Annotated in this window: 111 protein-coding genes and 1 other annotated feature (2 of these 112 only partly in view); of the genes, 87 read left to right on the top strand and 24 right to left on the bottom strand. The window is 54.7% G+C overall.

All coding sequences use genetic code 11. The features are described from left to right. The 3 genes from GCU45_RS28630 to GCU45_RS28640 form a co-directional block, all read left to right on the top strand. Nucleotides 1–1,106, top strand: the 3' portion of a protein-coding gene (locus GCU45_RS28630) for a nicotinate phosphoribosyltransferase (RefSeq protein WP_152402315.1). 346 nt of this gene lie to the left of the window's left edge; 1,106 of the gene's 1,452 nt are visible here — the last part of the coding sequence; its start codon lies off the left edge, out of view; the stop codon is at nt 1,104–1,106. Between the two features lie 391 nt (nt 1,107–1,497). Then, nucleotides 1,498–2,508: an acrylyl-CoA reductase family protein gene (locus tag GCU45_RS28635; protein WP_152402317.1), complete on the top strand. Its 1,011-nt coding sequence runs from the start codon at nt 1,498–1,500 to the stop codon at nt 2,506–2,508. A gap of 99 nt (nt 2,509–2,607) precedes the next feature. Next, nucleotides 2,608–3,117: a hypothetical protein gene (locus GCU45_RS28640; protein ID WP_105443586.1), complete on the top strand. Its 510-nt coding sequence runs from the start codon at nt 2,608–2,610 to the stop codon at nt 3,115–3,117. Nucleotides 3,118–3,189: 72 nt separating this feature from the next. On the opposite strand, the gene GCU45_RS28645 is transcribed toward GCU45_RS28640, so the two are convergent. Beyond that, nucleotides 3,190–3,711 carry a MogA/MoaB family molybdenum cofactor biosynthesis protein gene (locus GCU45_RS28645; RefSeq protein ID WP_105443585.1) on the bottom strand — a complete coding sequence of 174 codons (522 nt, stop codon included), beginning with the start codon at nt 3,709–3,711 and terminating at the stop codon, nt 3,190–3,192. Between the two features lie 212 nt (nt 3,712–3,923). Here GCU45_RS28645 and GCU45_RS28650 point away from each other — a divergent pair, with 212 nt between their 5' ends. From GCU45_RS28650 to GCU45_RS28715, 14 genes are all read left to right on the top strand, one after another. Continuing rightward, a complete protein-coding gene (locus GCU45_RS28650) occupies nt 3,924–5,033 on the top strand; it encodes a CobW family GTP-binding protein (RefSeq protein WP_152402318.1) in 1,110 nt (369 codons plus the stop codon). A 77-nt stretch (nt 5,034–5,110) separates the two neighbouring features. Further along, nucleotides 5,111–5,449 (top strand): four-helix bundle copper-binding protein, encoded by a 339-nt coding sequence (locus GCU45_RS28655; RefSeq protein WP_076169531.1) that lies wholly within the window; start codon nt 5,111–5,113, stop codon nt 5,447–5,449. A gap of 167 nt (nt 5,450–5,616) precedes the next feature. Then, the gene (locus GCU45_RS28660; RefSeq protein WP_152402320.1) at nt 5,617–7,530 is read left to right on the top strand and encodes an OPT family oligopeptide transporter; all 1,914 of its coding nucleotides are present in this window, start codon (nt 5,617–5,619) and stop codon (nt 7,528–7,530) included. 4 nt (nt 7,531–7,534) lie between these two features. Continuing rightward, entirely contained in the window at nt 7,535–7,933 is a 399-nt protein-coding gene (locus GCU45_RS28665; protein ID WP_152402322.1) for a PqqD family protein, read from the top strand. Between the two features lie 95 nt (nt 7,934–8,028). After that, nucleotides 8,029–8,278, top strand: a binding site (T-box leader). Nucleotides 8,279–8,338: 60 nt separating this feature from the next. Beyond that, nucleotides 8,339–10,039, top strand: coding sequence for an arginine--tRNA ligase (gene argS, locus GCU45_RS28670; RefSeq protein WP_152402324.1), 1,701 nt, complete (start codon nt 8,339–8,341; stop codon nt 10,037–10,039). Between the two features lie 28 nt (nt 10,040–10,067). Further along, a complete protein-coding gene (locus GCU45_RS28675; RefSeq protein ID WP_152402326.1) occupies nt 10,068–11,021 on the top strand; it encodes an ABC transporter ATP-binding protein in 954 nt (317 codons plus the stop codon). Then, nucleotides 11,018–11,728 carry a hypothetical protein gene (locus GCU45_RS28680; RefSeq protein WP_152402327.1) on the top strand — a complete coding sequence of 237 codons (711 nt, stop codon included), beginning with the start codon at nt 11,018–11,020 and terminating at the stop codon, nt 11,726–11,728. The genes GCU45_RS28675 and GCU45_RS28680 overlap by 4 nt, the downstream gene beginning before the upstream one ends. A 162-nt stretch (nt 11,729–11,890) precedes the next feature. After that, nucleotides 11,891–12,373, top strand: a complete 483-nt coding sequence (locus tag GCU45_RS28685) for a hypothetical protein (RefSeq protein WP_105443582.1) — start codon at nt 11,891–11,893, stop codon at nt 12,371–12,373. 88 nt (nt 12,374–12,461) lie between these two features. Further along, the gene (locus GCU45_RS28690; RefSeq protein ID WP_152402329.1) at nt 12,462–13,418 is read left to right on the top strand and encodes a protease complex subunit PrcB family protein; all 957 of its coding nucleotides are present in this window, start codon (nt 12,462–12,464) and stop codon (nt 13,416–13,418) included. Nucleotides 13,419–13,677: 259 nt separating this feature from the next. Next, complete coding sequence (locus tag GCU45_RS28695; protein ID WP_244169236.1) at nt 13,678–14,568, top strand: ABC transporter permease; 891 nt, start codon at nt 13,678–13,680, stop codon at nt 14,566–14,568. Nucleotides 14,569–14,638: 70 nt separating this feature from the next. Beyond that, nucleotides 14,639–15,505 (top strand): carbohydrate ABC transporter permease, encoded by an 867-nt coding sequence (locus GCU45_RS28700; protein ID WP_152403389.1) that lies wholly within the window; start codon nt 14,639–14,641, stop codon nt 15,503–15,505. A gap of 61 nt (nt 15,506–15,566) precedes the next feature. Beyond that, the gene (locus tag GCU45_RS28705; protein WP_152402331.1) at nt 15,567–17,243 is read left to right on the top strand and encodes an extracellular solute-binding protein; all 1,677 of its coding nucleotides are present in this window, start codon (nt 15,567–15,569) and stop codon (nt 17,241–17,243) included. A gap of 204 nt (nt 17,244–17,447) precedes the next feature. Beyond that, entirely contained in the window at nt 17,448–19,013 is a 1,566-nt protein-coding gene (locus GCU45_RS28710; protein WP_152402333.1) for a response regulator, read from the top strand. Next, a complete protein-coding gene (locus GCU45_RS28715) occupies nt 19,013–20,875 on the top strand; it encodes a sensor histidine kinase (protein ID WP_244364313.1) in 1,863 nt (620 codons plus the stop codon). The genes GCU45_RS28710 and GCU45_RS28715 overlap by 1 nt, the downstream gene beginning before the upstream one ends. A gap of 351 nt (nt 20,876–21,226) precedes the next feature. Here GCU45_RS28715 and GCU45_RS28720 read toward each other — a convergent pair whose 3' ends face one another. After that, nucleotides 21,227–23,311: an ABC transporter ATP-binding protein gene (locus GCU45_RS28720; protein WP_167527254.1), complete on the bottom strand. Its 2,085-nt coding sequence runs from the start codon at nt 23,309–23,311 to the stop codon at nt 21,227–21,229. A 17-nt stretch (nt 23,312–23,328) separates the two neighbouring features. Then, entirely contained in the window at nt 23,329–25,074 is a 1,746-nt protein-coding gene (locus GCU45_RS28725) for an ABC transporter ATP-binding protein (protein ID WP_152402336.1), read from the bottom strand. Nucleotides 25,075–25,599: 525 nt separating this feature from the next. Here GCU45_RS28725 and GCU45_RS28730 point away from each other — a divergent pair. After that, nucleotides 25,600–25,923 (top strand): HesB/YadR/YfhF family protein, encoded by a 324-nt coding sequence (locus GCU45_RS28730; RefSeq protein ID WP_145948987.1) that lies wholly within the window; start codon nt 25,600–25,602, stop codon nt 25,921–25,923. Between the two features lie 79 nt (nt 25,924–26,002). Here the strand turns inward: GCU45_RS28730 and GCU45_RS28735 are convergent, their stop codons facing one another. Then, nucleotides 26,003–26,482 (bottom strand): Beta-galactosidase C-terminal domain, encoded by a 480-nt coding sequence (locus GCU45_RS28735; protein ID WP_152402338.1) that lies wholly within the window; start codon nt 26,480–26,482, stop codon nt 26,003–26,005. 257 nt (nt 26,483–26,739) lie between these two features. On the opposite strand from GCU45_RS28735, the gene GCU45_RS28740 reads away from it, so the two are divergent. From GCU45_RS28740 to GCU45_RS28765, 6 genes are all read left to right on the top strand, one after another. Then, nucleotides 26,740–27,702 (top strand): ABC transporter permease, encoded by a 963-nt coding sequence (locus tag GCU45_RS28740; protein ID WP_152402340.1) that lies wholly within the window; start codon nt 26,740–26,742, stop codon nt 27,700–27,702. A 26-nt stretch (nt 27,703–27,728) separates the two neighbouring features. Next, nucleotides 27,729–28,613, top strand: a complete 885-nt coding sequence (locus GCU45_RS28745; protein ID WP_152402342.1) for a carbohydrate ABC transporter permease — start codon at nt 27,729–27,731, stop codon at nt 28,611–28,613. A 129-nt stretch (nt 28,614–28,742) separates the two neighbouring features. Beyond that, nucleotides 28,743–30,338 carry an extracellular solute-binding protein gene (locus tag GCU45_RS28750; RefSeq protein WP_152402357.1) on the top strand — a complete coding sequence of 532 codons (1,596 nt, stop codon included), beginning with the start codon at nt 28,743–28,745 and terminating at the stop codon, nt 30,336–30,338. A gap of 402 nt (nt 30,339–30,740) precedes the next feature. Continuing rightward, nucleotides 30,741–33,086, top strand: coding sequence for a helix-turn-helix domain-containing protein (locus GCU45_RS28755; protein ID WP_244364679.1), 2,346 nt, complete (start codon nt 30,741–30,743; stop codon nt 33,084–33,086). Between the two features lie 290 nt (nt 33,087–33,376). Then, nucleotides 33,377–35,980 (top strand): exo-rhamnogalacturonan lyase family protein, encoded by a 2,604-nt coding sequence (locus GCU45_RS28760; RefSeq protein ID WP_152402359.1) that lies wholly within the window; start codon nt 33,377–33,379, stop codon nt 35,978–35,980. Between the two features lie 53 nt (nt 35,981–36,033). Next, nucleotides 36,034–36,768 carry a DUF1961 family protein gene (locus GCU45_RS28765; protein ID WP_152402361.1) on the top strand — a complete coding sequence of 245 codons (735 nt, stop codon included), beginning with the start codon at nt 36,034–36,036 and terminating at the stop codon, nt 36,766–36,768. Nucleotides 36,769–36,917: 149 nt separating this feature from the next. Here GCU45_RS28765 and GCU45_RS28770 read toward each other — a convergent pair whose 3' ends face one another. After that, complete coding sequence (locus GCU45_RS28770) at nt 36,918–37,433, bottom strand: ADP-heptose synthase (protein WP_076167894.1); 516 nt, start codon at nt 37,431–37,433, stop codon at nt 36,918–36,920. Between the two features lie 133 nt (nt 37,434–37,566). Between GCU45_RS28770 and GCU45_RS33930 the strand changes: the two genes are divergently transcribed. Further along, nucleotides 37,567–37,716 carry a hypothetical protein gene (locus GCU45_RS33930; protein ID WP_167527255.1) on the top strand — a complete coding sequence of 50 codons (150 nt, stop codon included), beginning with the start codon at nt 37,567–37,569 and terminating at the stop codon, nt 37,714–37,716. Between the two features lie 99 nt (nt 37,717–37,815). Then, complete coding sequence (locus GCU45_RS28775; protein WP_089546596.1) at nt 37,816–39,564, top strand: ABC transporter ATP-binding protein; 1,749 nt, start codon at nt 37,816–37,818, stop codon at nt 39,562–39,564. A gap of 81 nt (nt 39,565–39,645) precedes the next feature. Here the strand turns inward: GCU45_RS28775 and GCU45_RS28780 are convergent, their stop codons facing one another. Both GCU45_RS28780 and GCU45_RS28785 read right to left on the bottom strand, forming a co-directional pair. Then, the gene (locus GCU45_RS28780; RefSeq protein ID WP_152402363.1) at nt 39,646–40,098 is read right to left on the bottom strand and encodes a DUF441 domain-containing protein; all 453 of its coding nucleotides are present in this window, start codon (nt 40,096–40,098) and stop codon (nt 39,646–39,648) included. Between the two features lie 74 nt (nt 40,099–40,172). Continuing rightward, nucleotides 40,173–41,162 carry a YpdA family putative bacillithiol disulfide reductase gene (locus GCU45_RS28785; protein ID WP_152402365.1) on the bottom strand — a complete coding sequence of 330 codons (990 nt, stop codon included), beginning with the start codon at nt 41,160–41,162 and terminating at the stop codon, nt 40,173–40,175. Between the two features lie 389 nt (nt 41,163–41,551). On the opposite strand from GCU45_RS28785, the gene GCU45_RS28790 reads away from it, so the two are divergent. Continuing rightward, nucleotides 41,552–41,887, top strand: a complete 336-nt coding sequence (locus GCU45_RS28790) for a DUF2087 domain-containing protein (RefSeq protein WP_244364315.1) — start codon at nt 41,552–41,554, stop codon at nt 41,885–41,887. Between the two features lie 436 nt (nt 41,888–42,323). Beyond that, nucleotides 42,324–43,412, top strand: a complete 1,089-nt coding sequence (gene rsgA, locus GCU45_RS28795; protein ID WP_244364317.1) for a ribosome small subunit-dependent GTPase A — start codon at nt 42,324–42,326, stop codon at nt 43,410–43,412. 91 nt (nt 43,413–43,503) lie between these two features. Here rsgA and GCU45_RS28800 read toward each other — a convergent pair whose 3' ends face one another. Next, a complete protein-coding gene (locus GCU45_RS28800; RefSeq protein ID WP_152402367.1) occupies nt 43,504–44,130 on the bottom strand; it encodes an FMN-dependent NADH-azoreductase in 627 nt (208 codons plus the stop codon). 212 nt (nt 44,131–44,342) lie between these two features. On the opposite strand from GCU45_RS28800, the gene GCU45_RS28805 reads away from it, so the two are divergent. From GCU45_RS28805 to GCU45_RS28810, 3 genes are all read left to right on the top strand, one after another. Continuing rightward, a complete protein-coding gene (locus tag GCU45_RS28805) occupies nt 44,343–44,870 on the top strand; it encodes a hypothetical protein (RefSeq protein ID WP_152402369.1) in 528 nt (175 codons plus the stop codon). A 97-nt stretch (nt 44,871–44,967) separates the two neighbouring features. Continuing rightward, on the top strand, nt 44,968–45,105 hold the full coding sequence (locus GCU45_RS33935; RefSeq protein WP_167527256.1) for a hypothetical protein: 138 nt from the start codon (nt 44,968–44,970) through the stop codon (nt 45,103–45,105). A gap of 216 nt (nt 45,106–45,321) precedes the next feature. Next, the gene (locus tag GCU45_RS28810; protein WP_167527257.1) at nt 45,322–45,969 is read left to right on the top strand and encodes an S-layer homology domain-containing protein; all 648 of its coding nucleotides are present in this window, start codon (nt 45,322–45,324) and stop codon (nt 45,967–45,969) included. Between the two features lie 42 nt (nt 45,970–46,011). Here GCU45_RS28810 and GCU45_RS28815 read toward each other — a convergent pair whose 3' ends face one another. Next, entirely contained in the window at nt 46,012–46,251 is a 240-nt protein-coding gene (locus GCU45_RS28815) for a hypothetical protein (RefSeq protein WP_152402372.1), read from the bottom strand. Nucleotides 46,252–46,774: 523 nt separating this feature from the next. On the opposite strand from GCU45_RS28815, the gene GCU45_RS28820 reads away from it, so the two are divergent. From GCU45_RS28820 to GCU45_RS28865, 10 genes are all read left to right on the top strand, one after another. Beyond that, the gene (locus GCU45_RS28820) at nt 46,775–47,107 is read left to right on the top strand and encodes a hypothetical protein (protein WP_152402374.1); all 333 of its coding nucleotides are present in this window, start codon (nt 46,775–46,777) and stop codon (nt 47,105–47,107) included. A gap of 89 nt (nt 47,108–47,196) precedes the next feature. Next, nucleotides 47,197–51,186, top strand: a complete 3,990-nt coding sequence (gene essC, locus GCU45_RS28825) for a type VII secretion protein EssC (RefSeq protein WP_152402376.1) — start codon at nt 47,197–47,199, stop codon at nt 51,184–51,186. 16 nt (nt 51,187–51,202) lie between these two features. Then, nucleotides 51,203–52,030 carry a hypothetical protein gene (locus GCU45_RS28830; RefSeq protein WP_089546600.1) on the top strand — a complete coding sequence of 276 codons (828 nt, stop codon included), beginning with the start codon at nt 51,203–51,205 and terminating at the stop codon, nt 52,028–52,030. 6 nt (nt 52,031–52,036) lie between these two features. Next, nucleotides 52,037–53,092, top strand: a complete 1,056-nt coding sequence (locus GCU45_RS28835; RefSeq protein ID WP_152402378.1) for a WXG100 family type VII secretion target — start codon at nt 52,037–52,039, stop codon at nt 53,090–53,092. A 127-nt stretch (nt 53,093–53,219) separates the two neighbouring features. After that, the gene (locus tag GCU45_RS28840) at nt 53,220–53,504 is read left to right on the top strand and encodes a DUF4176 domain-containing protein (protein ID WP_152402380.1); all 285 of its coding nucleotides are present in this window, start codon (nt 53,220–53,222) and stop codon (nt 53,502–53,504) included. Nucleotides 53,505–53,587: 83 nt separating this feature from the next. Then, nucleotides 53,588–53,863, top strand: a complete 276-nt coding sequence (locus tag GCU45_RS28845) for a WXG100 family type VII secretion target (protein WP_076167864.1) — start codon at nt 53,588–53,590, stop codon at nt 53,861–53,863. A gap of 120 nt (nt 53,864–53,983) precedes the next feature. Then, nucleotides 53,984–56,125 carry a protein kinase family protein gene (locus GCU45_RS28850; protein ID WP_152402382.1) on the top strand — a complete coding sequence of 714 codons (2,142 nt, stop codon included), beginning with the start codon at nt 53,984–53,986 and terminating at the stop codon, nt 56,123–56,125. 45 nt (nt 56,126–56,170) lie between these two features. Beyond that, nucleotides 56,171–56,926, top strand: coding sequence for a vWA domain-containing protein (locus tag GCU45_RS28855; protein ID WP_076167860.1), 756 nt, complete (start codon nt 56,171–56,173; stop codon nt 56,924–56,926). A gap of 13 nt (nt 56,927–56,939) precedes the next feature. Next, the gene (locus tag GCU45_RS28860; RefSeq protein ID WP_244364319.1) at nt 56,940–57,749 is read left to right on the top strand and encodes a hypothetical protein; all 810 of its coding nucleotides are present in this window, start codon (nt 56,940–56,942) and stop codon (nt 57,747–57,749) included. 134 nt (nt 57,750–57,883) lie between these two features. Next, nucleotides 57,884–58,690, top strand: a complete 807-nt coding sequence (locus GCU45_RS28865; protein WP_076167858.1) for an SDR family oxidoreductase — start codon at nt 57,884–57,886, stop codon at nt 58,688–58,690. Between the two features lie 87 nt (nt 58,691–58,777). On the opposite strand, the gene gluQRS is transcribed toward GCU45_RS28865, so the two are convergent. Continuing rightward, the gene (gene gluQRS / locus GCU45_RS28870; RefSeq protein ID WP_152402384.1) at nt 58,778–59,758 is read right to left on the bottom strand and encodes a tRNA glutamyl-Q(34) synthetase GluQRS; all 981 of its coding nucleotides are present in this window, start codon (nt 59,756–59,758) and stop codon (nt 58,778–58,780) included. A gap of 177 nt (nt 59,759–59,935) precedes the next feature. Between gluQRS and hrpB the strand changes: the two genes are divergently transcribed. Beyond that, nucleotides 59,936–62,443: an ATP-dependent helicase HrpB gene (hrpB, locus tag GCU45_RS28875; protein WP_152402386.1), complete on the top strand. Its 2,508-nt coding sequence runs from the start codon at nt 59,936–59,938 to the stop codon at nt 62,441–62,443. 89 nt (nt 62,444–62,532) lie between these two features. Beyond that, nucleotides 62,533–63,102, top strand: coding sequence for a general stress protein (locus GCU45_RS28880; protein ID WP_425281238.1), 570 nt, complete (start codon nt 62,533–62,535; stop codon nt 63,100–63,102). 44 nt (nt 63,103–63,146) lie between these two features. On the opposite strand, the gene GCU45_RS28885 is transcribed toward GCU45_RS28880, so the two are convergent. After that, nucleotides 63,147–63,434 (bottom strand): hypothetical protein, encoded by a 288-nt coding sequence (locus tag GCU45_RS28885; RefSeq protein ID WP_152402389.1) that lies wholly within the window; start codon nt 63,432–63,434, stop codon nt 63,147–63,149. Continuing rightward, nucleotides 63,418–63,678: a hypothetical protein gene (locus tag GCU45_RS28890; protein WP_167527258.1), complete on the bottom strand. Its 261-nt coding sequence runs from the start codon at nt 63,676–63,678 to the stop codon at nt 63,418–63,420. Before GCU45_RS28890 ends, GCU45_RS28885 begins: the two co-directional genes overlap by 17 nt. Nucleotides 63,679–64,015: 337 nt before the next feature. Between GCU45_RS28890 and GCU45_RS28895 the strand changes: the two genes are divergently transcribed. The 5 genes from GCU45_RS28895 (at nt 64,016) to GCU45_RS28915 (ending at nt 68,628) form a co-directional block, all read left to right on the top strand. Continuing rightward, complete coding sequence (locus tag GCU45_RS28895; protein WP_152402393.1) at nt 64,016–64,405, top strand: DoxX family protein; 390 nt, start codon at nt 64,016–64,018, stop codon at nt 64,403–64,405. 146 nt (nt 64,406–64,551) lie between these two features. After that, nucleotides 64,552–65,334, top strand: a complete 783-nt coding sequence (locus tag GCU45_RS28900; RefSeq protein ID WP_341874530.1) for a pirin family protein — start codon at nt 64,552–64,554, stop codon at nt 65,332–65,334. Nucleotides 65,335–65,500: 166 nt separating this feature from the next. Next, nucleotides 65,501–66,664, top strand: a complete 1,164-nt coding sequence (locus GCU45_RS28905) for an acyltransferase (RefSeq protein ID WP_167527259.1) — start codon at nt 65,501–65,503, stop codon at nt 66,662–66,664. Between the two features lie 569 nt (nt 66,665–67,233). Beyond that, on the top strand, nt 67,234–67,596 hold the full coding sequence (locus GCU45_RS28910; RefSeq protein WP_076169519.1) for a replication termination protein: 363 nt from the start codon (nt 67,234–67,236) through the stop codon (nt 67,594–67,596). A gap of 27 nt (nt 67,597–67,623) precedes the next feature. Next, nucleotides 67,624–68,628 carry a Gfo/Idh/MocA family protein gene (locus GCU45_RS28915; RefSeq protein WP_152402396.1) on the top strand — a complete coding sequence of 335 codons (1,005 nt, stop codon included), beginning with the start codon at nt 67,624–67,626 and terminating at the stop codon, nt 68,626–68,628. 106 nt (nt 68,629–68,734) lie between these two features. Here GCU45_RS28915 and GCU45_RS28920 read toward each other — a convergent pair whose 3' ends face one another. Both GCU45_RS28920 and GCU45_RS28925 read right to left on the bottom strand, forming a co-directional pair. Further along, nucleotides 68,735–69,304 carry a TraR/DksA C4-type zinc finger protein gene (locus tag GCU45_RS28920; RefSeq protein ID WP_152402398.1) on the bottom strand — a complete coding sequence of 190 codons (570 nt, stop codon included), beginning with the start codon at nt 69,302–69,304 and terminating at the stop codon, nt 68,735–68,737. Between the two features lie 105 nt (nt 69,305–69,409). After that, entirely contained in the window at nt 69,410–70,360 is a 951-nt protein-coding gene (locus tag GCU45_RS28925) for a cation diffusion facilitator family transporter (protein ID WP_152402400.1), read from the bottom strand. Nucleotides 70,361–70,628: 268 nt separating this feature from the next. Here GCU45_RS28925 and GCU45_RS28930 point away from each other — a divergent pair, with 268 nt between their 5' ends. The 7 genes from GCU45_RS28930 (at nt 70,629) to GCU45_RS28960 (ending at nt 78,015) form a co-directional block, all read left to right on the top strand. Next, nucleotides 70,629–71,006, top strand: a complete 378-nt coding sequence (locus GCU45_RS28930; RefSeq protein WP_152402402.1) for a DivIVA domain-containing protein — start codon at nt 70,629–70,631, stop codon at nt 71,004–71,006. 131 nt (nt 71,007–71,137) lie between these two features. Continuing rightward, nucleotides 71,138–71,698, top strand: a complete 561-nt coding sequence (locus GCU45_RS28935) for an AAA family ATPase (protein ID WP_152402404.1) — start codon at nt 71,138–71,140, stop codon at nt 71,696–71,698. A gap of 196 nt (nt 71,699–71,894) precedes the next feature. Then, nucleotides 71,895–72,296 carry an RDD family protein gene (locus GCU45_RS28940; RefSeq protein ID WP_152402407.1) on the top strand — a complete coding sequence of 134 codons (402 nt, stop codon included), beginning with the start codon at nt 71,895–71,897 and terminating at the stop codon, nt 72,294–72,296. A gap of 274 nt (nt 72,297–72,570) precedes the next feature. Continuing rightward, nucleotides 72,571–75,750: a bifunctional cytochrome P450/NADPH--P450 reductase gene (locus tag GCU45_RS28945; protein ID WP_152402409.1), complete on the top strand. Its 3,180-nt coding sequence runs from the start codon at nt 72,571–72,573 to the stop codon at nt 75,748–75,750. A 111-nt stretch (nt 75,751–75,861) separates the two neighbouring features. After that, nucleotides 75,862–76,680, top strand: coding sequence for a GNAT family N-acetyltransferase (locus GCU45_RS34490; RefSeq protein ID WP_152402411.1), 819 nt, complete (start codon nt 75,862–75,864; stop codon nt 76,678–76,680). 75 nt (nt 76,681–76,755) lie between these two features. Beyond that, nucleotides 76,756–77,208 (top strand): GNAT family N-acetyltransferase, encoded by a 453-nt coding sequence (locus GCU45_RS28955; RefSeq protein WP_152403405.1) that lies wholly within the window; start codon nt 76,756–76,758, stop codon nt 77,206–77,208. Nucleotides 77,209–77,241: 33 nt separating this feature from the next. Then, nucleotides 77,242–78,015, top strand: coding sequence for a class I SAM-dependent methyltransferase (locus GCU45_RS28960; RefSeq protein WP_152402413.1), 774 nt, complete (start codon nt 77,242–77,244; stop codon nt 78,013–78,015). A gap of 16 nt (nt 78,016–78,031) precedes the next feature. Here GCU45_RS28960 and GCU45_RS28965 read toward each other — a convergent pair whose 3' ends face one another. The 3 genes from GCU45_RS28965 to GCU45_RS28975 are packed head-to-tail and all read right to left on the bottom strand — an operon-like array spanning nt 78,032 to nt 81,791. Further along, entirely contained in the window at nt 78,032–79,117 is a 1,086-nt protein-coding gene (locus GCU45_RS28965) for a GerAB/ArcD/ProY family transporter (RefSeq protein ID WP_152402415.1), read from the bottom strand. Between the two features lie 44 nt (nt 79,118–79,161). Then, nucleotides 79,162–80,298, bottom strand: coding sequence for a Ger(x)C family spore germination protein (locus GCU45_RS28970; protein WP_167527260.1), 1,137 nt, complete (start codon nt 80,296–80,298; stop codon nt 79,162–79,164). 26 nt (nt 80,299–80,324) lie between these two features. Next, complete coding sequence (locus GCU45_RS28975) at nt 80,325–81,791, bottom strand: spore germination protein (protein ID WP_152402419.1); 1,467 nt, start codon at nt 81,789–81,791, stop codon at nt 80,325–80,327. A 153-nt stretch (nt 81,792–81,944) separates the two neighbouring features. On the opposite strand from GCU45_RS28975, the gene GCU45_RS28980 reads away from it, so the two are divergent. From GCU45_RS28980 to GCU45_RS28990, 3 genes are all read left to right on the top strand, one after another. Continuing rightward, the gene (locus GCU45_RS28980; RefSeq protein WP_244364321.1) at nt 81,945–82,817 is read left to right on the top strand and encodes a CAP domain-containing protein; all 873 of its coding nucleotides are present in this window, start codon (nt 81,945–81,947) and stop codon (nt 82,815–82,817) included. A gap of 168 nt (nt 82,818–82,985) precedes the next feature. Further along, complete coding sequence (locus tag GCU45_RS28985; protein ID WP_152402420.1) at nt 82,986–83,582, top strand: AAA family ATPase; 597 nt, start codon at nt 82,986–82,988, stop codon at nt 83,580–83,582. Between the two features lie 14 nt (nt 83,583–83,596). Then, a complete protein-coding gene (locus GCU45_RS28990; protein ID WP_152402422.1) occupies nt 83,597–84,283 on the top strand; it encodes an HAD family hydrolase in 687 nt (228 codons plus the stop codon). Between the two features lie 50 nt (nt 84,284–84,333). Here the strand turns inward: GCU45_RS28990 and GCU45_RS28995 are convergent, their stop codons facing one another. Next, on the bottom strand, nt 84,334–85,779 hold the full coding sequence (locus tag GCU45_RS28995) for an MFS transporter (protein ID WP_341874531.1): 1,446 nt from the start codon (nt 85,777–85,779) through the stop codon (nt 84,334–84,336). Here GCU45_RS28995 and GCU45_RS29000 point away from each other — a divergent pair. The 6 genes from GCU45_RS29000 to GCU45_RS29025 all read left to right on the top strand — a co-directional run bounded on the left by GCU45_RS29000 (nt 85,766) and on the right by GCU45_RS29025 (nt 89,028). Continuing rightward, nucleotides 85,766–86,227: a GNAT family N-acetyltransferase gene (locus GCU45_RS29000; protein ID WP_152402424.1), complete on the top strand. Its 462-nt coding sequence runs from the start codon at nt 85,766–85,768 to the stop codon at nt 86,225–86,227. The two genes, GCU45_RS28995 and GCU45_RS29000, sit on opposite strands and share 14 nt — an antisense overlap. 146 nt (nt 86,228–86,373) lie before the next feature. Next, nucleotides 86,374–86,661: a hypothetical protein gene (locus tag GCU45_RS29005; protein ID WP_076167812.1), complete on the top strand. Its 288-nt coding sequence runs from the start codon at nt 86,374–86,376 to the stop codon at nt 86,659–86,661. Between the two features lie 204 nt (nt 86,662–86,865). Then, nucleotides 86,866–87,627, top strand: a complete 762-nt coding sequence (locus GCU45_RS29010) for a DUF3891 family protein (protein ID WP_152402425.1) — start codon at nt 86,866–86,868, stop codon at nt 87,625–87,627. Nucleotides 87,628–87,660: 33 nt separating this feature from the next. Then, the gene (locus GCU45_RS29015; RefSeq protein ID WP_152402427.1) at nt 87,661–88,149 is read left to right on the top strand and encodes an 8-oxo-dGTP diphosphatase; all 489 of its coding nucleotides are present in this window, start codon (nt 87,661–87,663) and stop codon (nt 88,147–88,149) included. 15 nt (nt 88,150–88,164) lie between these two features. Then, the gene (locus GCU45_RS29020; RefSeq protein ID WP_145021660.1) at nt 88,165–88,611 is read left to right on the top strand and encodes a GNAT family N-acetyltransferase; all 447 of its coding nucleotides are present in this window, start codon (nt 88,165–88,167) and stop codon (nt 88,609–88,611) included. Nucleotides 88,612–88,722: 111 nt separating this feature from the next. Beyond that, nucleotides 88,723–89,028, top strand: a complete 306-nt coding sequence (locus GCU45_RS29025; RefSeq protein ID WP_152402429.1) for an antibiotic biosynthesis monooxygenase family protein — start codon at nt 88,723–88,725, stop codon at nt 89,026–89,028. Between the two features lie 70 nt (nt 89,029–89,098). On the opposite strand, the gene GCU45_RS29030 is transcribed toward GCU45_RS29025, so the two are convergent. After that, nucleotides 89,099–89,569: a DinB family protein gene (locus GCU45_RS29030; protein WP_145134765.1), complete on the bottom strand. Its 471-nt coding sequence runs from the start codon at nt 89,567–89,569 to the stop codon at nt 89,099–89,101. Between the two features lie 188 nt (nt 89,570–89,757). Here GCU45_RS29030 and GCU45_RS29035 point away from each other — a divergent pair, with 188 nt between their 5' ends. The 4 genes from GCU45_RS29035 to GCU45_RS29050 all read left to right on the top strand — a co-directional run bounded on the left by GCU45_RS29035 (nt 89,758) and on the right by GCU45_RS29050 (nt 92,461). Continuing rightward, complete coding sequence (locus GCU45_RS29035) at nt 89,758–90,264, top strand: GNAT family N-acetyltransferase (RefSeq protein WP_152402431.1); 507 nt, start codon at nt 89,758–89,760, stop codon at nt 90,262–90,264. Between the two features lie 43 nt (nt 90,265–90,307). Next, nucleotides 90,308–91,123, top strand: a complete 816-nt coding sequence (locus tag GCU45_RS29040) for a class I SAM-dependent methyltransferase (protein WP_152402433.1) — start codon at nt 90,308–90,310, stop codon at nt 91,121–91,123. 129 nt (nt 91,124–91,252) lie between these two features. After that, a complete protein-coding gene (locus GCU45_RS29045) occupies nt 91,253–92,011 on the top strand; it encodes a threonine/serine exporter family protein (protein WP_116231143.1) in 759 nt (252 codons plus the stop codon). A gap of 12 nt (nt 92,012–92,023) precedes the next feature. Beyond that, nucleotides 92,024–92,461 (top strand): threonine/serine exporter family protein, encoded by a 438-nt coding sequence (locus tag GCU45_RS29050; protein ID WP_152402435.1) that lies wholly within the window; start codon nt 92,024–92,026, stop codon nt 92,459–92,461. Between the two features lie 196 nt (nt 92,462–92,657). Here GCU45_RS29050 and GCU45_RS29055 read toward each other — a convergent pair whose 3' ends face one another. Both GCU45_RS29055 and pepT read right to left on the bottom strand, forming a co-directional pair. Continuing rightward, nucleotides 92,658–92,888 carry a class I SAM-dependent methyltransferase gene (locus tag GCU45_RS29055; RefSeq protein ID WP_152402436.1) on the bottom strand — a complete coding sequence of 77 codons (231 nt, stop codon included), beginning with the start codon at nt 92,886–92,888 and terminating at the stop codon, nt 92,658–92,660. Beyond that, the gene (gene pepT / locus GCU45_RS29060; protein ID WP_425281240.1) at nt 92,885–94,126 is read right to left on the bottom strand and encodes a peptidase T; all 1,242 of its coding nucleotides are present in this window, start codon (nt 94,124–94,126) and stop codon (nt 92,885–92,887) included. Before pepT ends, GCU45_RS29055 begins: the two co-directional genes overlap by 4 nt. A gap of 160 nt (nt 94,127–94,286) precedes the next feature. Here pepT and GCU45_RS29065 point away from each other — a divergent pair, with 160 nt between their 5' ends. The 6 genes from GCU45_RS29065 to murI all read left to right on the top strand — a co-directional run bounded on the left by GCU45_RS29065 (nt 94,287) and on the right by murI (nt 97,568). Continuing rightward, the gene (locus GCU45_RS29065) at nt 94,287–94,484 is read left to right on the top strand and encodes a hypothetical protein (protein WP_152402438.1); all 198 of its coding nucleotides are present in this window, start codon (nt 94,287–94,289) and stop codon (nt 94,482–94,484) included. Further along, entirely contained in the window at nt 94,481–95,116 is a 636-nt protein-coding gene (locus GCU45_RS29070) for a pyridoxamine 5'-phosphate oxidase family protein (protein ID WP_152402440.1), read from the top strand. The genes GCU45_RS29065 and GCU45_RS29070 overlap by 4 nt, the downstream gene beginning before the upstream one ends. A gap of 35 nt (nt 95,117–95,151) precedes the next feature. Next, nucleotides 95,152–95,547 carry a VOC family protein gene (locus GCU45_RS29075; protein ID WP_152402442.1) on the top strand — a complete coding sequence of 132 codons (396 nt, stop codon included), beginning with the start codon at nt 95,152–95,154 and terminating at the stop codon, nt 95,545–95,547. 113 nt (nt 95,548–95,660) lie between these two features. Beyond that, nucleotides 95,661–96,128: a DinB family protein gene (locus GCU45_RS29080; RefSeq protein ID WP_152403413.1), complete on the top strand. Its 468-nt coding sequence runs from the start codon at nt 95,661–95,663 to the stop codon at nt 96,126–96,128. A gap of 26 nt (nt 96,129–96,154) precedes the next feature. Next, a complete protein-coding gene (locus GCU45_RS29085) occupies nt 96,155–96,664 on the top strand; it encodes a GNAT family N-acetyltransferase (protein WP_145134754.1) in 510 nt (169 codons plus the stop codon). Between the two features lie 97 nt (nt 96,665–96,761). Then, nucleotides 96,762–97,568, top strand: coding sequence for a glutamate racemase (gene murI, locus GCU45_RS29090; RefSeq protein ID WP_152402444.1), 807 nt, complete (start codon nt 96,762–96,764; stop codon nt 97,566–97,568). Here the strand turns inward: murI and GCU45_RS29095 are convergent. Further along, complete coding sequence (locus GCU45_RS29095) at nt 97,565–98,335, bottom strand: MBL fold metallo-hydrolase (protein ID WP_152402446.1); 771 nt, start codon at nt 98,333–98,335, stop codon at nt 97,565–97,567. The two genes, murI and GCU45_RS29095, sit on opposite strands and share 4 nt — an antisense overlap. Nucleotides 98,336–98,529: 194 nt before the next feature. Between GCU45_RS29095 and GCU45_RS34495 the strand changes: the two genes are divergently transcribed. The 3 genes from GCU45_RS34495 to GCU45_RS29110 are packed head-to-tail and all read left to right on the top strand — an operon-like array spanning nt 98,530 to nt 100,597. Then, nucleotides 98,530–99,525 carry a tetratricopeptide repeat protein gene (locus GCU45_RS34495; protein WP_341874532.1) on the top strand — a complete coding sequence of 332 codons (996 nt, stop codon included), beginning with the start codon at nt 98,530–98,532 and terminating at the stop codon, nt 99,523–99,525. A gap of 53 nt (nt 99,526–99,578) precedes the next feature. After that, a complete protein-coding gene (gene fosB, locus GCU45_RS29105; protein WP_152402448.1) occupies nt 99,579–100,016 on the top strand; it encodes a metallothiol transferase FosB in 438 nt (145 codons plus the stop codon). Next, nucleotides 100,013–100,597, top strand: coding sequence for a histidine phosphatase family protein (locus GCU45_RS29110; protein ID WP_152402450.1), 585 nt, complete (start codon nt 100,013–100,015; stop codon nt 100,595–100,597). Before fosB ends, GCU45_RS29110 begins: the two co-directional genes overlap by 4 nt. 27 nt (nt 100,598–100,624) lie before the next feature. On the opposite strand, the gene GCU45_RS29115 is transcribed toward GCU45_RS29110, so the two are convergent. Continuing rightward, entirely contained in the window at nt 100,625–100,957 is a 333-nt protein-coding gene (locus tag GCU45_RS29115) for a DUF3889 domain-containing protein (protein WP_152402452.1), read from the bottom strand. Nucleotides 100,958–101,270: 313 nt separating this feature from the next. Here GCU45_RS29115 and GCU45_RS29120 point away from each other — a divergent pair, with 313 nt between their 5' ends. The 10 genes from GCU45_RS29120 to GCU45_RS29165 all read left to right on the top strand — a co-directional run bounded on the left by GCU45_RS29120 (nt 101,271) and on the right by GCU45_RS29165 (nt 113,565). Beyond that, nucleotides 101,271–102,203 (top strand): 1-phosphofructokinase family hexose kinase, encoded by a 933-nt coding sequence (locus tag GCU45_RS29120; RefSeq protein WP_152402454.1) that lies wholly within the window; start codon nt 101,271–101,273, stop codon nt 102,201–102,203. Nucleotides 102,204–102,362: 159 nt separating this feature from the next. Continuing rightward, nucleotides 102,363–103,022 (top strand): HAD family hydrolase, encoded by a 660-nt coding sequence (locus tag GCU45_RS29125; protein WP_152402455.1) that lies wholly within the window; start codon nt 102,363–102,365, stop codon nt 103,020–103,022. Nucleotides 103,023–103,257: 235 nt separating this feature from the next. Continuing rightward, the gene (locus tag GCU45_RS29130) at nt 103,258–104,310 is read left to right on the top strand and encodes an ABC transporter substrate-binding protein (RefSeq protein WP_152402457.1); all 1,053 of its coding nucleotides are present in this window, start codon (nt 103,258–103,260) and stop codon (nt 104,308–104,310) included. Between the two features lie 63 nt (nt 104,311–104,373). Further along, a complete protein-coding gene (locus GCU45_RS29135; RefSeq protein WP_145134740.1) occupies nt 104,374–105,297 on the top strand; it encodes an ABC transporter permease in 924 nt (307 codons plus the stop codon). Further along, nucleotides 105,297–106,091: an ABC transporter ATP-binding protein gene (locus GCU45_RS29140; protein ID WP_145156843.1), complete on the top strand. Its 795-nt coding sequence runs from the start codon at nt 105,297–105,299 to the stop codon at nt 106,089–106,091. The genes GCU45_RS29135 and GCU45_RS29140 overlap by 1 nt, the downstream gene beginning before the upstream one ends. 363 nt (nt 106,092–106,454) lie before the next feature. Then, a complete protein-coding gene (locus GCU45_RS29145; RefSeq protein WP_152402459.1) occupies nt 106,455–109,235 on the top strand; it encodes a CHASE3 domain-containing protein in 2,781 nt (926 codons plus the stop codon). 132 nt (nt 109,236–109,367) lie between these two features. Next, complete coding sequence (locus tag GCU45_RS29150; protein WP_152402461.1) at nt 109,368–110,441, top strand: LacI family DNA-binding transcriptional regulator; 1,074 nt, start codon at nt 109,368–109,370, stop codon at nt 110,439–110,441. Between the two features lie 49 nt (nt 110,442–110,490). After that, nucleotides 110,491–111,654 carry a Gfo/Idh/MocA family protein gene (locus tag GCU45_RS29155; RefSeq protein ID WP_076169501.1) on the top strand — a complete coding sequence of 388 codons (1,164 nt, stop codon included), beginning with the start codon at nt 110,491–110,493 and terminating at the stop codon, nt 111,652–111,654. Between the two features lie 67 nt (nt 111,655–111,721). Continuing rightward, nucleotides 111,722–112,444, top strand: coding sequence for a ThuA domain-containing protein (locus GCU45_RS29160; protein ID WP_152402463.1), 723 nt, complete (start codon nt 111,722–111,724; stop codon nt 112,442–112,444). Between the two features lie 14 nt (nt 112,445–112,458). Further along, entirely contained in the window at nt 112,459–113,565 is a 1,107-nt protein-coding gene (locus GCU45_RS29165) for a Gfo/Idh/MocA family protein (protein ID WP_152402465.1), read from the top strand. A gap of 84 nt (nt 113,566–113,649) precedes the next feature. Here GCU45_RS29165 and GCU45_RS29170 read toward each other — a convergent pair whose 3' ends face one another. Continuing rightward, nucleotides 113,650–115,343, bottom strand: partial view of a YhgE/Pip domain-containing protein gene (locus GCU45_RS29170; RefSeq protein WP_152402467.1) — the 3' portion only. It continues 460 nt past the right edge of the window; only the last 1,694 of its 2,154 coding nucleotides appear in the window; the start codon falls outside the window, past its right edge; its stop codon occupies nt 113,650–113,652.

Genomic DNA, 115,343 nt, shown 5'->3' on the forward strand with positions numbered 1-115,343 from the left:
GCACCATTATGGAAGCCCAGCTGGTGGAAACGGCGCTGCTCAATTTCATGAATTTCCAGACGCTGATTGCCACCAAGGCGTCGCGAATCAAGCAGGTTGCGGGCGACGATATTTTGCTTGAATTCGGAACGCGCCGGGCGCAGGAAGCCGATGCGGCGGTATGGGGGGCACGGGCCGCTTATGTGGCCGGTTTTCACGCAACCTCCAATATGCTCGCTGGAGAGAAATTCGGCATCCCGACAAAAGGAACGCATGCTCATTCTTGGGTACAGACCTTCGAAAGCGAACAGGCGGCGTTCGACGTTTATGCCAAGGTTATGCCGGATCAAGTGACGCTCCTCGTGGACACGTACGACACGCTCAAGAGTGGTGTGCCGCATGCGATCGAAACGGCCAAGAAGCTGGAGGCGATGGGCAAGAAGATGAACGCCATTCGTCTGGACAGCGGTGACCTTGCGTATCTGTCGATCAAAGCGCGCGAGATGCTCGATCAGGCTGGATTGAACTATGTGAAGATCGTGGCCTCGAATGACCTCGACGAGAACACCATTTTTAACCTGAAGGCGCAGGGGGCACGGATCGATACGTGGGGCGTAGGCACCCAGCTGATTACGGCGGCCGACCAGCCGGCGCTGGGCGGTGTTTATAAGCTGGTGGAACGCGAGATTAAGGGCGAGATGATTCCGACGATCAAAATATCGGGCAATCCCGAAAAAGTATCGACGCCGGGCAAAAAGAACGTCTACCGGGTCGTGGACCGGGTCAGCGGGAAAGCAACGGCGGATTACATCGCCTTCCCTAGCGAGAAGAAGCCGCATGACGGCCTCCGTCTGAAGCTGTTTAATCCGCAGCACCCGTATTTGCAGAAATACGTAAAAAACTACGATGCCATTGAAATGCTTACACCGGTTTTCGAGAACGGCCTGCTGGTGTACAAACTGCCGTCGCTGGATGAAATCCGGGAATACCACCGGGAGCAGATGAATTTATTTTGGCCGGAATACTTACGCAAGCTGAACCCGGAAATTTATCGCATCAATATCAGCGAGAAAGTATGGGACATGAAGCAAAAGATGATGGCCGAATATATGCAGCAGGATGAGTAGCTGCGGAACGAGTCGATGAGGGGGGACCAAGGGTCGCCCCTTTTTTTTTATATATTAGACTGTATTAGTATCTGGAGACCGTCAGCCTTACCTCTTAACCAATAATAATATCGAGACGGGTTCTTCTCGTGCGGATATTTAGGGTGGGAAGCAGAGCATTATTTCTCGGGAAAGCGCAGAATCAGGCATACTCCGATGCACTTCCCGATGGTTCGACAGTTGTCGATCGCACGGTAGGTTGATGACTGGCTTGAATATGCCTTACTCCCAACATTTCATGCCATGAACTATTTGGCACTGGGAGGACAGGGCATCGGGTTGTGTCCTTGTATTTTGAAAGGGGCTCTGCTGAGAGGTATAATATGGACAATCTTAAGGAGGGACGACGCATATGGAAAAGTTTCAGGCTTTTATGGTCCGTAAAGACGAGAATGGCGGATTCCAGAGCGGGATCGAAACACTGACTGAGGGTCAGCTGCCGCCGGGTGATGTAACAATCCGCGTTCATTATTCGGGAGTGAATTACAAGGACGGATTGGCAAGCTTGCCTGATGGGAAGGTCGTCTCCAGGTATCCGATGGTGCCGGGCATTGACCTGGCTGGCGAAGTCACGCATTCGGAGCACCCGGCGTTTAAGCTCGGGGACCACGTGCTGTGCACGGGGTACGGTGTAGGGACCGACCACTTTGGAGGATTCAGCGAATACGCCCGCCTTAAAGGTGATTGGCTGGTACACCTTCCGGAGGGACTCAGCATGCGTGAGGTTATGGGAATCGGGACGGCCGGGTTTACCGCCGCCTTGTCAGTGGACGCGTTGATCCGAAGCGGCCTCACGCCGGACAGCGGGGAGGTGCTGGTGACCGGAGCGACGGGCGGTGTCGGCAGCTTTGCCGTCAGCATATTGTCCCGGCTCGGATATCAAGTGACTGCCAGTACAGGCAAGCTGGAAGCCCAGAAGGAATGGCTTACCGGGCTCGGAGCGAGCGCCGTGGTCGGGAGGGAAGAGATTTCCGCCCCGGTTCAAGGCGTGCTGTCCAAGAGCCGCTGGGCAGGCGTGGTCGACCCTGTCGGGGGTCCACAGCTGGGGACGCTGCTGAAAAGCGTTAAATACGGCGGCGGCATCGCCCTTTCCGGATTGACCGGAGGAACGGCGTTCGACAGTACGGTTCATCCTTTTATCCTGCGCGGCATCAACCTGTTCGGGATCGATTCCGTCTTCTGTCCGATGGAAACCCGGAGCCGGGTCTGGAAGCTGCTCGGATCGGCGTGGAAGCCAGAGACGGCATTGTCCCAAGGATTAACCGAATGCGGATTGCGCGATCTTCCGGACGTCCTGGAGGCTATTCTGCGCGGAAAAGCTGTGGGGCGGACGCTGCTCCGCTTGGAATCTTTGTCCGAGTGAACCGCGCTGCATAAACCGTATGCTTTGATGGCATTCTAACCCTATATCAGCTTAGTGCCTCTACAATCGGCAACAGGAATCTGGAAGGGATGAACCATCATGAAGAAACGGGTAGCGGGAGTTCTGGCCGGTGTGCTGGTTACAGCCGCCATGGCCGGATGCGATTCGCATGAAGTCGTCAAAAAAGAAACGAAACTATATAATATGCAGTCTTATTCGGAGGGAAACCTTCGGGCGCAATCCCAAGGCAAAGGGCTGAACGGCAAGTTTCTGAAGGAGATGCAGATTCAGTTCGGGCATGAAGGGGTCCCTCTGACCCATGAGATGTATGCGGAGGACGGAAGAGGCAATATCAGTTATATGTACATGATCGCCGGCAATCCGTTGCAGTATATTACGCTGCATGTCTTTTCAAACGAAGCGGAGCGGGTCGAGCGGATTCATAACTGGTACGGTGATCAAAAATTGATCGATACGCCGCGGTCCCGGACGGTCATCTATAACTATTCCACCGCTTCGCTGATTTACACGTCTTCCGGCAAAGAGAAGGGCAAATACGACCCGGAAGTGAAAAAGGTGTTTAATTCCTTGATCGAACGGATGAAGTAATTCAGGGAAAAAACGAAATGCCGGCTCATCCGCGATGAGTTCGGCATTTTTGTGTTTGCGTTCACCCGCAGACTATTCCTTCTTGTAAATTTCCCTCATGACATGCCGGAGCTCCGGCACGATGATCTTTTCCAATGCCAGCTTGACGGCCCCTCTGGACCCAGGCATGGAAAAAACAGCGGTCTTGCCGACCGTACCGGCGATGGCCCGGCTCAGAATCGCTGCCGCTCCGATATCCTCCGTATAGCTCAGGTACCGGAAAATTTCTCCAAAGCCGGGCATTTCCTTGTCCAGCAGGGAAGAGACCGCCTCGTACGTCGTGTCTCTCGGCGAAATGCCGGTTCCCCCGGTGAGCAGCAGAGCCTCGACATCCGGCCGCGCTGACGCTGCGTGCACCAGCTCGCGGATTCCCTCGTAATCGTCCGCCACGATGGTATAATCGGCAATCCGGTAGCCCGCTTCCTCCAGCAGGGAGATCATCAGCTGTCCGCCGGTATCGGTTTCTTTGGTACGGGTATCCGAGACGGTCACGACCATGCAGGACACGGTGGCGGGTGCCTGGCTTCGATGCTCGTCCACTGACTTCATGTTCATACGATATCAACTCCTACGATCTTTTCTGGCTATTTCATTAGGATAGTCTTTTCCAGAATGCCTTGCAAGTTGAAGGTGACAACGGCAGTGACTGAGCAGTGGAAAGCTGCAGAGGGCGGCAGGTGAGGGGAAACGGAGTGGCTTGCGGCAGTGATGGGTGCTGTAGTACACTGTGCTAGTCATGCAAGGAAGGATAACGGAGGAGATATCATATGAGCCAAACGACGCCAATTTACATACTGTCCGGATTTCTCGGTAGCGGAAAAACGACATTACTGCAGCAGCTGATAGACCATTGGCAGGGCGAGGGATTGCTGCCGGCCGTCATCATGAACGAGGTCGGTGACGTGAACCTCGACGGGCTGCAGGTGCAGGAGCAGGTCCCGATGACGGAAATGCTGAGCGGCTGCATCTGCTGCTCGATCCGTGGGGACTTGAGCGGGGAAATCGCCGGTCTGATCCAGCGCGAGGCACCGAATATCATCGTGGTCGAAGCGACGGGCATCGCCAATCCGATGGAAATTTTGGAGGGGGTGTCCGAGGCAGCCCTCTATTTGCCGATCGACCTGAGGGGCATTATGACGGTCGTGGACTCTGCTCATTTGCTGGAGCTTTATAACGTTCAGAAGGGCAAAACCTACCGGCTCATGCAGGAACAGATCCGCTGTGCATCGGCATTGATCCTGAACAAAATGGACAGGGTCAAAGAAGAGGAGAAAGACCTGCTGCAGAGCATTGTTGAACGGTGGAACGGATACGCTGGGGTGTGGAAGGCGGTCCGGTGCCGGGTGGACATCCCGGCGCTGCTTGATGCTCTGGGAGGAGTCAAGGCAGACTGGACTCGCGCGGCGGACAATGAGAGCAAGCAGGCTTCGGAAGAGCTTGTACTGCAAAATGGCCGGGAGCAGAACACGGAACCGCATGGTGAATCGGCTTCGGATCATGGCGGGGAATCGCAACCTTTGCACCACCCGCATCATGGCCATAAATCGCATAACCATAAATCACATGCCCATGAATCGCATGATCATGTTATGGTTTACACCCATTATTTTAAAGGTCCCGTTGAGAGCATGGCCTTTGAACGGATGATCGCCAATCTTCCGCGGGACGTGTACCGGGCCAAAGGTGTGCTGACCTTCAGCGATACGGCCAGCCGCTTCCTATTCCAATATGCCTTCCGGGAGTCCGATTTTATGAAAATCACCCCGCAGGGAAATGTTCCGGATGTTGCGGTCTTCATCGGCGAGCACTTTTCGCGGAGTGAGCTCGAACAGGCTCTGCTCAGCCTCGAACAAGGCGGGCTGCGGGAAACAGACTGAATTTTCCTGGTTATAACGCCTCCCAAACGGTTAATAGATGTGCAGAGCAATAAATCACGGGAGGTAGATCGATCATGATGAATCAGGAACAACAGTACAAGGATTGTATCGAAGCCTGTTTGCAGTGCATGAATGCCTGTAATGTGTGTTATGTGTCCAGTCTGAAGGAGTATGAGCTCGCCATGCTGCGTGAATGCATCCGTCTGGACCGGGAATGCGCGGATATTTGCGATTTGGCGGCGCAGTCGATGCTTCGCCACAGCCCGTTTGTGACGCAAATCTGCGAGCTGTGCATCACGGCCTGCGAAGCGTGCGCCGAAGAATGCAGTAAGCACGAGCACGATCACTGCCAAGCATGCGCCGAGGCCTGCCGCCGCTGCGCCGAGGCCTGCCGGCAAATGCTCGTCGCGGCATGACCGATCATTATACAGCATTGAACGACTGCCTGATTGCCGGGGGATGACCCGGCGGTCAGGCTTTTTTCGTTTCAGGGTTACACATCCTCCTATGCGATTGTTTTTCCATGGATCCGGGTAACATATGGATGGTTACTACAACCTGTATCGGTAGAAGGGAGAACAACATGGACAAGCAAAAGACCACGGAATCTTCAAGTTTCATCCCCTACATACCTGCATCCAGAACACTGCCGGAACTTACGGTGCTGGCCGTCATCTTGGGCATCATCCTGGCGGTTGTATTTGCGGCTGCCAACGCCTACCTGGGACTTAAAATCGGGCTGACGGTCAGCGCATCCATTCCAGCCGCCGTCATATCGCTCGGTGTCCTGCGAGGATTGTTTAAACGAAAATCGATTCTGGAAAACAATATCGTGCAAACAATGACGACAGCGGGCGAGGCGGTGGCAGCCGGGGCGATCTTTACCCTGCCCGCCCTGTACATGTGGAATCAAGTCCCGGGCATCGGAACCGTCAGCTTCATCGTGCTCGTCGGGGGATTTTTGGGCGTCGCGATGATGATCCCACTGCGCCGGCTGCTGATCGTCAACGAGCATCAGACGCTGCCTTACCCGGAAGGCACCGCCTGTGCCGAGGTGCTCATATCGGGAGAAACCGGCGGCAAGAGCGCAAAAATGGTGCTGTACGGATTTATCGCCGGCGGCCTGGTGAAAGCGCTGGGTGATGGCTTCAAGTGGTTCAAGACCGAGATCGAAACCGGCATTTACCGGTTTAAAAACGCGGTCATCGGCATGGATACATACCCTGCGCTGCTTGGCGTAGGCTACATTATCGGTCCGGCGATTTCGGGGCAGATGCTTGCCGGCGGGATCATGGCCTGGCTCGTGATGATTCCGATGATCGGCTTTTTCGGCGGAGGCGCACAGGCTGTGCTGCCACCGGCCGATGCACCGATCCCGCAGCTGGACGCATGGGGCATCTGGGAAGGCTACATCCGTTACATTGGCGCAGGCGCAGTGGCGGCAGGGGGATTGATTACGCTGGTCAAAACCCTGCCCATGCTGTTCAGTTCGCTGGCGGCGACTTTGTCCGGCTTGAGCAAACGAGACGAGCAGAAGGTTACGCTTGACCGCACCCAGTTTGATATTCCCGGCTTTTGGGTGACGATCATGATTGCGCTTCTCGTCATTATCATCGCGTTTGCCCCGCTGACCGACGTGGGGATCATTGGCGCGATCGCCATCGCCATTTTCGGCTTTTTGTTCGTAACGGTCGCTTCCCGGATTGTTGGCCTGGTGGGGAGCTCCTCTTCACCCGTGTCCGGCATGACGATTGCGACGCTGCTCATCGTAACGTTCATTTTTAAAATGACCGGGTTATCAGGTATGGGCGGAATGATCGCCGCACTGACGGTTGGAGCGATCGTCTGCGTCGCGTTGGCTGTGGCCGGGGACATTTCCCAGGATTTGAAAACAGGTTACCTGGTGGGCGGGACGCCTTGGAAGCAGCAGGTGGCCATGATGATCGGGGTACTCGTATCCGGTCTGGTGATCGGCTTCATTCTGTCCGTACTGAACGAAAGCTACGGACTCGGATCCGAGCAGCTCCCAGCGCCGAAGGCCGTATTGATGCGGCTGATCGTGGAGGGGATCATGTCGAACAATTTGCCGTGGGAGCTGATTTTTATCGGTGCGGCTTCGGCGGTTGTGTTCGAGTTCTTGGGACTCAACTCGCTGACCGTAGCGGTCGGCATCTACCTGCCGATTCATGTCAGCACCCCGATCATGGTCGGCGGTATCGTTCGCTGGTTTGTGGATTGGCGATCGCGGAAGGATGCCGGATTGCTCAAAGCCAGGGTGGAAACGGGGACGCTGCTGGCTTCGGGCCTGATCGCCGGCGAATCGCTGATCGGGGTGATCATTGCGATCCTGATCTGGCTCGGCGTTCCGATTCCGGGAGACGTCCTGGTCTCCAGCAATGTGCTTCCACTGGTCGTTTTCCTGCTTGTCGTCGTGATGCTGGCCTGGATCTCTCTCCGGCAAAAGAAAGAGTCCGTTGTGACGAAGCGGGAGGTGTAGCAACATGCGGGGCTACCGGAAAAAGCGGAAGGACGCCGGGGGAATACCGATCAACTTGCTGGACTTGGTTCCGGTGCTGCATTCGAAGGTGAAGTGGGAAAAGACCGAAGGGATCGTGACGTTGTCCGTGCCGCGGGAGGGATGGCTGGCCCGCCAGTCGGTCAAATGGCTGAAACAGCCGGCGGTCGTCCAAATCCGGCTGGATGCGCTGGGCAGTGAAGTGGCCGCCTGCTGCGACGGTTCCCACTCGGTAGCGGATATCGCAGGCAAGCTCCATGGCCGGTTCGGCGAGCAGGCGGAGCCGCTGCTGCCAAGGCTGGCCAAGTTTATCGGGCTGCTGGAAATGAACGATTTGGCCGTATGCCGTCCCGGTGATTCCTGCCAACGGGCACAGGATGCATAAGAGGTAACATAAGAGGTAACATGAACAGGCAATCCTGCGGCAGGAAATTGGGGTGTTGCATTCTTTGCTGTCCCCCGTGTATACTATTGGAAAATTGAACGTCATGGAACGGGAGAGTAGTGAAGCGTCAGGGCATCAAGCGAGCCGGGGATGGTGGAAGCCGGTATGTCGCGATTCATGAAGCGCACCTGGGAGACGGCCTTTTGAACTAAAACCGCAAGATGGGTGCGGCGTAGAGAGGTCCGGTTAGCTGCCGTTACAGGCTTCAAGGGAAACGGATGCCGTGCTGGCGCATGGGCCGTTTACTTAGAGTGGTACCGCGGGAATTCAGCTCTCGTCTCTATATTAGAGACGGGGGCTTTTTTGATTTTTGATAGTCGTTACGATATGGAAAGGATGATTGTTATGTTACAGGAATGGATCGCGTCGGCGCTCGAGCCGCACGTGCCGTGGACGAAGCAGCAAATGGAGGACCTGCTGGAAATCCCGCCGCAGCCGCAGATGGGGGATGTCGCTTTCCCATGCTTTACGCTGGCCAAAACGTTTAAAAAATCGCCTGCGGACATCGCCAAAGAGATGGCTGCCCAATTTGACGGGCGAAACGGAATACAGGCGGAGGCCGCCGGCCCTTATGTCAACTTCAGGCTCGACCGGAAGCGCTATGAGCAGCAAATCATGGACGAGTTGACGGCGTCGGATCATAGACCGAACCTGGGAAAAGGAGAAAAAGTGCTCATCGACATGTCCTCGCCGAACATCGCGAAGCCGATGGGCATCGGGCATCTGCGCTCCACCATGATCGGCGCCGCCCTGTACAACATGTACAAATTGGCGGGGTACGACGTGGCCAGCATCAACCATCTGGGAGACTGGGGTACGCAGTTCGGCAAGCAAATCGCCGCATACAAACGCTGGGGGAACGATGAAGCCATTGCGGCCAATCCGATCAAGGAATCGCTGAAGCTCTACGTTCAGTTTCATGAGGAAGCACCCCATGATGAGACGCTGGAGCCGGAGGCCAGGGACTGGTTCCGGAAACTGGAATCCGGGGATGAGGAAGCTTACCGGCTCTGGAAATATTTCGTGGACGTCAGCTTGGAGGAGTTTCAGCGGATGTACGACCGTCTTGGTGTCAGCTTCGACTATACGCTCGGGGAAAGCTTCTACAACGACAAGATGGGAGCCGTCGTGGATCAGCTGCGCGACCAGCATCTGCTCGAAGAGAGCGAGGGCGCGCTGGTCGTGCGCCTGGATGAGGAGGGGATGCCGCCTTGCCTGATCATCAAAACGGACGGAACGACCATCTACCCGACGCGTGACCTGGCAACCGCCATTTACCGGCACGATGTCTTGAAAGGCGACAAGCTGCTGTATGTCGTGGGCGGCGAGCAGAGGCTGCACTTTCAGCAGGTGTTTGCCGTGCTGCGCCGTATGGGAGCAGACTGGGTGGATCAATGCGAGCACGTGCCGTTTGGCCTGATGCGCTTTGAAGGAAAGAAAATGTCGACCCGCCGCGGCAAGATCGTCTATCTTGAGGAAGTGCTGGATGAGGCGGTTGCCCGGGCATTGCAAATCATCGAAGAGAAAAACAGTAGCCTCGAACATAAGGAGGCGGTCGCGGAAGCGGTCGGCATCGGGGCGATTATTTTCGGGGACTTGAAAAACAACCGCCAGAACGAAGTGGATTTTTCCCTGGAGGAAGCGCTGAATTTCGATGGGGAGACAGGGCCGTACCTTCAGTACACGTATGCGCGTACCCAAAGCGTGCTGTCCAAAGGACGCGCGGCCGGGGAACCGGAGAGTGGAACGGCCGGGTCTGCCCAAGCGGTTAACGGCCAGCTCGGAGATTCCGGATGGGAGCTGCTGAAGCTGCTGACCCGCTTCCCGGATCAGCTGAAGCGCGGAATCCAGAACAACGAGCCGTCGGTAATGGCGCGGTATGCGCTGGATGTAGCTCAAGCGTTCAACCATTTTTACAACAAGGAACGGATTGTCACCGAGGACAGCAGCCTGAGGGAAGCGAGACTGAAGCTGACGGAGTTGACGGGCGCTTCATTAGCGAGAACGATGCATCTGCTCGGATTAAAAACGCCGCAGCGGATGTGACGCCATTTGTTGAACGGGGGAGAGTTGGTTGGCTGTACAGGAGCAAGGAAGCGGCCGGCGGAACACGCCGGCGGAGATCATCCTCCGGCTGGAGGATGTCAGCAAACGCTACGACCGCCGGGTAGTGATTGAGCATATGACGCTCGAGATCGCCAAAGGGGAGTGCACGGCGCTGGTCGGGAAAAACGGCTCGGGCAAAAGCACACTGCTGCGCTTGCTGGCCGGATTATCCCGTCCTACCGAGGGAAGACGGCGGGTGGAGGACATCCGAAGCCCCACGATTGGACTTGTCGCCGAGAAGTTTCCGGCGCTGCCGTTTACGCCGGGCGAGTATTTGATTAGCATGGGCATTACGCGAGGGATGGACAAGCGGACCGTCCAGTCGGAAATATCCGAATGGCTCAAGAGACTGGGTATGGATTCGTACAGGGATGTTCGAATGAGCCATTTTTCGAAAGGCATGCTGCAGAAGATCAATCTGGTTCAGGCGGTGATGGGGAAACCCAGGCTTCTGCTGCTGGATGAGCCTTTGTCCGGGATCGACACCCCCTCGCAGAAAGAGGTGTTCCGCCTGCTGATGGACATCAAGGGGATGGGGACCGCGATGGTCATGTCCGTCCATGAGCCGGAGCTGATCAACCAAATGGCCGATCGCATCGTACTGCTTGAGAACGGAAAGATCGTGAAGGAGGAACGCGGGTTCCGTATAGAAACGGTCCGGTATGCGACTATTGTTTTCAATGGAGATCCGCTGCGCGTCCGCCAGTCTTTAGAGGGGATCGGCGATAGGGAAGTGGCTTGGGTAAAAGAGGGGGCGGAATCCGAGATTCATGTAAGAACGAACATAAGCGATCATGTGCTGCAGCGGATCCTTAACGGCGGGGGTCATATCGTATCCGTTTCGCAGCACGAACCCTCCGAAGTGGATCTAGGCGAGCTGCTCAAGACTGCGGCGGCTGCCTTAAAAGGAGGAACGCAATGATTCGTCTCGCTTCTTTTTTACTTGCCAGCTACATTCGGTCTTACCGATACTTTGCTCCTGTGGGGAGCATGCTGATTGCGATGATGCTTTTGTACTCCTATAAGCCGAACCCGGTGATGGACAGCTATGCGGTCACTTCTGCATTTCTGTTCGTCGGCGGGGCATGGTTGTCGTTCAGCTTCCTGAATCATGCGGGCGCCGTATTGGAACAGCTCAGCGTGATTCACGCAGGGAGCATGCGGAAATATGCCGCAAGCCAAATGCTGGCTCTGCTCGCCGTCATCGTCTTTTTAAGCGCCTTTTTCCTGCTGTATCCTGTGGTGATGAACATGTTCGCCGCAACGGTCAGCGCACGGCAGTGGCTTATCGCTTCTTCCGGGCATTTGGCATTGGGCATGCTGGGCGCAGGCGTCAGCTATTTCTTTCAAGCCGCTTACATCCGCAATATCAGCCGCGCGACGGCGATTCTGCTAATCATCGTCATTTTATCGATTGGGGCGAGGCAGTTTGCGGCCAAGCTGCCCGAAGGGTTATCCTGGATCCGCTGGGCCTTCCCCCCGGTGGCTGAAATGATCGACACCCTGATGCGGAGTGATACCGCTCTTCTTACAGGCGTATGGGGAGTAATCGGGTATACGTACCTGTATGCTTTTGCTCTGGCCGCAGCCTATTGGATATTCTCCGCATACCGTGATGCCAGAACATAGGCTGATACATTGGGCTTTTCTCAGAACATTGAAACTGTTGATTTCCTTCTACCCCCGGGTTGTGATTGGACCGTAAGCACGGTAACATGGAGATAGGTCTGTCCGATCAGGAATATTTACATAAGAGGTTGAACCTCGGCAGCAGGAGTCAGGAGGAAAAGCATGAAATCAGTCGGTCTACAAGGTATCGAGCAGCAATCGAAGGAACTGTTCGCGTATTTCGGCTTGGCCGTATACTATTCGCAGGCATTGGAGCAGCAGCTGACCAATCTGCTGATGCTGATGAAGCTGTCGAAGGGGGAGGTTCCCTCCGAAGAGGAACTGACCGAGCTGTACCGCCGCAAGCTCAGCAGTTCCCTGGGCCAGCTCGTCAACGAAATCCGGCATCACTTTCCTTTTACGGAAGAAGAGACGCTTCTATTAAAAGAGGTATGGAAGCAGCGGAATTATATCGTTCACGATTATTTCAAGGAACGGATCAAGGAGACGTTCACGCCGGACGGTCGCGCACGGATGATCCGCGAGCTGACCGCTTTTCGGGATCAAGCCCAGGAGCTCGAGCAGAAGCTGCAGGGGTATACGAATGAATTATACGTCAAGCTGGGGCTGGAGAATGATCAGCCGGGAGTTTCCAATCCGCACTGACTGTTCATAAAATAGGCATTCCGGCCTACAGGCATATTGAAACATTTGCGGGAGGTTCCCCGTCTGAGAGGCTGAGGAGGTGATTTGGATGAAAATCACAAAGAAATGGGCTGCGTTCATGGTGGCGGCAGGCTGTCTGGTGTCGGCGTCTTCCGCGTATGCGTTCTCGGATCTGCCGAATAAGCAGCAGGAGGGTATCGCCGAAGCGCTGCAAACGCAAGGGGTCATTCACGGGATTTCCGCGGACCGGTTCGGTCCGGCCGAGCCGTTGACGACAGCCCAAAGCGTGCAGATGCTGGTGAAAGCGATGAAGCTTCAGCCGGATGCAGGTGCAGCGAACGCCGGGACGCTGGCGGTTCCATCCACAGCCTGGTATGCTCAAGCAGCCGAAACGGCGCTGGATCACGGGCTTGTGGCATCGACCATCGGCAGCTGGAACGACAAGGTCACGAAGGAAGAGTTCGCGCAGATGCTCTACAAAGCCGTTACCGCTACCGGTGACTACCCGCTGATCAAAATGTATGTCACGGTCCAGGATGAGAACGACATGGCTTCTGGATCGCGGGAAGCCGTCCAGTTTCTGCTCCTTACCCACATAGCCGAACTAGATGCGCAGCAGAAATTCCATCCAAGGGACAACATCACCCGGATGGAGGCGGCGGAGATGGTCTATCACGCCATGAATTTCGTTGCTTCGCATCAGCAGGTAAATCAGCCGGAGAACGATGACCAGGTCGCTGTCAGTGTCGAGAAGGTGAACGACCAGGTGAACCGGATCGTCCTTACCAAAGAGGACATGCCGAATCCAGGATACGGCCTCAAGATCGACCGGATCGAATTCGTCTCGGAAGGGAAGGCGGTCGCCTATTACTCCGTCACGAAACCCGCCCCCGGCATGATGTATCCGCAGGTCATTTCCACGGCCAAGGCTTCCTTTTACATGGACAGCAAAATTCAGGTCAGCGTCAAGCAAACCGGCGGCGGCCTCGGTACGGGCATTTCCCTGAAGGGATCGCTCGAAGAGATGCCTTCCGTGACCCAATAAACAATGAATCGTATCGTCCGCACATCGCGGTGATACTGGATCCCCCTGCTTTCCGGATACCGGAGACAGGGGGATTTTTTTGCGGCTGGATCAAGAATAGGAATATTCCGGTTAAAAGTATCATTTTTCGTTGACGAGGCAAATAGTATCGCGGCACCCTTCCCGTTTACAATGTTGGCAAGGGGGGAAGAGGATGTCGCAGCTTGCGAACAGCGTGCCCATCACCGAGAGGAGGAAAAAGCGGGGATTGGCTTACCGGATGCTCAGGCAGTGGGATATTCAGCTGATGGTCATACCGGCGCTCATTTTGATTTTTATTTTTTCATACATACCGATGTACGGCGTACTGATGGCTTTTCAGGACTATAACATTTTTAACGGGTTTTGGAACAGTCCGTGGGTGGGATTCAAGCATTTCAGCATGTTTTTTCACGCACCCGAGTTCTGGACGATTCTGCGCAATACGATCATCATCAGCCTGCTGAAGTTTGGTATCGGGTTTCCCGCGCCGATCATTCTGGCCCTGATGCTGAACGAAGTCAGGCAAATGTTCTTTAAAAGGGTCGTTCAGACGATCAGCTACCTGCCGCACTTTCTGTCCTGGGTGATCGTTGCCGGGTTTGCCATGTCGATCCTGTCCACGGATAACGGCAGCCTGAACATCCTGCTGCAGAAGCTGCATTTGATTAAGGAGCCGATCGGCTTTTTGGGGCGGGCGGAGTATTTCTGGGGCATTATCGTCTCGACCAGCGTTTGGAAGGAGATCGGATTCAATTCGATCGTGTATCTGGCGGCGATCGCAGGGATCAACCCCAGCCTGTATGAGGCAGCATCCATCGACGGAGCGGGAAGGGTCAAGCAGGTGTTTATGATCACGATCCCTTCCATTATGCCGGTGGTCGTTATCTTTATGATCCTGGCGATTGGTAATCTGCTGAGCGCCGGCTTTGAAGACATTCTCCTGCTCGGGGCAAATCCGGTGCTGCGGGATGTGGCCAGCGTCATCGATACCTATGTGTACCGGGTGGGCATCACCAACCAGCGCTACTCGTACGCCACGGCGGTTGGCTTGTTCAAGGCTGTGATCAGCGTCGGCCTGCTGACCTTTGCCAACTACTTTGCCCGCAGGTCGGGAAACAGCTTGTGGTAAGCGCGGGAGACACCGCAGGAAACAGGGAGGCTGCAGTATAGTGAAATATACAAGTACCGGTGACCGGATCATGATGGTCTTCATTTATTTGCTGCTTATTTTACTGGGATTCAGCACATTCTACCCGTTCTGGAACGGACTCGTCATTTCGCTGAACAACGGCATGGACACGGCACTCGGCGGGATCACGTTCTGGCCGCGGGTATGGTCGCTGGAAAATTACCGGGTCGTCTTTCAGGATGACCGGATTGCCAACGCGTTTTTGATCAGCGTGCTCCGGACGGTCGTCGGCACCATTCTGTCGGTGCTGTGCACCGCCATCTTCGCCTACGGCATGACGAAGAAGGAGCTGATCGGCCGCAAGTTTTACATGCTGGTGTGCGTCGTGACGATGTATTTCGGCGGCGGGCTCATTCCGACTTTTCTCGTCGTCCGCGGTCTGGGCTTGATGAATTCGTTCTGGGTGTTTATCATCCCGGGTCTGATCAGCGTATGGAACATGATCATCTTCCGGACGTTTTTCATGGGGCTTCCCGGAGGCCTGGAGGAATCGGCCAAAATCGACGGCTGCGGCAACTGGGCCACTTTTTTCCGGATCATCCTGCCGCTGTCGGGACCAGTCATCGCCACGCTCGGGCTGTTTACCGCGGTCGCTCATTGGAATGAGTGGTTTCTGCCCAGCATTTACATCACCAACGAGAAGCTGCTGCCGATCCAATCCATGCTTCAGCAGATACTGAGCACGAATATTATGACCGAGCAGATGTCCAAGCTGGACTCGGCTGCCCAGAGCAGGCTCGAAACGATGAAAAGCGTGACGACCAAGTCGCTTTCAATGGCGACGATGATGGTGGCGACGCTGCCGATTATCGCCGTGTACCCGTTTGTACAGAAGTATTTCGTGAAGGGCGTCATGGTGGGATCGTTGAAGGAGTAGGGTTTGGAGCGATTGCTGCTTTGAACATAAATTTGACAATAGGGAAAAGGGGTTATCACGCATGAAAAGTTGGAGAAGATCGCTGCTCGTGGCCTTGGTGTTCCTGTGCACGACAGCCACGGCGCTGGCGGGCTGTTCAGGCGGTGGAGAGAAAACGACCGACGGAGCCGCACCGAAGGCAGAGAGTAAATCCGAAACGAAAGAAGGAAGCGGCAGCGCCTCGGAGCCCTTCCAGCTCGGAAGCGCGCCAGTCGACTTTACGTTCTACGGCCACTATGACTGGTATACGATGCCGACCTGGGGCGGGGACGTTGCGAGCAAATGGATTCAGGATAGCAAAAAGGTCAATGTCACGGCCATCAACTCCGGCGGCAATGCGGCCCAAAAGCTCAACACGATGATCGCGTCCAAAGAGCTGCCTGACGTGATCTGGATGGAGCGCGGCGCCGATGTGGAGCGGCTGCGTGCGGCAGGCATGCTGGTGCCTTATGACGACTATCTGGACAAATATCCGAATTTGAAAAAATGGGCCGGTGACTCGACGCTCAACATGCTCCGCTCAAGTGACGGCAAGCTGTACCAATTCCCGAACTGGTATACCTCGCAGCCTGCGGGCAATGCCGGATACCTGATGAACAGCAAGGTGTACAAAGAGCTTGGCTCGCCAAAGTTGGAGACAACTGACGATCTGTATAACTACCTGAAGAGCGTGAAGGCCAAGTATCCGAACATGGTGCCGTTCGAGCCGGATTTGGCCAAGGACGGGCAGGGGCTTGATATTCTGTACGGGGCGTTCGGGGAAGACCATCCGCCGGTGTATTTGAAAGAGAGAGCCGTGCCGGTCGACAATAAGCTGACGTCCATTTTCCAGGATCCAGTCTACCGCGAGTCCATGCAGTTTGCCTCCAAGCTGTTCCGCGAAAAGCTGATGGCCCAGGATGCATTAACCCAAACGAAAGACCAGATTCTTGAAAAAGCGTACAACGGCCGTTTTGCCATCGCAGCCGGAGCAAGCCCGACGGAATACGGCAGCAAAGGCGACGTGGAGCTCAAGAAAAAGGACCCGACTTCCGGTTACGAAATGATCTGGCCTGTGCATAAGGAAGGGCTGGACAAAAACAAGATTTGGACGGGAACCTACAATCAGCTGGGCTGGAACGTGGCCGTCATTACGAAGTCCGCCAAGGATCCGGAGAAGATCTTTGCGTTCCTTGACTGGCTGACCGGAGAAGAAGGAAGCCGGGTCATCATGTGGGGACCTGAAGGAACGCTGTGGCAGGGAACGGATGAAGAAGGATATCCGGTCTTTACCGACACATACACTAACGACATCCAAAAGCGCAGCGATATTATGGATGCGACGGTGAATCTCCAGTGGAACGGCAATACCGTCTATATCGACAAGTCGAAGATGAAATTCGAGAAGACGCTTCCGCCGGAAAAACAAAATTGGGAGAGCCGCTACCAATCCGAAATTACGTGGAAAACGCAGTATAACGCCACCGCCTTCGTCAACCTGAGCCCACTGCCGGATACCGAAGAAGGTATCATTCAGCAGAGCGTGGACGAAATCTTCTCCGAATCCCGCGCCAAAGCGCTGTACGCGAAGAGCGACGACGAGGTGCTGGCGATTCTGGACCAGGCTCAGAAGGACGCATTGGCGGTCGGATACGACAAACTGCTCGAATACAAGACGCAGAAATGGCAGGAGAACCTGAAAAAAATCGGCGGTCAATAATCTAAATCTAGCATGTTCTAGTATAATGATACTAATTCTTCTAATCGCGAGGATGCCGTCCCGACCCGGGGCGGCTGCTCGCTTCTCCAGCGTCCGGGGCGTATTCAGGGTAGTTGGCATGATCGCGTGGGACGGATGAAGGGATGTTTGTCTGAAGCCGGGATCTGACCATAGTATTCATTTTAATGATCAGGAGATGAGTTCATGTACAAAGTGTTGATCGTGGATGACGAGATTCTTGATCTGGAGGGTATGCGCTCTTTTATTCCTTGGGCAGAACTGGGGCTGGAAGTGACAGGCGCGGTGAACAATGGGTTTGACGCCTTGGCACTGCTGGAACGCCAGCCGGTCGATATTTTAGTAACAGACGTACATATGCCTAGCATGACAGGCCTGGAGCTGGCCAGAAAGGCACGGGAGTTCGCGGGCCGGCTTCGGGTTATTTTCGTGAGTGGTTACCAGGATTTTCACTATGTTAAAGAGGCGATTGCCCTGAACGCGTTCAGCTACGTGCTGAAGCCGATGGACGATAAGGAGCTGACCGATGCGCTGCGCACCGTCGTGCAGCAGCTTGATCAGGAGAAACGGCGGCAGCAGAACGAACAGGCTTACCGGGAAATCGCCAAAAATGACTATCTATTGAAGCTTCTCGAAGGCGCGGAAGCCGAAGAGGCTGCCGGGGTGCTGCAGGAAAGCTACGGGTTTGACCGTTTAGGATGGCCGGTGCGTGCGGCCGCCGTCGAGCTGGACGACCTCAGCTGGAAGCTCGACCCGATGCCGGAACACCGCCAGCAGGAATGGTTCAACCGATTTTACGATTCGCTGGTTCCGCTGCTCACCGAGGCCCGGATCCGGCATGTGTGCAAAACTTCGCGACGGCGGATTTTCGTGCTGATCGAAGACGGGGTGGACTTACAAGCGCTGTCGGCTCTGGCGGATCGGATTCAAGAGCTGCATCCCTTCTCCGTCACGGTCGGTGTAGGAGAAGAAGCGGTAAATCTGACCGGGTTGCGCCGTTCTTACGGTGAGGCCCTGGAGGCGCTGTCGTGCAAGCTGATCGCTGGCAAGGGCCGGGTCATCCGCCATGGGGAACTGAAATGGGACGATGCCCTCGAGCAGCCTTCCCAAACCGCTCTGCCGCTCGAGCCCCTGTATACCGCTGTAGTGAACTTCGATCTCGTCACGGTCAGCGACGAAATCGACCGGCTGTTCGCCGCTGCGGCCGGGATGAGATCGAAGCTGAAAATCCAATATTTCGTCATGCACATCCTGCTTGGGCTCGAGCATCACCTCCGGGCGATCAACGAGAGCCTTGCGAACGCCTTCCAAGAGGAAACGGGAGGCAGTCCGGATGTGATGCTGCAGCTCGAGACGATCGACGATATCCGTTCCTGGCTGCGAAAACGGCTCTTTGCCGCCGCAGAGGTTATTCAGCGCCGTAAGCAGAAGAAAAGCTCGAAGCTCGTTGACGAAATGATCCGGTACGTGAAAGAGCAGCTGCACGAAAATGTGACGCTGAAGGAAGTCGCCGACCACCTATGCTTTTCCCCAAACTATTTGGGAACGCTCTTCAAGGAAGTGATGGGCACGAATTTCAGCGAATACGTCATTCACCTGCGGATGGAGAAAGCGGGCGAGCTCCTCAGGGATCCCAGAGTGAAGGTCTACGAAGTGGCCGACCGGGTCGGGTACCGGTATATGCCCTATTTCAGCCGGCAATTTAAAGAGGTGTTCGGCATGACGCCGGGCCAGTTCAGGAGAAACGTATAATGAGGCGCGCGGCAATGAGGCCGCCAGGCGGGAAGCTGTTCCTGCCCTTTGGCGTCAAACTGTTTATCTCCTATTTGGTGCTGATCATCGTGCCGATTTTTATGTTCGGTTATATCGCCAATACAATCCTCGTCAACTCCTACCGCGAGCAAATGAACACGAATTTGACCGGGACGCTGAAGCAGATCCGCGACAACATCGCCTATAAAATGGAGGACACGCAACGGCTGTCGGACTTGCTGTACTTTGACGAAAGCATGCCCTTGGAGCTGATGCGATACGAGGAGGGCTGGGTCAGCTACCAGACTACAAAAAAGCTTCTGATTCCAAAGTTCCGCCAAGTCACGGATTCGAGCAACCTGCGGATCTGGATGAGCATTTATTTAAAAAACGAAACGCTGCCCGAAATCTATAACGCCGACCCGCAGGGGACGGACCCTTTGACCAGGGGGAATCATTGGGATTTGTACCATTTGAACCGGATCCAGAACAAACCGTGGTACGCTGACTTTCCTCCGGAGGAATACGGCAAAACCGTCGTGTGGAGGCAGGTGGAGGACGACGGCATGTTCGGGAGGATCTCGCTGCTGCGGCGGCTGGTCGATACCCGCGATCCAATGAAGCTGGAGACGATCGGGTTTATCCGGATCAGCGTTTATTTGTCCGAAATTTTCCGGAGCGTCGATGCGGGCAAAATCGGCAGCGGCAGCATGCTGTCGATCAGCGGGGAGGGAGGCCGGCGAATGTACGCTTCCGGCGAAAGCGGTCTGCTGCTGGCTTCCGAACCCGGGAGCAAGGTGGAGATCGATCCGGGCCGTTATACGATGCTGGAGGAAACGCTGCCGGAGCTCGGCTGGAACTTGGCGGCCTACGTACCGAACAGCGTGGTAGAGCAGGACACGCGCAAGGTGAACCTGCTTACGCTGATCATTTGTCTGCTCAGCGTAGGCCTGATCTCGATCGTCGCCTACGGGGTGTCCCGCTTCTTTTCCAGAAGGGTGTCCAAGGTCGTATCGGTGCTGCAGCGTTTTCAGCAGGGGGATTTTCACAAGCGGATCCATTACCGGGGGAACGACGAATTTACGATCATCGCCGGCTCGCTGAACAAGCTGGGCGAGCAGACGGAGCATTTGATCCAGGAAGTGTACGTCACGAATTTAAAGAAAAAGGAAGCAGAGCTTGAGACGCTGCAGGCCCAGATCAACCCGCACTTCCTGTACAATACGCTCTCATCGATCAGCCGGCTGGCCAAGTTCGGGCAAGTGGATAAGCAGCACCAGATGGTCATGAACCTGGCGAAGTTTTACCGGCTGTCGCTGAATGAAGGGCAGACCGTCATTTCGATTTATCATGAAATCGAGCAGGCGCAGGCATATATCGATATCCAGCAGGTCAAGTACGGTGAGCGGATGGAGGTTCATTTTGACATCGACCCGCAGATCGTCAAGTTTATGACGGTGAAGCTGATTCTTCAGCCGTTCATCGAGAACGCGCTGCAGCATGCCTGGCGCGGGGACCGGATTTATATCCGGGTTGTCGGGCGGATGGACGCCGGGACCGACTCGATCGTTTTCCAGATCATCGACGACGGCAGCGGGATGACTCGGGAGCGGGTGGAGGAGCTGTCCGGCTCGGGCTCGGGTGCGGGCACGGCCGGGCCAGGCACCTCGCAGCAGCGCAAAGGTTACGGCATCCGGAACGTAAACGACCGAATCAAGCTGTATTTCGGGAGCGATTACGGCGTCTCCCTGTACAGCCGGCCGGGGATCGGAACCTGCGTGTCGATCCGGATTCCGGTGCAGCCGCGCAGCCGGGGCGAACAACGGCAGAACGGTCATGACCATATCGGGAGGACCGGATGAGGTGGAGAGAAACGGGAGATGCAGCTGAGGAAACCGCTGTAACAGTATTGCATAGCAGCCGTAAGCCGTACGTGGATGATGGCGGAGCCGGATCAGCGCAGCGCCGAAACGATCGAGCAGGGGGACGGTGGTGTAACAGCATTTCCGTCCATTATCAGCCGAACAGAAGTAGTATTAGACTGGTTACTAAGTGTAAGCTCATGGCATTAAAAAGGGAGCGATCCGATCACGGATTCGCTCCCTTTTGTTGTTTTTCGTATATGTTCTTTTAACCCCATAGTGGCCACATGGCCGTAGGATGACCACGGTCGAGAATCGCAGTATGCAGTCTGTATGGCATCCCCCGGCGAATTACACCGGTGAAGGCGCCTGAACCGGCGGCTGTGCTTTGATTCCGCTGTCCGGGGCAGGTGCGGCTGCACCCGAGCCCTGCTGAAGCTGATACATTTGATAGTATCTGCCGCCGAGCTTCATCAGCTCGTCATGGCTGCCTTTCTCGACAATCTCGCCCCGGTGCAGCACCAGAATCTGATCGGCGCTGCGGATGGTCGAGAGACGGTGCGCGATGATGAACGTCGTACGACCCTTCTTCAGCACCTCAAGCGCGGATTGGATCAGGCTCTCCGTCTCGGTATCGATGTTGGCCGTGGCCTCGTCGAGGATGAGGATCGCCGGATCGAAGGCGAGCGCGCGCGCAAACGAGATCAGCTGGCGCTGTCCCGCCGAGAGTGTGCTGCCCTTCTCGACGACAGGCTCATCGAAGCCCTGCGGCAGATGCGCAAGGATCCGCTCGGCGCCGACATCGCGCAGCGCCTTTTCAATTTGCTCGCGCGAAATTTTGGCGTCGCCCAGACTGACGTTCGAGGCGATCGTACCTGTGAAGAGGTACGGATCCTGGAGGACGATGCCCATATGATGGCGCAGCCATTGCTTCGGCAGTGCGGTCACATCCTGGCCGTCGATGGTGATCGTCCCTTTTTGCGGGTCATAGAACCGGAACAGCAGGTTGATAATCGAGCTTTTGCCGGAACCGGTATGGCCGACCAAAGCGACCGTCTGCCCCTGCTTCGCTTCAAAATTGATGTTTTTCAGGACATAATGGTCTTCCTTGTAGGCAAAGGAGACGTTTTTGAACTCGACGTTGCCTTTGTACCGCGGCATACTTCCGTCCGTCACGTCTTCGCCCGGCTCATCCATCAGCGTAAATACGCGGCCGGCCGAGACCATGGAAGAGTCCAGGGCGGCGAGCTGATTGACCATCCCGGTGATCGGCTGGAACAGGCGCCCCAGCACGTCGACGAAGGCGTACAGCACGCCGAGCGACACGGCGCTGCCTCCGGTCAGCGTGCCAAAGCCGAAGTACCAGAGGATCACGGCAAAGGAGAAGCTGCGCAGCACGTTGACCAGATTGTGTGTCGTTAGCGCGTTCAAATTGAGCATTTTGTTCTGATGCTTCATATAGTCGTCGTTCAAGGCTTCAAACTCTTCGGACGTCTGCTTCTGCCGGCGGAATATGCGGATAATGGACATCCCTTGAATGGACTCATTGATGATGGCGTTAATTTCGCTTAAGCGCGACCGGATGATCGTGTTGTACTTGGTCGCGAATTTCCGGTAGAGCACGATCCATACGATCAGCAGCGGGACGACGAACAAGCAGACGAGGCCGAGCCGGACGTCCAGCAGGAACAAGGCGATATACACCCCGGTAATATAGATGATCCCCGAGCTGAAGTTCGACAGCACCGCAACAAACAGGTCCTTGACCGCTTCGGTGTCATTGGTGATGCGGGAGACTACCTTGCCGGCAGGCAGTGTATCGAAGAAATACACCGGAAGCCGCTGCATATGCGCATAGATGTCAGTCCGGAGCTTCTGGATGACTTTGTTGGCGGAAGACTGCAGCCAGTACGTTTTGCCGAATTCCGTAAAGATGCTGATCACCAGGAAAATGCAGTACAGTCCGACGAGCTTCAAAATACCCGGTATTTCCAGCTTGTAGAAGGAATACAGCTCACTCGCGGACAGCTTGGCGGCCGGATAGGTTTCCACAGCGCCGCCGCGGCTGATCGTCAGCCGTCCGTTCTCGAATTTGCGCTCCCCGTCCGGATTGGCTACGGGCTGGTTGACAAAATAAAAGTCCCGTCCGATTTGCAGCAGCCGGACTTCCTGGCCTTTGGCTTCTCCTTCACCGAAGCGGTCACCGCGCTTGTAATAATAGCCGTTGTAGGATACGGCGTTTTCAGATGATGTCGTTTCAAAATACGGCTTTTCAATACCCAGCATATGATCGTCGATCATCGTCTTGGCGATGAACGGGCCGGCAAGCTCGGCGCCGACGCCGATCGCAAGGGCGATGATGGCCGCGATAAAGATGCCTTTGGCGCATAGGGCGTACTGGAACAGCCGCTTGCCTACGCTAGCTTTGGAATTCATAGGTTTACACCTCATTTTTAAGTGGACAAATTGTTTTCGACCTGCTGCCGTTCAAACTGCTCGCGGTACCAGCCGCCTTTGGAGAGCAGCTGCGCGTGGGTTCCTTGTTCGACGATGGCTCCTTCATCCAGCACCACGATCCAGTCCGCATGTTCGATGGCGGACAGGCGGTGCGTGGAGATCAGCGTCGTTTTGCCGGAGCGCTGCTTGCGGATATTGTCGATGATCCGCGCCTCGGTCCGGGCGTCGACCGCGGAGAGGGCGTCATCGAGAATCAGGATCTCCGGATCGGAGATGAACGCTCTGGCCAGCGATACGCGCTGCTTCTGGCCGCCGGAAAGGGATACGCCTTTCTCGCCGACGAGGGTGTCAAGTCCGGCTGCGAGCGTGTGCAGGTCGTTGTCAAACGCAGCTGTCGCGATTGCTTCCATAATGATGTCGTCTTCGGCCTGGAATTTGCCGAACTGGATATTTTGCCGGACCGATTTAGAGAATAGGATTTGTTCCTGCGGAACATAGCCGATCCAGCTGTGAAGCTGGTTTTGGGTAATGCGCTCGATCGGAACCTCCGAGATCAGAATATCGCCTGTTCCCGTCGGATACTCGTGCAGCAGCTGCTTCAAGAGCGTCGACTTACCGCTGCCGGTCCGTCCCACGACGCCGAGCGTCTGGCCCTTATGCAAGGTCAGGTTAATGTGCTTCAGATTGTCGACCGATGAGGTCGGATACCGGAACGTGACATCCCGCAGCTCAATCGTGTCGGGACGCTCCACCTGAACCGGATCGGGCGCATCCTGAACGTCCGGCACGACCGATAACGTCTCATTGACCCGGTCGAGGGAGGCGCTGCCCCGCTGCATGACATTGATCAGCTCACCGATCGCAAACATCGGCCAGATCATCATCCCAAGGTACATATTGAACGATACGAGATCCCCCAGGGTAATTTGATTTTTAAAAACGAGATAAATGCCGAAAGCCAGGCCGATCACGTAACTTGCGCCTACGCATAAGCGGATGGTCGGCTCGAACAGGGCGTCCAGCTTGGCGACCCGCATGTTTTTGCGGTACACATCGTCCGTAATTTCCTTGAACCGGCGCTGGTCCTCACGCTCCTGAACGTACGCCCGGATTACGCGCACCCCGGCGACCGATTCCAGCACCTGGTCGTTCATGTCACCGAACGCGTCCTGAGCGGCCGTATACCGTTCGTGAATGACCTTGCCGTAAATTTTCATGGCCAGGGCGATAAACGGCAGCGGCAGGATGGCGGCGAGCGTCAGCTTCCAGCTGATGAGAAAGCCCATCGCCAGCAGCACGACGCTGAGGTACACCGTCGAGTCTGTCATCACAAGCATGCCGAAGCCCGCCGTGTTGGCAACGGAACGCAGGTCGTTGGTGGCTCTGGCCATCAAATCACCCGTCCGGTTCCGTTCGAAGAACGGAGGGACCATGCGCAGCAGCTGGTTCATGTAGCGGGAACGCAGGATGCGCTCCACGAGGTTAGCGCCGCCGAACAGCTTGTGCATCCATATGTAGGTGATGATGTAAATCACGGTGAGCGTACCGAGAATCAGCACAATATACCGTGTCAGCGAAGTCCAGGTAATCGAACCGCGGACGATTTCGTCGATGGCGTTTCCGAGAAAACGCGGGGGAAACAGCTCGCCGATTCCGCAGAGGATCAGCATGATCAAACCGATCAAGTAACGCTTCTTTTCCTGGCGGAAAAACCAGCCCAGGTTTTTAAGTACGGAAAACAAAACTTTCACTTCCTCTCAGGTCTAAAATGCCGGCAGTTCTTGCTTGCGGAGTTCATGGAAAATTAAAAAAGGCATACCATCCGTATACGGACGATATGCCTTGCAATCCTACATTTATCATGCGTACGGTTGAGTGTGAGCAGCCGTACCGCGGAAGGTTAATATTCAATGGCTCCAAGAGGCACGACTTCATCGCGCTCCTTAAGAAGGCCTCACCAGCAGGGCTGCTCCAGTATTCAATTGATAAAGATCTTGATGATGGTTGCGTGGATGAAAATTTATCATATTGAACACAGAACTCACCCTTTCTTGTTGATGTTGGTCTTGAGCCCGAACAGGGAGCACTTGCGTATCAAGGACACGACCTTGTCGGGTTCATTTGGGAATAAATTGAAAACGGATCTCGTATGCAGAAAATTTTATCATCGCGTCAAGAGAGCTGTCAATTTATATTTTCAGGAATCCGCAAAAAAATGTTATGATGTACTTATGAACATACAGATTAGAGAGAGGGAGTGAAACCAGATGGAACTGCGGATCAGCCCAGACGCTGCACGCTGGTATAAACGAGAATTGAATTTGGCAGAGGGCGCGGCGCTTCGCTTTTTTCCCCGCTACAGCTCGGGCGGCGGACTGCATCCCGGATTTTCGCTCGGCATTTCCGTGGAGAACCCGGAGCATCCGGTGCTGAAGGAAGAGCTTGAGGGCGTGGCCTTTTTTATAGAGGAACAGGACACCTGGTATCTGCAAGGATACGATCTGGTCGTCAATTATTTGGCAGCTTACGATGACATTGAATATGTATATGAAGCGGAGCGGGAACATAACACTTCCGCCACTTCATCATGATGTTGAATCGGCCGCATCCGCTAAACCAAGCGAATGTGGCTTTTCTTTTTGCAGGCTGCAAGGCATGGGGCCATTCACGTCACTTCTTGGGGGAGCCGGAGGGGAAGGCGATCATGCGGTATTCATAGCGGCCGACCTCCATCTGGCCTGCGGTGACACGCTCGCCGCTCAGCTTGTCGAAGCCTTCGCGAGGCAGCGTCACGCTCCCGCCTTCCCCGTTCATGTTGACAATCACCGATAGTTCCTCCGTCTCCGTTTCGCGCGGCGCCACGATCGTGCCGATCGTCACTTCTGCCATCCGCGTTACGTTCGCTTCTTTCCCGTAATGGATCAGCATCCGCTCCAGCATCTCGCTGCCCTCGTCTCCTGCAGGCAGCGAGCCGAGCAGCATGATTCTGCCTTGCCCCCGCTTCGTCTCCGTCAGAAAGGACAAGCCCGGCGATGGACCGCCGATGAGCGTGCCGACGCTTTCCGCCATCCGCCGGATATCTTCCCGGACGACTTCGCCGCTCCACAATTCCGGATAAAAAGCCGCGCAGTGATAAAGCTTATTCATCATTTGCGTTCCACTCCATTCCGCTGTATGGTTGCCAACCCCACTTTAGAAGGGGGCCGCGGTGAAGGCAATCGGATATTTTTGCAGTGCAAATATCGCCGCATAACACTCTTTTGCCGGCTTTGCACTTTTTTAAAACATGCCGTAAACCCGCGCTCCGGGAGTCTTCAAAAATGTCTCATTGCCGGAAAAGAAAGCGTTGACCCATAATTAGGCCACAACGCTCGCGAGGCGATGAACACATATGGAGGTGGAAAGCGATGGAGCAGGCGACGGCCCAAGGGAATCTTCCACAAGCGTCCAAGCCGGCGGTTTACCGCACGAGCATCGCGGCCAGGCTGCGCAGGGACAAATGGCTATACCTGTTATTGCTCCCCGGATTGCTTTATTTTTTAATATTCAAATATGTGCCCATGTGGGGCGTGCTGCTGGCCTTCCAAAACTATCAGCCGTTCACCGGGTTCTGGAAAAGCGAATGGGTGGGCTTCGAGCATTTCCGCCTGTTTTTTGAAAACCCCGAGTTTTATATGCTGCTGCGCAATACACTGCTGCTGTCGTTCTACAATCTGATCTTCTTCTTCCCGGCTCCGATCATATTGGCGCTCCTGCTGAACGAAGTCAGGCTCGCATTCTTCAAGCGAACCATCCAAACGATGATCTACGTTCCGCACTTTATATCGATGGTCATCGTGGCGAGCTTGACTTACGTGTTTCTGACGACGGAGGGCGGCACCGTCAATGAGCTGCTCTTCCAATATACGGGCAACAAAATCCAGTTTCTGTCCGATCCGTCATGGTTCAGGCCGATGATCATCCTGCAAACGATCTGGAAGGAATGCGGCTGGGGAACGATTATTTTCCTGGCGGCGCTGGCGGCCGTCGACGTGGAGCAGTATGAGGCGGCGACGATCGACGGAGCGAACCGCTGGCGGCAAATTTGGCATGTGACGCTGCCGGCGATCCGCAGCACGATCGTGATCCTGCTGATCCTGCGGATGGGCAGCGTGCTGGATAACGGCTTTGAGCAAATCTATTTGATGTTGAATCCGCTCAACCGCACGGTGGGCGAAGTGTTCGACACTTACGTGTACGCGATGGGCATTACGCAGGGCGCGTTCAGCTACAGTACGGCCGTCGGGCTGTTCAAATCGATCGTCGGCGTCACGCTCGTGCTCGGCACGAACTGGCTGGCGAAAAAATTCGGCGAATCCGGACTGTACTAACCCATTCAGAAAGGGGAAATCCTTCCATGGCCAAGCAATACAGGACCGCGGCCGGCGCCACGTTCGACGTGGCTAACTATATCGTCCTAACGCTGTTCGGGCTGGCCGCCGTGCTACCTTTCGTCTACGTCATTGCGGGTTCCTTTGCCTCGGACGCGGAGCTGACGCAGAGGGCGGTGTTTTTTATCCCGAAAACCTTTACCTTAGCGGCCTATGAGTTTATCTTTTCGACGGGGACGATCGTCAAGAGCATCGGCGTTTCCATTTACGTTACCGTCATCGGTACGCTCGTCAATCTGTTTTTTACGGTCACGATGGCCTATTCCTTGGCCAAGAGAGGACTTTACGGCCGCAATCTGGTGCTCAATCTCGTCATCTTCTCCATGCTGTTCGGCGGAGGGATGATTCCGACGTACCTGGTCGTCAAGGAGCTGCACCTGCTCGATTCGCTGTGGGCGCTCATGCTGCCTGGTGCAATCAGTGCGTTTAACCTGATCATTGTCAAAAACTTTTTTCAGGAGATTCCGAAAGAAATTGAGGAAGCGGGCCGCATCGACGGCTGCTCGGAGCTGGGGCTGTTATGGCGGATTGTGATGCCGCTCTCGATGCCCGTTCTCGCCACCTTCACCCTGTTTTACGCCGTGGGGCATTGGAACGATTTCTTTGCAGCTCTTCTGTATATTAACGATCCTGAGAAATGGCCGCTGCAGGTCATGCTGCGCCAGATCGTCCTGCTGTCACAGGCGGCCGCGGGCGATTTGAACTCCATGGACCCGAATTTTGTGAAACCGCCGGACCAATCGATCAAAATGGCCGTCATCGTCGTCGGCACGATTCCGATTCTGTGCGTGTATCCGTTCCTGCAAAAGCACTTTGCCAAAGGGGTTCTGCTGGGCTCGGTCAAAGGTTAAAGGTAAAAGTCAGGCTGTTCACCGTGTGTCGCCGAAATGCTCCGGAATTTATACACATCAACACTGATTTTTCGCTTGGAGCCCGGGTGGTTTTGCAATATGATCTAACGTTAAAAGGAGGCTATTTTCGTGAAGAAAAAGAAAAAGCAAGCGAAACGCGTGTCCACATTTCTCATTTTGAGCACGGTTTGCGCCGCAGCGCTCGCAGGCTGCTCATCCGGCAGCGGCGGCAGCGAGGGCGCCTCGGGCGATTCGTCCGCAGCTCCTTCTGCAATCGCTTCCGCAGAGGCGGAGAAGCCGCTTAAGCTGAACATTATGCTCCCGATTTTTAAAACGAACTATCCGAAGGATGACAGCCCCGTCGCCGCGGAGCTGGAGAAGCTGACGAACACGGACATCCATTTCGAATGGGTGCCTAATGCTTCATACGGCGATAAATTCAACATTACGCTTGCATCCGGAAATCTGCCGAAGATCATTTACGTGCCAGACTCGAAAGGCCCCAGCTTCGTGAGCGCGGTGAAATCGGGGGCGTTCTGGGATTTGACCGACAAGCTGAAAAATTATCCGAACCTCAGTCAGGCCAGCGAAGTTATTCTGAACAACTCCTCGATAAACGGCAAAACGTACGGCATCTACCGCGGGCGCGAGCTCGGCCGTAACGGCGTATATTACCGCCAGGATTGGCTGGAGAAGGTAGGCCTGCAGCAGCCGAAAACGATCGACGATTTTTACAACATGCTGAAGGCGTTTAAGGAGAAGGATCCGGACGGCAACGGCAAGGACGACACGTACGGTCTGGTGATGGTCAAATGGACGGCAGGCTGGGGAGCCGGTTTCGACCAGATCAAGCTGTGGTTCGGCGCGCCAAACGTGTGGGGCGAAAAGGACGGCAAGCTGGTGCCGGAATTCGAATACGACGAATATTTCGAAGCGCTCAAGTTTATGAAGAAGCTGTACGACGAGAAGCTCGTCAATCAGGATTTCGCCGTGATGGATTCAGCCAAGTGGACGGATCCGCTGGTGAATGGCCAAGCCGGCGCCATTATCGACGTCGTGGACGGAGCGGCCCGCGCCGACGACAAAATTCATGCCGCGCTTAAGGACGCGGGCAAAGATGATTCCAGGGAGCAGTACGTGGACGTGTTCGGGGCCGTCACCGGTCCGGACGGACAAATTCATACGCTGCCCACTTCCGGTTTCGCCGGGCTGCTGGCCATCCCGAAATCGAGCGTAAAGAGCGAAGAAGAGGTCGACCGCATCCTGAAGTTTCTCGACCAGCTGAACGAACCGGACCTGCAGACGCTGACCAGCTTCGGGCTTGAAGGCAAACATTACAAGAAGATCGACGACAAGACGCTGGAGAGAAGCTCGGACTCGGTGCTGCTCGAGTCGGAAGTCGAAGGGCTGAATCAGATGGTGCCGTACATTCCGGAAGGCAAAGGGCTCCAGGTGGCCCAAACGCCGCTTCGCTTGAAGCAGACGGAGGTTCAATTGAAAAACCGGGACACGATCGTCGCCAATCCGGCGGAGCCGTTCATTTCCGAAGTGTACGCACAAAAAGGGCAGCAGCTTGGCAACATCATTAACGATGCCCGGATCAAATTTATCGTCGGCCAGATCGACGAGAAGGGATGGCGGGATGCGATCGAGCTGTGGAAAAAATCGGGCGGCGACGATTATGTGAAGGAAATCAATGAGCTGTACGCCGCCTCGAAGTCCTGACCGGCCCCAGCGCAAGTGACCAGTGCGGCTGTCCAAAGAGACGGCGGCCTGGGATACATTAGGCCGAGCGGTGACCGGCTGGGGGACTGGAGGAGCTGTATCCTTTAGCCGGGGGCCGTGAACGGATTGGAGAGGCTCCGGCCTCTTTTTTTCGAACATCATTTTTATATTCGGGGTACCGTAAAACACCTGATTTCACAGCAAGCAGAAAGCCCCACGTCGTGGGGTTATTTCCCTATCCCCGGTTATTTGAACGATTTTCTCGGGTTTCATGCTGGACATATCCGGGGGGCGGAGGGTACTGTTTTCTAAAGGGTTTTTTTAAGTATGATTAATTGTATACGCTTACATATTTAAAGGGCATAAGGCTCGCTATAAAGGCGGGGACGACAAATTTTGGATATGGTTGGTGAGCTGACGATGAATGGATGGAAGTCGCTAATGGCCCGCTTATCTGGCGGCGGATCGGGCAGCTTTTACAGAAAAAGCCTGATTATGTTCTTGGTTGTGGCTGGCATCCCCGGGATCATCACCGGGATTCTTGTCTACTCCATGGCTGGCGGGAGGCTGGAGAAGGAACTGCTGAAGCTCCATAATGACCAGATCGAACAGCGGTCGCTGAACATGGATAAGCAGCTGTCCAACCTGGAAATGATGCTGGCGCACTGGGCGTTTGACTCGCGCTTTGATGAATCGCTGAGGGGCCACGACTTCGTGCGCGACTTTGAAAAAACGCGCGATATCACGAACACGCTGCTGGTGATGCAGGGCTCCAATACGATGATCCATAACGTCAGCCTTTATTTGCGCGGAGACCAGCCGATATTGTTTTATCCGGAATACTCCGCCTTGAATGACCGGCAGCTCATCTCCCGGTACGAACGTCTGATGGATGCGGGGAAGACGACGTATTGGACACAGCAGGCGCTTGACCCTGATCAGCAGGGTAAGACGGAATTGACGTTTGTGCATCTCATCCCGGGTGGCAGCTCCAATCCGCTCGGGGCTTTGGTCGTCAGGCTGGACAACGATCAAGTCGCAGAGGTGCTGAGGACGCTGACTCCTTATGCTGACGGGGAAAATTTTCTGATGGAAGCGGGCGGCGGCCTCTACGTTTCCGCTAACGGCAACCGGATGGATTCGCCTTTTGTCAAGGCGGTCCGCGGTGATGTGGAATCCGATGGGAAGGCCCGAGGGTCCTTTCTCTTTGAATGGAACGGCAAAACCTATGCGGTCACGTACGGTTATTTTGCACGCATCATGGACAACTGGCTGTACGTGTCGGCCTCGCCGATTACGAACATTACGGCCCCGGTCGTGCTGATATCCAAAGTCATTCTGGCGGTCAGCGCGAGTGCTCTCCTGCTGGCGGTGCTGCTGGCGTGGCTCGCCTCGAAGCGGATTTATTCGCCGGTCAAACGGCTGATGGCGAATTTGCAGCCGCACGCTTCCTTAGCGGGAATGGGCAGCGTCGACGAATTTGCCATCATCGAGCGGCAGTGGCAGCACTTAAGCCGGGAGAGCCGGGAGCTGAACGCCAAGCTGCTGGAGCAGCTGCCCCATGTGAAGGAAAGCTTTCTTCATCAGCTGCTGCAGGGGTATTTGTACGCCTATTCGGAGGAGGATCTGCGCTCGCGTATGGAACGGTACAGATGGCAGGTGCACGGCAAGCAGTTCGTCGTGCTGTACGTTCATTTGACGGGCATCGCCGCCATGGAGGGGAAATTCAAGTTCGGGGACGAGGGACTGGTCACTTTTGCGTCGGTCAACATGATTGAAGAGCTGGCAGCCGCCCATTTCGAGCAGAGCAGCACGATCAATTTCCACGATCTCGGATCGGGTGTGCTGCTGATCCTGCCGGAAGGCGAGCCGTGCGCAGAGCCGATCAAGGTGTTCAGCGAGGAGCTGACGCAAGCGGTCAACCGGCTGCTCAACATGCGCGTCACCATCGCCGTCAGCCGGACCATGAACCGCATCAGCGACATTCCGCTCGCCTTTGAGGGGGTGAAGCATGCCGCAAGCTTCCGCAACTTCGAGCATGACAATCAGGTCATCGAGATGGAACAGCTGAACTACGAAGACGGGGCCGAGCCTCCGTATCCGTTTACGCTGGAGCGGGAGTTCCTGCAGGCGCTTCGCACCGGACAGGAAGCGGATGCCCGGGCTTTGCTCGCCGACTTTCAGGATTCGCTGTCCGTACAAGGAGCGAAGGCAATCGATGTCCAGCAGGGAATGCTCCATCTGCTCGGATCCGTACAGCACGCGATCCTTGTATCCGGCATCCAGCCGAACCGGCTGTTCAAAGGCGTCAACTTGTATGAGCAGCTCTCGCAGATAAAAGAGCCGGCCGCCTTCCGGGACTGGTTCGAGGCGAAGGTCATCGCTCCGTTTATGCAGGAGCTGACGAACCGGTCGGACTGCCAGGTCAAACAGCTGATGGAGCAGGCGATGATCTACATGCAGCAGAACTACATGCTCGATATTTCGCTCGATAACTGTGCCGACCATATCGGCACGAATCCTTTTTTTCTGAGCAAGTCGTTTAAGCGGGTTACCGGTAAAAACTTTATCGATTATCTGACCGAGCTGCGCCTGGAAAAAGCGAAGGAGCTGCTGCGGGAATCGGAGCTGAAGATCAACACCGTCGCCGAGCAGGTCGGCTACCAGCACAGCTATTTTAACCGGATCTTTAAAAAGCTTGAAGGGATGACACCAACCCGCTACCGCGAGCTGAGCCGGGCGGAATAGGCGTCAGCGATACAGTTACGGAAGAAGCCGGCAGCGGTTCAACAGAAAACCGCTGCCGGCTTCTTATGATGCTGCTGCCAGTTTGCGGAACCCCGCCCAAGCATACTATTTAGGATGCATTCCCAGGGTGCACGCCCCGCTGCAAGAATGTGCAAGCCGGGTGAAAACGTGCAATGCTGCCGCATCGGGCCCGCCAAGAAAGTGTCATTGCCGGGAAAATGGCCGTTCTATACACTGAAGGCGTGATGACAAATGCGGAAGCAAACGAATTGCCAAAAGGAGATGAGTCCATGAACGAAACCCGAGTAAACGTACGTTGGCTGAAGGACGCCCCGACGGTTCCGGCCGGGGTGACCTGGGGGATCCCGTGGAAGGAAGGACAGCTGCGGAGAGACGAGCCGCTGGCGCTGCAGGCTCAAGAGGGTGGTGAAGCTCCCACCCTGCAGAGCTGGCCGGCCGCGTATTGGCCGGACGGCAGTGTCAAATGGACGGCGCATGCGGCCGTTTTTCCCGCGGGAGTACCCTCTAGGTATGCCGTCGAGAAAGGAGAAGCCGTACTAGCGGCATCAGCGCCTTCGTTGTCCGTTAGCGAGACGGATGAAGGCATCCATGTGGACACGGGGGTTTTTTCTTTTCATATTCCGAAGAGCGGCAGCCGGATTATAGGCAGCATACACCGGGGCGGAATTCTCGTCTGCTCCGGCGGGGAACTGGTGGCCGTCAAGGAAAGCGTGAGCGAGCTGACCGGCGCGCGCACGATCCGGGAGGAGTGGTATCAATCGCGGATTTATTCGGCGAAGGTAGAGCAGGCCGGTCCGGTGAGGGCAGTCGTCAAACTGACGGGCCGCCACCGCGCCGTGAACGGGACCGGGGAGTGGCTGCCGTTTTCGCTGCGGCTTTACGCTTACGCAGGGCTGGAGTCCATCCGGATCGTGCACACGTTTTTTTACGATGGCAATCCGAACGAAGACTTCGTGAAGGGACTCGGCATCCGTTTTGCGCTGCCGATGCGGGAGAAGCTCTATAACCGCCACGTCCGGTTCAGCGGCGATACCGGCTTTTTGAGCGAATCGCCGAAGACGCTGCATACGCGCCGGACGAAAGGGAAATACATGGAGCTGTTTAAGCGTCAGCTGGATGGCCATCCGCTGACCGACGAACAAATGGACGACGATTATTTTATGAACCTGCTGGACGAATCGGCGTGCTGGGACGGCTTTAAGGTGGCACAGCTCTCGGCCGATCATTACCGGATGGCCAAGCGGACGCAGTCCGGCTGCAGCTGGGTCAAAGCCGCCGAAGGCCGCAGAGCGCGAGGCGTCGCCTACGTCGGCGGTCCAGGCGGGGGGCTGGCGCTGGCCATGCGCCATTTTTGGCAAAAGCACCCCGCCGGCATGGAAGCGCACGGGCTGACGGGAGACGAGGCGCAGCTGACCGCCTGGTTCTGGTCGCCGGAAGCTCCTACCATGGACATGCGCCATTACGATACGAAGACGCATGTCGAATCGTCGTACGAAGGCGCGGAGGAGATGAGGGCGACCCCTTACGGCGTCGCGAACACGAGTGAGCTGACGATCTGGTGCCGCGAATCGACCCCTTCGCCGGCGGAACTGGAGGCTTACGCAGCGTATAACGAATCACCTCCGCAGCTTGCTTGCGACCCTGACTACCTGCACAGCCAGGGCGCATTCGGCATCTGGAGCCTGCCGGACCGGGGGATGCCGGTCAAAGCACGTCTTGAAGAGAGGCTGGACGGCATCATCGCTTTCTACCAAAGGGAGGTGGAACAGCGGCGCTGGTACGGGTTCTGGGATTACGGCGATTTCATGCACAGCTACGATCCGGCCCGCCACGTCTGGAACTACGACCTGGGCGGCTGCGCGTGGCAGAATACGGAGCTGGTTCCGAACATGTGGCTGTGGCTGATGTTTTTACGCTCGGGACGCGAAGATATTTTCCGGATGGCGGAAGCGATGACGCGGCATACGAGCGAGGTCGACGTATACCATTTCGGCGAATACGCCGGGCTCGGCTCCCGGCACAACGTCGTCCATTGGGGATGCGGCTGCAAGGAAGCCCGGATCGGTATGGCCGGCCTGCACCGGTACTACTACTATTTGACGGGGGACGAACGGATCGGAGACATGATGGACGAGGCCAAGGACGCCGATTATACGACTGTTCACATCGACCCGATGCGGGCCTATTTTCCGAAAGACGAGCACAAGACGCATATCCGGGTCGGCCCGGACTGGGCCGCCTTCAGTTCAAACTGGATGACCCGCTGGGAGCGGCAGGAGGATTCATTCTACCGCGATAAGCTGCTGACCGGCATTGCATGCATCAAGCAGGCCAATTACGGCCTGATTTCCGGCCCGACCTATGGCTACGACCCGCAAACCGGCGTGCTGACGCCGATGGGCGACGACAACTGGGGCCGCCATTTGGCCCTCTGCATGGGAGCGCCGCAGGTGTGGTTCGAACTGTCCGCCATGCTGAAGGATGAAGAATGGAACGAAATGATGGCCGATTTCGGCATTTTTTATAACCTCTCACAGGAAGAAAAGGATCAGATCACAAGCGGGGTCATCAGCACGCAGCGGTTTGAGCATCCGGTGCTGACATTGGCGCTTGTTGCGTATGGGGCATGGTACCGGAAGGATCAACGGACGGCCGATTTTGCCTGGTCGACGCTCCTGGGGCACCGGTTTGCCTGTACGGACCTTGAGAAAGACGCCGCGGCCGTCACTTACGTGAACGAGCTGCGCGAGTTTGACTGGATGAACACGAACGAGGCTTCGCAGTGGTCGCTGAATACGATCATCAGCCTGGCGCTGATCCCGGACGCCCTCCCGGAGGAAGCGGTACCGGCCGGACAGAAAGCGCAGGTATGACGCTCGATGAAGAGGCCATTCCGGCCTCCCTCGGAAGGAGGTAAGCATATCCGATGCAGACAGATCCATCGACCGGGGGCGGGAACACGCAGGACACCCGCAGCCCGCTTATTCCTGAAGGGTGGGACAGGATTTACGCGAATCCGCTCGCGAAGCCGGAGCATGTTACCGGTTTTCGAATGGAAGGAGAGGCTGCCGTCACGTTTCCTTTGGGCCGGATGCGGCTCGAAAGTGTGCTGGACGAGGCCGAGGGGCAGCGCGCCAACTTTGTGCTGTGGTGCCCGCAGGATTTTCCGGCGGAGGCCGCCATGTCCTGGGATTTTTGGCCGGTGCGCGAGCCGGGTCTATCGATCATGTTTTTCAGCGCAAGCGGCAGGGATGGCATGGATTTGTTCGACCCTTCGTTCAAGCCGCGAACGGGAGAATACGATCAGTATCATCATGGCGATATGAACGCCTTTCACGTGTCTTACTTCCGGAGGAAATGGACGGAGGAGCGAAGGTTTCAGACATGCAATTTGCGCAAAAGCTACGGCTTTCATCTGGTGGCGCAAGGGGCCGACCCCATTCCAGGCGTGATGGATGCGGCCGGCCCTTACCGGATGCTGATCGTCAAGGAGGGGAGGCACATTACCTTTGCCGTGAATGATCTCCCCTTGTTCGTGTGGGAAGACGACGGAGTAACCTACGGACCGCCGCTTGGATGCGGCAAGCTCGGTTTCCGCCAGATGGCGCCGCTGATTGCCGAGTATGCCAATTTAACCGTATATGCCAAAAGCGATCCTTAACCGGCGCATCCTGATAGATCAGGCCGCTGGATGCTTATGGATTCGGCTTTGTGTAGGGCTGTCCGCAAAAATTGGAGCGGCGCAAATCCAGACAAAACAAAAACTCCTTTCCGCCTGGAAAGGAGTTTTTGCTGCTGATCGAGACTTTATTAAATGTGCTGCGTATAGTTATCGGTTTCCACCGCAAACTGAAAATCCTCGATATCAAAAACATGCACAGGCACAGCAGCCTCGACGATCCGCTGGATCAGCTCGATCTGATCGGTGAGCACCGGGGCTTCCTCACGCTGCGAGGACAGCAGCAGTTCCGTCTCAACCGGGTCGAACAGCTCGCCATAGGGAGCGGTGTCCATCGCGTTGATGACCGTAATCCGCGCCGATTCGCCAAGAAGGATCGAAGGACTCTTGGCCCAAGGCATATGGAGCGCTTTCTGAATTTTCTTCTTGTTCAGCGGTTCCTCGAAATAGGCGGTCAGCTCCTTGATTCTGGCCTTCACGTACCTGTCATCCTCTGCAGAGCTCATCAGCGGCTCATCGCTGTCCTGAAGCTCATACAGCTCCAGCAGGCTGGTATAAGGCACGATATATTCAACCGGGACGCTCGTCTGGAGCAATTCTCCATAGATCGCCACCATGACCGCTTCTGTAACGAATTGTCTAGACATCAAGAACCTCCTGAATCCTAAGTATCTAACCCAAGCTGACCTTGCCGGGATAATGTATAATGATCGATACAGGAACAAAGTCCGATCTTACATTTAAGGATATCTAATCATTGAAGGGGGGAAATGTCAACTCATGAGCGTTAGGAAAAGGCAATTCAGCCCGGATCGGACCGATTATGGCCGCTGCTTACCGGCCGGACGGGGAGGAGCGCTTCGGTTTTGCCACATGCCGCAGCCGGACAGATGGGGTCTTGGTGCCAAGCAGCGGATGCGGCTGACCTGAACAAGGTATGATATAAGAGGCGCCCGGATTGCCGGCGCATATTCGCCTCTACCCACGCCATTAGCCTGATTGACAGCCAGAAAGGAGAGGGAATGTTTTTTGGAATATTGGAAAGCTTATTACCGGTTTGTTAAACCTTATACGAAATGGATTATTTGTACGCTGATCATCGGCATGATCAAATTCGGCATCCCTTTGACGCTGCCGATGATTCTCAAATATGTAGTGGATGACCTGCTGCTTAACCCGAAAATGACGGTATCGGAGCAGGTTACCCGGCTGTTTCTCATTTTAGGGGGCGCGCTCGTCCTTTTTATTATCGTGCGGGGGCCGGTCGAATATTTACGGCAGTATTTTGCCCAACTGATCACGAGCCGGATTTTGTTCGACATGAGGAACCGCCTGTATGCGCACCTGCAGCGCCTGTCGCTCCGCTACTACCAAAATACAAAGGTAGGCGAGGCCATCTCTCGTTTTATCAACGACGTGGAGCAGACGAAAAATATCGTTGAGGTCGGCATGATGAACATTTGGCTGGACATGTTTACGCTGCTGATTGTGCTGGGGGTGATGCTGTACCTGAACCCGGTGCTGACCCTGGTGTCCATCGCCATTCTTCCGCTTTACGGGATCGCGGTCAATGTGCTGTATAAGCGTCTCAAGAAGCTCACCAAGGACCGTTCTCAGGCGCTAGCCGGCATTCAGGCGTATTTGCATGAACGGATTCAGGGGATATCCGTAATCCGTAGCTTTACCCTCGAGCGCTTCGATCATAAGCAGTTTACGGGCATCAACCAGAATTTCCTGAACAAAGCGCTGGCGCAGACGAGATGGAACGCGCTGACGTTCTCGATCATCAACACACTGACGGATATCGCCCCGCTGCTAGTGATCGGGTACGGCGGCTACCGGGTGATCCATCATGATTTGACCCTGGGCACGTTTGTCGCCTTTTTCGGCTATCTGGACAGGCTGTATGCGCCTCTCAAGCGTTTGATCAACTCCTCCTCAGTGCTGACGCAGGCCTCCGCTTCGCTGGAAAGAGTGATGGAATTGCTGAAGGAGCCGTACGATATTGTCGATGCGCCGGACGCGAAGACCCTTCAGGGGCCGGTTCAGCATATTTCGTTTGACGAGGTGTGGTTTAAATACAATGAGGGCAGCGACTGGGTGCTCAAGGATATCAGCCTCGATATCAAGCACGGGCAGACCGTCGCTTTCGTCGGTATGAGCGGAGGCGGCAAATCGAGCCTCATTTCGCTGATCCCGAGATTTTATGACATTCAGCAGGGCAGCGTGTCCATTAACGGGCAGGATATCCGGAAGCTGACCCTTGAAAGCCTGCGGGGTTCAATCGGTATGGTGCTGCAGGATAACTTCCTGTTCAGTGGGTCGGTGAAGGACAATATTCTGATCGGCAACCCCGAGGCGAGCATGGACGAGATTCAAGCGGCTGCGGTTTCGGCCAACGCGCATGACTTTATCATGAATCTGCCGGACGGGTATGAGACGGAAGTCGGGGAACGGGGCGTCAAGCTGTCCGGTGGGCAGAAGCAGCGCCTGGCCATCGCCCGCGTTTTTTTGAAAAATCCGGAAATTCTAGTGCTGGACGAGGCAACCTCCGCACTGGACCTGGAGTCCGAGCATCTCATTCAGCAGGCACTGCAATCGCTGGCTTCAAACCGGACGACGCTGATCGTCGCCCATCGGCTCTCCACGATCACCCACGCGGACCAAATTGTCGTGATGGAGCACGGGATGATTACGGAACAGGGAACGCATGCCGAACTGATGGCTTTGGACGGAAGTTATGCACGGCTGTATAATGTGCAGCACCTGGAGGTTTAAACAAAAAAGAAGAAACCCGTGTCTTCAAAAGACCGGGTCTCTTAACATTCGGAAGAGGCGTCCATAGCGGGCGCCTCTTTTTTAACTTTTGCCGATCAGCAGGGACAGCAGCCCGGCCGCAATCAAAGGCCCTACCGGAACGCCCTTGAACAAGGCGACGCCAAGTACCGTTCCGACGAGCAGTCCGGCGACGATGGTCGGATTGGCCGACATCAGGGAGGCACCGCGGCCGCCAAGATAAGCGACCAGCATCCCGATGGCGATCGCCAGCAGGGACTTCCAGTTCAGAAAGGAGCTTCCAAGCATTTGCAGGCTCATTTTTCCGCTGGCCACCGGTGTCATGACGCCGATGGTCAGGATAATGATGCCCAGTGTCAGCCCGTACTTCTCCAGCCAGGGAAACACCTGCTGTAAATGCAGCACCCGCAGCAGCAGCAGGATGGTCATCGCCACGGTAATGGTCGTGTTGCTGCTGATTATGCCGAGGGCAGCGAGAATCAGCAGGATCAGTGATGTAAAATCCGTACGGAACATCTCCTTTCATTGGCAGCCGAAAGTACGCCTTTTTTGATGTATATGACGACGCGGACTGTCTGCCGTTAAAATTGTTATTGCTGCGAAGCCCGAACGGCAGCGATATGCTCGGCTATCAACCCGCCGTGCTTGCGGCCGGTTTCGATAAAGACCTCGTTCGCATTGCGGCCGGACGCGATGACGCCTGCCACGTAGAGTCCGGGCACATTGCTCTCCATCGTTTCCGGGTTAAACAGCGGCTTCTCCATATCCCCATCCAGTTCGACGCCGCAGGAGGCCAGCAGCTTCCGGTCCGGCCGGAATCCGGTTAAGGCAAGCACAAAATCGTTATCGATTTCGGTCGTATGCCCGTCTTTATCCTCAATGGTGATGGACGACTCCCGAATTTCGGTGACCTTGGATTGCACGTGGACCTCTATTTTCCCCTTTTTCACCATCGCTTCAAACACCGGGCGCACCCACGGCTTGATGTTCTCGGAAACCTCCTCGCCCCGGTAGACCATATGGATGTTCGCCCCAACACGAATCAGTTCCATGGCCGCGTCAACCGCCGAGTTGCTGCCGCCGATGATCGCCACGTTCATCCCGGTATAGGGATGGGCCTCACGGAAGTAATGTGTAACTTTATCCAGATCTTCGCCGGGGATGCCTATGTAATTCGGGTGGTCGAAATAACCGGTGGAAATCACGACGTTTCTGGCTTCATATTGATGTTTTTGTCCGCTGCGGTCAACGGTATGTACCACAAAGGAATGATCCGGCTGCCGCTCCACGGACAGCGCTTCTTCGTACTGGGAGATGGACAAGTCGTAATGATCCGCTACCTTGCGGTAGTAGGACAGGGCCTCGTACCGAAAAGGCTTCTCGTTCGGGGAAGGGAACGGCACATCACCGATCTCCAGCAGCTCCGCCGTACTGAAAAACTGCATGTGGGTCGGATACAGGTAAATGGAGTGGACCAAGCAGTGCTTTTCAATAATATGTGTCGATAGTCCGCGGCGTCCGCATTCGATGGCGGCCGATAGTCCGCATGGACCGGCTCCGATAATAATGACGTCTTGCATGAATTTCTCCTCCTCTGTCTATAAACCACTCACGTTTTATCGTATCGCAAATTTCCGGTAAAAACCACCATGGACAGCCAATAGAGATCCGCACATGGCGGCTCGCGGCTGATCATTTTTACGTGAACAAGCTGCATATACGGTGATTTTTACATGTGCCGTTGACAAATTCGTTTGAGAGACATAATATTAGATACATATCAAATTAGATGTTTATTAAAATTATAATTTCGGTATTTCGGCGGGCTATCCGGCTTGATGGCAGGAGATCATTTGCAGCCCGGTTCCTTCCGGAAAGCGCTCGGTATATTTTACCCAATCTTTCACGGGATTTATCAAAGGAGGTCCGGCCGAACATCGAATGAGCAATGAAGGGAGCTGGCATGTTTATGAGTAAAGCAGACGAAATGCAGAAGGGAACCTCCGATCCGGTGAATGAAGCCATGAAGGCGGCGGTGCTGAGGAACTTTTTTGCGGCGGACGGGAGGCTGGCGCAAATTCCAGCCCAGTACAAGAAGAAATTGATCGCCATGCAGTTTCTGGTGGAGAAGCTTGAGCCGGGGCGCCGTTACACTGAGAAAGAAATCAACGCGTTTATACAGCAGTTTCATGATGATTACGCAACGATCCGGCGCGAGTTTATCATTCACAGGTACATGTCTCGGGATAACGACATTTATGAAATGAACCCCCGGGACCAATGGACGAAGTGGGAGCAGGTTTGATCCCGTCCGGAAATTAAAGCTTGACATGAAACAAGCATTCCGTATATGATGGCAGCAAATGACAGGAAAGGAGACGATATAAAATGATGAAGAGCATTGTATGGAACTTGACCCCTTTAACATTTTATATATGGTCTCCTTTGACGGCTGGATAATCGATCGGATTTGAGGACTCACGTCTGATCATACGGCATTTCATCAGCAGGCATGGTTCCATGTTTGCCGAATAAGCCGCGGAGACCTACATGGGTTGCCGCGGCTTTTTTGCGTTCGGTAACGTTTCGGTATGGCATCACAGATTTGGTGTGCCTTTTTCGGGACGTTTCGGTTTGCGCATCAAAGGGAAATGCTCTCTGATTGATTCAGAAGTCATGCCCCCGGAGCCTAAGCTTCGGGGGCTTTTTGTCATTCATTCACTAATTGGAGGGATTTTTACTTGAATTTAGAGCATTATGGATGGAATACGGATTGGCAGCAGAAATGGCTGCAGCGAGATCGCAAACAGCACATTCCCGGCCGCATCGTCAGCGACTTCGGTCAAATGTACCGGGTCTGGACCTCAGCCGGGGAAGTATGGGGAGAAGTATCGGGCAAGCTGAAGCATGAGCATCAGGACCGGAGCGAGCTGCCGGCTGTAGGCGACTGGGTGGAAGTTCAGGCGCTGGAGCAGGAAGAGCGGGTGATCATTCACGGCGTCTTGGAACGTAAAACCTGTATCTCCCGGCAGGCAGCAGGGGTCGCCACCATTAATGAGCAGATCATCGCCTCCAACGTCGATACGCTGTTCCTGGTCAGCTCGCTCAATGACGATTTTAACGTCAGACGCATGGAAAGGTATTTGATCATGGCCTGGAACAGCGGCGTAACCCCGGTTATACTGCTCAGCAAGGCCGATCTATGCCCGGACGCGGAGCTGAAGGTCGCTGAGATGGAAGGGGCGGCGCCGGGGGTGCCGGTTCACGCCATCAGCGCGCTGGAAGATATGGGACGCGATATCGTCTCCGCTTACCTGGGAGAAGGGATTACCGTGGCGCTGACCGGCTCATCCGGCTGCGGCAAATCGACCATCGTCAACTGGTTGTCCGAGGCCGGCGTGCAGAAGACTCAAGGGATCCGCGATGATGACAGCCGCGGGCGCCATACGACGACGCACCGCCAGCTGTTCCTGCTGCCCCAAGGGGGCATCATGGCCGATACGCCCGGCATGCGGGAACTGCGGCTGTTCGAAGACGAAGGAGGCCTGGCCCAAGCGTTTTCCGACATCGAGGAGATCGGCGGCCAGTGCCGCTTTGCGGACTGCAAGCATGAAGGCGAGGCGGGATGCGCCGTCCGGGAAGCAGTGGAAGCAGGCGTACTGGAGGAACGTCGGCTGTCCAATTACCATAAGACACAGCGGGAGCTGAGGTTTCAAGCGGTAAAAGAAGCACGAAGCAGGCGCAAGACTGATCCGAAGGGGCGGGGATCCAAAAGTGGGGCCCCGCGCAAATCCTCATCCTATTGGACGAAGCAGCTGATGGATGAATAAAGCAGCAAAAAAACCACGATGGTATCCATCGTGGTTTTTTTGGGCTGGAGATCGTTGTCCAGCTTCCGAGCAAATCATTTTATAAGCAGGATTAGAAGTTCTTGGCGGCTTCGGCAGCTTTGGCTACACCGGCTTCAACCAATGCGGCAGCCTGATCCGGAAGCTGGTTATGGCCTTCAACGATAATGGTCGTTACATTCTGGATCCCGAACAGACCCATGCTGCGCGAAACGAAGTTGACGGCCATTTCGCTGGCAGCGGCAGGGCCATCAGAATAGATGCCGCCTCTCGCATTGAGGATAGCGACCTTCTTGTCGCCAGCCAGACCTACAGGGCCCTCCGGCGTGTATTTAAAGGTTTTGCCTGCACGGTTCAGGTAGTCCAGGTACGAATGAAGCACGGCCGGAACAGTCATGTTCCACAGCGGGAAGCCGAAGACGATTTTGTCGGCGGCCAGGAACTGATCGAGGTAGCGGTCGGCGATCGCTGCCGCTTCACGTTCCTCAGGTGTCGTTTCGATGCCGTTGGCGGTTTTATACAGGCCGGTAATCGTCGTATGGTCGTAATAGCGCGGCTGCTCGGCGAACAGGTCCAGCTCCACGATTTCGTCCTCCGGATGAGCTGCCGTATAGGAATCCTTGAAAGCATGATACAGCTTCACGCTGATCGCCTGGTCAATGGGACGGTTATTTGCTTTGATAAAAAGTACAGTAGACATGGTGTAAACTCCTTTAAGTATAAAATAGTCACTAACTATGATAAATATAGTAGATTAAAATGTTTAAAAAGTCAAAAAAATATTTTTTGAGCAGAAACGGATGTCGAATGATGACGAAAATATTTTTATTGTAAAAGCGCTTTCTTTCCTGGTCATAATGGGACTAGTCATTCCAATATATAAATAGTAAGGAATAGGGAGGTGGGGGAAGGATGGGCTTTTATCATCTGTTTTGGGGATTTTTGTTTATGTTTGATTTCCAAATCAACGGTTTTGACATTTTACCCGACGTGATCGGCTATCTGCTGTTCTATGTGGGGCTGGCCAAGCTGAACCGGCGCTCCGAGCATTTTCGCAAAGCCGGGAACACGGCGGCTGTCCTGCTTGGTGTGTCCGCTCTTGCCTTTGTTTTGTCGGTCCTGCCCGGGGCTTCCGCAGCGATCGGAATTCCGCTGGGCCTGGTCATCCTCCTTCTGAATTTGTACATGGTGTTTCATATTTGTCAGGGAATCGGCGCTCTGGCTGGAAGGAGAGGTCTGTATCAGTTTCAAAGCATGGCTCTCCAGCGCTGGCGGTGGTATTTGCTGCTCGTGCCCGCGATGTTCGTCGTCCTGCTCATCGCTGCCCTGCTGCCAGCTGCGGCGCTCATTCTCGGGCTCGTGCTGATTGTGGCGTCTTTTGTCATAAATGTTCTAATGATGCTGCTGATGAGGGAAGCCGAGCAACACCTGCGCCGCTAGGCGCTGATTAAAGGCGGAAACGGCTGGGTATATATTCAAAACAGGAAGAAAATTCCTGGATTTATAAGGAAAATTCAATGACAAGGAGAGGATGGGCATGTCCATTGACCGCTTTATTTTAAAAAAATTGGACTCCTGCCAAGAAGAACATACGCGCGCCAATCTAGTGCAGCTGTTCAAAATCCGCATCCAGAAAGCAGAAAGAGCAACCGGTTTCCATACGGGCAGACACTAGATCATGACGATCAGGGGAGCCTTCACGGACTACTGGTTTACGATATCGATCTTTATCCTTTTGCAAGGTCCCCCGAAATTGCCAAAATAGCTTTCATGAAGGAGCCCCACTTTGTGGGGTTATTTTGTGCCCTTTTACCCGTCTGTGCAACCTTTCGATCCACCAAGCCGTCAAACAGATCAGATTGGAAAATATTATGCATGGAGTGGATGCATCGTGAACAAATTGCTGCAGGGAGCTGTTGTGATCGCGGCGCTGATCGGCCTGGCCGCTTCACCGTCGCAAATCTACGCGGATGATTCCTTTAAGGATTTAACCGGAGTTCAGGAGAAAGAAAAAATTGAGAGCCTTCATGCCCGTGGATTGGTACAGGGGATGACTGGCGACGAATTCCGGCCGCAAGCCGGTCTGACTGCGTCGCAAGGCGTGACGATGATCGTCAAGTCGCTGAAGCTGAATCTGGATGGCATCGCATTTATTAAGAAGCCGGAGGCAAAAGACGTGTTCACCCGCGTCGCCAATGACGCCTGGTACGCACAACCTTTTATCGTTGCCCATTATAATGAACTGGATATCCCGGCTAGCATCGAACCCGGCCGGACGCTGACCCGTGAAGAGTTTATTCACTATCTGGTTCAGGGCATCGAGCGCACAGGGGCATATCCTTTACCGAAAATATATATTCAAATCAGCGACGAGGCGAACATTACCCCATCGTACCAGGGAACGATTGAGCGTGCTTTGGTATATAAGGTTACGGCGTTAGACCCGGAAGGGAACATCCATCCAAAGGATCCGATATCCCGTGCCGAGGCTGCCGCCATGGTCTACGATGCAGTGGCTTTTGTGGAATCCCATCAGTAGGCGGGAACGCTGCCTTCATTAAACAAAAAAACACCATCCCTCTTAATAGAGGGACAGTGCTAGGGTGTCATTTTCGCTCTTGCTGTGAAGAATGGCTTCGGAACCTTCAATTTCAATGCTGATCAGCGTATTCAAGCATTTCTGAAGTGCTCTTTTTCCGTTTTGAATTTTATTTTCCAAGGTGCCACTCAGCAGCTTCATTATTTTCGAAACAGGTTGTTTGCAGTCGGTTGTAAAGTATACGGGAACTACTTTGTTTTGGAAGTTAATTAGTATTCTCATAGAAATCACCTCATTCGTGTTATTCCATACCTGTATTCTACCTGCCAAATATTAAAAAAACCTTAAAGAAAACTTATAAATAGTTAAATTGCACACAATTTTTCGGAAGTGAATATAATTAGAGGCTTCCGATTTTTTGTGTGTTTTCAAAACCTGCGGCCCTAAAAATACGCCAAGGCTATAAATCTTTTAAGAGGGAACTTGCCTTTCTTGAATCCGCCTGTGAAACTGGGTATCAGGTATTATTTTCGGAGTGATAAAATAGGACCAGTATCTCCTTAAAAATGGATATAAAATCAGTTACATACAGATAAATCCATCTAAAAATAGTACATAAGAACTATAAAACTCTAGAAGGCCGAGAATTAAACTAGTTAAAATGTCACAAATTGACAGGATTATGCACTGATGTTACATTATCATAAGGTTACAAAGTTTTCATATTTTCGCTTGGGTCTGCTGAATGTTACTTCAATTACAATAAATAAGCTAATTCTACTATGGCAAGAAGGAGTGGATACCTTTGATTCTAACCGTGATGATCAGCGGCCAGGAAAGAGACTGGTTTGATGTCGAAGTGCCGGATGACTGCCCGGCGGCCCACCTAAAGGACATGCTGGGTGTTCGAATCTATGGGGAGGCTCCGCCTGAAGGCTCGCAATATATATTAGAAGGCAAATTTCCCGAGGGGCTCTGGTTCCCGGTAAAGGATGCCCAGGACGTAGCTGAAGCAGGACTTAGGGAAGGCTGTATGGTCCGAATCCAGCGGGCCTTTTCGACCACGACGGAAGAGGCGCCGAGCTTCGGCAGAAGAAATTTGTTTCAATATGAATGGAATCGGGTATTGGAAAGTTAAAAATGTTTTTTTTCGGATTCCTGAACACTAGTACTTATTGCATGGGTAACCTGAAGGATTTTGGATGCCAAAAGAGGGGTTGACGCATTATGAATGTGTTATATCAACGTTCGCCCAGAATCAAACCGACGATCAAGGAACAGCGGCTGGACATCCTGAGGCCGCCGGGCGAGCCGAGTAAACCATCATTTTCTTTGGTTTCGATCATCCTCCCGGCAGTGATGACCATTTTCAGCATCGGTTTGTTTATCTACATGAACCTTACAGGGAATATAGCGAACAACACGTACGTCATGTTTCAAATGGTTTCTGTTGTTATGATGCTTACATCATATACGATCCCTTTCATCGCTTATCTGGGAAACAAAAGGAAATATAAAGAACAGCTGAACGAACGCATCAGCATGTATTATGCGGAGCTGGACAAGCTCAGGAAGGAGCTTGCCGCAGGGCAGAAGGAACAAGTGGACGTGCTGTACAATATCCATGGAGACCCCGATGTCTGCTTTCATATCGTAAAAAACCGGAACAGCTCCTTGTGGGAACGTTCACCGGAAGACGACGATTTTCTGCATACGAGGATTGGTACCGGCAGCCTGCCGTTTCATACAAAGGTAAAGGCGCCGAAGCCCGAAGGCTACGTCAAGGATCCGCTCCTCGAAGCGGCACAGTCGCTCGAAGATGAGTTTCAGACTGTGCCGGGATCCTCTATCGTATTGCCGCTGTTTCAGGCTAAAGTCGTCGGGATCGTCGGCGATCGCGAGTCCGTCATGAACGCGCTTCGGGTGGTCGCCGCCCAGCTGGCCGTACGGCATTCGCCAGATGAGGTGAAGCTGGCGGCGTTTTATGAGGAGAAGGATGCCGGAGACTGGGATTGGATGAGATGGCTGCCCCATGTCTGGGATGAGGACAGATCATCGCGTTACATGGCGGACCGCCGCAGCAGCGCCCACCAGCTGGCGGATGAATTGTTTCAGCGGCTGGTAAGGCGCAAGACGTCCCGTGTTTTTTCAGGCCGGAAGATCGCGGCCCAGCTGCCGGCCTACGTTGTCGTTCTTGCGGGGAGCGGGCTGATCGAAGAAGAACCGCTCCTGCCGCTGCTGCTGGAGGACGCTGCCGACGTCGATGCCTGCACGATCATTATATCGGACCGCAAGGAGAAGCTGCCGATGCAGTGCCAGTTGATCGTTGATATGTCCCAGGGGAGCGGCCAGTATTCGCTGAAACGGGAAGACGGTTCTTTTGAATTGCAAAGCTTTGAAGCCGATACGATTACGCTGGAAAAGGCGGACGCGCTCGCCCGCTATATGGCCCCGATTCGGCTTAAGCGTTCGTCGGCTTCGGAGATTCCATCCCTGCTGTCCTTGTTCGACATGCTTGGCCTGGAAGACATCCGGGCGTGGGATGTACGCAGCAGGTGGAGGCACAACCGTTATCCGGAGAGCTTTCCCGTTCCGATCGGCGTCCGGGCCGGGGGCAAAAAAGTCATGCTCAACATTCACGATAAGATCGAACGGAACGGTCACGGCCCTCACGGCCTAATCGCAGGCACGACGGGATCCGGCAAAAGCGAAGTGATTCAATCGATCGTCGCTTCTCTGGCTGCGGAATACCACCCGCATGACCTGGCTTTCATGCTGATCGATTATAAGGGCGGCGGCATGTCCAACACGTTTAATCATCTTCCGCATGTTGTCGGAACGATCACGAATTTGAACAGCAGCCTGATCGAAAGAGCCAAGGTCTCGTTGAAGGCCGAGCTGGTCAGACGCCAGAAAATACTAAACGAATCGGGCAATCTGCAGCATATCGATGAATATTATAAGCTGCTTAGACAGCGGCAGGGACAACCCCTACCGCATCTGGTCATTATTATAGATGAATTTGCTGAGCTGAAGCGGGACCAGCCCGAGTTTATGGATGAATTGATCAGTATAGCGGCGATCGGCCGCACGCTGGGCGTTCACCTGATTCTGGCCACCCAGAAGCCGGCAGGAGTCGTTGACGAGAAAATATGGAGCAATGCGAGGTTTCGCATCTGCCTCCGCGTTCAGGATGAAAGTGACAGCCGGGATATGCTGAAAATTCCCAATGCCGCCTGGATCACCAAACCGGGCAGGGGCTACCTTCAGGTTGGCAGTGACGAAGTGTTCGAGGAAATGCAGTTTGCATGGAGCGGGGCGCCTTATTTGGACCCTGAGGCCTCCCTTGAGAAACGGGCGGTAAGCGAAGTCGGGCTTAATGGCAAGCGGGAATGCCTGTTGTCCGGGGGCATGACCGCGGCCGAAATGCTGACGCAGCAGCCGAAGCGACAGCTGCAGGTATTTATAGATCAGCTCGCCCGGACTGCGGAAGAAGAGGGAATTATCCGCCTGCAGGGCCCGTGGCTTCCGCCGCTTCCGGAGCACTTGGAGCTGGATGCCGTCATGCAAGGAACGGATGCGGAAAAAATTGATGACATCGCCGGCATAGCCGGCCTGATGGACGATCTGCCGAACCAAAGCCAGAGGCTTCTGACCATCCCGATGCAGCAAGGACATTGGGCTGTGTACGGGATGCCGGGCCTCGGCAAATCGACCTTTGTCCAGTCCCTTCTGATGTCGCTGGCAAGATTGTACTCGCCGGCGGATTGGAACGGTTACGTTGTGGACATGGGCCGGGTCATGCGCGATTTTGCGGGGCTTCCCCACATCGGGGCGGTCATGACGGCTGAAGAGGACGACCGCATCAAGAGGCTCTTCCGGTTTCTGATGAAGACGGCAGCCCACAGGAAAGAATTGTTCGCCGAAGCAGGCGTAAAGACGGCAGCCGCTTACAGACCGTTCCGTCCTGGTTTGCTGCCTCAACTGGTCATCGTCATTGACGGCTATTTGAACTTCCGCAACATCTACCCTGAGGAAAACGAAACGCTGGAGTTTCTCCTCCGTGAAGGAGCGGCTCTAGGGATGACATTTGTCGTTACGGCCAACCGGATTTCTGATATATTCGAGAAAGTGCGGAGCAGTCTGACGAACGCTTTGACCTTCGAGCTGGCCGACTCCGCAGACTATTATTATGCTGTCGGCAGACCGGGACGGATACCGGGCAGTCTGCCGCCGGGAAGAGGTTTGGTGAAGGGGTACCAGCCGCCGCTGGAATTTCAGGCGGCTTTACCGGCCGTGGGAAAAGATGAGGTGCAGCGTACGGAAGCGCTCCGAAACCGGATCCAGCTGATCCGCTCCCTGTATCCCGAGCAGCAGGCTCCGGAGATCGGGAAGCTGCCTGACCGTGTCACGCTCAGGGAGCTGCTCCCGCCGGCAGCCGGTTACGACCGGGATATATTGAACGGCGGCAACCTCAAGGTGCCGCTCGGGATGGCAACCGATGACCTAGACCCTTTTGGGGTCGACCTGCAGGAAGGTCCGCATTTTATCGTAGCAAGCCCAATGGAAGGGGGGAAAACCTCCTTCCTGCTGAGCTGGATGCTGTCCCTCGCACACCGCTATCCGCCGGAAATGCTACAGATGTATACCATCGATACCCGTTATGGGAACCGCGGGCTCAGCCAATTGGCGGAACTTCCGCATATTCAGGCTAGCGCCAGCCGCGAGGAAGAGCTTGGACCGCTGATTCAGCGGCTGTATGAACAGGTCCAAGCCCGGAGTCCAGGCCAGGAAGCGCCGGCTGCTGTGCTTGTGATCGATGATGCGGACCTGTTGGCGAAACAGCTCCAGGATTTTACAGTGAAAGAGCAGCTGACGGCGATCGTCCGCCAAGGCCGCGACCGAAATGTGCATGTGATCGTTTCAGGCGTGCCCGCTGATTTACCGACGTTCGGCGCAGACTGGTTTAACGATATTAAATCCTGCCAAAGCGGATTTTTGTTCGGGACTTTAGACCCTAACGATTTATCGTTCTTTCGTATTCCGTTTTCGGAAGCGAGTCATACCCAGGGGAGCTTGAAAATCCTTCCGCCGGGACAAGGGTACTATATTAAACGGAAATATTTCAGGGTTAAGGCCGCAATTCCGTTTGATGACTATTGGAACAGCCATCGCTGGGTTGCCGAAATTCGCGACCGATGGCATGTTGTCGTTTGAGGGGAGGTGGCTCATAATGTTGACGATTCATGCTTCCAGACAGGACACCATTACACTTGATAATAAAGAATTCTTTTTTCTTGCCGGGATTCTCGGTTCGGACCGGCTTCTCGGCGTGGAAGACCCATTTCAAGGATATCTGGCCGAAGAGATCTCGGAAGAATGGGATATCGTGAAAGCCTCTTTGCTGGAAAAGGGTTACCTCATTGAGGAAGAGAACGGCATAGAATTGTCTATGCCGCCCAAAATCTTTTCCAGAGTGGCGATTGCCGGCTTGGCGCAGCGGTCCTGCTGGCTTAAATATGTTCAAAACGACGAAACGTTCGAAGGCTATCTTCATGTGACCAACGAACGTGTCGTTCAAGTATGCAAATCCGCAGAGGACTGCCAGTACAAACTGGATGAGCTCGGGACCGTCGAGGAGGCCTGCCGCACGCTGGTGGAGGAAATGGACTTGAAAAACTTCGCGCCGATGGAGGCGCCGGCTTTGCTTCTCTCTAAAAAGAAGTTTGCCCATCTCTTCAGCCATACCTCGGAAATTCCGTTCGAAGAGCTCGGCGACCAGCTGGTAAAGGCAACAAACGATGTGGAAGGTTCTATCGCGCTTGCCAAATGCATGAAATACCGCACGGGTGAAGGTGAGCTGCAATTGTCGACTTGGACCGGCAGCGGCTGGGAGTCGCAAAATGCGGCGTTTATGGTCAATGACACGATGAACTGGCTCGTACGTATGAGCATCAAAGGGGATCAGGACTGGCTGACGGCCATTCCGGCGAGCAGGGAGCAATTTGAGGAAATGCTGCTTCAGTGGCTGAAGCAGCCTGCAGAATTAAATGGAAGGTGAGAGTCCGTGCGTATTTCTGTTGAACCGGAGTCACTCCGGTCTTTAAGCCGTCAGTTAGATAGAGGCAGTGAACAAATTCGGGAAATGACGCTCGCCTTGAATCAGGCGCTTGGGAACTTTAGGGGAGAAGCGGCTTTCCCGCAATCCGTAATGGACGAATGGCAGTCCGCACACCGGCAGGGGGAACAGATCTATGCCATGCTGAAGGATATCGGCAAATGGATCGAATCCAAGGCATCCGAATTTCAAACCGCAGACGAGCAGCATCATTCCATTCTGAACGACACCTTGATGTACTCAAGCCCCGCACTCATGTTCCAGTCGGCGGCCGTCTCCGGGAGAGAACCGATTCTGCCTGGATATGGGCTGACAGACGGGACGGTCTCCAATCCGTTATCCGCTGTTCAGGCCGTCCATGCCGAAGCGGGGGGCAGTTACTCGGGTTGGAACAGCCACGGGACGGCTGCCGCCGGAGCGGCGGCTGGGTTAGTGACTTTGATGGCTGGAGCTGTACTTCCTGCTGCTAAAGACGCACGCTTGGGTATAAACAAAAACGAGCATGCCGGAAGTGCCAAGTTTTTGCTGGAGCGGGCCGCTAACAATCCTACAGCCTGGAGGTTCATCGACCCTAAGGCAGCGGGCAAAATCCGAACCCTGGGACAAGGACCGGGCGGACATTCGGGAAATGAAGGCCCTCCGGGAACCGGAACAAAGCGTGAGCAGCAGCAGGAGAGCGGGGAAGAGGATAGGGCTCCCGGCCATCTCATGATCAATAACGGTATAGGTCTGGGTGCGATAGCTGGAAGTACGGCCATCGGGGCTGCGGTCGGATCCGTCGTTCCGGCAGCGGGAACCGCTGTAGGTGCATTTGTCGGTCTGGCCTCGAGTCTCGTCATTTCGGCTGTAACCGACATCGAAGTCGCCGGTAAAACGCTGAGAACGCATGCCTCAGGCGGGATGGACTTGGTGTCCGACTCCGTCAAGGCGGTTACCCATGGAGCGAGCATACTGGCGGACCAGGTGAAGGACAAGCTGAAATCGCTGGGCATGCGTTTTGCCTGAAACCGGACCCAGCAGTAGACGTGAAGTACCCTGTTATTTCTATCTGCATCTGATTCTATCACCGGATCGTGATGACCGGCTGCTTACCCATGAAGAATACATACTTAAATGAGAGGACGGACAAGCGATGGATAATGGGACTCCTTCACAAGCTTTGCTTCCGCTCGGATCTGTGGTTCTTCTGAGAGGAGCACAGAAGAAGCTGATGATTTATGGACGTAAGCAGATTCATCAGGAAAACAATCAGATGTATGATTATTTGGGGGTCGTATACCCGGAAGGATATATTGATCCGAATTATACATTTTTGTTTAATCATGAAGATATCGACAGGATTGAATTCAAAGGCTTTTTTAACAGCGAAGAGGAACAGTTTCAAAAAATACTGTCGGAGGTATCCGCGACAAGCTAAGCCAAATGGCATTTGTGATGTGCAGCCAGAGTTTAAGATACCCGAGGAAAGCATAGGAAACCGATAAAAGGGGAGGGACCATCATGTCAGGACGTATTTTGATTTCACCGGAACAGGTGGAGGCGGTCGCCAATCAATTTAAGCAGAGCGGAGAGCAGAGCCAGCAGCTCGTAGCGAGCTTGTCCCAAGCGATCCAGGGGATGGAGGGGCAATGGGAAGGCCTGACGAAGCAGCGGTTTTTCCAGGAGTTTCAAGAAGCCGGCAGACAGATGCAGTCATTTGTCCAGATTCTGAACAGCATCAGCCATGAGCTTGGGGCCATTGCCCAGAAATTCCGCTCTATCGATGAAACGAGATAATTTTAGCCATTCAAGTTACGGTTCGTTTACAGTAGAATAAGATCGTAGGAATCATCAACCGGGTGTATTTACTCCCGGTTTTCTTGCAGTCCATAAAGTTTAAGTGAAAGGGGGGTGTCCATGTCTTTTCAACCGAATGCGGGAGATGAGATGGTTATTAACGGGGTGCTGTACCGCGTTGGCCAGCATCCTGCCGCTCCCGGGTTAGCTTATGCGCAGGCAGGAAGGCAGGGAATCGTCTACCAGCTGATTCCTGCCAGCGGGCAGCTTCATGAAGCCAAAGCATTAAAAGTGTTTTTTCCGAAGTATCGTATTCCTGCGATGGTGTACCAGTCCGAAATGATGGAAATGTACAGTGAAAGTCCGGGTTTGCAGGTCTGCAGACGAGACGTGCTCACTCCCGAAAGAAACGAAAGCCTGATTGCCGAGCATCCGGACCTGCTGTATGCGGTGCTCATGCCCTGGATATACGGGCATACCTGGTTCGATATTATGACCGACCAGCGCCGGCTGCTTCGCGGGGAGAGCCTCGCGCTCGCCAAAGGGCTGGCGGCCATCGGATCGGGGATGGAGCAGCGCGGTTTGGCGCACTGCGATTTGTCGGCACCCAATGTCATGCTTCCGTTTTTTTCTGAAGTGGAATTGCCGGAACCGCGAAGCGTGGTCGAACTGGTGGACATTGAGCAGATGTACAGCCCGAAGCTGGACAGGCCTGATGTGCTGCTGGCGGGTTCACCGGGGTATGCCGCGCACCGGACGGTGCAAAGCGGGTTGTGGAGCGGTTATGCCGACCGGTTCGCCGGTGCGGTCATCATTGCGGAAATGCTGGGTTGGTGCGATCCCCAAGTCGTGGAGAAGGCCTGGGGGGAAAGTTATTTTGATCAGCCTGAACTGCAAAATCCGTGCGAGCGGTACTTTATTCTGAAAAATTCCCTGGAACGGAACTGGGGAGCGAAGACGGCGGAGCTGTTTGCGCGGGCCTGGGAAAGCCAGGATTTGAGCAGCTGCCCGACGTTCGGCGAGTGGCTGGTGCTGCTGTCGACGATGACGGAGAACAGCGAAAACGCGGATGAAAGCGTTACGGAGAAACAGGATGCGGTTCAGCCGGCGGAGTCTCCGGAGCCGTTGGTTTCCGCTTCCTCCCCAGCTTTGCGTCCGCCGGCGGTGCCCACTGCCAGAAGTTTCGTGGCAGCGGCCGCTGAGCGGGCGGCTGCCCTGACGAAGGGGGGAGAAGCCGCGTCCGGTGATCAGGATGTCGTCAACAGGCTGTTTCACCAGGCCAGAGAGCTCGAATCGAGTGGAAATCTGAGCGGTGCTCTGGAGGTGTACAAGTCCGCCCACCATTTTGTCAGCGAAGGCTCGCCGATGGAGATCGAGCTGGAAGCTGCGATTCGCGGACTGGAATCCGAGCTGAATTCGCCAGGTCCCGATCGGAAACAGGCCAAGGTCCCTTTTTACCAGTCGCGTAAATGGCTGACTTCGGCGGTGGTTGTCATCCTGCTTCTCGCCGGGACGGCGTTTGCCGTCAACCAAATCGTTGCCGACCATTCGCCAGGGAAGCACATGGAGGCGGGAGCCGGCACGAAGCCAGGCGGCGAGAAAGCTCCTGCGGTCCCGGATACAGCGCAAACGGATCAAAAGCAGGAGGAAGCGGACCGGCAGGCCGAGCTGCAGAAGCAGGAAGCTGCGCGGAAAGAGGAAGAAGCCCGGAAACAGGAAGAAGCTCGTAAACAGGCGGAAGCACAGCGCCTGCAGGCCGAGGCCGAGCAGAAAAAGCTTGAGGAGGCGCGCAAAGCCGAAGAGCGCAAGAAACTGCAGGATCAATACGCAGTCCAAGCGAAATATGACGCCTATTTGCAGCAGCAGAAGGAAAAAGCAAAGAAAAAGGCTGCCGAGCGGAAAAAGCTGCAAGAAATGTACCAGAAGCAGGCGCAGTACGAAGCTTATCTTGCTTATCAACAGCAGAAGGAAGCGAAGGCGAGGGCGGAAGCGGAAGCGGCCCGTAAAGCAGCCGAGGCGAAGGCGCAGCAGCTTAAGCAGAAGCGCTCCGGCCAGGTCGTCCAGCTGATCGCTTACTACAATCAGGCCTTTAACGCCCAGCGGGGCGGCAACATTGAACGGGCGCGCTCCTATGCCAAGGATTTCGCCCGCCTGTATGAGCAGGATGCGGCGTATTTCAAGTCCGTCGGCAAGGTGGGAACGCGGGCGTCGGCCATCTACAAATTCCTGTCCAACGGCGCTTACTCGCTGCCTGACGTTTAGACATAGAAAAGACTAAGGAATTAATCAAAGGGGAGTTGTTTACTGATGAACTATACGATCCAGGCTTCCCAGCGGACTCCGGCGCTGATCATCTATCTGATCGACATCAGCGCATCCATGAATATGCTCATGGACGGCAAACGGCGCATCGACGTGGTGTACGAAGCACTGTCGCTTGCGATCCGCCAAATGGTGTACCGATCCACGAAAGGGAACCGGCTGACGCCCAGGTACCGGATTGCCATCCTGGCTTACAGTGACGACGTGTACGATCTGCTGAACGGGATCAAAGGGATCGACGAAATTGCAGCGGTCGGTTCCCTGCCGGACTTGACCCCGAAGCGGTTTTCGGATTCAGCAAAAGCTTTTCAGCAGGCAGAGAAAATATTGCAGGCCGAGCTGCCGCGCATGCAGGACTGCCCGGCTCCCCTCGTCTGCCACATGACGGACGGAGTAACGACCGGAGAGGATCCCGAGCCGATCGCAAGGCGCATCATGAGCATGAGCGTGCCTGACGGGAACGTACTTGTGGAGAACATCTTCATTTCCGATCACATGCTCGATCAGCCGATTGCCCAACCACGCCGCTGGAGAGGCATCCTGCCGGATACTCTCCTTCACGATGAGCATGCGGTAAAGCTGAGAAACATGTCATCTCCGCTTCCGGAGAGCTATCGGGACATGCTGGTCGAAGCCGATTATCTGCTTGCCCCGGGGGCGCTGATGATGCTTCCGGGAAGTTGTGCGGAGCTGGTATCCATCGGTTTTCAAATGTCGGCGGCCACGCCGGTAAGAGCTTAGGAGGGATCCGCCTGTGAAAATAAATTCGGCAGCAACCGGTGACATGTTTACGTTTATCAGCTCCCAGGCCCAGGAGCAGCCGCTCGCTTCCCATTCGGGACGGGTACTGTGCAGGTACGCTTACGGACGGGCGATGGAGACGCTGCTTCAGGGAGAGAACGGACAGGATTTTGTCGGTGTGCAGACGTACGGTGACGTGTGCAACTTTGTGCTGTGTGACGGCGTCAGTATGAGCTATCAAGGTGATTTTGCCGCCCGTTTTCTCGGCAACACGCTGCTGGATTGGCTGGACCATACGCGGGACTGGTCTTCGGCCGGATTTACGGATTTCATGACGTCCATCACCGAATCGGCTTCTGCGCAGCTTCGGCGGTTAGCTCCGCCTGGCGGGGTTCCCTCCTTACTTCGGGAGGTTCTGGAGGACAAGCAGCGTATGGGCAGCCAATCCATGTATATTTGCGGGCGGATTGAGCTGCCTATAAGCAGAAAGAAGCAGGGGAGACTGTGGATGGCGTGGCAGGGAGACTCGCGGCTGCGCTTTTGGAAGGACGGTCTGGAAGTCAGCGAGCACTTTGATGACACCTTTCGGACCAATGAGCGGTGGTCCACGCTAACCGGTCCGGTCGGCGGCAAACCGCATGTGTACCAAACCCGGCTGGATTACGGCATGCCGATGCGCCTGCAGCTGTATACCGACGGACTCGCCGATCTGGACCCGATCCATCAGGTGCTGCCGGACGAGCTGATCCAGATTTTGCTCGATGCGCCCCACACCGATGGGCTTCAGGATGATGCCGCTTTTCTGGAATTGCAGTGGTCGTAATGAACGGCTTGCTGCTGGTTGACCCTTTGCGGGTATAAAATTTGTTTGCTGCGCGATGATTAAGCTGACCTCCTTTATGGGTAATCTTGAGACAGATAACTATATTTGATGAGGATGAAAAAGGAGAGATAGCGATGAGTCAGCAGCAATACAACAGACAGCGATTCGAAGGGAAAACGGCGATTGTTACCGGTGCAGGCTCCGGCATCGGGAAAGCGGCGGCAATCAAACTGGCGCAGGAAGGCGCTAACGTGGCCTTATTTGATCTGATTAATGAACGGACTTCCAAGACGGAAGCGGAAATCAACGCGATCCGCGAAGGAGCGGCCCGCGCTTTTGACGTGGATACTTCCGATGCGGCACGCGTGGAGAAGGCGGTGCTGGAAACCGCCGAGCTGTTCGGCTCCGTGGATGTGGTGTTCGCAAACGCAGGCATCAACGGTGTGTTGGCACCGATTGAGGAAATGCAGCTGGAGGACTGGCAGCAGACGCTGAGCGTCAATCTGAACGGTACGTTTTTGACGGTGAAATACGCGATTCCGCATCTGAAAAAAAATGGCGGAAGCGTCATTATCACCAGCTCGATTAACGGCAACCGCACCTTCTCCAACTTCGGCATGTCGGCTTACAGCACGTCCAAAGCAGGACAGGTCGCTTTCGCCAAAATGGCGGCGCTGGAGCTGGCCAAGTTCAAAATCCGCGTCAACGTCATTTGCCCCGGCGCGATCTCGACCAACATCGATCAAAGCACGGAGAAAACGGAGGAGCTGAAGGAAATCGTCATCCCGGTCAAGTTTCCGGAAGGAAGCCAGCCGCTCGCCGACGGGCCGGGTCAGCCGGAAGACGTGGCGGATCTGGTGGCCTTCCTGGCTTCAGACGAGTCCAAGCATATTACGGGGGCGCAGATCATTATTGATGGTGCGGAATCCCTGTTGGTTTAACAGCTTTTCGATATATATAAAACGGCAGCTCAAGCGGTGAATCCCCTTGAGCTGCCGTTTTTGTTGCGGCCGTATCGTGTGAACCCCTTAACTTTCGTACAACCGGGCAAGGAGCTCTTCTGTTATGACGATTGGCTCGGCTGGAACGAGGCTCAAATCAAACCGGCCGATCAGCTCCTGGGGAGCGGCCGGATCCGGCGTGGGCACGAGCCCGCCGATCCAGGCCAGCCAGCCGGTGAGCTTGGCCGGGGATACCCCCTGCTCCCGAAGCGCCGCCAGGCTCGTGTTCCCGTGCCGTTTCGCCAGGCGTTTGCCATCCGTTCCCATAAACAGGGGAACGTGGGCAAAGGCAGGAATTTCCCAGCCCAGCGCCTGGTAGAGCTGGATCTGCCGCGGCGTTGAATCCAGCAGGTCGGCGCCCCGCAGAACGTGCGTGACCTGCATCATGGCGTCGTCCACGACGACGGCCAGCTGGTAGGAAAACATGCCGTCCGCCCGCTTAACGATAAAGTCGCCGGTGGCTGCCGGGTCAAAGCTGTGCCGTCCGCTGACGCCGTCGATGAATGCCACCGGCACCTCCCCGACCCGGTATCGGATAGACGGCTGTTTCAGCTTGGCCTTGGCCGCCCTCTCTTCCGGGCTGAGATTCCGGCAGGTGCCGGGATAGGCAGGCCCTTCCGCGGCCAGCCCGTGCGGTGCGCTGGCCGCGGACAGGAGATCGGCCCGGCTGCAGAAGCAGGTGTACAAGGCGCCCTGCTTCTGCAGCTTGCCTAAGGCATCCTCGTAATGCTGAAGCCGTTCGCTTTGCGTATAGGGAGCATAGGGACCGCCGACGTCGGGGCCCTCGTCCCAGTCAATGCCAAGCCAGCACAGATCGTCCAGGATCTGCCGGGCCAAATGCGGCTTGGACCGGGGCTTGTCGATGTCTTCCATGCGGAGGTTGAAGCTTCCGTGCCCGGAGCGGATTTGCAGCCAGGCCAGCAGGGCTGTCCAGGCATTGCCGATATGCATTTCCCCGGAGGGGGTCGGGGCAAACCGTCCGCGCAGCTTCGGGTTGGTTGGGTTCATGATGCTGTCTCCTTTCCCCAATCATCAGTCAGGTCGGTCAATCCGAATGGATACATTTTATAGCAAACCTGAATAGATATCCAGCGCATGCAGGCTTTATAATAGAGGGATACAGCGTAGTCGGGTGATTGTCTGGGCCCGATCCTTACCTTACATAAAGAGAAAACGGGTGGAATTATGACAGAATTGGAGCTGCCGGTACTTCAGGTCATGCCGGAGCTGAAAGAAATATTGAACCGCCGCACGTCGGCGCTGCTTATTGCCGAGCCGGGGGCAGGCAAAACGACCCAAACCCCGCTCGCCTTCCTCCATGAAAGCTGGCTGGACGGCCAAAAAATCGTCATGCTGGAGCCGCGCAGGCTGGCGGCCCGGTCGGCTGCTGCTTATATGGCCTCGCAACTGGGCGAGAAGGTCGGCCAAACCGTCGGCTACCGGGTCCGGATGGACAGCAAGACCAGCGCGTCCACACGAATCGAAGTCGTGACGGAAGGGATATTGACGCGCATGCTGCAGCGCGATCCGGAGCTTGGCGGCGTCGGCATGATCATCTTTGACGAGTTCCATGAGCGCAACATTCATGGCGACCTGGGGCTGGCGCTTGCGCTGGAATCCCAGGCGGTCCTGCGGGAGGACCTGCGCCTGCTGATCATGTCGGCCACGCTGGAAGCGGAGCCGGTAGCCGCGCTGCTGGGCGGAGCGCCGGTCGTTCACTGCGCGGGCAGGCAGTATCCCGTCGAGACGGTCTATGCCCCGCCGGCGGCGGGAACCCCGCTTCATCAGGCCGTGGCTGCGGTCGTTTCGAGGGCTTTGTCCGCCCATGACGGGGACATGCTCGTGTTCCTTCCCGGCGCAAAGGAGATCGGCCAGGTTCGCCGGGAACTCGAGCAGAGGGGGCTGCCCGCGGGCTGTGTGATCCGTCCGCTGCACGGCCAGCTCCCGCAGCAGGAGCAGGATGAAGCCGTAGCTCCGGACAGGCAGGGGCGCCGCAAGATCATCCTCAGCACCTCGATCGCGGAAACGAGTTTGACGATCCAAGGGGTCACGATCGTGGTCGACGCCGGTCTGATGCGGACGCAGATGTTTTCACCGCGGACCGGCATGTCCGGACTCACGACGGTCAAGGTGTCCAAGGCATCGGCGGATCAGCGCAGAGGCCGTGCCGGGCGGACGATGCGGGGGACCGCCTACCGGCTGTGGAGCCGGGAAGAGCAGGATTTTCTTCCGGAGCGGAGCACGCCGGAGATTCTGCAGACCGATCTGGCTCCGCTGGCGCTTGAGCTTGCAGCCTGGGGGGTGAAAGACCCGCTCAGCCTGCAGTGGCTTGATCCGCCGCCCGCAGCGGCGTACGGGCAGGCGGTAGAGCTGTTAAAGCGCCTGGGAGCCCTTGATAGCGGAGGCGGCATCACCGGACTGGGGAAAAAGATGTCCGCAGCCGGGATGCATCCCCGTCTGTCGCGGATGGTGCTGCTGGGTGCCGCGCAGGGACATGGGATGCTGGCGGCCATATTGGCAGCCCTTTTGCAGGAACGGGACCTGTTCCATGGACAAAGTATGGACCGGGACGTCGATATCCGGAAGCGGGCCGAAGCCGTAGCCGCATGGATGCGCGGCGGCCGGGGTGCGCTATCCGGCCTTGCGGACGAAGGGCGAATCCGCCGTATTGAGCAGGAAATCCGCGGTATTCGCGCTTCAATGGATTTGGATGCCGATGCTGCGATCAACGAAGAATACGCGGGTCCGCTGCTCTCTTTGGCCTATCCCGACCGGATCGGACAGAACCGGAGTAACGGCAGGTTTCTGCTGACTTCGGGCAGGGGTGTAGAAATCGGGCAGGTTCAGCTGCTGAGCCGTGCGCCGTATATCGTGGCAGCCAGCGTGGATGACGTCAAAGGGGCGGAGGGCCGGGTGCTTCTTGCCGCACCTCTTCCGGAGGAGGAGCTGTTCGCACTTCATCAGGACGGCATCATCCGGGAAGGAGCGATCGCCTGGGACCGGCAAATCCAGGGGGTTAAAGCAAGGCAGGTGACGAGACTGGGAGCAGTCATCCTCCGTGAATCACCGGACCCCGCGCCCCCGTCAGAGGCCGTAGCCGAAGCACTGCTGGACGGCATTGCCGTCGAGGGTTTGGATATCCTGCCGTGGAACAAGTCGTCAACACAGCTTCGGCAGCGTCTGCAATTCATGCATCTGATGCATGCCGACTGGCCGGATTTTTCAGGAGAGACCCTTTCCGGGACTCTGCGGGAGTGGCTTCAGCCATACCTGCACGGGATGAAGAAAAAGAGCGATCTGCAGCGGCTGCATATGTCCACCGTCCTGGAACAGAGCCTGACGTGGGAGCAGCGGAAGCAGCTGGATGAGGAGGCGCCTACGCACATCACCGTACCGAGCGGTTCGCGAATCCCGGTGGACTACAGCGACCCGGCCAAGCCGGTGCTTGCCGTGAAGCTTCAGGAAATGTTCGGATGGCATGAAACGCCGCGCATCGGCAGGGGGAAGATGCCGCTAACCCTGCACCTGCTGTCCCCGGCTCAGCGGCCGGTGCAGGTGACTTCGGACCTTGCCAGCTTTTGGAAGCAGGGGTATTTTGATGTCAAAAAGGATCTCAAGGGCCGCTATCCCAAGCATTACTGGCCGGACGACCCGCTCGAGGCTGTTCCGACAAGGAGAACCAGGCCCCAATAATGTTATGACCTCACATTCGGTTTATTGTTGTTTGCAAACCTCTGGGCAGGGGTAATAGAAGGCATAACAACAATGAATGGAGGGTGAACATGATGGATCATGGCAAAAAAATTGTTGGCGTTTTTGAGAGTGAGCAGGAAGCGTCCCGGGCGATCACCGAGCTGCAGGATTTCGGTTTCCCGCCTGAGGATATTTCCGTCGTAACGAGGGACCGGGAAGATTTGCAGACGATTACGGAAGATACAGGAACGAAGGCGCCGGAAGGCGTGGCCGCCGGTGCAGCCACCGGCGGTATGCTCGGCGGTGTGGCCGGACTGCTGGCGGGGATCGGCGCACTGGCCATCCCGGGAATCGGGCCGATTCTTGCGGCAGGCCCGATCGCCGCGACGCTGGCCGGTGCTGCGGTAGGTGCCGGTGCCGGCGGACTCGTCGGCGGCTTGATCGGCCTGGGCATTCCGGAGGACGAGGCCAAAGAGTACGAAACTTATGTGGATAAGGGTAAAATTTTGGTCATCGTCGATGCCAAAGGACGCGACCGTGACATCTACGATGTATTCAACCGAAACCGTTCGCTGAATGCCGAGCGCTATAATAGGGATCTCGGACTCGTGACCGACGATACCGCTTCCTTGACCGATAACGATCACCTTCGCCCGTAATGGCATAAAAAAGACGGCTCCTTCAGGGGGCCGTTTTTTTACGTTCAGACCATTTTAACGGCCTTATAAGCCCACTTCAGGTCCTGCTCCCACTGTGCCGAAGCGTCCGGCAGAATCCAGGCTTTACGAACGCAGTACTCCGTAAGCCGCTGCAAAAATTCAATAGCCGTTCGCAGCTCGTTGGCTATACTGTCCTGAATCAGCGGCGGATTTTCCAACAGGCACTGGGCAAGTAGAGAAATCCGGACTTGTGTATCCTGCATCAGGTCGGCTGCAATATATTGGTCATTGAGCGCCTTTAGGCCGGTCAGGCTCTCAAGGAGGGGATTCATGGTCGTCACCTGCTTGGAATGAGGATGAAATCGCTTGGGATTGCCCGTAAAAAACGTCGTGAAGCTGTTCGAGCACCGATTTGCGCATTTGGGCGCTGATTTTCAGCAGATCGATGAGAGCGGAGTCGGAAACGAGCTGCGCCAAGGTCTCGGACTTGATGATGCCCAGCGTCTCATGCCTGATCAGTTTTTGCAAGGAGGCGTTCGGAGCGGGACTTCCGGCCATCTTACGGCTGCTGTCCATCATTGCACCCCCTGTCTTTTTTGGAATATTGTTGTCTGGATCTTAAGAAGCTATGCATCGGATAGATTCACTTTGTTTAGACTCCTAAGGACGCGAAGAAACTTGAGAATCAGGTGTTGACAAAAAACGAATTATGAATTATCTTAAATTTAAGATATTTACCAAACAGAAATGAGGCTGATCTAATGCAGCGGTTATGCCGATATTAGCGGGTTGAATGAAGGCAGTTTGTTAGAAGTTACAGCGGAGGGTTGGCAGTTTGGATAAGGATGATGCTTTTTTAAACTATTATCTCAATATTAAGAAAATTAAATTTAAAAAATGGAGGATGTTAAATATGGTTGCATGGGGATTGTTGATTATTCGTTTGGTGATTGGACTTACGTTTGCCGGGCATGGCGCGCAGAAGCTGTTCGGCTGGTTTGGCGGAGGCGGCTTAAAAGGGACAGCCGGGTGGCTCGCATCGATGAACTTGAAGCCGGCTTTCTTGCTGGCACTTGTAACGGGGATCTTTGAATTTGCAGGTGGATTGCTGTTTGCTGCGGGGATCTGGACTCCGCTTGCGGCCATCATGATTGCTGTAACGATGATCGGCGCCATCGTCACCGTCCATGGCAAAAACGGATTTTGGGCGACCTCGAACGGGTTTGAGTATAATCTGATCCTGATCGCCGCGGTCGTCGGCGTGGCATTGACCGGTCCGGGTGCATACAGCCTGTTCCAGTAAGGACAGCTATCGTAAAATATATAAGTGTAGTGGTCGGGTGTGTATACTCCATTGGATTGGGTGTTTCGTTAGTAACGGATACGCAAGTCAATCATTTAGATGAATCGTGATGGATGTAAATTTAACACAAGGTGTGAAAGGATGGGATGAGCATGCATGTACGGCGCTATTTGCCCTCGATGCAGGGACGCGGAGAATTTGACGGAGGAAAGATTACTGAGCAGAAGCCAATCGGTTTCCCTGGGGAGGGATCGGTCATTAACCGGATCGGCCCGCTGTTTTATTGGGCATGGGCCCACACTCCGGAGGAAGGCCATATTCCTCTTCACCCCCATTTTGGATTTGAAATTATGACGTACGTCATCCAAGGAAAGGCTGAGCACGGGGATTCCCTCGGTACCCGCAGCACGGTTGGTTCCGGCGGAGCACAGCTCATCCGGGCGGGGGCCGGAGTCAGCCATGAAGAGCGTCTGATCGGTCCGGACATGGAGAGCTTTCAAATTTGGTTTGAGCCGGATCTGAAAGTATCGAACAAGCGGGAACCGTCTTACGAGCAATGGGAGCACGAACAGTTTCCGGTAACAGAAACCGCCAGCGGCACCGTGAAGCAGATCGTAGGGGGAGACGCTCCGCTTAAGCTCAGCGTGGATGCCGGAATGTGGGAAGTTCAGCTGGAAGCTGGCGGCACCTACAGCCACTCCCTTCGCAAGGGCCGATCGCTGACCGCGCTCGCGCTTCAGGGCGGCGGCCGCTGGAGCGGTGAGCTTCCGGGCGTACATGACGAAACGTTTGATCCGCGCGACTTTATGCTGCTGAGCACAGATCATGATGAAGAAATCACAGTTCAGGCCAAGGAAGGCCCGCTTCGGATGCTGCTGATTGAAGTTCCGGAACGCGTGGATTACGCGCTGCTCCCTAAACGCTATTAACGATGCGGCCTCGGTACGTATTATCTGCCAGGCTGTAAGTTCCAAAGAACGCTTTGCCAATTCTTTCTGGCAGGCGTTCTTTTTTTCGTTTAGGATGGAAAAGGGTAAAGTAAAGAAAATGAGCTGTGGTCAGGAAAGTGATCTTTTTTTGCACCAGGAGGAAGGTATGTCAAAGAAAGCGAGAATACAGGAAATAGAGCTGCTGCGAGGGTTGGCCTTCTTGGCTGTGGCCATGCAGCATGCGATCGCCCACTACTCCATCGTCGGCGGGGTGGCAATGGAGGACGGGGTTATCATGACGCTGCTGCTGATGGCGGCTAAGTTTGCGGTGCCTGTTTTCATTTTTATCACCGGGATGGTGCTGTTCTACAATTATGACGGACCGCTGCGGTACGGCGTTTTTATGCGAAAAAGGTTCAGCGATGTACTGGTTCCCTACATCTTGTGGTCGGCTGTTTATTTTGGCATCAGTCAGCAATGGAACTTCGGGTCTCCCGAACAATGGGGGAAATGGGCGATGATGCTGTTCACGGGTAAGAACAGTTATCATTTATGGTACGTGGTCATGATCATGCAGTTTTATTTGCTGTTCCCTGTCTTTCGGATGCTGATCCGCCGGATTATGCAGGCTGCTCCGCATCGATTATGGACGGCCCTGCTGGTGCTCAGCGGTTTGGCTTATCTGGTGCTGATGTACTTCCGGCCGGATATCAGCGCCCTGCTGACAAAAGCGGACATCCCGTTTCTGACGCCGTTTTTTACCGCCTACGCCGATCGTAACTTCGTCTACTTCATGTTTTATTTTATTCTTGGGGCGGCAGCGGGGATGTACCCCGAACGGTGGAGATGGGCGGTAGAGAAAGGCGGAGTTATTTATACGGCTGTCTTTTGGATCTTGTTCGGATATTTTACGTATAAGCTGGTGGCCAGCTTCCAAACGGCGGACGGGCTGAACATAAATTTTAATGCGGTTTCGCTGCTGCGTCCGTTGATTGCCGTGTTTCTGGTAAGCTCGGTTTTCGTCATTTACAGATACGCGCTCCAATGGACTCGTCAGGCAGGTCCGCGGGCCCAGCGGGCGATGTCCCTGCTCGGTAAATATTCGTATGGCACTTATCTGGCTCATGCCCTCATGCTGCGCTATACGTATTCCTTTGATGCCTGGTGGTTTGCCGGATGGAACGTGGCAGTGCGGATGCTGATGTCTTTCATCATTTGCGTGCTGCTGTCTTATCTCCTCATCGTGGTATTATCTTACCTGCCATTCGGCAAGTGGACGGCTGGGGTCTCTTCCTTGAGAAAAAAAACAAGCCCGCCAAAAGCAGCTTGATTCCAGTTAGCTGATCCAGCGATCCACCAATGCGAGTGGACAAGCATCCCAACAGCCCGGCATGGCCAGCGATAAATCGGACCTTGCGACCCAATCGCTTAAACACCTTGTATCGTTAAAAAGCCTTGAGTTCTCGAAAAGCCTTGAGTTCTGCCTCGGCGGATCCAAGGCTTATTTTATTTGCCAACCGCAAAATTATACAATTTCAACATATGAAAAATTCACAATAGAATAAACCCAATACGTACCGAATCTTGCACCTTTGGAGCCATTCTGCCATGCCCCGCGTACTTAACTCATCCAGGTCCATTGTAAAAAGGAAGGCCCCAAACCGACTTAGACCGTTCCAGACCGTTCCAGACCGTTCCAGACCGATCCACTCTGATTCAGAACGGACCGGGAAAACGGTTCAATCCCGTTCCACGGTATTCTCAGTAAGCCCGTTGTATTAAATTTTCGCAGATTCTCCCAAAGTGAAACCTTCATGCTATGCGATTTGGAAAATAGACGTTTATAATGGAGGTAAATTGGTTAATGAAGGAAATAGGGAAGAAAGCGAGGAAGCTGGCATGGCCTTTATGATTGCCCAGCGGGCATTTATTAAAGCTTACCTGATTACGATGGTGGAGCAGCACCGCGGATATGGTTATCAGATGCTGGAGGAGCTGAGACAGGAGTTTAAGAGCTACGGCTATTCTCCCCCGCAGAGCGAGATTTACCGAGCCCTGCATGAACTGGTGCAGGAGGGCATTTTCTACCGGACCAAGCAACTGAAGGGCAGCGATCCGCGGGTGGATTTTCAGGAAATTGTATTGTACCACTTTACGGACGATGGAGCCGAGAAGGCCAAGCTGTATAAAAAACAGGTCAAAACCGATCTGGACCGCTGTCTTGGCATTCTGCACAAGGCGGTTAACGACAATTACCAATAAGACCCGGAAGGGAAGGAGGCGTAGGGGATGCAGGAAAAGCTGCGTTTTGGGGTTTTAAGCACGGCCAGTATCGCGAGAAGCGCTTTTATTCCCGGCGTCCAGAACGCCAGACGCGTCGAGATTGCGGCGGTGGCCAGCCGGGATTACGCCAAAGCCAAAGATACGGCGGAACAGTTTAATATACCGAAGGCGTATGGAACCTATGAAGAACTGCTGAAGGATCCCGATATTGATGCGGTCTATATTCCACTTCCCAACCATTTGCATAAAGAGTGGACGATCAAGGCGGCAAAAGCCGGCAAGCACGTGCTGTGCGAGAAGCCGTCTGCGCTCAGCCCCGAAGAAGCTTCCGAAATGGTCGAAGCGTGCAGGGAAGCGGGGGTGATTTTCTCCGAAGCATTTATGTACCGGTATCATCCGAAGCATCGCAGGGTCCGGGAAATCATCGAGGAAGGCGAGATCGGCCAGATCCGGGCCATTCACGGGTGCTTCACGTACAACCACATCGAAAATAAGGAGAACGTGCGGTACAAAAAAACGATGGGCGGCGGGGCCATCTATGATGTTGGCGGCTACCCGATTTCGGCGGCTCGGATGATTCTAGGCGAGGAGCCGCTGGCCGTGTCGGTTCAGGCGCTGTTTTCGGAGGAACACGATCATGTGGACGTCATGGCAACCGGTCTGGTGGAGTTTCCGAACGACGTTGGGTTGACCTTTGACTGCGGCATGTGGGCCGCGCCCCGGTGCTCGCTGGAGATCGTCGGCTCGCAAGGACGGATCGAGCTGCCGGTTGCATTTGGCTGGGAGCAGAGCGAGGAGCCGGCCCAGATTATCGTCCATGTTGGGGATCAGCGGCGGGAGGAACGCTTCGGTGTGCTGAGCCATTTCATGCTGGAGGCCGACGCTTTTGCCGCAGCGGTATTGGACGGAACACCGCTCCCTTATCCTCCGGAAGATGCGGTACGGAACATGAAGGTTGTGGAAGCGTGCCTGAAGTCAGCCGAGACGAAACAGAAGGTCTTCCTGCAGTAAGCGTTCATCTGCAAGCACCGAGGGAGGCGAGACACAAGTCACAGGACAATGAAAGCCCCGGGTTCTCTGGTGGAGATCCCGGGGCTTCGGTTCGTGTGTACCGGCTTTACATGCCTTCATCATAATCGGTGACGTCACGCTTGGCTGCCATGGCCGGCGTGTTAGACGTGCCGTACTCTTCGACGGACTCCCATGCGTCCGCATCATCAAAACGGCCGTCATAGCGCTGCCGGTTCTCGCCTGCGCCGGATGGCGGCGGAGTGATCACCTCTTCTTCGACCGGCCGGTCGCTGCTGACGTCCCGGTTCGGCGTATGCTCCACGCAATAAGCGGTGTACGGGATCGCCTGCAGACGCTCGAACGGAATGTCCCGGCCGCATTCGACGCATTGGCCGTACTCCCCGCGGTCCATGCGCCCAAGGGCGCTGTCGACCTGCTCCAGCTCATCCTGCAGCGTGTCGTTGACGGCCAGGTCCCGGCCGCGTTCGAACACCTCCGTGCCTACATCGGCGGGGTGATTATCGTAAGAGGACAGCTCGCCTGTGGAATCGGCGAGCGAGTCGCCCAGCAGGGTATTGTCCTCACCATTCGCGTGAAAGTGGTGTTCCAGCTCCTTTTTGCGTTCCAGCAGTGCTGATTTGAGTTCCTGCTGCTGATCATGGGTTAAATGACTCATGGATAAGACTCCCTTCTGACAGTAGAATAAGGTATCTGTACTCTTTCCTTACCCTAAAGGCGCGGGGAGCAATCATGCCATGTCTGTCAGCTCCAGCTGAACAGTCTAGACGGTATCCGTTCCGTCCAGAGCGCAGTGCAGATCACCGATCTCGAGCTGTAAGGTGGTATGGCCGATGCCGAATTGCTCGCGCAGCTCGGCTGCAGCCTGCTGCAGAAGTTCATCGCCATTGCAGGGCTCCGTCACCACGAGATGTGCCGTGAGCGCCGTTTCCGTGGTGCTCATGCCCCAAATGTGCAGATCATGCATGCTCTTGACCCAGGGCAGGGAAGTCAAGTAATTTCGGATGGCCGTAATGTCTGTGCCCGGAGGCACGCTGTCGAGAGCCATGTTAAGCGAATCCTTCAGCAGCCCCCAGGTGCTGATGCCGATAACAAGCACAATCAGCAGACTGACGACCGGGTCGACCCACAGCCAGCCCGTTGCGGAAATGACGATCCCTGCGATGACTACGCCGAGTGATACGCCGGCGTCCGCAGCCATATGCAGAAACGCCCCCCGGACGTTCAGATCGCCCCGGCGGCCGGAAACGAACAGCAGCGCCGTCAAGGCGTTGATGAGGATGCCGACAGCCGCCACCCAGATGACGTCCACACCGTCGACCGGCTGCGGGTGGATGAGGCGGCTGATCGCGCCCCAAGCGATGAGCGCGATCGCCGCGAGCAGGAACAGGGCGTTGAAGAGGGCGGCGAGGATAGAGGAACGGCGGTAACCGTACGTGCGCAGCTCCGTCGCTTTCTTTCGGACGAGGAGGCTGGCGACCCAGGCCAGCACGAGAGCGAGGACGTCGCTTAAATTGTGTCCGGCATCGGCTACGAGCGAAAGGGAATGGCTGATCAGGCCATAAGCTGCCTCCAAAATGACGAAGGCCGTGTTGAGCACGATACCGATCAGAAAGGCACGGTTATAATCTGCCGGTCCGTGTGCATGCGAGTGTGAATGTGAATGTTGGTGAGTGGTCGAGTGGGAATGATGGTGATGATGACCGTGTGCCATAAGCGGCTCCTCCTTTTGAATACAAAGCAAATTGCATCCATGTTTAATTAATATTAACATATGAGCATTTATTCATATAATAACATATTTCACGCTTGTGTCAATTTGTGCCATCCTTTAGGATGGCCATTTTTCTTTGGAACATTCTCCAAAAAAGCGGGGAACGGTTTTCATCCTTAGCAAGGATGTGATATAAAAAATATAGGGTGTGGGAGTAATACAGGACATCCTCCCTTTGCGGGGCTAGAGATTTGGAGGTATTCGTCAAATGGATGAACATATGCAGCGCCGATTGGATAAACAGAAGAAGCTGTTCAAGCAGCTGGGCATTCATCTGGATGCACTTTCCATCCATGAAAAGGTGTTCAGCAACAAGCTTCGGGGTTACGATCCGGAAGAGGTGGATGCCTACTTGGATGAAGTCATAAGCGATTACGAACGGTTTTATGCGATCATTTCCGATCTGATGGATAAATGGCAGGAGCAGCAAATCACGCTGCGCGACATGAAAGCAGGCTCACGGCCGGAACCGGACCGTTTTGCCATCGATCCGAAGGTGATAGAGGATATCGTATTGAAAATGGAGTACAACCTTAGACAGCTCAAAAGCAAAATCAGGCCGGATCCTGACTTTTTCGTCGATTAATCCATTACATACAGACATACTGCGAGAGCCCTTCCGAATATCATGGACAGAAATCCTGGTTCGGAGGGCTTTTTATGTTTGCGCCCTGTTGATTTCATCCAACCACGCGAAATGTAAAGGAGAGGGACCGTATGAAATTTATCCTTATATTTGGCCCGCAAGCTGTAGGCAAAATGACCGTAGGACAGGAGCTCGAAAAAATAACGGAGCTGAAACTTTTTCACAACCATATGACGATTGAGCTGGTATCGCCGTTTTTCAGCTACGGTTCGGAAGCCGGGAAACGGCTGGTTGGGTTGTTCCGGAGGGAGATCTTTGAAGAGGTTGCCAAGAGCGACCTGGCCGGCCTTATTTTCACGTTTGTATGGGCGCTGGACCAGAAGGCGGATTGGGATTATGTGGAGGAGGTCTGCGGGATTTTCGAATCCAGGGGCGCGGAAGTGTATTTCGTGGAGCTGGAGGCTGATCTAGATGAACGGCTCTCCCGCAATCTTAGTCCAAACCGGCTGCAGCATAAGCCAACGAAACGGAACACGGAGTGGTCCGAAAATGAGCTGAAGACATCGATGGAAAAATACCGGCTAAATTCATATGATGGCGAGATCAAGCGGGAGAACTATTTGAGAATCAACAATACGGATTTGAGCGCAGAAGAAGTGGCGCGCCAGATTAAGCATGAATTCGGGCTATAGTTTTTCAGTACGGCCACAAGCTGACGCAATCCAGTAAACTTTTTCTTCTCCGTGACGTTCTTTAAATATAAGCAGCATATTGCTGGAAGGGCGCATGGAAGAAACAATGGTCATGCCGTCGCATAAGTAAAGAATGTACCGCCAAAGCGCCAGAGTACTATGAATAAAACTTGGGGTACGAGAAGGAGGAGGCGGAATGAATCGGAATGCTGGTTTTTGGATCAGACTTGGGGCATCGCTGGTGGATGGGCTGCTCGTCGGCTTGCCGATCATGATTGTGGTGTGGATGATTACGGGAAAATGGGGAAACGAGGATTGGATTTCCGATACGATCAGCGGTTTGTATTCACTGCTCGTGCCTGTATTCTGGAACGGTTATACGGTGGGCAAAAGGATATGCAACATCCGGATTCGCAAGGTGAGCGATCACCAGCCCCCTGGAATCGGGACCATGCTGCTGCGGAACGTCGTTGCCGGCCTCGTGTATGGTCTTAGCTTAGGCATTTGCGTGATCATCAGTGCTTTTATGGTGGGGCTGCGTGAAGACAAACGGTCGATTCATGACTTTATTGCCGGGACGGAAGTCGTATATGACTGAACAATGTCCTGGCTGAAAAGTAACAGGAAGCACGCCGCCTTGCCGGTGAATTCCGGACCTCTGGCTGATGTGCGGGACAATCATATCATGATAGGGTAAAAGGTAGGATAGGACAGCGTTGTCAGGCGTAAGCAGCCAGCAACCGTCAAATCCTCCTTTTTTCTTATGAAATGACCGGATTACTATTTTGGTCAGTTGGTATTTTTCGAGCGGTTACCAGTCCGCTGCGCGGTCTGGATTAAAGAGAAAAAACAGGATGATGGAGGGAATAACCATGACGCAAACCATTCAGGTGCCTCAACCTAAAACCTACGGACCTTTAGGCAATCTGCCTTTGCTGGATTCCGCCGCACCGGTGCAATCGTTGGTAAAGGTCGCCGCGGAGCTCGGGCCGATCTTTCAGTTCCAATATCCCGGCGGCCGCAGGGAGCTGTATGTGTCCGGCCATGAATATGTGAAGGACGCCTGCGACGAAAAGCGTTTTGACAAAAGGATCTGGGCTCCACTGCAGAACGTTCGCGCATTTGCCGGTGACGGCCTCTTTACGAGCGCAACCGAGGAACCCAATTGGAAAAAAGCCCATAACATTCTGCTGTCCAGCTTCAGCCAGCGGGCCATGCAGGGTTATCATACGAAAATGCTGGATATCGCCATGCAGCTGATTCAAAAATGGGGAAGGCTGAACCCGGACGAAACGGTGGACGTTCCTGCCGATATGACCCGGCTGACGCTCGACACGATCGGGCTGTGCGGGTTTAGTTACCGCTTTAACAGCTTTTACCGGGAAAACAATCACCCCTTTATCGATGCGATGGTACGGGCGCTAGACGAAGGGATGAACCAGCTTCACCGGCTGGGCATCCAGGATATGTTTATGATCCGGAAGAAGCGGCAGTTTCAAGAGGATATCCAGACGATGTTTTCACTCGTCGATGAACTGATCCGAGAGCGCAAGGCGCATGGCGGGGATGAGGATGACCTGCTTGCACATATGCTGGAGGGCGTTGATGCAAATACGGGGGAGCGGCTGGATCATGAAAATATCCGCTATCAGATGATCACGTTCCTGATCGCGGGGCATGAAACGACCAGCGGTTTGCTCTCCTTTGCGATCTATTTTCTGATGAAAAACCCCGATAAGCTGAGCAAGGCCGTGGAAGAAGTGGACCGGGTTTTGAAAGATCCCGTACCGACGTATCAACAGGTAAGGGATCTGAAATATGTCCGGATGGTTCTTAGCGAGTCCCTGCGGTTATGGCCGACAGCACCGGCTTTCTCGCTGTACGCTAAAGAAGATACGATGATTGGGGGAACCTATCCGATCCAACAGGGCAACAGCGTGACGGTGCTCATTCCGGGACTTCACCGGGACGTGCGCGTCTGGGGCGATGACGTGGAGGTATTCAAACCCGAGCGGTTCGAGGATCCTAGCAAGGTTCCGCATGATGCGTATAAGCCGTTCGGCAACGGCCAGCGGGCGTGCATCGGCCAGCAGTTCGCCCTGCAGGAAGCCACACTGGTGCTGGGGTTGGTGCTGAAGTATTTTGACCTTGCGGACGCCGACCACTACGAACTCAAGGTTAAAGAGACGCTTACGCTAAAACCGGAAGGATTCCGGATCCGTGTCCGCAGCCGAAAAGGCGCATTGATCCCGGTGGGTTACGGCAGCGCCGAGACCGTGGAAGCCGCTGTCAGCGAATCCACCAAGCCGGCTTCCCTGGCTGCAAATGAACATCATACGCCGCTGCTTGTCCTGTACGGCTCCAATTTGGGCACCGCGGAAGGCATCGCCAGGGAGGTGGCTGACCGCGCGAGGTACCAGGGATTCGACAGCCAGGTCGGTCCCCTGGACGACTATGCCGGCGCGCTTCCGAAGGAGGGGGCGGTCATTATCGTAACGGCGTCCTATAACGGCCAGCCCCCTTCCAACGCCAAGTCGTTTATGGAATGGCTGGAAGCCGCCGATCCTTCCGCCATCCGGGACGTCCGTTACGCCGTATTTGGCTGCGGGGATCACAATTGGGCCAGCACGTACCAGCGGATCCCGCGCCTGATTGATGAGCAGCTGGCTGCCAAAGGGGGAAAGCGGCTCCTTCCGCGCGGGGAGAGCGATGCCAGCGGCGATTTTGAACGGGAAGTGGACGACTGGACGGAGCGCTTATGGCCGGATTTGATGCCAGCGCTGGGACTCCCGGTCTCGGACGTCCGCGACACCAAGCGGAGCACGCTGTCGCTGCGCTTTGTCCAGGGGGTGGCTGCCGTGCCGCTTGCGGAGACCTACCACGCCGTATCCGGGCGGATCGTGCGCAGCTGCAATCTTCAGCAAGCAGACAGCGGAAGGGTCACGCAGCACATTGAAATTGCGCTGCCGGAGGGTACAGCTTATCGCGAAGGGGATCATCTGGGCGTGCTCCCGGTCAATCCTGAGTCATTGGTGCGGCGGGTGCTCCGCCGATTCCAGCTGGACGGCTCGGCGCACCTGATTCTGACGGCAGACGGAAAACACAGCGCTCACCTGAAGACAGGAGTGCCGATCCGGCTGGACGAACTGCTGGCACGCAGCGTCGAGCTGCAGGAGCCGGCCACCCGTGCCCAAATTCGGGAGCTGGCATCGTACACGGTATGTCCGCCGCATGCTAAGGAACTGGAGGCCATGCTTGAGGAAGGCGCGTTCCAAACCAACATTCGGGCGAAGCGGGTTACGATGCTTGACCTGCTTGAGCATTACGAAGCCTGCGGGCTGCCGTTTGCGCGTTTTCTGGAGCTGCTGCCGGCGCTCAAGCCGAGATACTACTCCATCTCCAGCTCGCCCAAAGTCAGCCCAGGCACTGCCAGCATTACAGTCGGTGTCGTTCGGGGTGAGGCATGGAGCGGTAAGGGAGAGTACCTCGGTATCGCCTCCAACTACCTGGCCGAACAGGATCCTGGGGCCGAAGTGCTGATGTTCGTCCGATCTCCTGAATCCGGCTTTGTGCTGCCGGAGGATCCCGCCACACCGATGATCATGGTAGGGCCGGGCACAGGCGTGGCTCCGTTCAGAGGCTTTATCCAGGCTAGACGGGTCCTGCAAGCGGAAGGAAAGGTACTGGGCGAAGCTCATCTGTACTTTGGCTGCAGACATCCGGAGCATGATTACTTATACCGCGAGGAGTTTGAGCAGGCGGAAAAGGACGGCGTGGTGACGCTTCATACGGCTTTTTCCCGAGTGGAGGGCACGGATAAATGCTATGTCCAGCACCTGATGAAGCAGGACGGCGAGCTGCTGCTGAAGCTGCTCGAGGCCGGGGCTAAGCTGTACATTTGCGGCGACGGCTCCCGGATGGCACCCCAAGTAGAAGAGACGCTGATGGGCTCCTATCGGGACAAACACGGGGCGAGCCCAGAAGAAGCAGCCGGGTGGCTTGCCGGGCTCGAATCGGCAGGAAACTATGTGAAGGACGTATGGGCAGGTTGAACTCCCGGCGGTCGGATTTCGGGGCAGGCCTCATTTTACTGATTGCTTCCTTACCGTCCGCAAATATATGATGAAAGCGAAGGTAAGGACGATCAGGAAGGGGCAAACCAGGTGAATTATGAAATCAGAATCGCGAGCACGGATGAAATAGAGCTCGTTCACCAGACGATGATGCTGGCTTTTGAAGAATATCGGGGCCGGCTCCATCCGCCCTCAGGCGCTTTGTCGGAAAATACCGAAACGATCCTGAGCAAAATCAGCGAACATGGGGGCGGAGCCCTTCTGGTTTGGTCCGGTGACAAGCCTGTAGGCTCGGCGCAGTATTTCTTCCGAGAGTCCTTTTTGTACGTCGGAAGGCTATCTGTCATTCCCGAGGTCCGCGGCCGGGGATTGGGCAAGGCCATCATGAAGCATTTCGAGAAACTCGCTGCACAGCTTCGTTATTCCGAGATCCGGCTGGGAGTCAGGTTGTCGCTTCCAGAAAACCTCCGGTTCTACCGGAAGCTGGGCTATGAAATCGCTGAGGAGCATGAATATCCTGAACGAACGGATGGTTGGTACATCATGAGCAAACAAGTGCGGAGTCAACACGGTATGATCAGCAAAGACAACGCGGAGCATTACGTATGGGGGAACGATTGTGACGGATGGCGGCTGGTTGATGAAGAGACGGTTAGCATCATTCACGAAAGGATGCCTCCGGGGACAAGTGAGCAAAGGCATTATCACGCCAGAGCGGGGCAGTTTTTCTTCGTGTTGTTTGGCACACTCGATATTGAAATCGAAGGTACGGTGCATACGTTATCTGCCCATCAGGGAATGAGGGTGCAGCCGGGTGCGGTGCACCAGGTCATGAACCGATCGGCGGAGCCGGTCGAATTTATGGTCTACTCCCAGCCTAATTCGCGGGGGGACCGGACGCTTGCTTAGGATTACGAATGGAACGGCCATATTACGGACAAGTAATACACGATGAGGAGGAAGCATACGATGTCCCAAATAAGCATTACGATCCGGGAGGCGGGACTCGAGGATCTGCACGAGCTTGCCGCCATTTTTGACTTATACCGGATATTTTATGGTCAGGAAACGGACGTTGAAGGGGCAGCCGCCTTCTTGTTCGAACGAATGGAGCACCGGGAATCGGTCATCCTGATCGCCGAGGACGTGGAGCAGGGCCGGATCGCTGGGTTAACCCAGCTGTATCCGGTGTTTTCCTCCATCTCCATGAAACGGTCCTATATTTTGAACGATTTGTACGTACGGGAGCAATACCGCAATCAGGGAATCGCCCGTCTGCTGCTTGAAGCGGCCAAGCGGTACGCCAAGCTGGCCAGGGCGAAGGGGCTGTCCTTGTCCACGGCGGTAACGAATGTACGTGCCCAGCAGCTGTACGAACAAAGCGGATACGTTCGGGACGAACAGTTTATCCATTATGATTTAACAACGCTGGATTAGGATAAATCACGGGACAATAAGGAGGGATCATGAATGGGGTCGTCTACGCAGCATTTCTATGACGGTATGTCTGAATCATACCATTTGATTTACGAGGATTGGACACGTACAGTGTCCAGTCAGGGACAATTTTGGGACCGGTGGATCCGCTCCCGGCTGAATCGTCCGGGAAGCAGCAAGATCCGGCTGCTGGACGCCTCATGCGGTATCGGAACCCAAAGCTTGGGGTTAGCACGGCACGGATTTGATGTGACGGCAACCGACCTTAGTCCGGACTCCGTGGCGCGAGCGAAAAGGGAAGCGGAGGCTATGGGACTGTCGATCCAATTCGGAACAGCGGACTTCAGGACGCTCGATCAGGATGTCGCCGGTACCTTTGACGTCGTCTTCTCCGCCGACAATGCGGTGCCGCATTTGCTTACGGACGAGGATCTGCTGCACGCCTGCCGGCAGTTTTACAACAAATGCGCTCCGGGCGGGATGGTCATTATCACGATCCGCGATTACGACAACCTGGTCCAAGAGCGTCCCCGCGCTACTGAGCCCAGAATTTTTGATGATGGAAAGAGAATTGTGTTCCAGGTGTGGGATTGGTCGGAAGATGGATCGACATATACCACCCGGCAGTTTATACTGCAGGATCACTTAGAGTCTTGGAAGACGGAGAGCTATGCAGCCGTGTACCGGGCAGTTCAGCGAAGCGAGCTGAGCAACTTTTTGCAGCAGGCTGGATTCCAGTGTGTTGAGTGGGTCATGCCCGAGCAGTCCGGTTTTTATCAGCCAATCGTAACGGCAGCCAAAATCTAAATAGAGCGGGTTGATTTCAGTGTTCCGCTAATTTTCTCTTCATGACGGTCATCATCCACAGAATCAGCGGAATGGAGATCGCGCAGACCGGGATGACAATCCGCTCCCACAGCTTCTGAAGCACGATAATGGTCTCTTCATTCGGAATCAGGAGCGCGATGATGAAGATGGCCGGTGCACAAAACCACAGAAGTTTTTTCCAATTTTTCACTTGAAGCCACTGGGCCATCTCATAGCTCGTAATAAACAAGTAAAGGGAGATCTTGGCGAAGACGCCAAAAATCCAAATGAAAATCACGAGTACATCGACATTTTGAATAAAGTTCAGGATGTTTATGCTGCGTACCAGCATAAAGTAAGAGAATCTCAGCTCCATTCCAACGTAGGGGCCGAACACGAGCAGCACCATGACCGTCGCCAACATTACCATGATGGCGGTGAATGCGATGCTCGACAGTGTTTTGACATATATTTTTTTATTGCTGGATATAAACGCGAGAAGAACCAGCAGCATAAACGATTCGCCGAAAAAAGAAGCGGGCGACAGCGACGCCTTGAACACCTCTTGCCAGCTTGTATCGCTGGCGATCGGCAGGATGTGATGAAGCTTCGTGTTCGTGATGTTCAGCAAAAAGGTGAGTATCAGCGCAATGAACGTCACGGGTCCGGCCAGTTCGCAAAATCGGCCGATGCCGGTAATCCCGCTGAAGCCGGTCAGATAAACGGCCAAAGCCATTATCATGACCATGAGAATCCAGATGGGAGTCCGGTCCAGAATCGTCAGATGGATAAAATCCGCGAAGGAGCGGAGCACATCCCCGGATAACAGGAGCCAGGCAACGAAATAGGGAAGGATCACGATTCTTCCGATCCAGCCGCCAAGCAGCTTACGGCTGAACTGCGTTAAGGTTTCTCCTGGATGAAGCAGGCTGACATGCATGACCAGATACGTGATGGCCAGCCCGATCGCTCCCGCAATGATCATAGACATCCACGCGTCCTGCTTGGCTGTTTCGATGGCAGGCGATACTCTCAACCAGACGGCCATGACGACTTCCACCGTGCTTAAGGTCCAAAAGATTTGCGATCCGGTCAGCTTCATCGCTTCTCCTCCTTTCCGATGTGATTCCCCTGATTATTGATGATCTACAGCGAAGAATTGGTTTGACCCGGATCCCTGTACCGGAGATGAACCGATACAGTGATCGGCAGTTCGGGGAACGTTTCGTGCCAATGAGGCTTGAGCGTTTTCCATACCTCCGGATGCTGCCTGTGCACATGTTCCCCAATTCCAAATATATCGATCTTATATTGGTGCTGCGCTTTATCCACCAGTTTGCGAACCTTCTCCTCCGCTTCCTGGCTCAGCCTGGTCTGAATTGTTTTGAGATCATCGTCCTTGGAAGGATCGAGTGGCGAATTGTTTTCGACAATGCTGCCGGTGCCGTGCAGCGATATGTAAATCTGCGGCTTGTTTTTAACCATTTTTATGTGTGTGCGGTGCTTTAGGGATTGAACGGCTAAGCTGATCATCTTGTTCTCCTTTCCGATTTGGGTGGTGAACGTGAGTTTTTTTTGCTTACCCATCATCCAGTTATCGTACATCGATTCCTCCGGATCGAGGAAACCGACGAGCTTCAGACCATGATCTTTATTCAGGATGGCCGAGCCAGTGTATACGTAACCTCTGGCAGGATCCGCTGTGATGGCAGGCACAATCGGCTGGGTTCCTTCGCTGTAGGCATCGCATAATAACATCCGGAAGTAGTAGGGCTTCATGCCAAGGGCATTTTGCTGACTGCCAAGTGTCGTACTGATGAATGGATCAAATGTAGGCTCGGCTTTGATCACTTCTTTCGCCGTTCCACCCTTAACAACGAGTACGACGGAACGTATTTCCGATTTCGGGTTGCGGACGACCATGTCGAGATACCTATCCACCCCCTCTTCGGCCATATGCTGACCGATCAGAATCGTTTGCCGATGAGCATAAAACAAGGAGCGCGACAGCTCAGCCTGCATATGCTGCCCGGCATCCATAAAATCCTTTCCCTTCGCACTCACGACCGTAAATGTGTTTTTCTTGCCCGCACCCGTCACCTGGCTGCTGCCCAAACCCGCGGGTACGGCGATTTCGGAACTGATTTCCAGCTCTTTGTCCTCAGTCATGTCGATTCCGACGCCAATAATAAAAGCACGCTGGTTAGGTTCCTTCAGGTTCCAGCAGCCGGTAGACGAAGCTGACAGAAGCATTAAGCAGAAAATAAGCAGGATTTTTTTCATAGTTCCTTCCGCCTTATCCATCAAGTTCAAGATTTATCTGCACGTTGTCTCGGCCAACGTAAAAATACATTTTTCACCTTGCTTTTCCTGGTTGGAGCAACGGGCTGAAGATACGGCGTCCCTAACGGACTGAGGTGAATCAGATGGGACAAGATGGCGATCATGCCGATCGCCGTGCCGAAAAGTCCAAAAATTCCGGATAATACGAGCAGCGGGAAGCGCAGCATCCGCATCGGGTAGCCGAACCGGTAACGGGGGATCACAAACGACGATATGCCGGCAGCGGATACGACGATGACGATCGGCGCCGAGATGATCCCGGCCTGTACCGCAGCCTGTCCAATAACCAGGGCACCGACGATGCTGACGAGCGGGCCGATTTGCTGGGGTAACCGAATCCCGGCCTCCCGCAGCCCTTCAAACATAAATTCCATAATAAATACTTCGATGACGGTTGGAAATGGAGCCTGTTCCCTGAGTCCCGTAATGCTTAGCATCAGCTTGGGCGGGACCATTTCCGGATGAAAAGTGGTCAGTGCAATATAAACCGACGGAAACAGGATGGCAAACAGGGCAAACAAATATCGGATCCACCGATTCATAGTGACATACATAAACCGTTCGTAATAATCGTCAGGGGCTTGCAGGCCATCCCAGAACGTCATCGGCACGATCAGAGCGATTGGCGACCCGCTCACCAAGATCCCCACCCGTCCTTCCATCAGTCCGGAGGATACGACATCCGGCCGTTCGCTGCTCAGCATTTGCGGAAAAGGGGAGAAGTTGGTGTCCTCAATGGATTCTTCGATGTAGCCTGATTCCAGCACGCCTTGAAGATCGATCTGCTGAACCCTTGAGCGAATTTCATCCAGCATCGAAGCGGACACAATTCCTTCAATATAGGCAAGTACAACCTCGGTTTGAGTCAGTTTACCGATGTGAAAGGATTCCATCTTCAGGTTTGGCGTAACGATGATTCTGCGCAGCATCGATGTGTTCGTCCGCAGCGTTTCGGTGAAGCTCTCCCGCGTTCCGCGCAGGGATGCTTCCGTAGACGGTTCCTCGATCGATCTTGCTTCAAATTGTGAGACATTAGTTAGAAGGACAGAGGCTTCTCCGTCCGCCAGAATGGCCAAGTTACCTTTTAAAATATCATCTGCCGCATCGTGGAACGTGTTGACCTTCTTCGTTTGCAGTACTGCGAACAGCTGCTGATCACACATTTGCGCAATGCTGTCAATGGGACCGATCCCCTGAGGGATGCCTTCGTACATTAAAGGCTTAAGGATGACGGACTGGATGATATCCTTGTCAATCATGCCGTCCACGTAAATGAGCAGCAGCTTGGTATCTCCTTGCAGGGTAACATCACGGAATATGACGTCCGAGCAGCGCTCGAACATTGTTTTTAGCGTGTGTTCATTGTTGACCAAATGGGGGCTGAGCCGCAGATTCGGATCGATGCTGGTTGATCTCTGGCTGGTTGCATTCATGACATGTTCTTCTCCGCTGGGATAATCACTAATTTTTAGATACTATACCCAAACACCCGATAAGCATACTTTGGCGGTATAAATCCTCCTTGTTGCGGAAAAATTAAGTCGGTATCTTACATTCAACTGTATTAGGGAGGCAGCACTCGTCATATGAAAAAAATCGTTATGATCGCCGTTCTGATATTGATTACAGGCTGTGCGGATCACGGCGCTTCAACGGCGCGCCAGCAGGTGACCACCAAGCAGACAAACCGTGCAAGCCAAATCCATCAAGCGGCTCCGACCCGAAAAATCGTCACTTCAGCCTCATCAACGTCTACGGACAGAGCGGGTAAATCCCATTTGACGGTCAAACAAGTCAATCAAAATGACCTGACCTCGGATTTGCTTAATTTGATTCAGCAGCCAGGGGCGGTACCCGGAACTTCACCGCAGCAGCCTGCGGGAACGCCATCCGGGACGCGGACCGGAGCTCCAACCACCCCAGGGGGAACTCCAACGGGAACGCCAACCGGTACGCCAGCGGGAACACCAACGGGAACGCCGGCCAATCAGGCCCCTGCGGGTACCCCCAAAAACCAGGCTCCTTCCGCAGGAACCGGGAACCAGGCTCCTTCGGGTACAAACAATCAGCAGACCTCTGCGAGTGGCGATGCCTCAGCATATGCTCAACAAGTGCTCGATCTGGTGAATCAGGAACGCTCCAAAGCAGGTTTGGGTGCACTCAGCATGGATTCCAAACTGTCCAACATGGCAATGGCCAAAGCCAAAGACATGTATGACAACAAGTATTTTGACCATAACTCCCCGACTCACGGATCTCCCTTCGACATGATGAAGGAATACGGGATTACGTACAACTCGGCTGGAGAGAATATCGCCAACGGGCAGACCTCCCCTCAGCAGGTGATGCAGGACTGGATGAACAGCCCGGGACACAAAGCCAACATCCTGAACAAAAGCTACACCCATATCGGGATCGCCTTTTACAATAACGAGTGGGTGCAGGAATTTACAGGATGAGCAGTGCAGCATAGTGCAGTGCACCACAGCTCTTCAGGATAATCCGAGGATGCTGCGGCATAGGGTATGGGAAAAACCGGCGGGGCGCTCCGCCGGTTTTTTTGGTGTATAATGGAACGGGTGTGAGAAGCAAATTTCCAAAATATCGTCAAAGTTGAGGGATGATGGATGATCCTATGGATAAACGGCGCGTTTGGCGCAGGAAAAACGCAGACCGCCTTCGAGCTTCACCGCCGGATACCGCATTCTTTCGTGTACGATCCAGAGAATGCAGGGTATTTTATCCGCAAAAATATTCCGCCCAGCATCAAAAAGCCCGATTTTCAGGAATATCCGTTATGGCGGGAATTCAACTATGCCATGCTGAAGCACATCGCTTGTGAATACGACGGAGTCATCATCGCTCCAATGACCGTGGTCGATCCGGTATATTTTGAAGAAATCGTCGGCCGGCTGCGCGCGGACGGCATGACCGTGAAGCATTTTGCGTTATGCGCTCCGCGCGAAGTCATACTGCAGCGCTTGAAAAGCCGGGGGGAACGATCAAACTCATGGGGCGCTCAGCAGGCCGAACGCTGTATTGAAGGTCTATCCCAAGACATATTCCGGGAGCATATCGATACCGTTGATCTGTCGGTAAGCCAGGTAGCGGAGCAGATTGCGGACATGGCCCATATTCCCCTGCTGCCCGATCACAGGGGTGCGGTGCGGAAGAAATTCGACCAAATCAAAACCCAGTTGGATCATTTCCGTTTTTTTAACTAGGGGGAGTAGAGGTTATGGAAGCCGTTCTGTTCGACTTGGATAATACGCTGGTAAACCGTAAACAGGCGTTTGAGCAGTTTTCGCGAAAATTTATCGACAGGTTTGCCGCCGCGCACAACCCTGAGCATCGCCTGAGGCTGGTGGAACAGCTGCGTGCCGCAGACCGGAATGGCTATCGGGAAAAAAGGGAGCTGTATGAGGAAATGAGGCGGACACTGCCAATGAGGGAGGAGGGGACCACCGCAGAAGACCTGCTCGCTTATTGGTTCGCTGAGTTTCCCTCCTGCACCGTAGCGATGGACGGAGCGGAACTGGTGCTGCGGGAACTGAAAAGCAGGGGAGTCCGGATCGGGTGCGTCACGAACGGCTCGGCGAGAACCCAGTATGCCAAGCTTGACCAGGTGCAGTTCAGAGGCTATTTCGATGCGGTTATCGTTTCGGAAGAGGCGGGGGTCAAGAAGCCGGACCGGCGAATTTACGAAATGGCGCTGAGCAGGCTGCAGGCCCGTCCGGAGAATTGCTGGTTTGTGGGTGACCATCCCGAAAAGGACGCGCAGGGCGCCGCTGCAGCAGGTCTGCGTCCCGTACTGCTGCTCACTACGCCTGCTGAATCGGGTCCGCTACTGCCGGAAGGGACGCTGACTATAAACAAACTGCAGGAGATCCTTCCGCTATGCACCGGCCCATTCTTGCGGTTTTGAGCGGACGGTGATGCAGCTGGAAGGTTCCTGCAGGAAGTGGTGCATGGCATTTAGGCTGGAGCGTTCTGGTTAGCCGCCTGCGGAGAAGCGGATTTTTGTTTGCGCTCGTTAAACATAAAGTAATAGATGGCCGATGCGCTGATGTATAGGATTCCGGTCATGCTGAAAGTCAGCGCATAGCCCCAGTACGTCCCGTATGCGGTAAGCAAATGGGACTGGACAGGTCCCATTGTAGCCCAGCCGAGCATAAACGCGGTTTGTGTCATCGAGTTGGCGATCCCTCTGCGGGCATCGGATACCCGGTCAACCGTGATCGAGGACTGGATGGGATTGGCCGCATTCATCAGTGCCTGCCTGAAGAGGAAGCTGAAGCAAGCGACTGCGAACAGGTTGGTGAAACCGGTCAGCAGCAAAAAAGGCAGGGACATCATCTGAAACAGCACTACGGCCTTGACCGGTCCGACGCGGCTTGCCAGCGACGGGCCAATCAGCATCGAAACGATAGTCATCACCTGGCCGAGTGAAATCAGGATGCCGACGGCCGTAAGGGATACGGCAAAGCGGTTTGTAAAGTACAGATTGAGATAAGGCACAACCAGTCCCGAGCCAAGGCCGACAATCAGCTGGGCCAGCGTAAATTTGGCGATGGCGCTCCAGTCCTCCCGCGCTGAAGATGGGAGCGGATGGGACTGGGCAGGCCCGGGCGGAGCGGCCGAAGCGTCTTTTTGGACAGCCGGCTTCTGCCGGACCAGCAGCAAGGGCACAAAGGCAAGCACGCTCGCCGCTCCCCCTGTGAACAGCACAGCCTGCAGGCTCTGAATTTTGCTCCAGCCGGCGGACTGGAGCACATCGGCCAGGTAACCGCCGCCACTGCTGCCGATGACCTGGGCGGCCAGCACGAGGGAGAAGTGGTAGCTGAACAGTTTCAGCCGCTGTTTCTTGTCCGAATTCCCAGCCAGAAACGGGACGGCGATCACCTGAAAGAAGGCCGCAAACAGGCCGGCGGCAGCGGACAGGACGATCAGGGCGGATTCACCGCTGGCCAGCGACCTGCCCATGAAGCTCAGACCCGTAAACAATGCGCCGGTCATTAAGAGCAGCTTATGACTAGTACGGTCCCCCAGCAGTCCGATCGGTATGAAAATAAGCGCCGTCGCAAACGACTGGACGCTCACCAAGGTGCCGTTCATCGTATCGGGGTAACCCAGCGTTTGCACGTAAAGATTGTAAAGCACCGAGAACATGCCAGTCCCGATCTGATACAGCAAATTGGCAAGAAAAAAGAGCCGGATATTCCGGTTGAGGCGATTCCATTCTGACGAGACCTGATGCAGTAACCGCATGGTTTGATTAATCCTCCGTCCTGATGCATTAGCTTCTCTACTGTAGCAAGCGGCCCCCAGGGTGGAAAGGAAAACTTTACATATGGCATATGCCAAATCAGAAGCTTGGCTCATGAGAACGAAAGAGGTGATTTGCAAGATGGAAATAACCATTCAACCGTGGGAAATCGGCGAGGATATTCCCTATGATCTGCTGCTGCTAGCTGATCCATCCAAAGAGATGGTTGAGGATTACGTCGCCAGGGGCAGGGGGTATGGAGCTTACCTGAACGGCGAATTGGCGGGAGAGTATGTGCTGATCGATACGCATCCGAAAACGGTTGAAATCGTCAATATTGCGGTGCGGGAAGACCTGCAGGGCAAAGGGATCGGCAAAATGTTGGTCGAAAACGCGGTCGAAGAAGCCAGGAGGCAGGGAGCGCATGCGGTGGAAATCGGCACAGCCAACTCCAGCTTTCCTCAATTGAAACTCTATCAACGCTGCGGTTTCCGGATCGTGGGCGTGGACCCGGGCTTTTTTATAAGACACTACCAGGAAGTATTCTATGAAGACGGAATCCAAGTGCAGGATATGGTCCGGCTCCGTCTGGATTTGATATAAAGAATAGACCTGCAGAAAGCGGTCAGAATCGTCAATGCAGGGCTGGGCGTCTATTAAAATGTGTTTCAATCTAGCGGCAAGTATCGTTGCATTGATAGATTTCAGGCATAGGATAATCTATCAAATGGTAAAGGAGGTCATGTCACATGGCTATTTTGTTACCAGAGCAGTTTTACTCGCTAGCCGCTGGTGTCGGCAAGTCGTTCTATGAGAATCTTGCCGGCGGAATCAATGCTGCGGTCACGGTGAATAATACGTCGGCTTTTCCGGTTGACCTTGTCATCACCCGCGTCAACGCCCCTGTTGTCACTTATACGATCCCGGCGGCAAACAGCTTGACGCTGTCAGTGGAACGTCTGCTTGTCGCCGCTCTGCTGGCTTCAGCTGCCGGTCCGGTGTTCGGTACGATTCAAATCGCTACCTCTGATTTCTAATTGGCAATACCAACATCTGCACCAGCTCTTCCCCTTCCCCATGTGATATTGAGCCTCCAGCCGGAATGTTCCGGTTGGAGGTTTTTTTCTGCTGGTGGTGCAAGGCCGGGGAAGGTTGTCGATCCACAAGTGAATTTTTGCTGGGAAAATGGGCTGAAAAAAGTTAATATTAGGTAAAACATCAACCGATGGAGGGTGAATGTGATGATTGTCCGAGAACAACCGGAAGACTTCGTTCTGATTCGCCAGCATGATCATGCCAAGTTATCAGGACAGATCGCAGAGCATTTGTTGCCGGAGTGGATGCCGCCAGGATCAGACCGTGAAGCTGCGGTGCTGGCCATTACCCAGCATGATCGCGGCTGGAGATATTTGGACGAGAATCCGTTATGGGATTCAGAAAGCAGCAGCCCGTTTTCCTTTATCAACTATCCGCTTGAGCCCAAGCTGTCTTCGTACCGAGCCGGCCTGGATGAGGCGGAAGCGATGGATCCGTATGCAGGTCTGCTCTGCAGCATGCACTATGCGTCGTTCCAGCAGATCCGTTATGCGGAAGAACCGGAAGCCGCCCGGTTTTACAAGGAAGAGCTCCATCGGCAGGAACGGATTCAAAGTCAGCTCAGCGGATTGGACGCCAGCCGGGTGGAGCGCCATTTTAACCTGCTGAAGCTGTGCGACAGCCTGTCGCTGTACGTATGTCTCAATGAGCCAGGAGTGTCCGAAGATGAGGAGCATCCATGGTACCGTGAAGGGATCGAGACAGAGATCGCCGGGCTCAAGCATTTGCAGGGCCGATGGGTGGACGAAGGCTGCGTGGCGGTCAGCCTGCCCTTGTTCCGATCGGAGTTTACCGGGTCGATTACGCTAAAGCGGGTATCGAGACAAGCTATTGAGGAAAAGGGTTTGGGTGCAGCGTACGACATGGCCCCGGAAATCACGCAGGATGTTATATTCCGGAATAAATGAGGAAGAGAACATAGAAAAAAGGGAGTGCAAGGAATGGAGATTACCAAAACCGCAGCCGTGGAGGTCGCGCTGTATACGATGTGTCTCGTACGGGACGGCGACCGAGTTCTGCTTCTGAATCGTCCGGATGACCGCGGTTTTCCCGGATATATCGGCCCCGGCGGCAAGGTGGAGTTCCCCGAGAGTCTTTCGGACGGGGCGATCCGCGAGGTATGGGAGGAGACCGGGCTACGGGTAAAGGACCTGGAGTTTAAAGGAATTGACGAATTTGCCGATCCGGCCAAAAATTACCGCTACATGGTGTTCAATTATGTCGCCAATGATTACGAGGGAGAACTCCTCGCCGATCCGCCGGAAGGCGAGCTCCGTTGGGTAACGATCGAAGATGCGCTGGAGCTGCCAATGCAGCCGTGGTTCCGCAAGAGATTTCCGCTCTTCTTCGAGGAGGGAATCTTTGAAATCCATGATGTGTGGGATCAGGAAAAACAGATCACGATCGCGGAATCCGTCAAGAAGCTGTAGATAGGAGGTGGCTGTATGGATCCTGTATATTTAAAACCCGTTACCGACGATATCCGCCAGCAGTGCATCGAGCTTCGTCCCAGGGATGACCAGTTGAGATTTGTGGCTTCAAATCTAAATTCATTGCAAAAGGCGGCCGAGGAGAAAACCTGCTATCCCTACGCGATTTATGCAGATGATATTATGGTAGGATTTGCGCTGTTCGATGAGGAGCCGTATCCGGAAGACGGCTGCTTCTGGATCGTCAGGTTTATGATCGACCGGAATTATCAAGGCAGAGGTTACGGCAAAGCGGGATTATCCGCCGTCCTTCGCAAGCAAAAAGAGCATCCGGCCTGTACTGTTATCAGAATCTCGCATGTTCCCGACAATACAGCCGCAAACCGACTGTACAAAGGGCTGGGTTTTAAAGAGACCGGTCAATTCATAAATGGGGAGCTTGTGCTTGACCTCGAAGTATAGGCGTGTCTCAGGACGCGTGGTGAAGTTGGCAAAGAGCAGTCTTTATTTGATCCGTTTGGAGCTGACGCAACATCTCTATTTCAACCATATGATCAGTCAGGAGGAAATGATATGATTCTGGAAGCCGCGATGCTGCAGGTGAAGCCGGGGCAGGGCGAAGCATTTGAGCAAGCCTTCCGGGAGGCTTCGGGTATTATATCTTCCATGAAAGGGTACATCGGGCATGAGCTTCAGCGCTGTATGGAGGTTCCAAACAAATACCTCCTCCTCGTGAAGTGGGTAACCCTTGAGGACCATACGGATGGATTCAGGCAGTCCGAATCTTATGCTCGGTGGAAAGGGCTGCTGCATCACTATTACGACCCTTTCCCGGTCGTTGAACATTTTGAGAAAGTAACCTTACCGGGCACATCCTGAAGGGATACTCCTAGAACGTGACGGGAGAAGCCCCATGTTCCAACGCGGCAGCTGAATGAAAAGTTATGTATTACTCAAATAAAGAAACGCGCGGGTCATGTCCCAAATCATGCACAAGCATGGAATGAAGCTGACCCCGGTGATGGTATAAATGCGCCAAAATTTCCAGCAGCCAGCCGAACCGAGTATATGATGCCCCCCAATAGGAGGAAACCTCTTCCTGAAGCTGGGCTTCCGTCAGCGAGCCGTATTTTTGAACAAGGGATTCATAGTTATCTTGAAAGGCTTGGCGGATGCGCGCGCTCGTCGAATACGATGTCCTGCTGTAAAATGCAGCCATCTCTTCCTGAGAGACGCCTTCCGAAATGATCGAATCGGCGAGCGGCAGCATGGCGAGATGCTCCAGCAGCTCGCCTACGGAAAATTTGCCGGGGGTCGGCCGTTTCGGCAGATCGCATTCATCCAGACCGTCCATGATCTCGAGAATGGAACGGATTGCCACATTTATATGATGCAGCGCGCTTTGGCAGCAGGGATTCATGGTTTATCTCCTCCAATATTACAGGTAGTATGTACATAGCGAAGATCGAAGAATTCCGAACGAGAACATTTGTTCTTGTTTTTTATTATAATGGCAAGTCAGACGGTGATCAAGTTTTTTCGAGGCTGATCAACGCTAGTGAGAATGGATGCATTGGAATGTGTACTATGCGAAAGGAGATTTTCCGTATGAGCATCAGACAGGCTGCTTATGATGATTACCCGGTGCTGGCAAAGGTCCATGTGGAAAGCTGGAAAACGACCTACAGAGGCATAATCGCAGACGCCTATCTGGATCAGCTGACGGTGGAGAGCCGGATGGAGCGGTGGAAGCAGCTTCTAAGCCGGGGGGATAAGGACTTGTGGACATTCGTTTCCGAGGATGAAGCCGGACGGGTGTCCGGGTTTATACAAGGGGGAAAATCCCGGGAGGAAGAGGCCGGGTATGATGCGGAAATCTACGCCTTGTATTTGCTTCAGGAACATCAGGGAAAGGGACACGGGAGATTGCTGGTGAACACGCTGATTCAAGCCTTCCGGGAGAACGGCTTCGGTTCCATGTACGTGTGGGTGCTCAAGGATAATCCGGCGCGTCAATTTTATATAAAAATGGGTGGAAGTCCTGTCTCTGAAAAAATGCTGGATATTGCCGGCCAGGCCGTTCTGGAAACCGGTTTGGCTTGGGATAAGCTCTGAAATAGGAAGGACGGGAATTCGTCTATGGAAAGGAAGCGGAAAGATGGGCAGCATAATCGATTACTATAATCAGTTTGATGAATGGGGGAGACTGGAACGGGAGCCGGTCGAATTTATGGTCAACCTCCATTTCATCAAACGGTATTTGAAGCCGGGAACACATGTCCTCGACAACGGGGCGGGGCCGGGCAAATATGCGGTTGCGCTGGCGCAGGAAGGGTATGACGTGACCTTGACCGACCTGTCTCCGCGCCTCGTCGGCCTCTCGGCCGGCAAGGTGAAGGAATGCAAGCTGGAGGAACGGTTCCAGGGGATCCACGTGGCCGATGCAAGAGATCTTGGAAGATTTGAAGACGGGAGGTTTGACGCTGTTTTGATGCTTGGGCCGCTGTACCATCTTCAGCAGGAGGAAGACCGGAACCAGGCGGCGCGGGAGCTTTTCCGGGTGGTCAAACCCGGCGGACATGTATTTGTCGCCTTTATGTCCCGGACGAGGCATTTAATAAATTCGCTGCTGCATCCGCAGTCCTGGAAGCCGAATGATACGATGGACGGCATTGATGAGTTTATGAGAACGGGTGTATTCAACCACAGCGATGATGGCCGGTTTACGGGAGCATATTATTTTCCGATCGAGGAGATCCGTCCCTTCATGGAGCAGCACGGCTTCAACAGCGTGAAGTTGATCGCATCCGGCAGCGTGGTGCAGTCTATGAACGAGGAACAGTGGGCATACTGGCGGGGTCGCGGTCCAGAGCAATATCAGCGGTTTCTGAACCGTGTCATGGAGGCTGCAGAAGACCCATATATCCTAGGTGCTTCCTCTCATCTGCTGTATATCGGAGTCAAGCCACAATAACCGAAGGTTACTTCTTACTCCGGAGGATTCCGCTCTATGACGGGGAAGTGACGCTTGTTCGTGTTTTTGTCCGGCAAACCGTTTATACTGTAACTAACATAGGGTTTTGCGCATACGGGAGGAAGAGCTTTGGAAGACTTGGTGCAGAGGGAGCACGAAATCATGAAGGTATGCCTGCTGGCCGGGCAAATCATGCTGCAGAGCGGAGCGGAAACGTACCGGGTGGAAGATACCATGGTACGGATTGCCGCTTCTTTTGGCGTGGATAAAACGCATAGCTACATGACCCCTACGGGACTCATTTTTTCTATGGAGGATCCGCAGCCGATCACGAGGCTGAACCGGATTTCGGACCGGACGACGAATTTGCATAAAATCGACCGCGTGAACAGCGTATCCCGCCGCATCAGCAAAGGGGAGCTGACCATCGCTGAAGCGCGCCGGGAGCTGGAAAACATCCAGCGGACAGGCGATATTTACCCGCTGTGGCTGCGGTTGCTGATGGCGGCGCTGGCCAGCGGCTGTTTCCTGATCATGTTCCGCGGCATCTGGCCCGATTTCCTGCCCGCGGCTGTGGCCGGAGGTCTCGGATATTACTGCACGCTGATGCTGCAGCGGATGATTCCGGTCAAGTTCTTCGCCGAGTTTTCGGGAGCGCTGGCGATCGGCCTCTGCTCGATCCTGTTCGTCAAATTCGGCTTCGGGCGGGACCTGGACATTATCGTCATCAGCTCGGTTATGCCGCTCGTACCGGGGCTGCTGATTACCAACGCGATCCGCGACTTGATGGCAGGCCACCTGGTTTCCGGCTTGTCGAAGGGGGCCGAGGCGTTCATCACCTCTTTTGCGATCGGGGCGGGCATCGCGTTTATGCTGTCATTTCAATGAGGAGGATGCCGCATGTACATTGAACAACTCGTCACGAGCTTCGTCGCATCGGCTGCGTTTGGCATGCTCTTCAACACCCCGAAAAAGGCGCTGCTGCAGTGCGGATTTGCCGGGATGGTCGGCTGGCTGCTGTATATATGGCTTCAGGATATGCATGTGCTGCGGATTACAGCCACCGTGGTCGCCAGTTACTGCGTCACGATGATCAGCCATTTGTTCGCCAAAAGGTACCGCACGCCGATCATCGTGTTCAGCGTATCGGGCATCATTCCGCTGGTCCCCGGCGGAACGGCTTATGACGCGATGCGCAACGCGGTCGAGAATCAATATGACCAGGCCGTCCAGCTGGGAGCCGAAGCCTTTATGATTTCGGGCGCGATCGCCCTTGGCCTGCTGTTGTCGGAAGTGACCAATCAGCTCATCCGGAAATGGAAGCCCTCACAACGATAGGAATGCAAAAAAATCAGGCGTCAGCAATTCGATTTGCTTCTCCTTCACTGAGGAGGAATGTCGAACCGGCTGCTTGGCCTGATTTTTTGTTCTTCATGAAGTTCCGATGAAGCGGACGAATAATTTCTTTAGATTATAGAATTTATAAAAATTCAGCCAGAGCTGGATGATTCTATAATCGCAAGAAAAACTTCCTTTAGATGCGGTCTGTCTCCTGAGGAGGTACGTCGTGCTTTTTCCAGACAAGCGTGGACAGCCCGGTGCCGCAGCCCAGATCGAGCACCAGTTCCGGCTTGCGCTGAAGGTACCCAGTCAGGTGGGACGTCACCAGAGGAGGCACTGCGGGCCGGTAGCGGTCGTAGATATCCTCGTATCCGGAGAAACGTTCGATATTGCGCTTGTTGTTTCCCTCCGGAACGACGCTCATACGCCTCTTGCTTCAAAGCGCTTCAGAATTTCGATGATGACCTGTACCGACTTCAGCATATTGTCGACAGAAATGTATTCGAACTTGCCGTGGAAGTTTTCACCTCCCGTAAAAATATTCGGCGTTGGCAGCCCCATATAGGAGAGCTGGGAACCGTCCGTTCCGCCGCGGATCGGCTTGACAATCGGCGTGATGCCCAGGCTTTCCATCGCTTCGTAGGCTACGTCGACGATCTCTTTTACCGGCTCGATTTTTTCCCTCATGTTGTAGTACTGATCGCGCATTTCCAGGATGACGCGCTCCTCGCCGTATTTTGCCTGAAGCTGCTTCACGACCTGGGTCAGATGCTCCTTCTTGGCGGCAAATTCCGTCCGGTCAAAATCGCGGATGATGTACTCCATTTTTGTGCGTTCGGTATCTCCGTTCTGCGAGAGCAGATGATAGAACCCTTCGTAGCCTTCCGTATGCTCGGGCGCCTGCTCCGGTGGAAGCATGGAATTCAGCTCCATGGCGATCTTGATCGAGTTTACCATCTTGTTCTTCGCCGTGCCCGGATGAACGTTGGTGCCTTGGATCGTGATGCTTGCCTTGGCTGCGTTAAAGCTCTCGTATTCCAGCTCGCCGAGAGGACCGCCGTCCACGGTGTAGGCAAAATCGGCGTTGAAAGCCGCAACATCGAATTTCTCGGGGCCGCGGCCGATTTCCTCGTCGGGAGTAAACGCGACTCTGACCGTCCCGTGCTTGATTTCCGGATGGCCGATCAGGTAAGCCATCGCCGTCATGATTTCGGCAATTCCGGCTTTGTTATCTGCGCCAAGCAGGGTCGTTCCGTCCGTCGTGATCAGCGTGTGCCCTTTGTACTGAGGCAGCTCAGGAAACAGCTTTGGGGAAAGGACGACGCCTAGTCCCGCGTTCAGAACGATATCGCCTCCGTCATAGTTGTCGACGATTTGCGGATTGACGCCTTTGCCGGTAAAATCCGTGGCGGTATCCACATGGGCGAGGAAGCCGATCGTCGGCACGCCATCCTTGTCCGTATTGGAAGGAAGCGTGGCCATGACATAGCCGTTCTCATCCATCGTGACGTCCTTCATGCCGATGGAATTCAGCTCTTCCACCAGCATGCGCGCGAGGGTAAGCTGTCCCGGGGTCGAAGGCGTGGTGCTGCTTTCTTCATTCGATTGAGTCTCCACCCTGGCGTATGAGATTAACCGGTCCATGAGTTCCTGTTTCAACATCCTTCATCTCCCTTTATGTAAATGGTGTACTACTTGATATGATATCATGGGCAAGGGGCAAAATCACAAGCTTGATCCGAAAAGCCGAAGTGATTAGCGCCCGTCCGGCTGTCTTCCCTGTCCAAAACGATTATAATAGGTTCATGGAGGTGCGTTGGAAGTGTCGGTTAACGTGTTCAGCCTAGTATTTTCGCTTGTCGTGATCGGCTTGATCTTTTTGTTTTTCTTTGGCCTGTTCAAATACGTATCTAACGGCAGCAGGCATGTCAGAAATTCCGATGACGCCTTGAGGAGAGTTGAGGAGAAGCTGGATTACATTATATACAAAATGAATGAGAAACAGGGGGATGAGCGATGACGGCAAGTCCTTTTAAGGCAATTATTCAATCGGAGGAAGAGCTTCGATTACTGAACAGTCCTCCCAGCGAACTGGTAAGGAACAAGGTTATCACGCGTTTGGATTCCCACTGCCGCGAATTTATTTCCAAGTCTCCGCTGCTGTTCCTGTCCACGAGTGACGCGGAGGGCAGCTGCGACGTATCACCCCGCGGCGATGCACCGGGCTTTGTATACATATTGGATGATACGCGGCTGGTCATTCCGGAAAGACCAGGTAACCGGAGGTATGATTCGCTGCTAAATATTTTGCAGAACCCGAGTGCCGGGCTGATCTTTATCATTCCAGGGCTGGAGGAGACGCTCCGGATTAACGGAAAGGCCTGCATTACTGCGGATCCTGAGCTGATGGAGAAACTGTCCGCCCAGGGGAAAATCCCGCAAATAGGCATCGGCGTGGAGGTCGAGGAGTGCTATATGCACTGTGCCAAAGCCTTCAAGCGCTCCAAGCTTTGGGATCCGGAACAATGGCCGAAGCGGGAGAACCTGCCCAATCCTGCCGCCATCATCGCGGATCATGTGCGCGGATTAAAGGTTACGGAGGAGCAGGTCGCACGGTCGCTGGCGGAAAGCTACGAAAAGCGATTATATTAATAGAATGGATATGATTTTTAATAGGGGGGCTGGCTTTGAGTATCATTCCGATGTTGGCCGTTCATGATGCTGCCGCTGCAATTTCTTTTTACCAATCGGTGTTTGGCGCGACGGAAGCGAACCGGATGGTTACGGAAGACGGGAAAACATCGCATGCTGAAATCCGGGTCGGTGATGCACGGTTCATGGTCGCGGACGAATTTCCGGAGCATAATACCTCAGCGGATACGCTCGGTGGAACGCCTGTGATTTTGTATATCACCGTTGACGATGCATTGGAAACTGTGAACAACGCCGTTGCGGCTGGAGCGGCCATGCTTAGGGAGGTTGCTGCACAGCCTCACGGGGACTTGGTTGGGAAGATCAAGGATCCGTTCGGCCATGTCTGGATGATTGCCGAGCCCTTGAAGACCGTACCGCAGGAAAAATAATTTAAGGAAATTGAAACTGCCGAACAATTTTCCCGGGGACCCGCCCGGTCGGGGCAAGCGTCGGGTTCATAACATGAACAATGAGCGCAGGAACACTGCGCCAGGAGGAAATGATGAAATCCCTTTTTCTATATAATTGGCAGGTACGCGATGAATGGTTTGATGTCTGCGCACAGTTAAGTCATGAAGAATTACTGAAGGAGCGAACGGGCGGAGTTGGCTCCATCCTGAAAACCTTGTTCCACATCGCTGACGTCGAGTACAGTTGGATGCTGGCTGCCGAAGGCAAGGAGGCTGCAGAACCAAAATTCGAGGATTTCGCGACCCTGAGCAAAGTCAGAGCCTTGTCCGACAGCTACGTGACAGAGCTTCGTCCGCTGATTCTGAGCCGAAGTCCTGAGCGGGACGGGGAAATCGTCAAGGCCGCCTGGCATGCCGAACCCTTGCGTTACGGGGAGGTCGCAAAGCACGTCATCGCCCATGAAATTCATCATATGGGCCAGCTGTCCGTTTGGGCCAAAGAGCTTCATGTGCCAAGGGCTTCGGCCAATTTTATCGGCCGAGGACTTGGTGAGCAGTAAAACTTGAAGGAAGGTAACCATTAGGCATGGAAATACAGATTCAACCGATGACCCGGGAAGCTGCCGCCCGGATATCTACATGGCGCTATCCGGCTCCGTATGACTTCTATAGTATGGCAGCAGATGAAGAAGATATATTGGAGCTGATGAACGGGGATTATGCAGCAGCGTCGGACTCCGCCGGAAATTTGGTCGGTTTTTACTGCACGGGCAATTCAGCCCGTGTTGCCGGAGGTTATGGGGCCGGTCTATACGAAGATGATACCTGCGTTGATTACGGATTGGGCATGAATCCCGAGCTGACGGGGCAGGGTGCCGGCCTGGATTTTGTAAAAGCAGGCATGGCTTATGTTTCCGATAAGTTTCCCGGAAAGGGAATCCGCCTAGCGGTGGCCAAATTCAATCAGCGTGCCGCAAAGGTATACAGCCGGGCAGGATTCAGGGAGACCTGCGAGTTCTCCTCGATGGTGGGGGGGCGGAACGTGCTCTTTATCGGCATGGTTTACAGATTTCCCGAAGATGCCCGGACAACATGATATAATAACTCCGGGGCTGACGGCCCCGGATGGAACATCGCCGGGTAGCCATTGATATGCGCCCGGAGCAATTATTAAGAAAAATCAGGTGAACAACATGCGAATTGCGCTTTTTGATTCAGGCCTCGGCGGACTGACCGTGCTGTCTGAAGCCGTAAAGCAGCTGCCCAACGAAGACTTTTTATTTTTTGCAGACACGCTTCACGTTCCTTACGGAACCAAGACAAAGGATCAGGTTCTGGATTATGTCCGCCAGTCCGTGGACATGATTCTGCAGGACGAGATCAAAGCGCTTGTCATTGCCTGCAATACGGCGACGAGCGCCGCGGCGGAGGAGCTTCGCCGGGAATACGACATTCCAATCATTGGGATGGAGCCTGCGGTTAAGCCCGCGGTTGAAATGAACCGGCTGACCGGGAAAAGGGTGCTGGTGGCGGCAACCCCGCTGACCCTGCACCAGTCTAAATACACCCAGCTCGTTTCCAGGGTGGATGACCACAGCATCGTAGACTCCCTGCCGCTCCCCGAGCTGGTCGGATACTGCGAAGCGCTGGAGTTCGACCCGGACCGGATGACACGGTATTTTCTGGATAAATTTGCCGATTACCGGCTGGAGGAATACGGAACCCTGGTGCTCGGATGCACGCATTATCCCTTCTATACCCGGATCTTGAGGCAGATTCTGCCGTCGCATATTGAGATCATTGACGGTAGCGCCGGGACGGTGCGGAGGCTGGACTATATTCTTAAGAAGACGGGAACGTCCGGAACGCAGCGCGGAGGAGATATCCGTTTTGCCTGTTCCAGCGGGGATCCGGAATATATGGCAAAGATGCATAGAGCTTACGACTACTACAGCACTCAAGTCGCCGGCTGCGAACGGGCCGTTGATCCTTCTTTCTAAAGGGAACGCTGCGTTCCGCTTAGCTCAAGTAGACGCTGTACAACGGGTCCTTCAAGTTTTCCGCCGTGGTAGCAAATAACGGAGGATATGTCGTAGGCGGCCAGTTGGGCGATGGACTGCGTCGCAAGCGGCATATCGACAGTCGTGTCGGCATCCGGCCCATGCAGCTCTCCGTCAACGACCCGGAGAGCGTCAGCCGCGATCAGCGTCCGGGTCGGCCGATGGTATAAACTGATATGCCCTGGAGTGTGCCCCGGTGTGCCAATCACGACGATGCCGCCACAGATGGGGAGCTCTTCCCCTTCATGGATGATTGTATCGACAGGCGACCGGGGTGGATTCTCCAGCGTAGAAATAAAGGCATTACGCCATTCAGCAGGTACTTCCGGAGGCAGAGACGCTTTGGCCCGTTCGATCGCCTCCGGGGTTACCTTGATCAAACGCTTTTCACCCTGAATATAGGGCCTTTCTTCTTGACTGGACATGACTTCGACCGGAGAAGAGGCGTGCTGGCGTATGGCCGGCAGGCTGCCGATATGATCCAGATCCTGATGCGTAATGATGACATGGGTAATCGAATCGATCGATAGGCCATGGGACTTCATCGCTTCCCGCAAAAGTGGATACTGACCGGGGTAGCCGGTGTCAATCAGGAGCGTATCGTTTCCATCCGTAATGACCGCAGGGTGAACGGTGTTAACGCTGCCCATCATGACGGCTGATACGTCCAGTATAAACACGTTTGCGGCAGATTGGTTCGTACTCATCCTTCGATTCCTCCCTAATTCCAACTCATGGATTTCAAGACAGAGTCTATATTACGGACAGGGAACTCTATTGTCAAAGTAAATATTTTATTATAACACAAAACTATGGTTTTGTCAATATTTATTTTTGGTGCTATATGCAATATGGCAATCCGCGTTTTTCGCAAAAATTTCGACATGAAGGGGGCACAGCGATGCGTGATGTACAGTACCCTGTCCTGCATACGGAGAGGCTGAGGTTGAGGCCGCTTGAGCCGGAGGACCGGGATGACGTCTTTCGGCTGTTCTCCAACCCGGAAGTCACCCGGTTCATGGATATCGAGCCTTTGGTGAGCATGGAGGAAGCGGACGAAATTATTGCGCTCACCCGCAGTTCCGGCTGCAGGTATGCCATATTTGACCGTGAGAACGATACGTTTATGGGCACCTGCGGATTCCACTGCTGGGTCAAGGACGGCGAAAGGGAAAGGGCGGAAATGGGCTATGATCTGTCTCCGGAGTATTGGGGCAGCGGTTATATGCCTGAGGCACTCGAAGAATTGATGAAGGTCGGCTTTGAAGTGATGAAGCTGGATGAGATCGAGGCCCATGTGGAGCGGGATCATCCTCGATCACAAAAGGTTCTGAGGAGGCTCGGTTTTCGGGAAAACCACCTGCGGGACGGCCACTTGATCGTTTTCAGGGCCGGAAGTGAGGATTTTGCCGTGCGCCGCACCTTCAGGAACGCCATAACGCTCCGGCAGTCAGGGAATGCCGAGCAGTCCAAGGAAATTTGGCTTTCCCTGCTGGCGGAACAGCCCGAGCATCCGGTGATCTTGTATCAGACTGCATGGACCCACGACGTACTGGGCTTGGAGAAGGAAGCCGTGCCCTATTATGAAAGGGCGATTTCGCTCGGACTGCAGGACGAAGAGCTGGCGGGGGCGATGCTTGGGCTCGGCAGTACATACCGTACGCTGGGACGATATGAGGACGCAAAGTCGCTGTTGAAGCAGGCGATGGAGAAGTTTCCCGAACGCAGGGAGTTTTCTGTTTTTTACGCCATGGCTCTGTACAATTTAGGGGAGCATGCCGCTGCAATGGAGGAGCTCCTCGGACAGCTTGCGGAAACCAGCGCGGACAGCGGGATCCAAGGGTACCGGAAGGCGATTGCCTTTTATGCCGATAAGCTGGATCAGGTGTGGGATTAGCCTTGTTAACGGCCAGCTGTGTGGGTACGAAAAGGCTGAATGCAGGAGGAATCATGAACATACAGGGTGTGAATCATTTTTGTTTTTCCGTTTCGGATCTGGATCGGTCCATCGCTTTTTACAGGGACGTTCTGGGCGCCCAGCTGCTCGTGCAGGGCCGGAAGCTGGCTTACTTTGATCTTGCCGGACTCTGGATTGCGCTGAATCAGGAGGATGCGGAGCGGGGGGATACACCATCGACTTATACGCATATCGCCTTTACGGTGAAAGATCAGGATTTCGAAGCCTGGCTGTCCCGGCTACAGCGTTACGGCGTTCGCGTACTTGAGGGCAGGCAGCGGGATGAGCGGGACAAGCTCTCGGTATATTTCCTGGACCCGGACGGGCACCGGTATGAGCTTCATACCGGCACGCTTGCGGATCGGCTCGCCTATTATCGGGAGACGAAGGGCCATATGAAGTTTTACGACAAGGAGGATGTTGGCAAATGACGACGATCGGATTTGTAAGGCACGGCATCACGGATTGGAACATTGAGCGCAGGGCGCAAGGCCAGACGGATATTCCTTTGAACGAAACCGGGCGGGCCCAGGCAAGAGCTTTGGCTGCACGGCTGAAGAAAGAGCGGTGGGACGCCGTCTATGCCAGCGATTTGTCGCGGGCGCGGGAAACCGCCGAAACGATTGCGGCCGCGCTGGGGCTCACCGTCCGGGTCGATCCGCGGCTGCGGGAAATCCACTGCGGTCAGATCGAAGGAACGGTTGAGGAAGACCGGGTGCTTCGATGGGGTTATGATTGGGCTTCGCTGGATCTCGGGATCGAGACCGACGACTCGATGATTGCCAGAGGAATGGAGGCGGTCATGGACATTTGCGCCAGCCATCCTGAAGATCGCGTCCTCGTGGTGAGCCACGGGGCGCTGATCGGCACGCTGCTTCCTGTTCTGATTCCGCACACGGACACGTCCGAGCATCTGCATAACACATCCATCACCGTCATCCGAAAGATCGAGGAAAGCTGGGAATGCGGGCTTTTCAACTGCGTCAAGCATTTGGAGCAGCTGGCGATCTGAACGAGCCTGCCTGTTAAGGATCGGGTTTTAAGGCTGTGTGTCTCTGAACTTAATGGATATCAGTCTTTCGGTCACCGTGTTAAACCGGACGGTAGCCAGCACAGCTGCCGGCATGCCCTGCCGGCTCAGCAGCAGCTTGAACGTTTCCTCCGCTTCCGTCGGCGACAGATTGATGCGTCCGATATGCAGGTAATCCGTAATTTCCGAGTTGTATTTTTTCTGGGCTTCCTTCACGGCGATCAGGCCCCACTTGGCGTAGGGAGGATCAACGGAAGGGTCCGGATCGGCAACGAGCAGCGAGAGAGACAGCGCGAGGGACAAGGCGACGGATTTGACGAATACGGCGGACATCCACTTCATAGCTCTATAGCCTCCTGAGTATAAATCTGACCGTTCACGTGCAGCGAGAAGTGCCGGCATACATAGAATTCCCATGTTTTGCAGGTCTATGAGGAATGCAGCCATGGATTATCCGCAATGAAATCGGCAGGTCGTGCTACATAGAGGAATCGTGCTCGTGGTTTCGGGCTCGTCCGGAAGCCTGTATTCGTCAACCCCAAGCTGGAACAAAGCTTTCCAAACAGTGCAACACGAAGGCAGATGGCACCACACGGCGGAGATACAGGCATCGGAGCTGCCTTGCGATATCAAGCCAAAGATGGGATGGGATCTTATGATAACGACCGTAACGATGAACGCAGCCATTGACAAAACATACTACTTGCCGGCATTTCCGCACGGGAAGGTATCCCGGGTCAGACAATATTTGGCAGCCCCTGGGGGGAAAGGCATTAATGTGGCGAAAGTCGCCGCACAGCTCGGGGCAGAGGTTACCGCTTCGGGCATCGTCGGCGGCATGAACGGGGAAATCATCAAGAAGCAGCTGGACGGTATGAGCATTGCACATCAATTTGTCGCCGTGGAAGGGGAGTCGAGACTATGCCTCAACATCATCGATGAGGAGACCGGGTCGTCGACAGAGCTTCTGGAGCCCGGTCCGGTGGTGGATAGCCGGGCACTTGACGTGATGGAGCAGACGATGGCCGCCCTGGCACGCACATCGAAAGTCGTCTGTATCAGCGGCAGCCTGCCGGCCGGGGCCCCGGCCGATTATTACATCCGTCTTGTCGGCGCGGCCAAGAAGGAAGGGGCATATGTGATTCTTGACGCCAGCGGTGACGCCCTCCGATTCGGACTGCAGGCAAATCCGGATATGATCAAACCGAACGAAGAAGAGGTTGCTGCTCTGCTTGGCACGGGCATCCGGGATGAGCAGGAGCTGCTCCGGGCGATGGAAGACTTGCTCCGCGAGTACCGGATGGAGCGCGTCTGCGTGTCGCTCGGGGGTGCCGGATCGCTGACCGTCACATCGCAGGGATGTTATCGGGCCGTAACCCCTCCGATTCAGGTGGTCAATACGGTAGGCTGCGGCGATTCCTTTGTGGCGGGCATGGCCGTGTCGCTGCTGAAGCAGCTCCCCGCCGAGGAGGGCATCGCTATGGCCGCTGCCGCGGGGACGGCGAACGCCTTATCGGCCATGGCCGGCAGCGTCGATCCGGACACCTTCCGCCGGCTGCTTGGCCAAGTGGAGATCAGAAGAATGTAAGCTGCGAATGACAGCATTATATTTGTGCACAGGCTGCGGTTCCTGAATCGCGGCCTGTTTGACTACATGGTGATTTCAGGGAGGAATAGCCCTGCCGCAAGGCGAATCTATTAATGCGGCTTTACAGCCCATCGACAAGATAAAGAAGGGGTGAACGGCTTGATTCAAGCATTGATTTTTGATTTTGACGGTCTCATCGTCGATACCGAAACGCCGGCCTATCACGCTTTCTGTGAGATTTACCGGGAGCATGGCACCGAACTACCGCTGGAGACGTACGCGAAGTGCGTCGGCACCAATTTCGACGTATTTAATCCGTATACGTATTTGTCCGAGTGCCTGGGCAGGGAAGTGGATCCAGCCCTCGTCAAGGAACAGGTCAATGTCATCTACCGGGAGCTGCTTAAGGATGTTGAAGTCAGACCGGGGGTTGAGGACTATTTGGCGGAGGCCAAGCGGCTCGGGCTGAAGATCGCGCTGGCATCAAGCTCTTATTACAACTGGATTGAGCCATATTTCAACAAATTCGAACTGGAATCTTACTTCGACGTTATTTGTACTGCGGACCTCGTGTCCAAGGTCAAACCGGATCCCGAGCTGTACCTGCTGGCATTGCAGAAACTGGAGGTAACTCCGGATCAGGCGGTGTCTTTTGAGGATTCGCTTAACGGCTTTATTGCAGCCAAAGGAGCAGGCGTACATACGGTGATCGTGCCTAATTCGATGACCCAGACCTTCCCTTTTGAAGGCTATGATATGATGATTTCCAGCATGTCGGAGATGAAGCTGCAGGATCTTGTCCGGGAACTGGAAGCGTAAGGCCGCAAAAGCCCGGAAAAACCTGCACTTTTTTGCAACTTATTGATTGACGTATATTGGCAGTGCCCCTTATGATAATGAATAATCCAGTGGTTATTTAATTCTATGAAAAATATCCGGGCAGGCAGTTCATGTACCCGTGTGCTCCGCCTGATACGGTATTTTTCGCACTTATTTACTTTAATGCTTTCGTATATGACAGCGTTAAAGAAGAGAATCGGAAGGGGTTATGAACATGAAAAAGAGAAATTTGCTATTATCCGTCGTGATGTCCGCGCTCCTCGTAACCATGGCGGCCGGCTGCGGAAACTCGGGCACCAAGTCCAGTGAAGCCGGGTCCGGTGGCGGGACCGATGCAGGAAGCACAGACAAAAAAACCTACACCGTAGCCATTTCGCAATTCGTCGAGCATCCTTCCCTGGATGCCACGCGCGAGGGCTTCATCGCCGCCCTGAAGGACGCGGGGATTACGGAGGGGGATAATTTGAAGCTCGACTACAACAACGCCCAGGGAGACCCGTCAAACAACCTTTCCGTTGCCCAAAAGATCGCCTCCGGTAAAAATGATCTCGTTCTCGGCATTTCTACTGGCTCGGCACAGGCGCTCGTTCAGCAAGTGAAGGATACCCCGATACTGTTCGCGGCGGTTACCGATCCGGTGGATGCCAAGATCGTCTCGAACCTGGATCAACCAGGGGGCAACGTAACCGGGGGCTCGGACACGAATCCGGTAGCGGTTCAACGTCTGATGGACTTCATCGCTGAGAGCTTCCCGAACGTGAAGAACGTCGGTGTTGTCATTAACGAAGGCGAGCCTAACGCGATCGTGATGGCCAAAAATGCCGAGGAAACGCTGAAAAAGCATAACATCAAGCTGGTGCGCGCGGCGGTAACCAACACATCGGAAGTGAAGCAGGCCGCTGAGTCCTTGGTGGGACGGGTGGATGCGCTGTTCATTACGCTGGACAACACCGTCGTTGACGGCGTCGATTCCATTATCCAGCTGGCGAACGAGAAGCACATTCCGTTCTTCTCCAGCGACCGGGATACGGTCGAGAAGGGCGCCTTCGCTACGGTCGGTTTTAAATACTACGACCATGGCTACCAGGTGGGCCAAATGGCGGTCGATATTTTGAAGAACAGCAAGAAGCCGGGCGACATGAAGGTGACGGTGCAGGAGAAGCTGGACCTGATTCTGAACCTGAAGGCGGCTGAAGCGCAAGGAATCACGGTAACCGACGCCATGAAAGACAAAGTAACGGACAAAGAAAACGATATTATTCAGTAATCGAGCGATGGGGAGTGGCCGGAATCTTCGTCCACTCCCTTCGTCATAAGGGAGGCTGACACCATGCTGGATTCACTACTGGGAGCACTTGAGCTCGGGCTGCTGTACTCGCTGATGGCGCTCGGCGTATATATCACGTATCGTATTCTTGATTTTCCGGATCTGACGGTGGATGGCAGCTTCACCACCGGCGGCGGGATTGCCGCCGTAATGATTACCCACGGATACAATCCGTGGCTGGCAAGCCTGGCGGCGTTCGGCGGCGGGCTTCTCGCCGGAATTTGCACCGGGCTTCTCCATACCAAAGGGAAAATCAATGCACTGTTATCCGGTATTATCATGATGATTGCGCTGTATTCGATCAACATGCGGATTATGGGAAAACCCAACACGTCCCTGCTTGGGGAAAGCACCGTTTTTTCATCAGTGAACGCTTTCATTACGATGCCGATCGCGGTGATCCTGATTTTGCTTCTGCTGAATCTGTTCCTGCGGACCGATTTGGGGCTTGCATTACGCGCGACGGGAGATAACGCACGGATGATCCGCAGTTTCGGCGCCAATACAGACACGACGACGGTTCTCGGCGTCAGCCTGGCCAATGGACTGGTCGCCCTCTCCGGCGCACTGGTTGCCCAGCAGTCAGGATTTGCGGATATTTCCATGGGGATCGGCATGATCGTCATCGGGCTGGCTTCCGTCATTATCGGTGAGGCGATATTCGGAGCGACGAATGTGATCCATACGACCATTTCCGTCGTGCTCGGGGCGATCGTGTACCGGATCGTCGTGGCGCTCGCGCTCCGGGTGGAATGGCTCGATACGTCCGACCTGAAGCTCATCACGGCCATCATCGTGATCATCGCTTTGGTGCTTCCAACCGCGAGGCGTGCTCTTCGACAGAAGCAGCTGGCCAAGCGCCGAACCGAAGAGCTGTCCAGCCAGCTGGGCAGCAGAACAAGCCGGACGGTCGGAGGTGATTTCTGATGCTGGAGCTGAGCAGAGTATCGAAGCTGTTTAATCCGGGCACGCCGGATGAAAAAATTGCGCTGCACGACATTTCGTTGAAGCTGAATCCCGGCGACTTCGTCACGGTGATCGGAAGTAACGGTGCGGGCAAGTCCACGCTGATGAACATCATTTCCGGCGTCATGAAGCCCGACGCAGGGGAGGTGCGGATCGAGGGTGCGGTGATCAGTCAGCTTCCGGAATTCCGCCGGAGCCGCTGGATCGGCCGCGTATTCCAGGATCCGATGGCGGGCACCGCTCCCCACATGACGATCGAGGAAAACCTGGCAATGGCTTATACGAGAGGCAAGCAGAGAGGACTGGGGCTGAGCATCAAGTCCGGCCGGCGGGCGATGTTCAAGGAAGAGCTGTCCAAGCTCGGCATCGGCCTGGAAGGTCGGCTGCGGGCGAAGGTCGGTTTGCTGTCCGGAGGAGAGCGTCAGGCACTCAGTTTGTTGATGGCCACCTTCACCAAGCCGCAAATTTTGCTGCTGGATGAGCATACCGCGGCGCTGGACCCTGCAAGGGCGGAGCTGATCACGCGGCTTACCGACCGGATTGTCCGGGAGCTGAACCTGACGACCCTGATGGTCACGCACAATATGGAGCAGGCGATCCGGCTCGGCAACCGTTTGATCATGATGGACAAAGGCAGAATCATTCTGGACATCAACGAACAACGAAAAAAGACGCTGACCGTCGAAGAACTGCTGGCTGAATTCGAGCAAATCAGCGGACATAAGCTGTCCGACGACAGGGTTGTCCTGGGATAATATCTTGAAGAATGAAGGGAAGAGGGCCTTCGCGGTTAAAGCCGCGGAGGCCTCTTTTTTGCTGAAGCAACGTGGGGAATCTATTGGAACCCGAGCAGGAGAATCATCGATTAGACGATAATGGACACAGTTGTTATCCATACGTTTTCCATACAAATATACAAAGGACTGCTTTGGCGGATCCACTGGAAACCACCTGCAGCGGGCTTCAGCGATGCGGCCCGTCAACGGTTCATCCTGCCTCGAAGATAACTCTAGTTATTGATATTCGTTCCAACAAGTTCTAAAATACTATATTGAATGAACTGGTCACTCTATAGTTATTAGAAGAAAGAGAACACCCGTTGGATGGAGGTTTCGATTTTGTTAGGGAAGATGAGGCTAAGCATTCGGTCCAAGATAATTCTTGGATATATTTTTGTGCTCGTGTGCGTCGTGGTGTTCCTGGGAGTGATTTCGAGCCGGGTTGCTTCGCTGCAGCGGGAAACCGATTTTATAAGCCAGCATGACATCGAGGTCCATGACCTGGCCCACAGCATTGAAAAGTCCTTGCTGGACATGGAGACAGGCCAGCGCGGATATATGATCACGGGAGATTCGAGCTACCTGGAGCCGTACACGGCGGCCAGCTCGAAATGGGAGAGCGAGTACAACCAGCTGTATCGTTTGCTGGCGGACAACCCTGAGCAGCAGAAAAATCTGGAGGACATCAAGGCCAATATCGACCGATGGATTGAGATCGCAGGCAAGCCGTCCATTGAGATGAAGCGTAGCGGTCAGGATGCTGAAGTTCGGACATTTTTCCAACGTGACCCAGGCAAGCCGGAAATGGACGCCATGCGGGAAAAATTAACGGCATTTTTGGACACGGAGAAAGGGCTGACGAGCAAGCGGGTGCAGACGCTTGAGGACAATAACCGCAGACTGATCACGATCATCTATCTTCTTTGGATTGTGCTCGCGGCCGTATCCATCTCAGCAGCCGTGCTGATCTCCAGAAATATCGTTACGACAATCAAGGAAGTTACGGGCACAATTCGTGACATCGCCTCAGGCGGCAATTTGAACAAGCGCATCCATACCCGAACCCGCGATGAAATCGCAGAACTCGGCAGTGCAACGAACGACCTGCTTCAGGAAGTGCAGCAGCAGAATGAAATGAAGGAACAGATTGCCGCCACCGCTACACTGCTTCAGAACGAAACGAGCCTGGCTAGTCTAAGCCGCGTGTTTGTCAATCGGCTCGCTTCCATTTTCCAGGTGCCTTATATCGTATTGTACGAAGCCAAGGAGGAGGAGGAGGAGCTGGTGCGGCTCGCTTCCTATGCAGGAGATCACGAGGGTGAGGCGGGCAAATCGGTCATCGCCTGGGGGCAGGGACTTGTCGGCCAGTGTGCCGCCGATCAGAGTATGATCACGCTGGACCGGGTACCGAACAACTACATACACATATCTTCGGGATTGGGGAGCGCCGTTCCGACCTATATTGCTGTTGCTCCGATCGTGTTCGAGGGCAGGACGCTGGCAGTGATCGAGATTGCCGCGCTGGTGACGTTCAGCAAGCACCAATTGGACATGCTCCGGCAGCTCTTGGATACGGTTGGCGTCACGATGCACAGCGTGATCAACCGAGCGCAAATCCAGCGCTTGTATATGGAAGCCCAGACGATGAATGAAGAGCTTCAGGCCCAGTCTGAGGAACTGCAGGTGCAGACGGAGGAACTGCAGGTCCAGTCCGAAGAGCTGCAGATGCAAACCGACGAGCTCCAAAGCTTGAATGACAAACTGGAATATCAGAAGGCGCAGGCGGAGGAAGCGGCGGCCGAGATGGAAAAATACGCGGAACAGGCGAAGCTCAGTTCCAATTATAAATCCGAGTTTTTGGCTAATATGTCGCACGAGTTGCGCACTCCGCTGAACAGCATGCTTATTCTGTCCCAGATTTTGTCGGAGAACAAGAACGGAACGCTGCAGGAGGAAGAGGTCAATTACGCCAACGTCATCCATTCCTCCGGTACGGATCTATTGCGGCTGATCAACGATATTTTGGATTTATCCAAAGTAGAATCGGGACAGATCCAGCTGGATATCAGCTCGATCAACGCGAGTGAGCTGCCGGAGATCATGTACCGCTACTTTGCCAAAACGGCCGAGGCCAGGTCGCTGGACTTCAAAGTCGAAATCGCGCCGAACGTAGGTGACGTCTTTTTCAGCGACGAGTTAAGACTCCATCAAATATTGCGGAACCTGTTGTCCAATGCGTTCAAATTTACCGAACGCGGGGAAGTGTCTTTAAGCATATACAAGCTCGACTCGGTTTCGACCCCGCAGTTTTCTATGCCTTATGAGACATTGGCCTTCGCGGTTCGCGATACCGGAATCGGAATTACCGAGGAGCAGCAGCAGGTGATCTTCGAGGCCTTTAAACAGGCGGATGGAGCAACGGCGCGGAAATATGGCGGCACAGGACTCGGACTGTCCATCTCGCTTCAATTCGCCAAACTGCTGGGAGGAGAGCTGGTCGTGGAGAGTGAACCCGGCAAAGGAAGCACGTTCACCCTTTACCTCCCTTACCAGACCGAGTATGTCGATGAGTCGCCGATGCTTGTGATGCAAGCCGAGGCAGCGGCAGCCATCTCCGGTCCGTTAAGTACGGCTTCGGCGCAAGCTGCGCGTCCTGTGGGAAGTCGGATTTATGCGGAGGAGCCTGCCGCCGATCCGCCGGCCGCAGAGGATATGTTCCTGGAAGACTCGGCCTTGTTCGATGGGAAGAAAATCCTCGTTGTTGACGACGACATTCGAAACGTATATGCGCTGGCCAATGCCTTGGAGAGATATAATATGCAGGTGCTCACCGCACAGAACGGATACGAGTGCCTGGACTTGCTTCAGGCCGAACCGGATATCGATATGATTCTGATGGACATTATGATGCCGGAAATGGACGGTTACCAGACGATGCGGAATATCCGCCAGACGCTGGAGATGACCGATCTGCCGATCCTTGCGTTGACCGCCAAGGCGATGAAAGAGGATCGGGATAAGTGCTTGGCGGCCGGCGCGTCAGACTATTTAAGTAAACCGCTGAACATCAATGAAGTGATTGCCAGAATTAAAGTTTGGCTGACGAGATCGGAAATTTGATATAGTAATCGATTAATAAAAAGCGACCCAGCGGGAAGTCTCCGGTTCGGTCGCTTTTTATTTGGTTAAACCGCCGAAATCGGAGCGTTTTTTGAAAAACTTGCCTTGACAATAGGATGGTTAGGTGAGAAAATGTACGCGCGTACATCATTCGGAAAAGGGGGAGTTGCCATCGCATCCCGCAAAGAGGTGGCCGAGCTAGCCGGGGTATCGGAAGCGACGGTGTCGCGGGTGCTCAACGGAGTCGGCCCCATGAAAGAAGAAACGAGACAACGCGTCATGGAAGCTGCCAAGAAGCTGAATTACGTTCCCAGTGCACTGGCCCGTAATTTTGCGACCAGCCGCAGCGGCAACATTGGTGTCGTTCTTCCATATGTGCCGAAGGTGCATATGTTTTCGAGCTTTTTCTTCTCGGAAATTTTAAGCGGAATCGGCAGCAAAGCCCGAGAGCTGGGTCATGATATCCTGCTGCTGTTTCAGACGCCCGGCGAGTCCATGGATTATGTCCGCTGGTTTCATGCGCATAAAATCGATACATGCATCATCCTTGGGGCGAAGGATGATCCGGAAGAACTGCTGGCCCTTCGCCGTCTCGCAGAGGAAGGACTGCCTTTCTGCCTGATCAATCAGCACTTTGAAGGCGAGCCCTTCAGTGAGGTCGATGCAGACCATGTACAGGGCAGCTATATGGCGGTCCGCCATCTGATCGAACAGGGATATCGCCGGATCGCGTTCATGAACGGGCCGCTGACCTACTCCAACAGCCGGGATCGCCTTCAAGGCTGCGAGAAAGCGCTGGCCGAGGCGGGTTTGGTGCTGGAGGAGGAACTGATCTTCCGCGGAAACTTCAGCCGCAGCAGCGGCATCACCGCTGCTTCCGAATTAATGAAGGTCATCGATCAGGTGGATGCCGTCTTTGCCGCAAACGACCGGATGGCCATCGGCTTGATGCAGGGTCTCCGGGATCATGGGCTGTCCGAAGAGCGTTTTCCGGCCATGTTCGGCTACGATAATTCGGATGCTTCACAGGTAACGACGCCTGAGCTGAGCAGCGTAAAGGTTCCTTTCTATGAAATGGGGGAAATTGCGGTCGCTGAAGTGCTGAAGCGGCTGGAGCAGGGAGCATCGGCTCCGGGTCAACCCTTTCGGATCATGCTTCCGACAGAGCTGGTCATCCGGGCATCGTCCCAGAATCTGCGGCTCTAATGAGCCAGAAAGTCCAATATACCAAAGAGATGGAGGAATTCGGATGGAAATGAAAGCGCTGCGAATTGGCATGGTAGGCTACAAATTTATGGGGAAGGCCCACAGCAATGCGTACCGGGCGCTGCCCATGTTTTTCCCGGAGGCGCCGATTCAGCCGCAGATGGCGGCGATTTGCGGCCGTGATGCCGATGCGGTTCAGCAGGCGGCCGGGCAGTACGGCTGGGCCGAAACGGAGACGGATTGGCGAAACCTGGTGGCGCGGGATGACATCGACCTGATCGACATCAACGCGCCGAGTGATGCGCATAAGGACATCGCGCTGGCTGCCGCCAAGGCAGGGAAGCATATTTTCTGCGAGAAGCCGCTGGCCCTGACGCTTGCCGACTCGCGTGAAATGCTGAAGGCTGCAGAGGAGGCGGGAGTGAAGCACATGGTCGGCTTTAACTACCGGTTCTCGCCTGCGGTCCGGCTGGCCAAAAATCTGATCGAAAGCGGCCGGCTGGGACAGATCTATCATTTCCGCGCCTGGTTTCTGCAGGACTGGATTCTGGACCCTGCCTTCCCGTTAGTATGGCGGCTGCAGAAAGATATCGCGGGTTCGGGCTCTCACGGCGACCTTGGGGCCCATCTGATCGACTTGGCCCACTACCTCGTCGGCGATATCCAAGAAGTCATCGGCATGAGCGAAACGTTTATCAAGGAGAGACCGCTCGCAGAAAATATGACCGGACTCAGCGCCAAAGGCAGTCTGGGCGGACCGATGGGCAAAGTGACCGTCGATGATGCAACCCTGTTTATGGCCCGGTTCACAGGAGGCGCGCTCGGTAGCTTTGAGGCGACCCGGTTTGCGGCGGGACACCGCAGCACGAACTCGTTCGAGATCAACGGCAGCAAAGGCAGTGTCAAGTTTGATTTTGAGCGGATGAACGAGCTGGAAGTGTACTTTACCGACGACCAGGAGGATGTGCAGGGCTTCCGCCGGGTGCTTGCGACCGACGCCGCTCATGCGTATTCGCATGCCTGGTGGCCGGCCGGACACACTATCGGCTTCGAGCACACGTTTACGCATGAAATGCTGGAGCTGATGGAAGCGATTCACGAGGACAGACAGCCTTCCCCGAACTTCCACGACGGTGTGAAATGCCAGGCTGTGCTTGAGGCGGTGGAGCGTTCCGTTGAGGAGCGGCGCTGGGTGGAAATTTCGGAAATGTAGGCCAATCAGGCGAAGGTATTGAGTAACGAGTAGCGAGCATATCAAGCATAGACAAGGAGCGTGCCGCATGAAAAAAGCACTGATCGTATGGGGCGGATGGGATGGCCATGAGCCCAAGCAGGTGGCAGAGATTTTCAAAAACGTGCTGGAAGCCGAGCAGTTTGAAGTAGAAGTATCGGATACGCTGGAAGCGTTTGCCGACAAGGAGAAGCTCCTCGGTCTTGATCTGATCGTCCCTTGCTGGACGATGGGAGAAATCCGGAATGAGCTGGTGGGCAACGTGTCGGAGGCCGTGCAGAGCGGCGTGGGCCTTGCCGGCTGCCACGGGGGCATGTGCGACTCCTTCCGGACACAGGTCGATTGGCAGTTCATGACTGGCGGACAGTGGGTCGCCCACCCGGGGAATGACGGGGTTCGATACATGGTTAACGTGACAGACGAAGAGGAAGGCTCTCTGCTGCAGGGGATCGCGGACTTCGAGGTCGCGAGCGAGCAGTATTACCTGCATGTGGATCCGGCGGTGGAGGTTCACGCCACGACCCGCTTCCCGGTCGTTCATGGCCCGCATTCAGCCAACAAACCGGTTGACATGCCGGTAGTCTGGACGAAGTACTGGGGCGGCGGACGCGTCTTCTACAATTCGCTCGGGCACCATGCGGATATCGTCGACATGCCACAGGTGAAGGAAATGATGAGACGCGGCTTCCTATGGGCCGCCGAAGGCAAAGAAGCCGGCTCCGACTGGATGCCGGAGACCGCATATAACGGCATGGCAGACAGCCAATATTAAGGGGAGGGTTATTCTTGGAGCAGATCAAAGTAGGCATTATCGGCTGCGGGAAAATCAGCAGCATTTATATGGAAAACTGCAAAAAATTCGATGTGCTGGATTTGGTAGCTTGCGCAGACATCGATAAGGAGCGTGCCGCAGAAAAAGCAGCCGAATTCGGCATACCCAGAGTGTATTCCCCTGAAGAGCTGCTCGCGGATCCCGAAATTCAAATCGTGATCAACCTGACGATCCCTGCTGCGCACGCGTCGGTCTGCCTGCAGGCTCTTGAGGCCGGCAAGCATGTATACGTTGAAAAGCCGCTGGCCGTCACCCGTGAAGATGGGCAGAAGGTGCTCCAGCTCGCCAAGGAAAAAGGCCTGCGCGTGGGCTGCGCGCCCGAAACGTTCTACGGCGCCGGAATTCAGACCTGCCTCAAAGTGATCCAGGATGGACTGATCGGCCGTCCGGTCGCCGCCACGGCATTCATGCTCGGCGGCGGACACGAGACCTGGCATCCGGATCCCGAATTTTATTATCAGGTCGGCGGAGGACCGATGTTCGACATGGGGCCGTACTACCTGACCGCACTCGTGCAGCTGCTCGGTCCGATTAAGACCATCACGGGTATGACCGGCAAGGCGCTGGAAGAAAGAACGATCACCAGTTCCAAAAAATACGGTCAAAAAATACCGGTGGAAATCCCTACCCACGTCGCCGGGCTGATCCAGTTCTCCGAAGGCGCGATTGGAACGATCATCACCAGCTTTGACGTATTCGGCGGCAGCAATCTGCCAAACATCGAAATTTACGGCACAAAAGGGACGCTGCGCGTACCCGATCCGAACAACTTTGGCGGCAAGGTGCAGTACCGGATTGCCGGCGAAGCCGAGTGGAAGGAACAGCCGCTGCTGTTCGGCTACGCGGAGAACACACGCGGCATCGCCGCAGCTGACATGGCTTACGCGCTGCAAAGCGGTCGTCCTCACCGGGCTTCCGGTGAGCTGGCGTACCATGTGCTGGAAGCGATGTGGGCGTTCCATGATGCTTCGGATGAGAAAAAGCATTACGAGATGCAAAGCACCTGCACGCCTCCTGCACCGATGCCTACCGGCCTTGCACCTTATACATTGGATCAATAATGAAATAGGCATGAATCATAAAGCCTCCCGTCAGCAGCCTGGACTGCTGGGGAGGCTTGTTTGGTTTATACCTTTATACCATGATCAATGGATAAGCTTGCTTTCCTTAGCCTTCTTGACGAGGCCTGCGGCAAGCTGGTTGATGATCCCTTTCAGCGCAAGACCAATCACGAGCGTGATTACGACATACACGCACATGATGAGCAGATCGCTGCGGACGACGCTCCAGATCATGCCTCCCACCGCTTCGCGCATCATGCTGATGCCGTAGGTGAACGGAAGGAACGGATGGATCGCCCGGAAGAACGGCGGTGTCGTCTGGATCGGAAAGGTTCCGCCCGATCCGGCCAGCTGCAGCACCAGCAGAACGATGGCAAGCGCCTTGCCGACATTGCCGAACACGGAAACGAGCGTGTAGACAATCAGCATAAAGACCGCACTGTTGACCAATCCGAATAAGATGAACCAGCCTTTGTCCACCACATAGGTTCCCAAGAGGAACATATCGCCTGCCGTGACGAGGACCGATTGCAGCAGCGCCAGCGTCAGGAAGGTCAGAAACCGGCCGAAATAAATCTGGACGCTGTTATAATCCGACCCGGCTGCAGGCGAATGCACTTCCGTAGTCACCAGGGATACGAGCAGTGTCGCACCGACCCAGAGCGCCAGCGTTGAGAAGAAGGGGGACATGGCGGATCCGTAATTCGGTATCGGAAACAGCTGATTCTCCTTCAGCACGACAGGCTCGGCGAAGAACTGTCCTTCCTGCTGGAAGTTGTTTTTCAGAAGGTCGATGACTTCCTGCAGGTTGCCCTCCGATTCGAATTTGCGCATCCGGTCCGCCAGCTCCTTGACTTTGGCTTCCACGCCCGGAAGCTCCTTCTGGATGACGGAAATGCCCTGCGTGCCGATCGCCAATCCCTTGGAAGCGTCGGACAGCACCTTCTTGACGTCGGGCAGGCTCTGAACCGCAGAATCCATCACTTTCTTCGCTTCGGCGGCGGACTTGACCGCCTTTTGCAGCCCGCTTGCGATCGCCGGCTGAATTTCGCTGTCATACCGTCCGAGGATGTCCCCTAATAGATCGGATACGTCGCAGGAGATTGTGTTCAGCTTATTCACCAGATCCATGGCCGGTTTCTCGCCTTTCTTTACCCCGCTGCGGATTTGATTGACAAGGGTCAGCTGAGACTGCATTTTGTCCCGGACCTGCTTCAGCTTGGAGCTGACAAAATCCAGTCGGCCGCCTGCGGTCTGGTTCAGCCGGTCGAACCAGCTGATCAGCGCTTCCTGTACTTCCAGGCCGGTTGTTAACCTGGAGGATATCCGGTCCAGCGCATCAAGCGCAGTCTGCGGATCGACGTCGGGATCCTTCAGCAGCGCGGTCAGCTGCTCCGTAGCCATGGACGTCTGCTGCAGAAGCAGCAGATCCTGCTTTACGTTCGGCGCGATATCCTTGGCAGCCGTGGAAGCCTTGCCCATAAAATCGTCCAGACCAGCCGCCAACTGCTGCCCGTTCTTGGCCAGGTCGGTCACTATGGGCAGCGCCCCTTGAGCTTTGGATACCAGCTCGTTGGTCGTATGGATGTCCTGTGCCGCCGTGTTTACGGCTTGGTTGATTTCCGGGAAATTTTTCTCCAGCTCAAACACCAGCGAGCGGACCTTCTCAATGGTCGGCAGCTGATTTTGCAGCTCGATACCTAGCTCATTGAAAATTTTAAAAATCGTGCCGTTGGCGGTTTTGACGAAATTTTTGCTGACTTCCTGGATGATGCCGC

The sequence above is a fragment of the Paenibacillus cellulositrophicus genome (assembly GCF_009363095.1).
GTDB classification, from domain to species: domain Bacteria; phylum Bacillota; class Bacilli; order Paenibacillales; family Paenibacillaceae; genus Paenibacillus_AQ; species Paenibacillus_AQ favisporus.

Excerpts from the sequence above, each read along its gene's own strand:
- GCU45_RS28920 (WP_152402398.1), bottom strand. The coding sequence starts at position 69,304 with ATGAGTCATTTAACCCATGATCAGCAGCAGGAACTCAAATCAGCACTG.
- GCU45_RS29010 (WP_152402425.1), top strand. The coding sequence starts at position 86,866 with ATGATTGTCCGAGAACAACCGGAAGACTTCGTTCTGATTCGCCAGCAT.
- GCU45_RS28985 (WP_152402420.1), top strand. The coding sequence starts at position 82,986 with ATGATCCTATGGATAAACGGCGCGTTTGGCGCAGGAAAAACGCAGACC.
- GCU45_RS33935 (WP_167527256.1), top strand. The coding sequence starts at position 44,968 with ATGTCCATTGACCGCTTTATTTTAAAAAAATTGGACTCCTGCCAAGAA.
- GCU45_RS29095 (WP_152402446.1), bottom strand. The coding sequence starts at position 98,335 with ATGAGTACGAACCAATCTGCCGCAAACGTGTTTATACTGGACGTATCA.
- GCU45_RS28645 (WP_105443585.1), bottom strand. The coding sequence starts at position 3,711 with ATGAACATGAAGTCAGTGGACGAGCATCGAAGCCAGGCACCCGCCACC.
- GCU45_RS33930 (WP_167527255.1), top strand. The coding sequence starts at position 37,567 with ATGAGCGTTAGGAAAAGGCAATTCAGCCCGGATCGGACCGATTATGGC.
- GCU45_RS29155 (WP_076169501.1), top strand. The coding sequence starts at position 110,491 with ATGAAAGCGCTGCGAATTGGCATGGTAGGCTACAAATTTATGGGGAAG.
- GCU45_RS28745 (WP_152402342.1), top strand. The coding sequence starts at position 27,729 with ATGGCCAAGCAATACAGGACCGCGGCCGGCGCCACGTTCGACGTGGCT.
- GCU45_RS28720 (WP_167527254.1), bottom strand. The coding sequence starts at position 23,311 with ATGAATTCCAAAGCTAGCGTAGGCAAGCGGCTGTTCCAGTACGCCCTA.
- GCU45_RS28945 (WP_152402409.1), top strand. The coding sequence starts at position 72,571 with ATGACGCAAACCATTCAGGTGCCTCAACCTAAAACCTACGGACCTTTA.
- GCU45_RS28815 (WP_152402372.1), bottom strand. The coding sequence starts at position 46,251 with ATGAGAATACTAATTAACTTCCAAAACAAAGTAGTTCCCGTATACTTT.
- GCU45_RS29120 (WP_152402454.1), top strand. The coding sequence starts at position 101,271 with ATGATAACGACCGTAACGATGAACGCAGCCATTGACAAAACATACTAC.
- GCU45_RS28665 (WP_152402322.1), top strand. The coding sequence starts at position 7,535 with ATGCGGGGCTACCGGAAAAAGCGGAAGGACGCCGGGGGAATACCGATC.
- GCU45_RS28755 (WP_244364679.1), top strand. The coding sequence starts at position 30,741 with ATGGTTGGTGAGCTGACGATGAATGGATGGAAGTCGCTAATGGCCCGC.
- GCU45_RS28905 (WP_167527259.1), top strand. The coding sequence starts at position 65,501 with ATGTCAAAGAAAGCGAGAATACAGGAAATAGAGCTGCTGCGAGGGTTG.
- GCU45_RS28760 (WP_152402359.1), top strand. The coding sequence starts at position 33,377 with ATGAACGAAACCCGAGTAAACGTACGTTGGCTGAAGGACGCCCCGACG.
- GCU45_RS28805 (WP_152402369.1), top strand. The coding sequence starts at position 44,343 with ATGGGCTTTTATCATCTGTTTTGGGGATTTTTGTTTATGTTTGATTTC.
- GCU45_RS28890 (WP_167527258.1), bottom strand. The coding sequence starts at position 63,678 with ATGGACAGCAGCCGTAAGATGGCCGGAAGTCCCGCTCCGAACGCCTCC.
- gluQRS (WP_152402384.1), bottom strand. The coding sequence starts at position 59,758 with ATGAACCCAACCAACCCGAAGCTGCGCGGACGGTTTGCCCCGACCCCC.
- GCU45_RS29130 (WP_152402457.1), top strand. The coding sequence starts at position 103,258 with ATGAAAAAGAGAAATTTGCTATTATCCGTCGTGATGTCCGCGCTCCTC.
- GCU45_RS28910 (WP_076169519.1), top strand. The coding sequence starts at position 67,234 with ATGGCCTTTATGATTGCCCAGCGGGCATTTATTAAAGCTTACCTGATT.
- GCU45_RS28990 (WP_152402422.1), top strand. The coding sequence starts at position 83,597 with ATGGAAGCCGTTCTGTTCGACTTGGATAATACGCTGGTAAACCGTAAA.
- hrpB (WP_152402386.1), top strand. The coding sequence starts at position 59,936 with ATGACAGAATTGGAGCTGCCGGTACTTCAGGTCATGCCGGAGCTGAAA.
- GCU45_RS28650 (WP_152402318.1), top strand. The coding sequence starts at position 3,924 with ATGAGCCAAACGACGCCAATTTACATACTGTCCGGATTTCTCGGTAGC.
- GCU45_RS29080 (WP_152403413.1), top strand. The coding sequence starts at position 95,661 with ATGAAATCCCTTTTTCTATATAATTGGCAGGTACGCGATGAATGGTTT.
- GCU45_RS28850 (WP_152402382.1), top strand. The coding sequence starts at position 53,984 with ATGTCTTTTCAACCGAATGCGGGAGATGAGATGGTTATTAACGGGGTG.
- GCU45_RS28660 (WP_152402320.1), top strand. The coding sequence starts at position 5,617 with ATGGACAAGCAAAAGACCACGGAATCTTCAAGTTTCATCCCCTACATA.
- GCU45_RS29030 (WP_145134765.1), bottom strand. The coding sequence starts at position 89,569 with ATGAATCCCTGCTGCCAAAGCGCGCTGCATCATATAAATGTGGCAATC.
- GCU45_RS28980 (WP_244364321.1), top strand. The coding sequence starts at position 81,945 with ATGAAAAAAATCGTTATGATCGCCGTTCTGATATTGATTACAGGCTGT.
- GCU45_RS29150 (WP_152402461.1), top strand. The coding sequence starts at position 109,368 with ATGTACGCGCGTACATCATTCGGAAAAGGGGGAGTTGCCATCGCATCC.
- GCU45_RS28715 (WP_244364313.1), top strand. The coding sequence starts at position 19,013 with ATGAGGCGCGCGGCAATGAGGCCGCCAGGCGGGAAGCTGTTCCTGCCC.
- GCU45_RS28930 (WP_152402402.1), top strand. The coding sequence starts at position 70,629 with ATGGATGAACATATGCAGCGCCGATTGGATAAACAGAAGAAGCTGTTC.
- GCU45_RS29055 (WP_152402436.1), bottom strand. The coding sequence starts at position 92,888 with ATGAGCGTCGTTCCGGAGGGAAACAACAAGCGCAATATCGAACGTTTC.
- GCU45_RS28735 (WP_152402338.1), bottom strand. The coding sequence starts at position 26,482 with ATGATGAATAAGCTTTATCACTGCGCGGCTTTTTATCCGGAATTGTGG.
- GCU45_RS34495 (WP_341874532.1), top strand. The coding sequence starts at position 98,530 with ATGCGTGATGTACAGTACCCTGTCCTGCATACGGAGAGGCTGAGGTTG.
- GCU45_RS29000 (WP_152402424.1), top strand. The coding sequence starts at position 85,766 with ATGGAAATAACCATTCAACCGTGGGAAATCGGCGAGGATATTCCCTAT.
- GCU45_RS28780 (WP_152402363.1), bottom strand. The coding sequence starts at position 40,098 with ATGTTCCGTACGGATTTTACATCACTGATCCTGCTGATTCTCGCTGCC.
- fosB (WP_152402448.1), top strand. The coding sequence starts at position 99,579 with ATGAACATACAGGGTGTGAATCATTTTTGTTTTTCCGTTTCGGATCTG.
- GCU45_RS28940 (WP_152402407.1), top strand. The coding sequence starts at position 71,895 with ATGAATCGGAATGCTGGTTTTTGGATCAGACTTGGGGCATCGCTGGTG.
- GCU45_RS28915 (WP_152402396.1), top strand. The coding sequence starts at position 67,624 with ATGCAGGAAAAGCTGCGTTTTGGGGTTTTAAGCACGGCCAGTATCGCG.
- GCU45_RS29135 (WP_145134740.1), top strand. The coding sequence starts at position 104,374 with ATGCTGGATTCACTACTGGGAGCACTTGAGCTCGGGCTGCTGTACTCG.
- GCU45_RS28965 (WP_152402415.1), bottom strand. The coding sequence starts at position 79,117 with ATGAAGCTGACCGGATCGCAAATCTTTTGGACCTTAAGCACGGTGGAA.
- GCU45_RS29160 (WP_152402463.1), top strand. The coding sequence starts at position 111,722 with ATGAAAAAAGCACTGATCGTATGGGGCGGATGGGATGGCCATGAGCCC.
- GCU45_RS28935 (WP_152402404.1), top strand. The coding sequence starts at position 71,138 with ATGAAATTTATCCTTATATTTGGCCCGCAAGCTGTAGGCAAAATGACC.
- GCU45_RS28830 (WP_089546600.1), top strand. The coding sequence starts at position 51,203 with ATGTTGACGATTCATGCTTCCAGACAGGACACCATTACACTTGATAAT.
- GCU45_RS28635 (WP_152402317.1), top strand. The coding sequence starts at position 1,498 with ATGGAAAAGTTTCAGGCTTTTATGGTCCGTAAAGACGAGAATGGCGGA.
- GCU45_RS28640 (WP_105443586.1), top strand. The coding sequence starts at position 2,608 with ATGAAGAAACGGGTAGCGGGAGTTCTGGCCGGTGTGCTGGTTACAGCC.
- GCU45_RS28960 (WP_152402413.1), top strand. The coding sequence starts at position 77,242 with ATGGGGTCGTCTACGCAGCATTTCTATGACGGTATGTCTGAATCATAC.
- GCU45_RS28700 (WP_152403389.1), top strand. The coding sequence starts at position 14,639 with ATGATGGTCTTCATTTATTTGCTGCTTATTTTACTGGGATTCAGCACA.
- GCU45_RS29040 (WP_152402433.1), top strand. The coding sequence starts at position 90,308 with ATGGGCAGCATAATCGATTACTATAATCAGTTTGATGAATGGGGGAGA.
- GCU45_RS28855 (WP_076167860.1), top strand. The coding sequence starts at position 56,171 with ATGAACTATACGATCCAGGCTTCCCAGCGGACTCCGGCGCTGATCATC.
- GCU45_RS28685 (WP_105443582.1), top strand. The coding sequence starts at position 11,891 with ATGAAATCAGTCGGTCTACAAGGTATCGAGCAGCAATCGAAGGAACTG.
- GCU45_RS28925 (WP_152402400.1), bottom strand. The coding sequence starts at position 70,360 with ATGGCACACGGTCATCATCACCATCATTCCCACTCGACCACTCACCAA.
- GCU45_RS29015 (WP_152402427.1), top strand. The coding sequence starts at position 87,661 with ATGGAGATTACCAAAACCGCAGCCGTGGAGGTCGCGCTGTATACGATG.
- GCU45_RS29140 (WP_145156843.1), top strand. The coding sequence starts at position 105,297 with ATGCTGGAGCTGAGCAGAGTATCGAAGCTGTTTAATCCGGGCACGCCG.
- argS (WP_152402324.1), top strand. The coding sequence starts at position 8,339 with ATGTTACAGGAATGGATCGCGTCGGCGCTCGAGCCGCACGTGCCGTGG.
- GCU45_RS28895 (WP_152402393.1), top strand. The coding sequence starts at position 64,016 with ATGGTTGCATGGGGATTGTTGATTATTCGTTTGGTGATTGGACTTACG.
- GCU45_RS28790 (WP_244364315.1), top strand. The coding sequence starts at position 41,552 with ATGAGTAAAGCAGACGAAATGCAGAAGGGAACCTCCGATCCGGTGAAT.
- GCU45_RS29110 (WP_152402450.1), top strand. The coding sequence starts at position 100,013 with ATGACGACGATCGGATTTGTAAGGCACGGCATCACGGATTGGAACATT.
- GCU45_RS29020 (WP_145021660.1), top strand. The coding sequence starts at position 88,165 with ATGGATCCTGTATATTTAAAACCCGTTACCGACGATATCCGCCAGCAG.
- GCU45_RS29085 (WP_145134754.1), top strand. The coding sequence starts at position 96,155 with ATGGAAATACAGATTCAACCGATGACCCGGGAAGCTGCCGCCCGGATA.
- GCU45_RS29035 (WP_152402431.1), top strand. The coding sequence starts at position 89,758 with ATGAGCATCAGACAGGCTGCTTATGATGATTACCCGGTGCTGGCAAAG.
- GCU45_RS28770 (WP_076167894.1), bottom strand. The coding sequence starts at position 37,433 with ATGTCTAGACAATTCGTTACAGAAGCGGTCATGGTGGCGATCTATGGA.
- GCU45_RS28785 (WP_152402365.1), bottom strand. The coding sequence starts at position 41,162 with ATGCAAGACGTCATTATTATCGGAGCCGGTCCATGCGGACTATCGGCC.
- GCU45_RS28695 (WP_244169236.1), top strand. The coding sequence starts at position 13,678 with ATGCTCAGGCAGTGGGATATTCAGCTGATGGTCATACCGGCGCTCATT.
- GCU45_RS28690 (WP_152402329.1), top strand. The coding sequence starts at position 12,462 with ATGAAAATCACAAAGAAATGGGCTGCGTTCATGGTGGCGGCAGGCTGT.
- GCU45_RS29070 (WP_152402440.1), top strand. The coding sequence starts at position 94,481 with ATGACGGCAAGTCCTTTTAAGGCAATTATTCAATCGGAGGAAGAGCTT.
- GCU45_RS29025 (WP_152402429.1), top strand. The coding sequence starts at position 88,723 with ATGATTCTGGAAGCCGCGATGCTGCAGGTGAAGCCGGGGCAGGGCGAA.
- GCU45_RS28705 (WP_152402331.1), top strand. The coding sequence starts at position 15,567 with ATGAAAAGTTGGAGAAGATCGCTGCTCGTGGCCTTGGTGTTCCTGTGC.
- GCU45_RS29005 (WP_076167812.1), top strand. The coding sequence starts at position 86,374 with ATGGCTATTTTGTTACCAGAGCAGTTTTACTCGCTAGCCGCTGGTGTC.
- GCU45_RS28730 (WP_145948987.1), top strand. The coding sequence starts at position 25,600 with ATGGAACTGCGGATCAGCCCAGACGCTGCACGCTGGTATAAACGAGAA.
- GCU45_RS28880 (WP_425281238.1), top strand. The coding sequence starts at position 62,533 with ATGATGGATCATGGCAAAAAAATTGTTGGCGTTTTTGAGAGTGAGCAG.
- essC (WP_152402376.1), top strand. The coding sequence starts at position 47,197 with ATGAATGTGTTATATCAACGTTCGCCCAGAATCAAACCGACGATCAAG.
- GCU45_RS28680 (WP_152402327.1), top strand. The coding sequence starts at position 11,018 with ATGATTCGTCTCGCTTCTTTTTTACTTGCCAGCTACATTCGGTCTTAC.
- GCU45_RS28885 (WP_152402389.1), bottom strand. The coding sequence starts at position 63,434 with ATGAATCCCCTCCTTGAGAGCCTGACCGGCCTAAAGGCGCTCAATGAC.
- GCU45_RS28765 (WP_152402361.1), top strand. The coding sequence starts at position 36,034 with ATGCAGACAGATCCATCGACCGGGGGCGGGAACACGCAGGACACCCGC.
- GCU45_RS28970 (WP_167527260.1), bottom strand. The coding sequence starts at position 80,298 with ATGAAAAAAATCCTGCTTATTTTCTGCTTAATGCTTCTGTCAGCTTCG.
- GCU45_RS28845 (WP_076167864.1), top strand. The coding sequence starts at position 53,588 with ATGTCAGGACGTATTTTGATTTCACCGGAACAGGTGGAGGCGGTCGCC.
- GCU45_RS29050 (WP_152402435.1), top strand. The coding sequence starts at position 92,024 with ATGTACATTGAACAACTCGTCACGAGCTTCGTCGCATCGGCTGCGTTT.
- GCU45_RS28800 (WP_152402367.1), bottom strand. The coding sequence starts at position 44,130 with ATGTCTACTGTACTTTTTATCAAAGCAAATAACCGTCCCATTGACCAG.
- GCU45_RS28710 (WP_152402333.1), top strand. The coding sequence starts at position 17,448 with ATGTACAAAGTGTTGATCGTGGATGACGAGATTCTTGATCTGGAGGGT.
- GCU45_RS28840 (WP_152402380.1), top strand. The coding sequence starts at position 53,220 with ATGGATAATGGGACTCCTTCACAAGCTTTGCTTCCGCTCGGATCTGTG.
- GCU45_RS28900 (WP_341874530.1), top strand. The coding sequence starts at position 64,552 with ATGAGCATGCATGTACGGCGCTATTTGCCCTCGATGCAGGGACGCGGA.
- GCU45_RS28740 (WP_152402340.1), top strand. The coding sequence starts at position 26,740 with ATGGAGCAGGCGACGGCCCAAGGGAATCTTCCACAAGCGTCCAAGCCG.
- GCU45_RS28655 (WP_076169531.1), top strand. The coding sequence starts at position 5,111 with ATGAATCAGGAACAACAGTACAAGGATTGTATCGAAGCCTGTTTGCAG.
- GCU45_RS28975 (WP_152402419.1), bottom strand. The coding sequence starts at position 81,791 with ATGAATGCAACCAGCCAGAGATCAACCAGCATCGATCCGAATCTGCGG.
- GCU45_RS29115 (WP_152402452.1), bottom strand. The coding sequence starts at position 100,957 with ATGAAGTGGATGTCCGCCGTATTCGTCAAATCCGTCGCCTTGTCCCTC.
- GCU45_RS28865 (WP_076167858.1), top strand. The coding sequence starts at position 57,884 with ATGAGTCAGCAGCAATACAACAGACAGCGATTCGAAGGGAAAACGGCG.
- murI (WP_152402444.1), top strand. The coding sequence starts at position 96,762 with ATGCGAATTGCGCTTTTTGATTCAGGCCTCGGCGGACTGACCGTGCTG.
- pepT (WP_425281240.1), bottom strand. The coding sequence starts at position 94,126 with ATGTTGAAACAGGAACTCATGGACCGGTTAATCTCATACGCCAGGGTG.
- GCU45_RS28995 (WP_341874531.1), bottom strand. The coding sequence starts at position 85,779 with ATGGTTATTTCCATCTTGCAAATCACCTCTTTCGTTCTCATGAGCCAA.